This window comes from Mucilaginibacter sp., from assembly GCF_028288185.1.
Classification (GTDB): domain Bacteria; phylum Bacteroidota; class Bacteroidia; order Sphingobacteriales; family Sphingobacteriaceae; genus Mucilaginibacter.
Genome location: NZ_JAQBOF010000008.1, coordinates 57,672 through 173,014, shown reverse-complemented (window position 1 = coordinate 173,014; position 115,343 = coordinate 57,672). Strand labels below are relative to the sequence as shown.

At 40.0% G+C, this 115,343-nt stretch carries 101 protein-coding genes and 1 pseudogene (1 of these 102 only partly in view); 42 read left to right on the top strand and 60 right to left on the bottom strand.

The window, feature by feature from the left end:
• Positions 1-1,174, bottom strand: partial view of a valine--tRNA ligase gene (locus JWQ34_RS03330; protein ID WP_299353892.1) — the start only. The gene continues 1,502 nt to the left of window position 1, outside the view; only the first 1,174 of its 2,676 coding nucleotides appear in the window; the start codon lies at positions 1,172-1,174; its stop codon lies off the left edge, out of view.
• Positions 1,175-1,724: 550 nt separating this feature from the next.
• On the opposite strand from JWQ34_RS03330, the gene JWQ34_RS03325 reads away from it, so the two are divergent.
• Complete coding sequence (locus tag JWQ34_RS03325) at positions 1,725-3,770, top strand: M13 family metallopeptidase (RefSeq protein WP_299353889.1); 2,046 nt, start codon at positions 1,725-1,727, stop codon at positions 3,768-3,770.
• A 118-nt stretch (positions 3,771-3,888) separates the two neighbouring features.
• On the opposite strand, the gene JWQ34_RS19115 is transcribed toward JWQ34_RS03325, so the two are convergent.
• Positions 3,889-4,008: a hypothetical protein gene (locus JWQ34_RS19115; protein WP_367278588.1), complete on the bottom strand. Its 120-nt coding sequence runs from the start codon at positions 4,006-4,008 to the stop codon at positions 3,889-3,891.
• Between the two features lie 237 nt (positions 4,009-4,245).
• On the bottom strand, positions 4,246-4,419 hold the full coding sequence (locus JWQ34_RS03320) for a hypothetical protein (protein WP_299353886.1): 174 nt from the start codon (positions 4,417-4,419) through the stop codon (positions 4,246-4,248).
• A gap of 332 nt (positions 4,420-4,751) precedes the next feature.
• Between JWQ34_RS03320 and JWQ34_RS03315 the strand changes: the two genes are divergently transcribed.
• From JWQ34_RS03315 to JWQ34_RS03300, 4 genes are all read left to right on the top strand, one after another.
• Positions 4,752-6,107 (top strand): MBL fold metallo-hydrolase, encoded by a 1,356-nt coding sequence (locus JWQ34_RS03315; protein ID WP_299353883.1) that lies wholly within the window; start codon positions 4,752-4,754, stop codon positions 6,105-6,107.
• A 2-nt stretch (positions 6,108-6,109) separates the two neighbouring features.
• Complete coding sequence (gene mnmD / locus JWQ34_RS03310) at positions 6,110-6,784, top strand: tRNA (5-methylaminomethyl-2-thiouridine)(34)-methyltransferase MnmD (RefSeq protein ID WP_299353878.1); 675 nt, start codon at positions 6,110-6,112, stop codon at positions 6,782-6,784.
• Positions 6,785-6,901: 117 nt separating this feature from the next.
• A complete protein-coding gene (mazG, locus tag JWQ34_RS03305; RefSeq protein WP_299353875.1) occupies positions 6,902-7,705 on the top strand; it encodes a nucleoside triphosphate pyrophosphohydrolase in 804 nt (267 codons plus the stop codon).
• A 44-nt stretch (positions 7,706-7,749) separates the two neighbouring features.
• Positions 7,750-8,199: a hypothetical protein gene (locus JWQ34_RS03300; protein ID WP_299353873.1), complete on the top strand. Its 450-nt coding sequence runs from the start codon at positions 7,750-7,752 to the stop codon at positions 8,197-8,199.
• A gap of 67 nt (positions 8,200-8,266) precedes the next feature.
• Here the strand turns inward: JWQ34_RS03300 and JWQ34_RS03295 are convergent, their stop codons facing one another.
• Entirely contained in the window at positions 8,267-9,487 is a 1,221-nt protein-coding gene (locus JWQ34_RS03295; protein WP_299353870.1) for an FtsX-like permease family protein, read from the bottom strand.
• 85 nt (positions 9,488-9,572) lie between these two features.
• On the opposite strand from JWQ34_RS03295, the gene JWQ34_RS03290 reads away from it, so the two are divergent.
• Together JWQ34_RS03290 and fmt are read left to right on the top strand one after the other, a co-directional pair.
• On the top strand, positions 9,573-10,805 hold the full coding sequence (locus JWQ34_RS03290) for a DUF1343 domain-containing protein (RefSeq protein ID WP_299353867.1): 1,233 nt from the start codon (positions 9,573-9,575) through the stop codon (positions 10,803-10,805).
• A 131-nt stretch (positions 10,806-10,936) separates the two neighbouring features.
• A complete protein-coding gene (fmt, locus tag JWQ34_RS03285; protein ID WP_299353864.1) occupies positions 10,937-11,857 on the top strand; it encodes a methionyl-tRNA formyltransferase in 921 nt (306 codons plus the stop codon).
• Between the two features lie 37 nt (positions 11,858-11,894).
• Here fmt and JWQ34_RS03280 read toward each other — a convergent pair whose 3' ends face one another.
• Complete coding sequence (locus JWQ34_RS03280; RefSeq protein ID WP_299353862.1) at positions 11,895-12,734, bottom strand: aminotransferase class IV; 840 nt, start codon at positions 12,732-12,734, stop codon at positions 11,895-11,897.
• Positions 12,735-12,740: 6 nt separating this feature from the next.
• Positions 12,741-13,796: an RluA family pseudouridine synthase gene (locus tag JWQ34_RS03275; protein WP_299353859.1), complete on the bottom strand. Its 1,056-nt coding sequence runs from the start codon at positions 13,794-13,796 to the stop codon at positions 12,741-12,743.
• A gap of 124 nt (positions 13,797-13,920) precedes the next feature.
• Between JWQ34_RS03275 and JWQ34_RS03270 the strand changes: the two genes are divergently transcribed.
• The 4 genes from JWQ34_RS03270 (at position 13,921) to JWQ34_RS03255 (ending at position 17,992) form a co-directional block, all read left to right on the top strand.
• Positions 13,921-15,000 (top strand): DUF6588 family protein, encoded by a 1,080-nt coding sequence (locus JWQ34_RS03270; protein ID WP_299353856.1) that lies wholly within the window; start codon positions 13,921-13,923, stop codon positions 14,998-15,000.
• Between the two features lie 8 nt (positions 15,001-15,008).
• Positions 15,009-15,896, top strand: coding sequence for a 1-aminocyclopropane-1-carboxylate deaminase/D-cysteine desulfhydrase (locus JWQ34_RS03265; RefSeq protein WP_299353853.1), 888 nt, complete (start codon positions 15,009-15,011; stop codon positions 15,894-15,896).
• Between the two features lie 128 nt (positions 15,897-16,024).
• The gene (gene lat, locus JWQ34_RS03260; protein WP_299353850.1) at positions 16,025-17,356 is read left to right on the top strand and encodes an L-lysine 6-transaminase; all 1,332 of its coding nucleotides are present in this window, start codon (positions 16,025-16,027) and stop codon (positions 17,354-17,356) included.
• 192 nt (positions 17,357-17,548) lie between these two features.
• Positions 17,549-17,992 carry a hypothetical protein gene (locus tag JWQ34_RS03255; protein WP_299353847.1) on the top strand — a complete coding sequence of 148 codons (444 nt, stop codon included), beginning with the start codon at positions 17,549-17,551 and terminating at the stop codon, positions 17,990-17,992.
• Between the two features lie 104 nt (positions 17,993-18,096).
• Here the strand turns inward: JWQ34_RS03255 and bshB1 are convergent, their stop codons facing one another.
• Genes bshB1 through JWQ34_RS03240 form a run of 3 tightly spaced genes read right to left on the bottom strand, consistent with a single transcriptional unit; the run spans position 18,097 to position 19,954 of the window.
• On the bottom strand, positions 18,097-18,819 hold the full coding sequence (gene bshB1, locus JWQ34_RS03250) for a bacillithiol biosynthesis deacetylase BshB1 (RefSeq protein WP_299353845.1): 723 nt from the start codon (positions 18,817-18,819) through the stop codon (positions 18,097-18,099).
• Positions 18,820-18,836: 17 nt separating this feature from the next.
• Positions 18,837-19,337 (bottom strand): glutathione peroxidase, encoded by a 501-nt coding sequence (locus JWQ34_RS03245; RefSeq protein ID WP_299353842.1) that lies wholly within the window; start codon positions 19,335-19,337, stop codon positions 18,837-18,839.
• Positions 19,337-19,954: a DUF4294 domain-containing protein gene (locus JWQ34_RS03240; protein WP_299353839.1), complete on the bottom strand. Its 618-nt coding sequence runs from the start codon at positions 19,952-19,954 to the stop codon at positions 19,337-19,339. The genes JWQ34_RS03245 and JWQ34_RS03240 overlap by 1 nt, the downstream gene beginning before the upstream one ends.
• Positions 19,955-20,060: 106 nt before the next feature.
• On the opposite strand from JWQ34_RS03240, the pseudogene JWQ34_RS03235 reads away from it, so the two are divergent.
• The 4 genes and pseudogenes from JWQ34_RS03235 (at position 20,061) to JWQ34_RS03220 (ending at position 25,540) form a co-directional block, all read left to right on the top strand.
• Positions 20,061-22,280 (top strand): annotated as a pseudogene (locus JWQ34_RS03235) (bifunctional (p)ppGpp synthetase/guanosine-3',5'-bis(diphosphate) 3'-pyrophosphohydrolase).
• A gap of 149 nt (positions 22,281-22,429) precedes the next feature.
• Positions 22,430-22,897 (top strand): transcriptional repressor, encoded by a 468-nt coding sequence (locus JWQ34_RS03230; RefSeq protein WP_299353836.1) that lies wholly within the window; start codon positions 22,430-22,432, stop codon positions 22,895-22,897.
• Between the two features lie 33 nt (positions 22,898-22,930).
• Positions 22,931-24,208 (top strand): adenylosuccinate synthase, encoded by a 1,278-nt coding sequence (locus JWQ34_RS03225; protein WP_299353833.1) that lies wholly within the window; start codon positions 22,931-22,933, stop codon positions 24,206-24,208.
• A gap of 63 nt (positions 24,209-24,271) precedes the next feature.
• Positions 24,272-25,540: an anthranilate synthase component I family protein gene (locus JWQ34_RS03220; protein ID WP_299353830.1), complete on the top strand. Its 1,269-nt coding sequence runs from the start codon at positions 24,272-24,274 to the stop codon at positions 25,538-25,540.
• A 273-nt stretch (positions 25,541-25,813) separates the two neighbouring features.
• Here the strand turns inward: JWQ34_RS03220 and JWQ34_RS03215 are convergent, their stop codons facing one another.
• The 7 genes from JWQ34_RS03215 to JWQ34_RS03185 form a co-directional block, all read right to left on the bottom strand.
• Complete coding sequence (locus tag JWQ34_RS03215; RefSeq protein WP_299353827.1) at positions 25,814-26,617, bottom strand: M48 family metallopeptidase; 804 nt, start codon at positions 26,615-26,617, stop codon at positions 25,814-25,816.
• A 71-nt stretch (positions 26,618-26,688) separates the two neighbouring features.
• Positions 26,689-27,342, bottom strand: a complete 654-nt coding sequence (gene plsY / locus JWQ34_RS03210; protein WP_299353824.1) for a glycerol-3-phosphate 1-O-acyltransferase PlsY — start codon at positions 27,340-27,342, stop codon at positions 26,689-26,691.
• Positions 27,343-27,436: 94 nt separating this feature from the next.
• Positions 27,437-28,282: a carboxylating nicotinate-nucleotide diphosphorylase gene (gene nadC, locus JWQ34_RS03205; protein WP_299353821.1), complete on the bottom strand. Its 846-nt coding sequence runs from the start codon at positions 28,280-28,282 to the stop codon at positions 27,437-27,439.
• Positions 28,283-28,525: 243 nt separating this feature from the next.
• On the bottom strand, positions 28,526-29,800 hold the full coding sequence (locus JWQ34_RS03200) for an outer membrane beta-barrel protein (RefSeq protein ID WP_299353818.1): 1,275 nt from the start codon (positions 29,798-29,800) through the stop codon (positions 28,526-28,528).
• Positions 29,790-30,368, bottom strand: a complete 579-nt coding sequence (locus JWQ34_RS03195) for a sigma-70 family RNA polymerase sigma factor (RefSeq protein ID WP_299353816.1) — start codon at positions 30,366-30,368, stop codon at positions 29,790-29,792. Before JWQ34_RS03195 ends, JWQ34_RS03200 begins: the two co-directional genes overlap by 11 nt.
• A gap of 73 nt (positions 30,369-30,441) precedes the next feature.
• Positions 30,442-31,116, bottom strand: a complete 675-nt coding sequence (locus JWQ34_RS03190; RefSeq protein ID WP_299353813.1) for a DUF4397 domain-containing protein — start codon at positions 31,114-31,116, stop codon at positions 30,442-30,444.
• Positions 31,117-31,291: 175 nt separating this feature from the next.
• Complete coding sequence (locus JWQ34_RS03185) at positions 31,292-32,311, bottom strand: alpha/beta fold hydrolase (protein ID WP_299353810.1); 1,020 nt, start codon at positions 32,309-32,311, stop codon at positions 31,292-31,294.
• A gap of 138 nt (positions 32,312-32,449) precedes the next feature.
• Between JWQ34_RS03185 and gpmI the strand changes: the two genes are divergently transcribed.
• Together gpmI and JWQ34_RS03175 are read left to right on the top strand one after the other, a co-directional pair.
• A complete protein-coding gene (gpmI, locus tag JWQ34_RS03180) occupies positions 32,450-33,973 on the top strand; it encodes a 2,3-bisphosphoglycerate-independent phosphoglycerate mutase (protein WP_299353808.1) in 1,524 nt (507 codons plus the stop codon).
• A gap of 22 nt (positions 33,974-33,995) precedes the next feature.
• Positions 33,996-34,574 (top strand): hypothetical protein, encoded by a 579-nt coding sequence (locus JWQ34_RS03175; protein WP_299353805.1) that lies wholly within the window; start codon positions 33,996-33,998, stop codon positions 34,572-34,574.
• Here the strand turns inward: JWQ34_RS03175 and JWQ34_RS03170 are convergent.
• Positions 34,571-35,200, bottom strand: a complete 630-nt coding sequence (locus JWQ34_RS03170; RefSeq protein WP_299353802.1) for a tetratricopeptide repeat protein — start codon at positions 35,198-35,200, stop codon at positions 34,571-34,573. The genes JWQ34_RS03175 and JWQ34_RS03170 overlap by 4 nt on opposite strands.
• Before the next feature lie 360 nt (positions 35,201-35,560).
• Between JWQ34_RS03170 and lon the strand changes: the two genes are divergently transcribed.
• Both lon and JWQ34_RS03160 read left to right on the top strand, forming a co-directional pair.
• Complete coding sequence (gene lon, locus JWQ34_RS03165) at positions 35,561-38,041, top strand: endopeptidase La (protein ID WP_299353799.1); 2,481 nt, start codon at positions 35,561-35,563, stop codon at positions 38,039-38,041.
• Between the two features lie 68 nt (positions 38,042-38,109).
• Positions 38,110-39,078, top strand: coding sequence for a lipid A deacylase LpxR family protein (locus tag JWQ34_RS03160; protein WP_299353796.1), 969 nt, complete (start codon positions 38,110-38,112; stop codon positions 39,076-39,078).
• Here JWQ34_RS03160 and arfB read toward each other — a convergent pair.
• The gene (gene arfB / locus JWQ34_RS03155) at positions 39,075-39,485 is read right to left on the bottom strand and encodes an alternative ribosome rescue aminoacyl-tRNA hydrolase ArfB (protein WP_299353794.1); all 411 of its coding nucleotides are present in this window, start codon (positions 39,483-39,485) and stop codon (positions 39,075-39,077) included. The two genes, JWQ34_RS03160 and arfB, sit on opposite strands and share 4 nt — an antisense overlap.
• A 117-nt stretch (positions 39,486-39,602) precedes the next feature.
• Between arfB and cmk the strand changes: the two genes are divergently transcribed.
• Positions 39,603-40,277, top strand: coding sequence for a (d)CMP kinase (gene cmk / locus JWQ34_RS03150; protein WP_299353792.1), 675 nt, complete (start codon positions 39,603-39,605; stop codon positions 40,275-40,277).
• A 73-nt stretch (positions 40,278-40,350) separates the two neighbouring features.
• On the opposite strand, the gene JWQ34_RS03145 is transcribed toward cmk, so the two are convergent.
• Together JWQ34_RS03145 and JWQ34_RS03140 are read right to left on the bottom strand one after the other, a co-directional pair.
• On the bottom strand, positions 40,351-40,818 hold the full coding sequence (locus JWQ34_RS03145) for a dCMP deaminase family protein (protein ID WP_299353789.1): 468 nt from the start codon (positions 40,816-40,818) through the stop codon (positions 40,351-40,353).
• Between the two features lie 82 nt (positions 40,819-40,900).
• Positions 40,901-42,550, bottom strand: coding sequence for an MFS transporter (locus tag JWQ34_RS03140; protein ID WP_299353786.1), 1,650 nt, complete (start codon positions 42,548-42,550; stop codon positions 40,901-40,903).
• Positions 42,551-42,711: 161 nt separating this feature from the next.
• On the opposite strand from JWQ34_RS03140, the gene JWQ34_RS03135 reads away from it, so the two are divergent.
• A complete protein-coding gene (locus JWQ34_RS03135; protein ID WP_299353783.1) occupies positions 42,712-43,365 on the top strand; it encodes a LysE family transporter in 654 nt (217 codons plus the stop codon).
• 188 nt (positions 43,366-43,553) lie between these two features.
• Here the strand turns inward: JWQ34_RS03135 and JWQ34_RS03130 are convergent, their stop codons facing one another.
• From JWQ34_RS03130 to JWQ34_RS03010, 25 genes are all read right to left on the bottom strand, one after another.
• Entirely contained in the window at positions 43,554-45,461 is a 1,908-nt protein-coding gene (locus JWQ34_RS03130) for a class II glutamine amidotransferase (protein WP_299353780.1), read from the bottom strand.
• Positions 45,462-45,574: 113 nt separating this feature from the next.
• Positions 45,575-45,814 (bottom strand): hypothetical protein, encoded by a 240-nt coding sequence (locus JWQ34_RS03125; protein ID WP_299353777.1) that lies wholly within the window; start codon positions 45,812-45,814, stop codon positions 45,575-45,577.
• Between the two features lie 122 nt (positions 45,815-45,936).
• Entirely contained in the window at positions 45,937-47,244 is a 1,308-nt protein-coding gene (locus JWQ34_RS03120) for an ammonium transporter (RefSeq protein ID WP_299353774.1), read from the bottom strand.
• A gap of 108 nt (positions 47,245-47,352) precedes the next feature.
• Positions 47,353-48,852 carry an NADH-quinone oxidoreductase subunit N gene (locus JWQ34_RS03115; RefSeq protein ID WP_299353772.1) on the bottom strand — a complete coding sequence of 500 codons (1,500 nt, stop codon included), beginning with the start codon at positions 48,850-48,852 and terminating at the stop codon, positions 47,353-47,355.
• A 1-nt stretch (position 48,853) separates the two neighbouring features.
• A complete protein-coding gene (locus tag JWQ34_RS03110; protein WP_299353769.1) occupies positions 48,854-50,461 on the bottom strand; it encodes an NADH-quinone oxidoreductase subunit M in 1,608 nt (535 codons plus the stop codon).
• Positions 50,462-50,466: 5 nt separating this feature from the next.
• Complete coding sequence (locus JWQ34_RS03105) at positions 50,467-52,527, bottom strand: NADH-quinone oxidoreductase subunit L (RefSeq protein ID WP_299353765.1); 2,061 nt, start codon at positions 52,525-52,527, stop codon at positions 50,467-50,469.
• 3 nt (positions 52,528-52,530) lie between these two features.
• Positions 52,531-52,833 carry an NADH-quinone oxidoreductase subunit NuoK gene (gene nuoK / locus JWQ34_RS03100; protein ID WP_367278591.1) on the bottom strand — a complete coding sequence of 101 codons (303 nt, stop codon included), beginning with the start codon at positions 52,831-52,833 and terminating at the stop codon, positions 52,531-52,533.
• The gene (locus JWQ34_RS03095) at positions 52,833-53,384 is read right to left on the bottom strand and encodes an NADH-quinone oxidoreductase subunit J (RefSeq protein ID WP_299353759.1); all 552 of its coding nucleotides are present in this window, start codon (positions 53,382-53,384) and stop codon (positions 52,833-52,835) included. The genes nuoK and JWQ34_RS03095 overlap by 1 nt, the downstream gene beginning before the upstream one ends.
• A complete protein-coding gene (locus JWQ34_RS03090) occupies positions 53,381-53,935 on the bottom strand; it encodes an NADH-quinone oxidoreductase subunit I (RefSeq protein WP_299353756.1) in 555 nt (184 codons plus the stop codon). Before JWQ34_RS03090 ends, JWQ34_RS03095 begins: the two co-directional genes overlap by 4 nt.
• A gap of 118 nt (positions 53,936-54,053) precedes the next feature.
• Positions 54,054-55,124 carry an NADH-quinone oxidoreductase subunit NuoH gene (gene nuoH / locus JWQ34_RS03085; RefSeq protein ID WP_299353753.1) on the bottom strand — a complete coding sequence of 357 codons (1,071 nt, stop codon included), beginning with the start codon at positions 55,122-55,124 and terminating at the stop codon, positions 54,054-54,056.
• A gap of 100 nt (positions 55,125-55,224) precedes the next feature.
• On the bottom strand, positions 55,225-56,067 hold the full coding sequence (gene murI / locus JWQ34_RS03080) for a glutamate racemase (protein WP_299353750.1): 843 nt from the start codon (positions 56,065-56,067) through the stop codon (positions 55,225-55,227).
• 168 nt (positions 56,068-56,235) lie between these two features.
• A complete protein-coding gene (locus tag JWQ34_RS03075; protein WP_299353745.1) occupies positions 56,236-56,748 on the bottom strand; it encodes an OmpH family outer membrane protein in 513 nt (170 codons plus the stop codon).
• Between the two features lie 54 nt (positions 56,749-56,802).
• Positions 56,803-57,333, bottom strand: a complete 531-nt coding sequence (locus JWQ34_RS03070) for an OmpH family outer membrane protein (RefSeq protein ID WP_299353742.1) — start codon at positions 57,331-57,333, stop codon at positions 56,803-56,805.
• 16 nt (positions 57,334-57,349) lie between these two features.
• The gene (gene bamA, locus JWQ34_RS03065) at positions 57,350-59,899 is read right to left on the bottom strand and encodes an outer membrane protein assembly factor BamA (protein WP_299353739.1); all 2,550 of its coding nucleotides are present in this window, start codon (positions 59,897-59,899) and stop codon (positions 57,350-57,352) included.
• Positions 59,900-59,962: 63 nt separating this feature from the next.
• Entirely contained in the window at positions 59,963-60,721 is a 759-nt protein-coding gene (locus tag JWQ34_RS03060; RefSeq protein ID WP_299354362.1) for an isoprenyl transferase, read from the bottom strand.
• A gap of 243 nt (positions 60,722-60,964) precedes the next feature.
• Entirely contained in the window at positions 60,965-61,729 is a 765-nt protein-coding gene (locus JWQ34_RS03055; protein ID WP_299353736.1) for a DUF6089 family protein, read from the bottom strand.
• 9 nt (positions 61,730-61,738) lie between these two features.
• Positions 61,739-62,620 carry an NAD kinase gene (locus JWQ34_RS03050; RefSeq protein ID WP_299353734.1) on the bottom strand — a complete coding sequence of 294 codons (882 nt, stop codon included), beginning with the start codon at positions 62,618-62,620 and terminating at the stop codon, positions 61,739-61,741.
• 96 nt (positions 62,621-62,716) lie between these two features.
• Positions 62,717-63,379 (bottom strand): CBS domain-containing protein, encoded by a 663-nt coding sequence (locus JWQ34_RS03045; protein ID WP_299353731.1) that lies wholly within the window; start codon positions 63,377-63,379, stop codon positions 62,717-62,719.
• Position 63,380: 1 nt separating this feature from the next.
• Positions 63,381-64,142, bottom strand: coding sequence for an alpha/beta hydrolase (locus JWQ34_RS03040; RefSeq protein ID WP_299353728.1), 762 nt, complete (start codon positions 64,140-64,142; stop codon positions 63,381-63,383).
• Between the two features lie 137 nt (positions 64,143-64,279).
• Entirely contained in the window at positions 64,280-64,729 is a 450-nt protein-coding gene (locus tag JWQ34_RS03035) for a GatB/YqeY domain-containing protein (protein WP_299353725.1), read from the bottom strand.
• Between the two features lie 105 nt (positions 64,730-64,834).
• Positions 64,835-65,593 (bottom strand): SDR family oxidoreductase, encoded by a 759-nt coding sequence (locus JWQ34_RS03030; protein WP_299353722.1) that lies wholly within the window; start codon positions 65,591-65,593, stop codon positions 64,835-64,837.
• Between the two features lie 78 nt (positions 65,594-65,671).
• Positions 65,672-66,406 carry an outer membrane beta-barrel protein gene (locus tag JWQ34_RS03025; RefSeq protein ID WP_299353719.1) on the bottom strand — a complete coding sequence of 245 codons (735 nt, stop codon included), beginning with the start codon at positions 66,404-66,406 and terminating at the stop codon, positions 65,672-65,674.
• Positions 66,403-67,134: a bifunctional demethylmenaquinone methyltransferase/2-methoxy-6-polyprenyl-1,4-benzoquinol methylase UbiE gene (gene ubiE / locus JWQ34_RS03020; RefSeq protein ID WP_299353716.1), complete on the bottom strand. Its 732-nt coding sequence runs from the start codon at positions 67,132-67,134 to the stop codon at positions 66,403-66,405. The genes JWQ34_RS03025 and ubiE overlap by 4 nt, the downstream gene beginning before the upstream one ends.
• A gap of 111 nt (positions 67,135-67,245) precedes the next feature.
• Positions 67,246-67,734, bottom strand: a complete 489-nt coding sequence (locus JWQ34_RS03015; protein ID WP_299353713.1) for a GNAT family N-acetyltransferase — start codon at positions 67,732-67,734, stop codon at positions 67,246-67,248.
• Between the two features lie 14 nt (positions 67,735-67,748).
• Positions 67,749-68,237: a VOC family protein gene (locus JWQ34_RS03010; protein WP_299353710.1), complete on the bottom strand. Its 489-nt coding sequence runs from the start codon at positions 68,235-68,237 to the stop codon at positions 67,749-67,751.
• Between the two features lie 161 nt (positions 68,238-68,398).
• On the opposite strand from JWQ34_RS03010, the gene yihA reads away from it, so the two are divergent.
• The 4 genes from yihA (at position 68,399) to JWQ34_RS02990 (ending at position 72,527) form a co-directional block, all read left to right on the top strand.
• Complete coding sequence (gene yihA, locus JWQ34_RS03005; protein WP_299353707.1) at positions 68,399-69,022, top strand: ribosome biogenesis GTP-binding protein YihA/YsxC; 624 nt, start codon at positions 68,399-68,401, stop codon at positions 69,020-69,022.
• Between the two features lie 3 nt (positions 69,023-69,025).
• Positions 69,026-69,907 carry a UbiA-like polyprenyltransferase gene (locus JWQ34_RS03000; protein ID WP_299353704.1) on the top strand — a complete coding sequence of 294 codons (882 nt, stop codon included), beginning with the start codon at positions 69,026-69,028 and terminating at the stop codon, positions 69,905-69,907.
• A gap of 119 nt (positions 69,908-70,026) precedes the next feature.
• Positions 70,027-71,727, top strand: coding sequence for a M3 family oligoendopeptidase (locus JWQ34_RS02995; protein ID WP_299353702.1), 1,701 nt, complete (start codon positions 70,027-70,029; stop codon positions 71,725-71,727).
• A gap of 143 nt (positions 71,728-71,870) precedes the next feature.
• Positions 71,871-72,527 carry a hypothetical protein gene (locus tag JWQ34_RS02990; RefSeq protein WP_299353700.1) on the top strand — a complete coding sequence of 219 codons (657 nt, stop codon included), beginning with the start codon at positions 71,871-71,873 and terminating at the stop codon, positions 72,525-72,527.
• Between the two features lies 1 nt (position 72,528).
• On the opposite strand, the gene JWQ34_RS02985 is transcribed toward JWQ34_RS02990, so the two are convergent.
• Entirely contained in the window at positions 72,529-73,188 is a 660-nt protein-coding gene (locus tag JWQ34_RS02985) for a phosphatase PAP2 family protein (RefSeq protein ID WP_299353697.1), read from the bottom strand.
• A gap of 74 nt (positions 73,189-73,262) precedes the next feature.
• On the opposite strand from JWQ34_RS02985, the gene JWQ34_RS02980 reads away from it, so the two are divergent.
• The 3 genes from JWQ34_RS02980 to JWQ34_RS02970 all read left to right on the top strand — a co-directional run bounded on the left by JWQ34_RS02980 (position 73,263) and on the right by JWQ34_RS02970 (position 77,085).
• The gene (locus JWQ34_RS02980) at positions 73,263-74,960 is read left to right on the top strand and encodes an amino acid permease (RefSeq protein ID WP_299353694.1); all 1,698 of its coding nucleotides are present in this window, start codon (positions 73,263-73,265) and stop codon (positions 74,958-74,960) included.
• A 154-nt stretch (positions 74,961-75,114) separates the two neighbouring features.
• Complete coding sequence (locus JWQ34_RS02975; RefSeq protein WP_299353691.1) at positions 75,115-75,369, top strand: SemiSWEET transporter; 255 nt, start codon at positions 75,115-75,117, stop codon at positions 75,367-75,369.
• 84 nt (positions 75,370-75,453) lie between these two features.
• Entirely contained in the window at positions 75,454-77,085 is a 1,632-nt protein-coding gene (locus JWQ34_RS02970) for a DUF3943 domain-containing protein (RefSeq protein WP_299353688.1), read from the top strand.
• Positions 77,086-77,166: 81 nt separating this feature from the next.
• Here the strand turns inward: JWQ34_RS02970 and JWQ34_RS02965 are convergent, their stop codons facing one another.
• Positions 77,167-77,961 (bottom strand): phosphatase PAP2 family protein, encoded by a 795-nt coding sequence (locus JWQ34_RS02965; RefSeq protein ID WP_299353685.1) that lies wholly within the window; start codon positions 77,959-77,961, stop codon positions 77,167-77,169.
• 76 nt (positions 77,962-78,037) lie between these two features.
• The gene (locus JWQ34_RS02960) at positions 78,038-79,987 is read right to left on the bottom strand and encodes a KUP/HAK/KT family potassium transporter (protein WP_299353682.1); all 1,950 of its coding nucleotides are present in this window, start codon (positions 79,985-79,987) and stop codon (positions 78,038-78,040) included.
• Positions 79,988-80,185: 198 nt separating this feature from the next.
• On the opposite strand from JWQ34_RS02960, the gene JWQ34_RS02955 reads away from it, so the two are divergent.
• The 10 genes from JWQ34_RS02955 (at position 80,186) to JWQ34_RS02910 (ending at position 90,706) form a co-directional block, all read left to right on the top strand.
• Positions 80,186-80,674 carry a T9SS type A sorting domain-containing protein gene (locus JWQ34_RS02955; protein WP_299353679.1) on the top strand — a complete coding sequence of 163 codons (489 nt, stop codon included), beginning with the start codon at positions 80,186-80,188 and terminating at the stop codon, positions 80,672-80,674.
• Between the two features lie 118 nt (positions 80,675-80,792).
• Complete coding sequence (locus JWQ34_RS02950; protein WP_299353676.1) at positions 80,793-81,404, top strand: fumarylacetoacetate hydrolase family protein; 612 nt, start codon at positions 80,793-80,795, stop codon at positions 81,402-81,404.
• Positions 81,405-81,483: 79 nt separating this feature from the next.
• On the top strand, positions 81,484-83,196 hold the full coding sequence (locus JWQ34_RS02945; RefSeq protein ID WP_299353673.1) for a M23 family metallopeptidase: 1,713 nt from the start codon (positions 81,484-81,486) through the stop codon (positions 83,194-83,196).
• Positions 83,196-83,657, top strand: coding sequence for a thioredoxin-dependent thiol peroxidase (bcp, locus tag JWQ34_RS02940; protein WP_299353670.1), 462 nt, complete (start codon positions 83,196-83,198; stop codon positions 83,655-83,657). The genes JWQ34_RS02945 and bcp overlap by 1 nt, the downstream gene beginning before the upstream one ends.
• A gap of 266 nt (positions 83,658-83,923) precedes the next feature.
• Positions 83,924-84,478: a sigma-70 family RNA polymerase sigma factor gene (locus tag JWQ34_RS02935; RefSeq protein ID WP_299353668.1), complete on the top strand. Its 555-nt coding sequence runs from the start codon at positions 83,924-83,926 to the stop codon at positions 84,476-84,478.
• 50 nt (positions 84,479-84,528) lie between these two features.
• Positions 84,529-85,443, top strand: coding sequence for a hypothetical protein (locus JWQ34_RS02930; RefSeq protein WP_299353665.1), 915 nt, complete (start codon positions 84,529-84,531; stop codon positions 85,441-85,443).
• Between the two features lie 3 nt (positions 85,444-85,446).
• Positions 85,447-85,932 (top strand): hypothetical protein, encoded by a 486-nt coding sequence (locus JWQ34_RS02925; protein WP_299353662.1) that lies wholly within the window; start codon positions 85,447-85,449, stop codon positions 85,930-85,932.
• Between the two features lie 67 nt (positions 85,933-85,999).
• The gene (locus tag JWQ34_RS02920) at positions 86,000-87,187 is read left to right on the top strand and encodes an aspartate aminotransferase family protein (protein ID WP_299353659.1); all 1,188 of its coding nucleotides are present in this window, start codon (positions 86,000-86,002) and stop codon (positions 87,185-87,187) included.
• A 226-nt stretch (positions 87,188-87,413) separates the two neighbouring features.
• Positions 87,414-89,699, top strand: coding sequence for a glycosyltransferase family 4 protein (locus JWQ34_RS02915; protein ID WP_299353656.1), 2,286 nt, complete (start codon positions 87,414-87,416; stop codon positions 89,697-89,699).
• Positions 89,699-90,706, top strand: a complete 1,008-nt coding sequence (locus JWQ34_RS02910) for a glycosyltransferase family 4 protein (protein ID WP_299353654.1) — start codon at positions 89,699-89,701, stop codon at positions 90,704-90,706. Before JWQ34_RS02915 ends, JWQ34_RS02910 begins: the two co-directional genes overlap by 1 nt.
• Positions 90,707-90,747: 41 nt before the next feature.
• Here the strand turns inward: JWQ34_RS02910 and JWQ34_RS02905 are convergent, their stop codons facing one another.
• The 5 genes from JWQ34_RS02905 to dnaE form a co-directional block, all read right to left on the bottom strand.
• Positions 90,748-91,161, bottom strand: a complete 414-nt coding sequence (locus JWQ34_RS02905; RefSeq protein WP_299353651.1) for a hypothetical protein — start codon at positions 91,159-91,161, stop codon at positions 90,748-90,750.
• A 219-nt stretch (positions 91,162-91,380) separates the two neighbouring features.
• Entirely contained in the window at positions 91,381-92,886 is a 1,506-nt protein-coding gene (locus JWQ34_RS02900; RefSeq protein WP_299353648.1) for a glycoside hydrolase family 130 protein, read from the bottom strand.
• Between the two features lie 190 nt (positions 92,887-93,076).
• The gene (locus JWQ34_RS02895; RefSeq protein ID WP_299353645.1) at positions 93,077-93,997 is read right to left on the bottom strand and encodes a DUF58 domain-containing protein; all 921 of its coding nucleotides are present in this window, start codon (positions 93,995-93,997) and stop codon (positions 93,077-93,079) included.
• A gap of 112 nt (positions 93,998-94,109) precedes the next feature.
• Positions 94,110-94,430 carry a thioredoxin gene (trxA, locus tag JWQ34_RS02890; protein WP_214071573.1) on the bottom strand — a complete coding sequence of 107 codons (321 nt, stop codon included), beginning with the start codon at positions 94,428-94,430 and terminating at the stop codon, positions 94,110-94,112.
• 182 nt (positions 94,431-94,612) lie between these two features.
• Positions 94,613-98,197 carry a DNA polymerase III subunit alpha gene (dnaE, locus tag JWQ34_RS02885; RefSeq protein WP_299353638.1) on the bottom strand — a complete coding sequence of 1,195 codons (3,585 nt, stop codon included), beginning with the start codon at positions 98,195-98,197 and terminating at the stop codon, positions 94,613-94,615.
• 143 nt (positions 98,198-98,340) lie between these two features.
• Here dnaE and JWQ34_RS02880 point away from each other — a divergent pair, with 143 nt between their 5' ends.
• Positions 98,341-103,494 carry a translocation/assembly module TamB gene (locus JWQ34_RS02880; RefSeq protein WP_299353635.1) on the top strand — a complete coding sequence of 1,718 codons (5,154 nt, stop codon included), beginning with the start codon at positions 98,341-98,343 and terminating at the stop codon, positions 103,492-103,494.
• Positions 103,495-103,496: 2 nt separating this feature from the next.
• Positions 103,497-105,797 carry a BamA/TamA family outer membrane protein gene (locus tag JWQ34_RS02875; RefSeq protein ID WP_299353633.1) on the top strand — a complete coding sequence of 767 codons (2,301 nt, stop codon included), beginning with the start codon at positions 103,497-103,499 and terminating at the stop codon, positions 105,795-105,797.
• Positions 105,798-105,838: 41 nt separating this feature from the next.
• Here the strand turns inward: JWQ34_RS02875 and JWQ34_RS02870 are convergent, their stop codons facing one another.
• From JWQ34_RS02870 to gyrB, 6 genes are all read right to left on the bottom strand, one after another.
• A complete protein-coding gene (locus tag JWQ34_RS02870) occupies positions 105,839-106,741 on the bottom strand; it encodes a hypothetical protein (protein WP_299353630.1) in 903 nt (300 codons plus the stop codon).
• Positions 106,738-107,409: a hypothetical protein gene (locus JWQ34_RS02865; protein WP_299353627.1), complete on the bottom strand. Its 672-nt coding sequence runs from the start codon at positions 107,407-107,409 to the stop codon at positions 106,738-106,740. Before JWQ34_RS02865 ends, JWQ34_RS02870 begins: the two co-directional genes overlap by 4 nt.
• Positions 107,406-107,744: a PadR family transcriptional regulator gene (locus JWQ34_RS02860; protein ID WP_299353624.1), complete on the bottom strand. Its 339-nt coding sequence runs from the start codon at positions 107,742-107,744 to the stop codon at positions 107,406-107,408. Before JWQ34_RS02860 ends, JWQ34_RS02865 begins: the two co-directional genes overlap by 4 nt.
• 194 nt (positions 107,745-107,938) lie before the next feature.
• A complete protein-coding gene (locus tag JWQ34_RS02855; protein ID WP_299353621.1) occupies positions 107,939-109,741 on the bottom strand; it encodes a M56 family metallopeptidase in 1,803 nt (600 codons plus the stop codon).
• The gene (locus JWQ34_RS02850) at positions 109,738-110,106 is read right to left on the bottom strand and encodes a BlaI/MecI/CopY family transcriptional regulator (protein ID WP_299353618.1); all 369 of its coding nucleotides are present in this window, start codon (positions 110,104-110,106) and stop codon (positions 109,738-109,740) included. Before JWQ34_RS02850 ends, JWQ34_RS02855 begins: the two co-directional genes overlap by 4 nt.
• 797 nt (positions 110,107-110,903) lie before the next feature.
• Entirely contained in the window at positions 110,904-112,862 is a 1,959-nt protein-coding gene (gene gyrB, locus JWQ34_RS02845) for a DNA topoisomerase (ATP-hydrolyzing) subunit B (RefSeq protein ID WP_299353615.1), read from the bottom strand.
• 606 nt (positions 112,863-113,468) lie between these two features.
• On the opposite strand from gyrB, the gene JWQ34_RS02840 reads away from it, so the two are divergent.
• Positions 113,469-114,059 (top strand): OmpH family outer membrane protein, encoded by a 591-nt coding sequence (locus JWQ34_RS02840; RefSeq protein ID WP_299353612.1) that lies wholly within the window; start codon positions 113,469-113,471, stop codon positions 114,057-114,059.
• Positions 114,060-114,201: 142 nt separating this feature from the next.
• Positions 114,202-114,675, top strand: coding sequence for a nucleoside deaminase (locus JWQ34_RS02835; RefSeq protein ID WP_299353609.1), 474 nt, complete (start codon positions 114,202-114,204; stop codon positions 114,673-114,675).
• Positions 114,676-114,746: 71 nt separating this feature from the next.
• Here the strand turns inward: JWQ34_RS02835 and JWQ34_RS02830 are convergent, their stop codons facing one another.
• Positions 114,747-115,160 (bottom strand): RNA-binding S4 domain-containing protein, encoded by a 414-nt coding sequence (locus tag JWQ34_RS02830; protein WP_299353606.1) that lies wholly within the window; start codon positions 115,158-115,160, stop codon positions 114,747-114,749.
• Between the last annotated feature and the right edge of the window lie 183 nt (positions 115,161-115,343).

The following is a 115,343-nucleotide window of genomic DNA, read 5'->3' as shown; positions in this document are numbered from 1 at the left end:
TCAGCACATAATCCAGCGCGGGTTTAGCCATCTCATCCATCTTGCAAAACCATTGCATAGATAGTTTGGGCTCAATAACCGCATTGGTACGTTCAGAAAAACCAACCTGCGATTTATATTCTTCCACTTTATCCAGCGCACCTGCTTCTTCCAGCATTACCGCAATTTTTTTACGTGCTGCAAAGCGGTCCTCGCCTACTAATATTTGCGCTTTTTCATTTAGTGTACCATCATCGTTTAAAATATCAATAACAGGCAGATGATGTTTTTGGCCCAGTTCATAATCATTCAGATCATGCGCCGGCGTAACCTTTAAACAGCCGGTACCAAAATCCATGGTAACATAATCATCCAGTATAACCGGTATTTCGCGGTTTATTAACGGGATGAAAACTTTTTTGCCATGCAAATGCATATACCGCTCATCATTAGGGTTGATACAGATAGCCGCATCTGCCATAATAGTTTCGGGCCGTGTAGTAGCTATAGTTAAATAGCGAGCGGTAAGCGGTGAGTGATGTGTAGCAACACTTTCACTCATCATTGACAACTCATCAACTACTACCTGATACCTTATATAATAAAGTTTTTGATTAACTTCTTTACGTATAACTTCCTCATCACTAACCGCGGTTTTCCCATGCGGATCCCAGTTAACCATGCGGATACCACGGTATATCAGACCTTTTTTATACAGGTGGATAAACGTATCAATTACCGCTTCTGATAAATTATCGTCCATGGTAAACTTGGTACGCTCCCAATCGCATGAAGCGCCTAGTTTTTTAAGCTGATCCAGTATAATGCCGCCGTATTTTTCTTTCCACTCCCAGGCATAGTCTAAAAACTCAGGGCGGGTAAGATCTTTTTTGCTGATGCCACGCTCTTTAAGCATGGCAACTACTTTAGCTTCGGTAGCTATGCTGGCGTGGTCTGTACCGGGTACCCAGCAGGCGTTTTTGCCTTTCATACGGGCACGGCGTATCAGTACATCTTGTATGGTGTTGTTTAACATATGCCCCATGTGCAGCACCCCGGTAACATTTGGGGGTGGTATTACAATGGTATAAGGTTCGCGGTCATCAGGTACTGATCTGAAAAAGTTGTTCTCTAACCAGTAACTGTACCATTTCTCTTCGGCTTCTTTAGGCAAATATGTTTTAGCAATACTCATAAGGGCACAAAAATAGCGTTTTGGATTAAAAGTTTATGGATTGATTGATGTTAATGTAGCCTCACCCTAAACCCTCTATCCAAAAGAGAGGGACTTCTTAATTACACGAATAATTGTGTCACCATCTTTACGCCTTTTTCTTCGTATCTTACATACCCAATTTTAGTTCTTTGTCATATTGATCTTCAATAAAACCTGCAATTACTATTAGCGTAAATATTGCCTTGGTAAAAATTATTTTTACTTAAAATACTGTTATACAAGTATTTAAGTAAAATACTTGCTACCAGTATAACCCTCAATACCTGAAAAACACCATAAATTACTACCGGTAAAAGCAGTGATACCCGAAAAACGATATAATTTACTACCGGTAAAAGCGTGAATACCCAAAAAACTGTAAATTTACTACCGGCTAAAACATTGACATTGGTGTGAAAAAATTTCGCTGTAGGGCAGAATGGTAATCGCCGTTTAATTTATCAGGCTAATTATTTAACATATACTTAAATTTACTATTATTGCATTAATAACTGACTCAATTATTATCATGAAAATAAAACTTAGCCGTTTAATTGTGGGGAGTGCTATATGCATTACCGCCAGTGCTTTTGTTATTGATAACATAAAGCCAAAACCCAAAATGAAATTTATTGACCCGGAAAACATGGACAAGTCCATAAAACCCGGCGATGATTTTTACGAATACGCTAACGGAGCGTGGATTAAAAAACACCCTATCCCTGCAAAAGAAACCCGTTGGGGGGCCTTTAATATTTTGGCTCAGGAAAACACCGATCACCTTGTAGGCTTGCTTAAAGATGCCGGCAAAAAACCGGGATTAAAAGGAAGTGTAACGCAACGTGTCGGCGATATGTATACCGCCGGTATGGACACTTTAACCATTGAAAAACGTGGCTACGAACCTATTAAAGCAGACTTAGAACGCATTGCGCGTATAAAAACTACTGACGATGTAGTAACCGAAGCCACCTACGAACGTACACACGCCATTGCGGGCCCTTTATTTGCCTTTGGTGTAGGCCCTGACTCCAAACATCCAAACGTAAACATTGTAAGCTTTTATCAGGGTGGTACTACATTGCCGGATCGTGATTATTATTTAAAAGATGATGCCCGTACCCTTAAAATACAAAACGCTTATAAACAATACATCGTTAACCTGTTTACGTTTAGCGGAACAGATACCAAACAAGCAGTTAAAAATGCCGATATTATTTTCGGCATTGAAACAAAATTAGCCAAAGCACAACTAAGCCGTACCGAGCTGCGCGACCCTAACAGAAGCTATCATAAATTTTCTGTTATCGATTTTCAAAAAACAACCCCGCACTTTAAATGGGTTAAGCTAATGGTTGATATGAAAGCGCCGGGACAAGACAGCATTATTGTTGGTCAGCCGGACTTTTTTAAGACAACAGATGATTTAGTTGGTTCGACCACCGTTGATGATTTGAAAACCTATTTATCATGGGGAATATTAAAAGGCGCCGCAGGCTCATTAAGCTCGCCATTTGTTAAAGCATCATTTGATTTTACCAGCGTACTAACCGGGCAGAAAGTACAAACACCACGCAAAGAGCGCATGGCATCATTAATTGACGGCAGCATGGGCGAATTATTGGGCCAGCTTTACGTTGAGAAATACTTTAAGCCTGCTGCAAAAACTTATATGATAAACCTGGTAAACAATCTTAAAAGTGTTTTAGGCGACCGTATAAAACGTGTTGAATGGATGAGCGATGAAACTAAAGCAAAAGCCCTTAAAAAACTAGCAGCCTTTAGCGTTAAAATTGGCTACACTGATAAATGGGAAGAATATAAAGGATTAGTTATTGAGCGTGACGATTATTTTGGCAATTTAAAACGTATTGGCCAATGGCGTTATAACTTTAACGTTAGCCAATTAGGCAAACCGGTTGATAAAAAACGTTTTAACATGACACCGCCGACCGTAAATGCTAACTACAGCCCTACTAAAAACGAAATTACGTTCCCGGCAGGTATATTACAGTTCCCGTTCTTTGATTTTGCTGCTGATGATGCCGTAAATTACGGAGCTATAGGCGCGGTTATCGGGCATGAAATGACCCACGGTTTTGATGACCAGGGCAGACAATATGATGCCGATGGCTCATTGCATGACTGGTGGACAAAAGCTGATGCGGATAAATTTAAATCGCGTGCGGACAGAGTTGTTGAGCAATTTAATGGCTATACCGTAAACGATACTATCCACATTAATGGCCGCTTAACCTTAGGCGAGAACCTTGCAGATTTAGGCGGTATAAATGTTGCTTACGAAGCATTTAAGAAAACCAAACAAGGAAAATCAAATGTAAAAATTGATGGATTTACACCTGATCAGCGTTTCTTCCTTTCATTCGCGCAAGTATGGAGAGGATTGGCCCGTCCCGAAACATCCGCACAATTAGTATTGACAGATCCGCACTCACCGGGTCAATACCGTGCTTTTGCAGCCTTAACCAATATTGATGCCTGGTACAAAGCATTTAATGTACAACCCGGCGATAAACTATATAAAAAGCCGGAGGATAGAATAAAGGTTTGGTAAAAGCTTACTAAGATATAAATGGGGCCTGCATATCTAACAGGCCCCTATTTATATCTTAACATAGTTTATGATATAGCGCCGTATAAGTATTGATGAATAAATACGGGCATATATTGCTTTAGAGGGATAAAATAACCGCTTGTAGATCAGTTATCTTTTCAAATCCTTTATCCATGGTAAACAAAGGTAAGTCAAAATATATTGCAGTAGCGGCAATAACAGCATCTGGTAACTTCACCTTAAATTTCGATCTGATGTCTATTGTAATATCTTTTATCGCGGGTTCAATATCCCAACATGACACTTAGATAAAAAAGTTTTGAGCAATGCTTTGTCTGAGGGAGCAATATTGGGAAAGCTTAACACTTCAATTTCAGAAATTATTGACACAAATAAATTACGATTGGTAATCAATTTTTCTACCTCAGTAACCCCATTAAATAAATTAATTATTAAAGAAGTATCAATAACAATATTATCGCCATTCATCCCTCATTTTTAATTGATATTCAAGGCCGTCGATACCAAATTTTATTTTACCGAAAAAGTCATTCAAATTTATTGGGAGCTTTTTTTGAGGGAGCTTTTTTAAAGCTTCATCAAGTTGAGTACGACTGGTTGTTTTATTAACTTCAATTACCTTTGCCATATACAAATATACTTATTGATATTGAAAAAACTAAAACGTTTTTTAGATCAAACAATTTACAAATTATAGTTCATTATATAATAGTTCATTATATAAATATGTAATTATATTGCTTGCGATTATGATAGTACTACCACCTCGGCCGTTTATCCTCGTCAGCCGATATGATACCGATACAGTTTTCAACCATTGCCATATAGTCCAGAAGGACGGCTTCGCCACCATTTTTTCCTTTCAATTTATATACTTTTAAAGTGAAACACCCTTAAACACGCAAAGTCTTAAACAGCATAGCAGGCAGATCTGACGCGAGTTTTATATCTTTACATCCAATGATCATTCATCAATTTTATGATAGGGGTTTGGCCCATGCGTCCTATGCCATCATACGGGATGGAAAAATGGTAGTGATCGATCCATCGCGCGACCCGCAGCCTTATTATGATTTTGCCAAATTGCATGAAGCCGATATTAAGGGTGTAATTGAAACGCACCCTCATGCTGATTTTGTGAGTTCGCATTTAGAGATACACCAAACAACCGGCGCTATAATTTATAACAGCAAATTAGTGGGTGCCACCTATCCGCACGAAGGTTTTGATGATGGCGATATACTCCATTTAGCTGATATCAAATTAAAAGCTATCAATACACCTGGCCATTCGCCCGATTCTATTTGCATTTTATTGCAGGATGAAGAAGGGATTGATAAAGCCATATTTACAGGCGATACAATGTTTGTTGGCGATGTTGGCCGTCCCGATTTAAGAGAACATGCGGGCAACATCACCGCAAAAAAAGAAGAGCTTGCCAAACAACTATACCATTCGCTGCGCGAAAAAATAATGGTATTGCCGCATCCTATTACGGTTTATCCTGCACATGGGCCGGGATCGCTTTGCGGCAAAACAACCAGCCCTGATCTGTATACTACCATTGGTCGCGAGGTAAAAGAGAACTACGCGCTGCAACCAATGACCGAACAGGCTTTTGTTCAGCTAATCACAAACGACCAACCCTTTGTACCGCACTATTTTGGTTTTGATGTCGATCTGAATAAAAAAGGTGCACCAGGGTTTAAGAAAAGCATTGATGCTATTGTAAGAACCAATGTTGTTATTGAACAAAATGCTATAGTAATTGATATCCGCCTTAAAGATGAATTTAGAAAAGGCCATTTAAAAGGCGCTATTAACTTGCAGGATGACGAGAAATTTGAAACCTGGCTGGGCTCCATATTACAACCCGAAGAGCAATTTTATTTAATTGCCGATACCAATGAAGCACTTGATATTGTCATACAAAAAGCCGCCAAAATAGGTTACGAACAAAATATCAAGGCGGCAATAGCAATGCCGCATAACGCTGCACTACAATCGACAAATATTGACCGGGATGATTTTAAATCCTCACCAGAACGATATACGATAGTTGATGTGCGCAATTGGAGTGAAATTAACGGAGGAAAAATATTCAATAATGCCTTACCTATTCCACTTCCTGAATTACGTGACCGCATCGCCGAAATACCTGCCGATAAACCAATTGTAGTACATTGCGCGGCGGGTTATCGCTCGGCAGCGGCTACCAGTATTATTGCCGGTAAAATAACATCCGTACCGGTTTATGATTTAAGCGAGGCGATAGTTGAGATCATGGCTAATGGTTCAAACGCTATGAACTCTTAACCATGAACAATGAACTAACAATAGTACAAACCGCCGATGGCTCGAACACCATTTACAATCCGCAGGTTGGTGAAACCTACCATTCACGTCACGGGGCTTTGCAGGAAAGTCAGCATGTGTTTTTACAATCGGGCTTACAATATTTTTTAGAAACAACCTCTACCCAACAAATATCCATACTAGAAGTTGGTTTTGGAACCGGTCTCAACTTTTTGCTAACCGCGGATTTTTGCATGGGCCAAAAAATAAATCTAGAATATACAGGTATTGAAGCCTATCCGCTAAACCATGAAATGATAAGCGATACGGGATATGAGCAATACACATCGCCAGAAATATGGAGGGAGTTTATTACTAATTATCCCTCTGCCCTACACTCATCAACAAAATTAAACCCGTACTGCCAACTGCAAATTGCCAACTGCCAACTGCTAAACTTTCAATCAGACACACAATTTGACGTAATTTACTTTGACGCCTTTGCCGCCATACATCAACCCGAAATGTGGAACGAGGAAGCAATTGGCCATACCGTTAAATTTTTAAAACCAGGCGGCGTTTTTGTAACCTATGCTATTACCGGCAATCTTAAACGCATGTTAAAGGGCCTGGGCCTGCAAATACAAAAAATACCCGGCGCGGCAGGTAAACGCGAAATGCTTAGAGCAGTTAAGTAGATGTGCAAATATGCAGATGCGTGGATGTGCAGATGCTTGTCAAATCTATAAATTGCCTATCCTCTCATTAAAAAAATCTGCACATTTGCATATCAGCACATTTGCACATCTAAAAACATGGCATTAACTCCACCTATATCTGCATCAAATCCCGCAACCGCTTTTGAACGTTTATTGACTATTATGGACGATCTGCGCTTAAATTGCCCATGGGATAAAAAGCAAACACTTGAAAGCCTTAGGCACTTAACTATTGAGGAAGTTTATGAACTGTCAGATGCTATTTTGAGTGCCGATATGCCCGAATTAAAAAAGGAATTAGGTGACGTTATGCTGCATTTAGTTTTTTACGCGCGAATAGCATCCGAAGGCAACCATTTTAATATTACGGACGTACTTAACAGTATATGCGATAAGCTAATAAACCGCCACCCGCACATTTATAGCAATGTTGAAGTTAATAACGAGGATGATGTTAAACGCAACTGGGAGCAGATAAAGCTAAAAGAAGGCAACAAATCTGTTTTAGGTGGTGTACCATCATCATTACCTGCATTGGTAAAAGCATCGCGTATTCAGGAAAAAGCCCGGGGTGTTGGGTTTGACTGGGAAGAAAAAAGCCAGGTATGGGCAAAGGTTGAAGAAGAACTGCAAGAGTTTAAAAATGAATTTAATGTCGAGGATGGAAACGCGATAGACCATGAAAAAGCAGAAAGCGAATTTGGCGATCTGTTATTCTCATTGATCAATTACGCGCGTTTTATAAACATTAACCCGGAGGATGCATTAGAAAAAACAAATCGCAAGTTTATTAAGCGATTTCAATATCTGGAGAATAAGGCAGCCGAAAACGGCAAACAATTGCATAATATGAGCCTTGCCGAAATGGATATATTTTGGGAGGAGGCCAAAAAAATATAAACGTTAAAATGATAAACTGGAGTTGGGTATCCCCCAAATAGATCATGAAAGGTAAATTTATTTATTTATTACCCTTGCTATTACTATTGGCAGTTGCCTGCTCCAAGAATTATTATAATCCGGATACCGACCCCAATAAGAAAGGTTATCCGTTGGGTAATTTTACCGGTAATTTTGTAAGCATACACAAAAAATACAAGCCAACAAGATATGATACCACTACTGCAGCTTTAAAACTTACATTATCAACAAATACCGGTTTTAATGTTGCCGGTGATACGGCAACTATACATGCAGGCAGCTATGGCAGCTTTAGCGAAGATTTTGTTAATATGGCGTTTTATGATATTACTTACCCCATAATTTACAAAGCGAAGAAAACTCATTTATCGGGTTTTTATACCTACACATATGATGGGGTTAATTTAAAAATAGCAAGCGGTATGCAATCCGATACGTTAACCAACTTTTATTATTTCACAAAAACGAATTAAGATCCCCAATTATATACCCCTGATTAGTAAGGCCTGAACTTAACATTAAGTTCAGGCTTTTTAGTGATCATTTAAACTGTATAGCCTTAACCGGCGAGATTTTAGATACCAGCATAGACGGGATGATTAATACTACCAAACAGATCACCATAGTGCCGATGTTTAATAAAACAACATCCATCCAGTTTGTTTGTATAGGTACAAACGTCATGTAATAGGATGTGGCATCAAGTTTAAAAACGTGTGTTTTAAACTGGATCCAGCTTAAGCCCAAACCAAATAGGTTGCCAAATATTAATCCAAGGCCAATAAGGTAAGAGGCGTTATATAAAAACACTTTTTGTATATTCCAGTTGCTGGCACCCATTGCTTTTAATATCCCTATCATCGCGGTACGCTCCAATATCATTATTAATAATGCCGATATCATATTAATTACTGCTACTATCAGCATTAAAACAAGCATTACACGGGCATTAACATCCAGCAATGGCAGCCATTCAAATATCAACGGGAAGTTTTCAAAAACGGTAGTATATTTAAGTCGGGGGGGCAAACTGTTATCAACAACTTTAGCTGCCTGCTCTAATTGATCAAAATCGGCTACCCTGAGTTCGTAACCGCCAATTTCATCCGTGCTCCAATTATTTAGCCTTTTTATTAATGAAATATCGCCTATAACATAGGTCTTATCAATTTCTTCAACGCTGGTATCAAATATCCCAACCACTTTAAATGGCCGTCTCCTTAAAGGCTGCTGCACAAAATACATCATCAAGGCATCGCCTAGTTTAAGTTTTAACCTATTGGCGGTAGTTTGCGATATCATGATCTGCCTTTTTGATTCGGCAGTATCCGTAAAGTTAATTACCGTACCCGCAACCAGGTTGGCCCTTAAAAAATCCCATCTATAGGAGTTATCAACCCCTTTAAGCACAACGCCCTCAATTTCATTATGTGCTTTAATAATGCCCGGTTTAGTTGCAAAAGGCATTATATGTGTAATTGCTTTACTGCGTTTAACCTGTTTTACAAAAGTATCGGCTTTTATAAATGGCGTGTTTTCGTACGATCCATTAAGGTCATATTTTATAACTTTAATATCACCATCAAACCCGCGCACTTTTTCACGTATCTCGCTTTTAAATCCACGTATAATGGCTAATGAAAGTATCATTACGCCAAGGCCCAGCGTAATGCCCGCAATAGCTATGCGCACAATCAGTTTTGAAAATGTGCGTTTTGATTTAAATGAAATGCGGCCGGCTATAAATGATGCAAAATTCAATGCAGTATGTTTTTTTGTAACTTAGCAAATATGCGGTTTTACCGCTTAAAATGATATTTTTAAATTGAAAGGGGTATCGCTATTTATGATAAGGTTAAAATATTTTTTTCTGTTAATGCTGATAGCGCCACTAATACCGTGTATTACAGTTGCCTACAGCAAACCAAGTGTCCCGTTAAGGTATTCTCACCACAAAATCGAAAAGAAAATCATCCCCGGTGCCGATCAAACTAAACTATATGTAAACTATCTGAAAGGGAAAAATATTGCGATGGTGGTTAACCAAACCTCAATTATTGGTGATCACAAAGTTGCAAGTGTCGATAGTCTTCTAAAATTAGGGATAACAATTAAAAAAATCTTCGGCCCCGAGCATGGGTTTAGAGGTAATGCCAGCAACGGTGCCCATATAGATGATGCTGTAGATGCCCATACCGGCCTACCTGTTATATCATTATATGGCAAACACTATAAACCCACTCCTGACGACCTTAATGGCATCAACCTGGTTATATTTGACATACAGGATGTAGGCGCGCGCTTTTATACTTATATATCAACCCTGCATTATATAATGGAAGCCTGCGCCGAAAATAATATTGAATTGATGATATTAGACAGGCCAAACCCTAACGGAGCAATTGTAGACGGACCAATATTAGACACCGCCAAGTATCGCTCATTTGTAGGTATGCATCCTATACCCATATCTCACGGAATGACCATTGCCGAATATGCTCAAATGATAAACGGCGAAGGCTGGTTAAAAAATCATGTACAATGCAAGTTAAAAATTATTAAAGTTGCTAATTATACCCATGGGGCTACTTACGTTTTGCCTATAAACCCATCTCCTAATTTAAATACCAATCAATCTATTTTGCTGTACCCAAGTGTATGTTTATTTGAGGGGACAACCTTGAGTTTAGGCAGAGGCACAATGGTGCCGTTTTTGGTGGTTGGGAGTCCATTATTAAAAGGTAAATACAACTATTCATTTACCCCGGTAAGCATCGCCGGAATGAGTGAGGCCCCACCACAAAAAAACCAGGTTTGCTATGGTATTGATCTGAGTAATTACAATACAGATAATATTAAAAAAAGCGGCCACATTAACTTGTCGTGGTTAATTGAATTGTATAAGATTTTCCCGGATAAGGCGCACTTTTTTAATGCTTATTTTACCAAATTAGCTGGGACAGAAGAGCTAAGAAAACAGATCGAATCGGGCCGGTCCGAAACCGAAATACGTCGAAGTTGGGAGCCCGCTTTGAACCAATTTAAGATTACCCGAAGCAAATATTTATTATATCCATAAAACGGCTTAGGTACGCATTGTCATTTAAACAATTTTTGGCGTTTTTACTTATTATAAGTATAAACTATCAGATAAAGTTGTTATATTATCACCATGAAACCATTATGAGTTTCTGCTAAAAATCATATCCGATGAAAATTGTATTTATGGGCACGCCCCAGTTTGCTGTGGCATCATTAGACGAATTGATTAAAGCTGGTTCTGAAATTGCCGGAGTAATAACCGCGCCTGACAAACCAGCGGGCCGTGGGCAAAAGGTAACCGAGTCGGCAGTAAAGCAGTATGCTGTTGCTAACGGCTTGCGTATTTTACAACCTACCAACCTAAAGGACCCTGAATTTTTAGCAGAACTAAGATCACTAGATGCCGACTTGCAAGTGGTGGTAGCTTTCCGTATGCTGCCCGAAGAGGTTTGGAACATGCCGGATAAAGGCACCATAAATTTACATGCTTCATTGCTGCCCCAATACCGCGGCGCGGCCCCGCTTAACTGGGTATTGATAAATGGCGAAAAAGAAAGCGGTGTTACCACGTTTTTCCTGAAACATGATATTGATACCGGCAATGTTTTATTTACAGAGAAAGTAACCTTAACCGGCCATGAAACCGCCGGCGAATTGCATGACCGCCTGATGAACAAAGGCGCAGGCCTGTTGGTAAAAACTGTAAAGGCTGTTGAGAGCGGCAGGTATAATGAACACCCGCAATTTACCCTGCTAACTGAGAATATCGAACTAAAAACAGCACCCAAAATCTACAAAAACGATTGCAAGATCAACTGGAACCTGCCGGTAACATGGGTTTATAACTTTATCCGTGGCCTAAGCCCTACTCCTGCAGCTTTTACCGAGTTAAACAGTAAAACGTTTAAAATATACAGGTGTGAGTTCCAGGAAACAGAGCCGGGCATACAACCGGGCGCTTTTTTAACAGATAACAAGACTTATTTAAAATTTGCCGCGCAGGATGGTTTTATCAGTGTAACTGATATACAGTTGGAAGGTAAAAAACGGATGGAAATTGGGGAGTTTTTAAGAGGGGTGAAATTGTAGGTTAACATTGCATCGCTTCTCCGCGCGTCATTGCTGTTTAGAGTTTATTCAACTCGTCCATCAACCCTTTGCTCATCTTATTAAAGTAGCGCCTTATACCATAGCCCATAACACATTGTATGCCGCGGCTGGCGTTAGTTAAAAAAACTTCGTCAGCTTCATATAAAATCTCGGGGTTGATCTGGGCCTCGGTAACGGGTATATTATTTTTTTTGGCGATGTTGATGATGACTTGGCGCATTACACCTTCAACACAACCCTCACTCAGCGCAGGCGTATATAAATGGTTTTGGTACCATACAAAAACGTTGGCGCTGCTGGCCTCACATAAAAATCCGTTTTGGTTTAGTAAAAAAACTTCGTCCAGGTTGTTTTGTGCTTTATACAAGCCAGCCATAACATAAGTAAGCGAGTTGCAGGTTTTTATGTTTGACAGATAATTTGATGGCTTGGGCAGATCAGTAAAAATATCAACTATTAAACCTTTCTCGTTTAAAAAGTATCGTGGCTCATCAGCAGGTGTAAATTCTAAACAGTAGCCCGATTTATTTTGTGTTGGCGCATAAAATCCTTCCGAATCCCGGTAAACAGTTAATCTTAATCTGCCATGTTTTGATTTATTGCGGATGGATAATTGCTCGGCTTTCTCCTTTAAAAAGTAAGCATCCATTTGCGAGTAGCCATCTATTTTAAGAGCTTTCATACCGCGAGCTAATCGCTCGGCATGCATATCGGCAAATTTAAGCTGGCCCTTTAGCATACGCATGCTCTCAAACAAACCATCACCATATTTAAATGACCGGTTTGCTACCGAAAGCAGTTTGCTATCCGCAGGTAGTATTTCTCCGTTAAAATTAATGTAAAGAGGTGCTGCCATGGTCTATTAATCGCTAATTTCACCATTTTGTGTGGCATTAGCACTAATATATTTACGCCATTTTTGCAATACCAATTCAAAATCCTCTGGCATAGGCGCTTCAAAATGAATATTTTTTTTTGTTGAAGGGTGCACAAAACCCAGTGTTTGCGCATGCAGCGCCTGCCTCGGCATAAGTTCAAAACAATTCTCGACAAACTGTTTGTATTTACTAAACACGGTTCCTTTTAAAATCTTATCACCGCCATAAGCGGCATCACTAAATAAGGGGTGACCAATATGTTTCATGTGGGCGCGTATCTGGTGCGTACGGCCTGTTTCTAACTGGCACTCAATAAGTGTAACATAGTTCATTCGCTCCAATACCTTATAATGGGTTACAGACCATTTTCCCTTTTCCTCGTCATCATAGATCGACATTACCCGCCTGTCGTTTACACTACGGCCTATGTAGCCTGTAACGGTTCCATCTTGTTCCAGGTCGCCCCAAACCAGGGCTATATATTTTCGGGTTATAGAGTGATCAAAAAACTGGCGCGCCAGGTAGGTCATTGATCGCTCGTTTTTGCTTATTAATAATAAGCCCGAAGTATCCTTATCAATCCGATGTACCAAACCGGGCCTGCCATCATTACCGGGCAAAGTAGGTAATTGCTGAAAATGGTACACTAATGCGTTAACCAGCGTACCTGTATAATTATTATATCCTGGATGCACCACCATGCCGGCTTCTTTATTTACTACCAGTACATCGTCATCCTCGTAAACAATATTTATGGGCAGGTTTTCCGGATAAACTTCTGTATCGCGCGGCGGGTGTGGTAGTACAACCGATATTACATCCAACGGTTTAACCCGGTAGCTGGCTTTTATAACCTTATCATTAACCAATACGTTGCCGGCATCAATAGCGTTTTGTATACGGTTGCGCGATGCATTCTCAACGCGATACATTAAAAACTTATCAATACGTAAAAGAGATTGCCCTTTATCAACAACTACGCGCAGATGCTCATACAGGTCCTGCTCATCTTGTTCAAGCACATCGGATTCTTTTATCATTGAGGCAAAAATAGCCGTTTTTCTAATTCAATTAGCTATTAATAAATAATAGCTAAATACTTATATTATTGATTATTACTAAATATATAGTACTTTTATGTTCTAAAACACACCTTAAAACAATATGAAAAAACTTTACCCCCTAATTACTTTGGTAATTTTAACAGCTGCTGCATTCAAGGCAAATGCACAGACGAGCGACGACGGCTTCAGCCAGTTGATTAAATCGAGTCCCGCCGATGTGACTAAATTATTTACAGCCTACGGAACACCTTTATTTAAAGGCTTTGGCGTTGGCCTAAACAGCGGATGGAACAACACTGCTAAAACCAAGAAATTTTTACATTTTGATATTCGTGTTTCCGCTGCGGTAGCTCAAGCTCCTACTGCTGATAAAACCTTTGATGTAACAAAAATTGGCTTGTCAAGCCATTTAACACCCGATGCTTCATCAACAACAAACATTGCACCAAGTTTTGCCGGTGATAAAAATGCCGTAACACCGATAATGCGTATTAATGACGATAATGGTAACAAACTAAGCTCATTCTCATTACCTAAAGGTGTTATACAATACATACCTGCGCCTAACATACAGGTTACTGTAGGTTTAGTTAAAAATACCGATGTTACTATACGTAGCACACCGACTTTCAAAATCAGTGATGATGCAGGTTCTGTTGGTGTATTTGGTTTTGGCGTTAAACACAACATCATCCAGGATTTTGCTAAAAAAGGTAAAGAAAAACCTTTTGACCTGGCACTTGCTGTAAACTACAATCGCATAAAATACACTAAAACACTTAGCGTTAAACCTGATGCAGGTGCTTTACCTGCTCCAGGACAAAGTGCTGCAGACTTTAGCACACAACATATTGATGCCAGCTTTAGCGGATTAAATTTCCAGGCTATCATCTCAAAAAAGTTGTTGTTCTTCACTCCTTTTGCATCTGTAGGATACCAAACGGCTAAAACAAACTTAAATGTTTTAGGTAACTACCCTATTCAATCAACAGCTACCGGACAAGGCTCGTTTTATAAAGTTGTAAGTGATCCGGTTAATATCAGCGAAACCAGCATTAGTGGTATACGCGGTGATTTTGGTTTCCAAATGAACTTGTTGATCCTACGTATCTACGCTTCGTATAGTGTAAGCACTGGTGGCTATAACTCTGCTAACGCGGGTATTGGTCTAGGCTTCTAATAGGGTTAATGGTTATTGATCTCGAGATATTTAGTCCCGTTCAGCAAATTAACGATCAGTTATTTGCCGAATGGGACTTATTAGTTTATATAAAACGCGATGACTTGATACATTCCATTATATCAGGCAATAAATGGCGTAAATTAAAGTACTTGCTTAAAAAGGCGCAAAGCCAGAACAAAACCCACCTGGTGACTTTTGGTGGTGCCTATTCTAATCATTTATTAGCAACCGCGGCAGCAGCAGCCCAATTTGGTTTTAAAGCTACTGGCATTGTGCGTGGTGAACAAGTGGATAATGACACCCTGTTTATGTGCCGCTTACATGGTATGCATTTAATGTTTACTGACAGAGAAAGCTATCGCGATAAACCGGCGTTATTTGATAAATATTTTGCCGATGATAACCAAGCCTTTTTTATTGATGAAGGCGGAGCATCGCCAGAGGCCGCACTGGGTTGCAGCGAATTAGTTAATGAGCTAACAGAAACCTACGACCATATATTTTGTGCCTGCGGCACCGGCACCATGGCCGCAGGGATAATTAATGGTATTACTCAACATCAATTACCGACCCAATTGCATGCAATACCTGTATTTAAAAACGGTGATTTTATAGCTAACGAAATTGATAAGCTATTAACTGTACCTGCAAATTACCAACTCCATACTGACTACCATTTTGGTGGATATGGCAAGGTAAATAACGAGTTGATTAGATTTATTAAAAAGTTTGTTGCCGATACCGGGGTTTTGATCGACCCTATCTATACCGGTAAAATGCTTTATGCCATTTATGACCTGGCTGCAAAAAACTATTTTAAACGCGGCAGTAAAATATTAGCTATACACAGCGGCGGTATTTGGGGATTGCTGGGGATGAAGGACAGGTTTTGATAGTAGATATGCAAATGCCTTAACCGCTTAATATCATCAGATAAATAATTTTAATATTTGCATATCTGCACATTTGCACATCTACTTATCTGCACATCATTTAGTAGCTTTGTATAAAGCATATTCCTATGTACAAGCTATCTGTAAATCCCGAAAACGTTATCGATTCATTAAAAAAGCATGTGCTTGCAGATGGGTTCGACCTTACTTTTGATCTGGAGAAAAGCAGCGGCGTACATATCTACGATTCAAAAAACAAACGTACCCTGCTTGATTTTTTTACTTGTTTTGCATCAGTACCATTAGGGTACAATCACCCTAAAATGCTTAATGACGAGGCCTTTAAAAAAAACCTGATGCTGGCCGCGTTAACCAACCCATCAAACTCTGATATCTATACCACACAATACGCCCAGTTTGTTGAGACTTTTGAAAAAGTGGGCATTCCGGACTACCTGCCCCATGCCTTCTTTATAGCAGGGGGCACATTAGCCATAGAGAATGCACTTAAAACTGCGATGGATTGGAAAGTTCAGAAAAATTTTGCTAAAGGTTACACTACCGAGAAGGGCCAAAAAGTATTACATTTTGAAAATGCTTTTCATGGCCGGTCTGGTTATACAATGAGTTTAACAAACACATTACCTGTTAAAACTAAATGGTATGCTAAGTTCGACTGGCCTCGGGTTTCATTCCCGGCTATACGATTCCCTCAAACTGAAAGCAACTATATTGATCTTTTGAAACGAGAAGAATTATCCATCAGCCAAATAAAACAAGCGTTCATAGATCACAGGGATGATATATGCGCCATTATAGTAGAGCCGGTACAGGCCGAAGGGGGCGACAACCACGCACGCAAAGAGTTTATGGCACAGCTACGCATACTGGCTGACGAAAACGAGGCGCTTTTAATTTATGACGAAGTACAAACCGGCGTAGGTTTAAGCGGTAAGTTTTGGTGCCATGAGCATTTTGGCGATAAAGCCCGTCCCGATATTATTGCTTTCGGTAAAAAAATGCAGGTATGTGGTATACTGGCCAGCAAACGAATAGATGAGGTGGAGCATAATGTATTTAATGTTTCATCGCGCATTAACTCTACATGGGGCGGCAGTTTGGTTGATATGGTGCGCGCAACAAAAATACTGGAGATCATTCAGGAAGATAATTTATGTGCAAAAGCAGTAGAGAATGGTGAATATTTACAAGAAGAATTAGCCAAAATTGCGCAAAACACACCCGTAATAAGCAATGTACGTGGCAAGGGATTGCTTACCGCTTTTGATTTCCAGGATAAAGCCACGCGCGATAAGTTTATACAACTGGGTATTAAAAACAATGTTATGTTTTTAGGTTGCGGTAATAGTACCATAAGGTTTAGGCCCGCGCTTATTATTGAAAAAAATAATATTGATGAAGGGCTGCATATACTTCAAAAAATAGCTAATAAGCTATAATATGTAATAATTTTGCTACAAGACTCTATTTTTAATAATATCATACCACTTTTCGATAGTTGAAATATACTATAATCGTATGTTTGCGTTATCATCTATTATAAGTTATTTCTTTTAACAGGCCATACCCCTTATTAATTGCCTTGCTAATTTTTACTGAAATAATATTTACCATAGCCTATTTGTTATATCATGAGTAAACCCATCGAAAAACTAAAAAAGCAATTGATAGAGATATCAGAAGTTGTTAATGCATTCCAGTCAGAAGCCGTACAGGTAAAAATTATTGATAAGTTACTTGATGCAATGATTGAGTTTGAAAAAGGCGATGCTGATGGATATGAGTTTTTAAGTAAAAAATCAACCAAACAAAAACCATTAGCCAATGGGACTTACAGCGCTATATCGGACCGTAAAAAACCTGGAGCCACTAAAATATTAAACCAACTTTTATCAACCGATTTTTTTAAGTCATCGCATTCTATTTCGGCTATTGCTGATTATTGTAAAGAGCAATATAACTCGGATTTTAAAACTTCCGAACTATCAGGTATATTATTAAAGTTGGCTAAAGAGAACAAACTTAAGCGTCAAAAAAACGATGAGAACAATCGTTTTGAATACGTGGGGGTTTAACATAGTCCATTGTCAATAGACCATGGTAAGATCAAGCCAGACCAAGATCTATAGACAATAGTAAAATCAAACTATCGACTACGGTCTATCATCCATCAACTGCCTTATCTCAGATTAAACAAATTATCTACACCCAGAATTTTTTTCGAGGTAAAGCCCTCGGCAAATTTTACGTGGATAGCTTTGCCAAACTCGCGGGCACGGGCCTCAACAACAGCAATAAACTCCGGCGATGAAATATAGGTTTGTGGTTCACCTTCCCAGTTAGGGTTATAAAATTGTGAGCCATAAGCAAAAATGCTTTCAATCTTTTTATCCCAATACGCTGTAACATCAATTACTATATCAGGTTTAACATATACGTCCTGTATAAAGTGCAGCAAAATTTCGGCACGCCATGGTTCTTGTAATTTACCATCCTTATAAGTTTCTATTTTTCGCAAACCCCCTAAAAAGGCCGAATCAGTAACCAACTGGCAAGCACGGCCATGATCAGGATGACGGTCATAGTAAGCATTAGTTATTATTATTTCAGGCTGATATTTACGTATAGCTGCAATAACCTTTAATTGATATTCTTTAGTGTTTTCAAAAAAGCCATCCGGTATAGCCAGGTTTTCTCTGGCAGCCAAGCCTAATATTTTACCGGCTTCGGTAGCTTCTTTATCACGGATCTCGGCAGAACCGCGCGTGCCTAACTCGCCGCGGGTAAGGTCAACAATACCTACCTTTTTGCCCAACGCAATATGTTTTAATATGGTACCGGCGCAACCTAGTTCGGCATCATCGGGGTGTACAGATAAAACTAATATATCTAGTTTAAGCATGTTTGTTTTTATTGTGATTAGTGAGCGGCAGCTAATAACTTATTGATCTTCTTTTTAATTTTTGATGATGTAGGGTTGGTAAAAGGATAGTAAAAATCAGTAACCTCGCCCTCACGGTTGATCAGAAATTTATGAAAATTCCATCTGGGTACAGAACTTAACTTTCCATTCTGTTTTTTATCAGCAAAGAATTTATAAAGCGGATTGGCATATGGGCCTCTTACTATTATCTTATCAAATATGGGGAAATTAACACCATAGTTTTCGCAAAAAGCAGTTATAGCATCACCTTCTAACGGTTCCTGCCCGCCAAAATCATTTGATGGAAAGCTTAGTATCTCAAAATCTTGCCCGCTAAACTCATTCTTTAGAGCAACCAGATCTTTCAGCTGGGGGGTAAAGCTACATTCGGACGCGGTGTTTACAATTAAAAGCACTTTGTTTTTATAATCTGCTAAATTAATGTCCTGTCCTGATATTTTTTGAACATTGAACTGGTAGATGCTGTTAGTACTCATTACTGGCTTTTGTATGAGTCGTAACCATATTCTTGTAATATTGTTTCAATATCGCGTTGTTCATTCCTATCATAAGTTTCTTTTAAGTTATGTCCAACCACCCTTGCTATTGTTTGAAATAACAGGGCACTGCCCCAACCTTTTAACTCTTTAACCATATTATAAGTGGTCATATCCGTTTCGCGATTAACCAATTTGATGAGTATATCCCCCTGCGAAATTGTCAGATCTTCGATCTTGGTTTTAAACATTGTTTTTATTTCATCATTACAAGCTTGAATCAGAGCTTTTTGCTTGTCTATATCGCCTGTTAAAGCCAGGTCGCGTTGTAGCTTTCTGTACCGGTCTCCGGCAAAATGAGCATAAGGTATAACCTTGCTTACATTGTATCTTAATAAATTAAAGGCCCTTCTATCCGCTTCGGTTTTAAATATGCGGCTTGCACGTATCGTCACGTCAGGGACAACTACCCAGGGCACCATTACGCCATCTAAAAGCGTTACATAGGTTTTAATGGTATCATTTTTGCCTGTTATTGGTAATGCAGGGCGTTGCTCCTGGGCCTTAACTGTACCCACTAAGCAGCAAAACACTATCAAAAGCCCAAATAATTTCATAAATTTACCTAATGCAAAATTAATGCAATTTTTTTTGGTATTTTATAATAACCTGCAATTTTAATGTTTATTGCGTGTTAATGATAAATACTGATAGTGCCTTATTATGAAAGAATTAGTGATCGATCTGGAAGTTGAGAAGACGGAGATATTAAAAAGGTATCGGGCTTTGTTGCGTGCAAGTAAATCTACACTGCAAAAGGGCGACAAGCGCATGATCCGTAAGGCATTTGATATGGCTTTAGAGAGTCATAAAGATATGCGCCGCAAATCCGGCGAGCCCTATATATATCACCCCATAGCCGTTGCACAAATAGCCGCAGAAGAAATTGGGTTGGGCACTACTTCTATAGTATGCGCATTATTGCATGATGTTGTTGAAGATACCGATGTTACGCTTGATGATATTGAACAGGAGTTTGGCAAAAAAGTGGCCAAGATCATAGACGGGTTGACCAAAATATCGGGGGTATTTGATACTAACAGCTCATTACAAGCCGAGAATTTCAGGAAAATGCTGCTTACCCTGGCTGATGATGTTAGGGTGATTTTAATAAAACTGGCCGACCGCCTGCACAACATGCGGACCATGGAGTTTATGCCGCGCGATAAGCAGCTTAAACTATCATCAGAAACGGTTTACTTATATGCCCCCCTTGCGCATCGTTTGGGTTTATATGCCATAAAGTCAGAGCTGGAAGATCTTTCTATGAAATACATGGAGAGAGAAACTTACCAGTTCATTAAAAATAAACTTAACGAGAAAAAGGCGGAACGCGAGAAATTTATTCGTGATTTTATTGAACCTGTAAAAAAAGTATTAAACGGACAGGGTCTGGATGCTGATCTGTTTGGCAGGCCAAAATCTATCCACTCTATCTGGAACAAGATGAAGAAAAAGTCTATCCCATTTGAGGAGGTGTACGACCTTTTTGCCATACGGGTTATACTGGATAGCACGCCCGAAAATGAAAAAGCTGATTGCTGGAAAGCATACTCCATAGTAACTGATCTTTATCGCCCCAATCCGGATAGGCTGCGCGACTGGATATCATCACCCAAAGCAAATGGGTACGAATCATTACATACAACCGTGATGGGCCCGCGCGGGCAATGGGTTGAGGTACAGATACGCACCAAACGGATGAATGAAATTGCCGAGAAGGGTTTCGCAGCGCATTGGAAATACAAAGAATCATCAACAGATAGCGGATTGGACCAATGGGTGCAAAAAGTACGGGATATGTTAAAGAATCCCGATTCGAACGCGCTCGAGTTCCTGGATGATTTTAAGATGAATTTATTCTCTGACGAGATATTCATATTCACACCGAAAGGCGCGCTGATACAGTTGCCGTTAAATGCCACCGCGCTTGATTTTGCATTTGAGATTCATACCGATGTTGGTGCAAGTTGTATCGGCGCTAAGGTTAACCACAAATTGGTACCGCTAAGCTACAAACTACAAAATGGCGATCAGGTAGAAATTATCACTTCAAGCAAACAGGCTCCTAAAGAAGATTGGCTGAATTTTGTGGTAACTGCGAAAGCCAAGGCCAAAATAAAATCAGCATTAAAAGAAGAAAAGCGTAGGGTTGCCGAGGATGGCAAAGAGATACTGGAACGTAAGCTAAAATCTTTAAAGATCACTTATAACTCGGAGAATATACATAAGCTTAGCTACTATTTTAAACTGGCATCAACTCAGGATCTCTTCTTCAACATAGCCAAAGGGCTTATTGATATGAAGGACCTAAAGGATTACCAGCAATCTGAAAAAGTTGTTGAAAATAAACCGCAGGATAGAATAGAGAACGAGCAGCTACAAGGCCTGTTACGCAACATTAAAGCCAAAGACAGCGACATGCTGATGATTGGCGAGGATATGAAAAAAATTGACTAAAAACTTGCCAATTGCTCTAACCCTATCCCCGGCGATGATGTATTTGGTTTTGTTACCGTTAGTGATGGTATAAAAATACACCGCACCAATTGCCCTAACGCGGCCAAGTTAATGGCCAACTATGGCTATCGTATTGTTAAAGCCCGTTGGACCAATCAACAAGAACTTGCATTTTTAACAGGTTTACGTATTACCGGTATAGATGATGTAGGTTTAATTAATAAGTTAACCACTGTAATATCAAACGATTTTAAAGTAAATATGCGCTCCATTACGGTTGATAGCGATAACGGTATTTTTGAAGGATCAATAATGGTATACGTAAACGATACCCAACATTTAGACAACCTGATAAAAAGACTAAAAACGGTTAATGGCGTTACTGCTGTAACCAGGTTTGACGCGGTTGAAAAAGCATCGTAATAGATAGAATTAAGAAGTAAGAGTCAAGAATCAAGAGCAATTTTTATAACGTACAAGTATAGTATTAGATATTTGAAGAAGCATTGTCTTATTTCCTGACTCTTGATTCTTGCCGCTAATATGCTACCTTTGAACATTAATAAACAACTATGCCGCAACAGGAAACTATAGTAATGGTTAAAAAGATTTTTGAGGCTTACCTTGAAAATAAAAGCCTGCGTAAAACCCCCGAACGCTTTGCCATACTAGAAGAGATCTATTCGCGCAGCGACCATTTTGATGTGGAATCATTATATATCCACATGAAAAACAAGAAATACAGGGTTAGCCGTGCTACGGTTTATAACACGCTGGAGTTACTGGTATCATGCGATCTGGTTACTAAGCACCAGTTTGGTAAAAACATGGCCCAGTTTGAAAAATCATATGGCTACAAGCAGCACGACCATATTATTTGCCTGGATTGTGGCAAGGTAGTTGAGTTTTGCGACCCGCGCATACAACAAATACAAAGCATGATGGGCGGCCTGCTAAAATTCGAGATAAAGCACCACTCTTTAAATCTTTATGGTAATTGTGAAAAACTTAAAGCAGGCTTTTGCGATAGAAAAGTATAACTTTACCCCCTTGTTAAATATTCTAATTTCATAATGGCTGTTGACGTATTATTAGGCCTCCAGTGGGGCGATGAAGGTAAAGGAAAAATTGTTGATGTATTAAGCGCAGGTTATGACCTGATCGCCCGTTTCCAGGGAGGCCCGAATGCAGGCCATACTTTGGAGTTCGACGGTAAAAAATTTGTATTGAACACCATCCCTTCCGGTATATTTTTTGATAACACACTTAATCTTATAGGTAATGGTGTTGTTATTGACCCTATCACCCTAAAAAGAGAAATTGATAAATTAAAGGATGCCGGGCATGATCTTTTAGCTAAAAAGAATTTATTAATAGCTAAAAAGGCACACCTGATATTACCTACCCACCAACTACTAGACGCCGCTTCTGAAAAGAAAATGGGCGAAGGCAAAATTGGATCTACGTTAAAAGGTATCGGCCCAACTTATATGGATAAAACCGGGCGTAACGGTTTACGTATTGGTGATATTACCCTGCCCGATTTTAAAGAGCGCTATAAAAAACTGGTTGATAAGCATACTTCTATGCTGCAAGCATTATATGGCGAAGTTGCTGATTTTAGCGAACGTGAAGTAGCTTTCTTTGAAGCTATTGAGTTGATCAAAAAATTCCAGTTAGTTGACTCTGAACATTTTGTAAACGACTATCTTAATAAAGGTAAAAAAATATTAGCCGAGGGCGCACAAGGTACTATGCTGGATATTGACTTTGGTTCATATCCTTTTGTAACTTCATCAAACACTACAAGTGCAGGTGCCTGTACTGGTTTGGGTATAGCCCCAAACACCATTGGCGATGTTATTGGTATTTTTAAAGCTTATTGCACCCGTGTTGGCGGTGGCCCCTTCCCTACCGAATTAGATAACGAGGTTGGCGAAGAACTACGTAAAGTGGGTCATGAGTTTGGCGCCACAACTGGTAGGCCACGCCGTACCGGCTGGATTGATCTACCGGCTTTAAAATATGCTATTATGTTGAATGGTGTTACCCAAATGGTAATGACCAAGGCTGATGTGTTAAGTGGCTTTGATAAAATTTATGCCTGTACCCATTATAATTACTTAGGCGAAAAGATAGACTACATGCCGTATGATATTTGCTCGGTAGATGCTGTGCCTGTTTTAAAGGAGATTGATGGTTGGAAGGAAGATTTGACGGGCATAACAGAATTATCAGAAATACCTGCCAAACTACAAGCCTATATTGATTACCTGGAGAAAGAACTGGGTGTACCTATCAAATGGTTATCAGTAGGCCCTGACAGAAAACAAACTTTAGTATTACACTAAACCTACTAAAACAAATATTAAAAAGGCTCCGTTATGCGGGGCCTTTTGTTTTAACTTTGCAGGGTGATTAAGCAGGTAACCGATCTCCATTTATTTAAGCAAAAAGCGCTGCAATGGGCAGCAACATTTGATTCGGCATGTTACCTTGACTCCAATAATTTTAACGACCCTTACTCTAAATTTGATACCTTAATTGCAGCAGGTGTTAAGTGTAGCGTAACCGCAAATACAGGATCGGCTTTTGATGAACTGGCCAGGTTTCGCGAAGAAAATCCAGGCTGGCTAACAGGTTTCTTTAGCTATGACCTGAAGAATGAAATAGAGCGTTTATCATCTGCAAATCCAGACTATCTTAACTTTCCAGACCTTTATTTCTTTGCCCCGAAGCATTTAATATTAATTAATGGCAATAAGGTTGAGGTTATCTCTGATGATGCTGATGGCATTTTTAAAACGATTGAACAGCAGTCGCCATCCGCCTATCAGGATAATAACATCAACCTGCAATCACGGTTCAGCAAAGAAGATTATATAGCTACTGTTAATAAAATAAAGAACCATATAACTCGTGGTGATATCTATGTAACCAACTTTTGCCAGGAGTTTTTTGCAGATAACTCTCAAATTGACCCTGTGGCTACATTTTTACAACTTAACCAGGTATCGCCTACACCGTTTGGCACATTTTATAAATGGAAAGATAACTATATCCTATGCGCATCGCCCGAACGTTTTTTGGCTAAACGCGATAATAAACTCATATCGCAACCCATAAAAGGCACCGCCAAGCGTGGTAATACCGAGCAGGAAGATGAGGCCATTAAACAACAACTACGCAACCATACAAAAGAGTTACAGGAAAACGTAATGATCGTGGACCTGGTGCGTAACGATCTTACCCACTCTGCCAAACAGGGCACGGTTAAAACCGAAGAGCTATTCGGTATTTATACCTTTAACCAGGTACATCAAATGATATCGACTGTAGTGTGCGAGTTACAAGGCGGTATTTCGCCCGTTGAAGCCATACGCAATACTTTCCCTATGGGCAGCATGACCGGCGCACCTAAAATAAGCGCGATGCGCCTGATGGAGCAATACGAGCGCAGCAAGCGTGGCATATACTCGGGCGCTATAGGTTACTTTAGCCCCGATAATGATTTTGATTTTAATGTGGTGATAAGGACCTTGCTGTATAACTCGGTTGAAAGGTATTTATCATTCCACGTAGGCAGCGCCATAACCTATTATGCCGATGCCGAACAGGAATATGATGAGTGCTTACTCAAAGCCAAAGCGATATTAGAAGTCTTAGGGCAATCGCTGATATAGCTTGTTTCACGAAAAGGTGAAACACTTGAAACACTATTTTTTGTTAAAAACTTGATTTATAATTATTTAACAAAATTTGATGAAACAGAATGAAACAACTTTTACGTCAGTATTTTTACGAATAAATTTATGATTTCACACTGATAATCAAATAAATACAATTAACCCATTTTGGCAGAGTGAAACAAACCTATTTTAGAAGTCACCGACATCCCAATAGCGGCGCCATTATTTCTAAATCTTGAAGTTCCATAAATAGACGTAAATAATATTTTATTTATTATAATACTTCATGGCCTCGGGTACCTCCTTTTGTATGGCTGCTATACGGGTAGCATCAGTAGGGTGTGTACTCAAAAACTCCGGTTGCGCGCCATTTTTGTTTTGCGCGGCCATACGTTGCCAAAATAAAACAGCCTCGTTAGGGTCATAACCGGCCATCGCCATAAAAGTTAAACCTAATCTGTCAGCCTCTGACTCCTGATCGCGCGAATATTTTAACAGCGCTAATTGCCCCCCAACTCCATATAACTGGCCAATAAGCGATTGCGTAGTTGAGGATTGCCCATTGGCAGCAACACCAACTAAACCGCCGCCGGTTTGTACAGCCAATTGTTGCGACATCCGCTCGGCCGAGTGGCGGGCAATGGCATGGCCTATTTCGTGGCCCATAACGGTAGCCAGGCCGGCATCAGTTTTGGTAACAGGCAGTATGCCACTATATACAGCCACTTTTCCACCGGGCATACACCAGGCATTTATTTCATTGCTTTGTATCAGGTTAAATTCCCAATTAAACTTATATTGATCAGCATAACCGCTCTGCTGTAAATAACGCTCTATCGCAACTGATAGCTGTGCGCCAATACGCTTAACCCGCTGTGCATCAGCACCAGCGGCTACCACTTTAGTTTTAGGATCAGACAGTAACTGCGAATAGCTGGCGGCGGCAGATTGATTGATCTCTGCATCGCCTACAAGGCTTAGTTGCTTTCGCCCTGTTAATGGTACTGTAGCGCACGAATATATTATTGTGGCAACTATTAACAGTGCAAAAAATGGTTTTACTAATTTCATAGTATCGGGGTATTTTTGGAATAAATAATTAATAACGATACTTAAATAACACTTTAAAGGCAGGGAATGTTTTAGCTATTGAACTGCTGTTTCTTTTTAAAGAGATTTACTTTAGACTCGGTGCCTTTTAATAAACGTTCAATATTTTTTTGGTGGGTAACCAATATTAGCAGGCACATACACATACCATAAATTACAACCGAGCGATTGCTGGGAAAAATAAACGTAACCCCTAAAAGGTAGGTAAATCCGGCCAGTATAGAACCTAGCGATACGTATCTAAACACTAATAAAACTATAATAAATACTATAACACAAAGCAATGCCGCATGAAAGTGGATAGCCAGTATCATCCCGAATAAGGTGGCTATACCCTTACCGCCCCTAAACCCCGCAAATACCGGGAACAGGTGGCCCATTACCGCAGCAATTCCGAGCGCCAGTTCGTAATTAGTATAAGGGATAGAGTTTACCCCACCGGTTGTAGTAACACCAATAAAAAAAGCAAGATTAGTGGCTGTAAATCCTTTTAAAATATCAAGCAGCATTACGGGTATACCGGCTTTTTTGCCCAGTACCCTAAATGTATTGGTTGCACCTGCATTACCGCTGCCATACTCTCTTACATCTACCCCGTAAAACGCCATTCCTATCCAAACCGCAGTAGGGATAGAACCACACAAATAAGCAAGTATAAGCGCTGAAATTGAATAAGGGGTGATCATATCAACGCAATATTATAAATTGAAAAATGTACTAACAAGTTTAATCATATTTAAACGCAATTGGCAATTTCCTATAAAATTAATACAATGTAAATTATTTAACCGCTTTAAGGCTCAGATCCAGGCAGGTAACCGAATGCGTTAACGCACCTATAGAAACATAATCAACCCCACAATTAGCATACTCGCGCACATTGTCTACAGTTATACCGCCTGAAGCTTCTGTAATGTAACGGCCTTCAATAATATTAACCGCTTGTTTCAGGTCGGCGAAATTAAAGTTATCCAGCAATATGCGGTCTACTCCCCCGGTTCGTATTACTTCATCCAGTTCGTCTTGGTTACGTACTTCAATTTCGATAGCCAGCTTTTTATTATTAGCGGCTATATATTGATGCGCGTTCTCTATAGCTTGCCGGATGCCGCCCGAATAATCAACATGATTATCTTTGATCAATATCATATCATACAAACCAAAACGATGGTTAACACCGCCGCCTATACGTACGGCCCATTTCTCCAGGTAACGCATACCGGGTGTGGTTTTACGGGTATCTAATACCTGGGTGTTAGTACCTTTTAGTAAGTCGACAATATGATCTGTATTAGTAGCAATGCCTGACATGCGCTGCATACAGTTCAGCACTAAACGCTCGGCAGTTAGTATACTGATGGCGCTGCCTTCAACCTCAAACACAATGTCTTTGGGTCTTACTTCGGTGCCATCATTGATGAATACGTTTAGCTTAAGGCCCTTATCAACCCGGTGGAAGATATATTCGGCCAGCTCAACACCAGCTATGATGCCGGTATCTTTAACTAACAGTTTTGCTTTGCCTGTAGTACCTGCGGGTATGGTGGCTAATGATGTATGGTCGCCATCACCAACATCTTCTTTAAGGGCATTATCTATAAAATGGCGTACAAGTTCTTTATCCAAATCAGTTACTTTTTAGAAGTTCCAAAAGTAATAACATTTTTTGGATGTGATGGTTTGAGGATGTGCAAATGTGCGGATATGGGGATGTGCAGACTCACATTTTCTAAAAATAATTGTCATTTCGAACCGAGGTACGAGTGAGAAATCTTATACACCTTGCAAATCGACATTACGTGGCGTATAAGATTTCTCGCTATCGCTCGAAATGACATGTTTTTTTTAACATGTCATTAATCGCCAATCTTAAAACTCAAAACCTAAATGTATTCCCCCCTGCATCAAATTTATTTTCTCTGACGATACCGCGCCAAAAGGTACTCTTAAAAACGGACCAAAGTTGATCTGGTTGCGGCCAACGGCCTTCTTTTTACCTATTGATAATATATAAAAGCCCATATAATTATTGATCTTTTCTTTGCTTTCCTCTGTTTTTTGTTGTGTTACAACCGACAGGTACTGCAGCGAAGGGCCGGTGCCGGAGGCGTTTGTTGACGCGGCGGCGGTAATTGTACTTTCTGTTAAATAATTATAGCTAAGATGATTGTTTAAAACCGACATACCTACTACCCCGGCAGATACATAGAAGCCATTATTGGTTTTATATTGCAATCCTATAGGCACTTCAAAACCCGATAACGCCAAATCAACTTGCTGTACCTTTTTATGCGGATCGGTACCAGGGTTACCGGCTGACGTGGCATTTAGTGATGAATAGGCTAACCCGCTGCTAATAGACAAATTATTGTTAAAGTGATAAGACACCTGCACACCTGTACCAAAATTAACTTTTTGATTACCCAACGCGGGCGAGACAATTACCGCATAGGTCACGCTCTTAGTTTTTGTTTTTACCGGAGATAGTTGTTGGTTTGTTTTACTTTTTACCAACAAGTCATACACCGGCTTGTTATCTGCTTTATGCTTTTCTGTTTCGTTATTAGCAAATACGCTGCCCGGCACTACCCCTGCGGCAGTTTTAACCGGGCGGGCGGTATCAATGGCAACAGCCAACTTTTCACCCACTTTAAAAGCATTATTGGGTTTAACAGCTTTATTATTGACAATGAGTGTTGTACTATCCTTGTAAGTAGCAGGTTGGTTGGCAGGGGCATATCTTGCCAGGTTTTGAATTGATTTTGCGGTATTATGCTTTGTCCATGTTTGCATGGGCCTTATTGTATCGCGATAGTTATGCATAACACCCTTATCAATCCCAATTGTATTACCGGCAGTAATATTTTCATCGCCCGATTTTAAAGGCTTAACAAATGGTTGATGTATTTTATTTTTTGTTTGCATAAGCTGCATTGACGCATCCTGTTTTGCAAAAAGCTGCATTGCTCCATAGCCTACCAATAATAAAACAGCCGCAGCCGCACCTACTCTAAAAAACAGCATAGCCATGCGTCTTCGTTTGCGTTTTTGCTGAAACACCTCCCACGCACCGGGCACGTATGCATCTTCGTAAGCATGCAGCGTATCCTCTATCTCATTAAGAAAATTACTTTCATTTTTCATAATACGTCATCATACTTTTTTGATAGAGATCTGCAAGCTTTATCCTTGCTCTTGTTAAATACACCCTGCTGGTACTCGGCGGAATTTGAAATTGCTTTCCTATTTCTTCGTGGCTAAAGCCTTCGATCTGGTGCATATTAAATATCAGTTGCTGTATTGGGGGCAACTCATCAATAAGCGCCACAATAGCTTGAAATGATAAATTATCGGGAGCTTCAACAGCTATTTTCATTGTTTTATCATCAGCAATATCATCTACATATAACAATACCTTTTTTGAGCGGATACTATCAATAGCTACGTTAGCGGCTATACGGCCTATCCAACCTTTAAATGCTTTAGGTAACTCATCAGGCGGGCCGTTAAATACAAAATCGCCTATTTTTTTAAAAATCTTCAAAAAAGCATCGTTTACCAGTTCGGTTTGGCTGCTTCTTTGTTTCACATATCTAAAAACTACGCCCGACAAGTAACCATAAAAGGTTTTATATAAAAGCTCCTCGCATTTATAATCCTTTTTTACACACCCTTCAATAAGATCTTTTAAAGCCGGCTCTTTTTTTAGCACCTGTAATAAAAATTATAAACCATTGCCCAACAGGAGCAATGGTTTTAGCATTATTAGTTATATAGTATGTTGGTTAGTAATTTCTTACAATATCTGCCCCAAGGGCCGCGCCATCTGTGGCTGTGTATATACCCCGCGCCCAAATGGTATAGCTATGTCCTGCTATTATGTTTACCGATGGTATAGTAACTTTGTTAACAGTAGTGCCATGTTCCCTTACTACAAAAGTATATTGTTTATCACCATCAATTGCAGTAAAAGCGCTATTTGCTTTATAAACCCTGCCTGCAATAAGCGTGGTCCCGGTGTTTAGGCCTAAATCAAGGGTCGGTGAGCCTATGCTCATATTTACAAATCTTATATTGGCTTTACCCACTGCCGGGCGTGTCAGGCTGTCGTCCAGTGATACAAACTCGGCAGTACTCCAGTTACCCGTTAAAAAAACCGAATAGAATTTACCTTCGGCAAAGTTTATAGATTTAAAAATCTTTTTCTCGTTATTTCTATAGGCACTTACTTCCCGGGTTCCAGAATAAGCGTTTACATAATCAATATTACCCTTATACAATAATGAATCGTATTGTATTTTATTGGTGTTTAAATAAATGCTTACCGGCGGTGCATCAGGCGAAACGTTGTAAAATGATACCGCCGATATAACCGGCGGCGGATCATAAGTTGTTTTTTTACACCCTGCGGCGGTTAAAATGATCAAACCTGCAGCGGCAAATAGTTTTAGATGTTTCATAGTGATAATTGATAAAAGTATTTTAATCTCTTATCTGATGAAACGAGGGGTATGAATGTTTCGCTACAGTTGGGTTTAATTTTTTTTTGAGGCGATTACTCACCCCGACATCGCTTCGCCTGTCGACCCTCCCTTCGCAAGCGGAAAAGAGGGTTCTTTAAAATAAAGAGTAATGCTATTGCAATATCTCAATCATCGCTTTCCTCGCATCACCATTACCAAAATTGCCTGCAAGGTGCCCGGCATCACTGTCGATCATTACCAGTTTCGCATTTACCAGTTTCGCAAAATCAATAGCCGGTTTGGGGTTAACAATATGATCTTGTAAGGATGTTATGATAAGCATTTTTGCCTTGACATGCGTAGCAGCTTCTTTTAGTGAACTGTTATAATCTTTAGCAATATCAAATTGCTCTAAGGCGGCTGATTGGTAAAAGGTATCGTTCCAGTCGCTATGTTGCTGGGCCTCAACATCGGCCAGCCATTTATTAAAGGTATCATGCGGGTGTGCCCGTACTTTTTCGGTCGGGGTGGTTAACAGCATTTCCCAAAACATATTTATAACGGTAATCTTTGGATTAGTCTTATAATTGCCGTGATTATATTCCGGATCACTGTCAAGCAGGCGGCGATAGATCTCGCCACGCATCATATCATAACTGGTAAACTGCGGTGTGCCAACTATGGGGATCAATATATCGGCAAAGTCCGGATAGGTTATCGCCCATTGAAAGGTTTGTATACCGCCCATTGATATCCCGGTTATAGCATGAACATGCGTAATACCAAATTTTTGAACGAGCAGGCGGTGCTGGCTCTCTATCATATCAACAGTTGTAAAAGCCGGAAACTTCATGCCATGCTGCTTAACACTGTTTGATGGTGATGACGAAATACCATCGCCCAGCGCGTCAATAATCATTACAAAATATCGGGCAGTATCAATGGCTCGCCAGGTATCGGGGCCTTCCAGGTTTTTTGACACCCCGCCAAACCAGGTAAGCATTAGCACGCCGTTAGATTTTTCGGCATTTAGTTTGCCATAGGTGCGATAGCCAATCTTGCAATCAGCAATAATACCGCCTGCTACTTTAAGATCGCCTATGGTGGCTACTTGTTGTCTGTCGGTTTTCTTTTGAGCCTGGGATAAGGTAGCAGCTAAGGATAATAATAGTATAGGAATAAGTTTTTTCATATAGATGAGGAATAATTGGTGGGATAAAGCTATTGAAAAGAATGTGGTAATGCAATTTAAAGACCTTCGCTTTAGAGAGGGGTTTGCGTGAGGCTAAATAAATTATAATCTATCCCCTCTCCCCTTTATATTTGCACCGTGGAAAACAAAAAGAAACTCGCATTAATAATTTTAGATGGCTGGGGTTACGGTCGTAATGATCAATCGAATGCTATATTGGCAGCGAAAACTCCGTTTTTTGATTCGTTGATTGCTCAATATCCAAACTCAAAACTGGAAGCATCAGGCTTGGCCGTTGGTTTACCTGATGGGCAGATGGGCAATTCGGAAGTGGGGCACATGAATTTAGGTGCCGGCCGCACCGTTTACCAGGAACTTGGCCGCATAAACAAAGCGGTTGACGATAATGAGCTGGTGAGTAACCCGGTTTTAAAAAGCGCTTTTGATTATGCTAAACAAGATAACAAGGATGTACACTTCATTGGTTTAGTGTCTGATGGTGGTGTGCACTCGCATATAAAACATTTAAAAGGATTGTGCGATGCAGCAGTAACATCTGGCCTGAGCAATGTTTTTGTTCACGCTTTTTTAGATGGACGTGATACCGACCCAAAATCGGGCCTGGGCTTTATTGCTGATCTGGAGAATCACATTACCAACACGCCGGTTAAACTGGCGTCAGCAATTGGCCGTTATTATGCTATGGACCGCGATAACCGCTGGGAGCGCGTTAAACAGGCCTATGATGTAATGGTACACGGCATTGGCGAACCAACAGACAATATACAACAGTCTATAAAAGAAGCTTACTTAAAAGATCTTACTGATGAGTTTATGCCACCTTTGGTTAAAACCAGTGGTGAGGGCAAACCCCTGGCTATAATAAAAGAAGGCGATGTAGTGATATGCTTTAATTTCCGTACCGATAGAGGGCGCGAAATTACGGTAGCACTTACGCAAAAGGCTTTCCCAGAGTATAATCTACATCCGTTAAGCTTGTACTATGTCACTATGACCACTTATGACGAAACATTTAAGAATGTTAAAGTGGTATTTACCAAAGAGGACCTAACCAAAACATTAGGTGAAATTTTGCAGGATGCCGGTAAGAACCAGATCCGCATAGCGGAGACGGAGAAATACCCGCACGTAACGTTCTTCTTTTCGGGCGGGCGTGAAAAAGAATTCGCCAACGAAAAACGCCTGATGGTGCCATCACCAAAAGTTGCTACTTATGATCTGCAACCCGAAATGAGCGCCGAGGGTATACGCGATGCGATCATCCCCGAACTTAAAAGCGGATGGCCCGATTTTATAGTACTAAATTTTGCCAATACCGATATGGTTGGCCATACCGGTGTTTTCAGCGCTGTTGTAAAAGCGGCAGAAACTGCAGACAGGTGCTGCCGGGATGTGGTAGAAGCAGGCATTGCTAACGGCTACTCTTTCATCATCCTTGCCGACCATGGCAATGCCGATTACATGATAAACGATGACGGCACGCCAAACACCGCGCATACAACTAATCTTGTGCCTTGCATTGTAATTGATAAGGATGTTACCCAGGTAAAAGATGGCAAGCTGGGCGACGTTGCTCCAACCGTATTGCATATTTTAGGTGTAACTATCCCTGAAGAAATGAGCGGGAATGTATTGGTGTAACTATAATTTAAAAATAACAGGCATGCAGCCTTCCCCCAGGAAGGCTGTTGCTGTTTATTTAATTATTTCTTTCATCGCCTTCCTCACCTCCTGCAAACCAGACAACATACAAACTGCACCAAAATACTTTGATATAAAAGGTTATTTTCATGCTGATAGCTTGCGCCTAACCAAGTTAAACCACCTTACCCTAAAAACTGTAAGGCACAACGGTGTTAGCGAAACTAAGAAAGTACATATTAACAATTGGGGGTCGGAATTAAGTTTGTTTATCAACTCGGATATTAATAAACCAGCGTGGCGCGATAGCTATAATATTCAAGACAGTGGAGATGCTTTGATTTACCGTGCAAAAACCTTCGATTTAAAGACGCAGCTTATCATTATTACTAAAAATGGCGATAAAATTAAGTGGATATTGATATATAATAGCACTAAAAACACACTGTATCATACCACAGAGACATTGAGCTATTACCCCGATTCTTTATATATTATACAAAAATTTCAACAAATAAGTTTATTTGGCGATAACCGGTATACGCGTAAAATAGGCTTGTTGGCACCCAACAACTATACTATAAAAGGAAGCTTAAATTAGTGATGGCCCACAGCCGAGGCTAGTTTTTCTTTAGATAGATCAATCAATGACGATATATCATCCCGTGACCTATCAGCTTCTAAAACCTTTTGCAGATCGTTTATTGATGCCTTTAAAGCGTTTTGGCCCCTGGCTCTATCAAAAAACTTAGAGGTGGGCTGTAGCCTGAATAAACCGTACTCCCTATAAGCAATACCTCGATTTTGATAAAAAACAGTTAGTTTAGTATCAGCAGGATTTATAGAAATGGCTTTAGTAAAATCAATAATAGCACCCAGTAAATATTTTTCTTTATCAGCAGGAATCTTGCTATCGGCACCCAAACGGGCCTGGGCCCTTGCCCGGTAATAGTACGCGTGAGCTTCGGCAGGCTCCAATGCTATTTCTTTGGTAAAGGCAGTGATTGATTTTACGTAATTATCGCTATGGTAATAAGAGTAACCCAGCATGTATAAAGCATTGGCATTGGTTGAATCTATTAAGCGGCCTTTTTCAAGTTGTGTTATAGCTGCCTTAAAATTCCCCTCAATGTAAGCCTGTTGCCCTAATCTAATATAGGCATTTTGTGATGCCGCATGTTCAACAGAAGATATGACCAGGAAAGATACTAGGATCGGTAACCTCATTAAGCTTATATGTTAAACAGATAGTATATAGTTAACTCCTGCAACTATAAATTATTATGTATTGCAATTAATTTATTGAAAAAACATTGCTGCACCTAAAATGTGCGGCGCAAGAGTATGACTTTTTTTCATCTTTACCAATATATTTAATCACATTTAACAAAAAGGGTTTAAATTTGTAAAACACAAATAATCAAACTGATACCTAATCAAAGCAATTGTTGTAAGCATATTGTCTTAACTTGGCATAAGTCTTGAAATATAGCATTAGTTATGTAGTAGCCGTTAATTTTAGCTATGTTAAAGCCTGTATTATATTGGAAGCTGACAACATGACGTTTATTTTTATAAAAAAAGGTATTGATGAGTTTTGACCCGTTTGATTTTAAAAATGTTTTACCAGTGATAAATGAAGATTCGGAATTTTTCCCTCTGATGTCAACAGAAGACGAAGAGGAGATGAATAATGAGCAGGTGCCTGAGTTTTTACCTATTCTGCCTTTACGCAATACTGTCTTATTTCCCGGTGTGGTTATACCAATTACGGTTGGCCGCGATAAATCCATCAAATTAATACGCGATGCCAATAAAGGCAGCCGCATGATAGGTGTGGTATCACAAAAAGATGTTGCTATTGAGGACCCTACCTTTAACCAGTTAAATAAAATTGGTACCGTAGCCCTGATTATAAAAATGCTGCAGATGCCCGATGGTAACACAACCGTTATTCTGCAAGGCAAAAAACGTTTTTACTTGAAAGAAGAGGTACAATCAGAGCCATACATTAAAGCTACTATTGAGCCTTTTAAAGAGGTAAAAAAATCAAAAGAAGATAAAGAGTTTAAAGCCATGATATCCTCAATAAAGGATATGGCGATGAATATCATACAGCTTTCGCCAAACATCCCAAGCGAGGCAGGTATAGCTATCCGTAATATTGAAAGCACTTCATTCCTGATGAATTTTATATCGTCAAACATGAATGCTGATATGACAGCCAAGCAAAAATTGCTGGAAGTAACTAACCGCCGTGATATGGCTAACCTGGTTTTAGAGCATTTAACCATGGAGCTGCAATTGCTGGAATTAAAGAACCAGATACAAACCCGTGTACGTGTAGACCTGGATAAACAACAGCGCGATTACTTTTTAAATCAGCAGATAAAAACTATACAGGAAGAATTGGGCGGCAACACCCCCGACCTGGAAATTGACAGCCTACGCCAGCGCTCTGCAAAAAAGAAATGGAGCGTTGAGGTTAAAACCCACTTTGATAAAGAGGTTGAAAAACTAACACGCACTAACCCTGCAGCTGCCGATTACTCGGTACAGATAAATTATTTGGAGCTATTGCTTGATCTGCCATGGAATGAATTTACCAAAGACAACTTCGATCTTAAACGTGCCCAAAAGGTATTAGATAAAGACCATTTTGGTTTAGATAAAGTTAAACACCGTATTATTGAATATCTGGCGGTATTGAAGCTAAAACATAATATGAAAGCGCCTATACTTTGTTTGGTTGGCCCTCCGGGGGTTGGTAAAACATCGTTGGGTAAATCAATAGCCAAAGCATTGGGCCGTAAATATGTGCGTATGGCTTTGGGCGGCATACGTGATGAGGCCGAGATACGCGGTCATCGTAAAACCTATATCGGCGCTATGCCGGGCAGGATCATCCAATCGGTTAAAAAAGCCGGTGCCGCTAACCCGGTATTTATTTTGGACGAGATAGATAAAGTAGGGAACGATTTTAGGGGGGACCCATCATCAGCTTTGCTGGAAGTGTTAGATCCTGAACAAAACAGCTCATTCTATGATCATTATGTAGAGATAGATTTCGACCTGTCAAACGTAATGTTTATCGCGACAGCAAATTCATTAAGCAGCATACAGCCGGCATTGCTTGACAGGATGGAGATCATAGAGGTGAACGGTTATACTATTGAAGAAAAAATAGAAATAGCTAAACAACACCTGGTACCTAAACAACGCGAAGCACATGGTTTAAAGCTGAAAGATATTACACTTAAAGCTGATGTGCTGGAAAAACTGATAGAGGATTATACCCGCGAATCGGGCGTGCGTGGCCTGGAGAAAAAGATAGGCTCGGTAGTACGTGGCACTGCTAAAAACATTGCTATGGAAGAGCCTTATAATACCGTTGTAAGCAAACAGGATGTTGAAACTATTCTTGGTGCACCAATATTTGATAAGGATCTGTACGAAGGTAATGATGTTGCCGGTGTGGTAACGGGCCTGGCCTGGACATCAGTAGGTGGCGATATATTATTTATAGAGGCCAGCTTAAGCCCCGGTAAAGGCCGCTTAACGCTTACGGGTAGTTTAGGCGATGTAATGAAAGAATCGGCAACCATAGCGCTTGCTTATTTGCGCGCGCATGCTAATTACTTCAATATCGATCAGAAATTATTTGAGCAATGGGATATACATGTACACGTTCCGGCAGGTGCTACACCTAAGGATGGCCCATCGGCAGGTGTGACTATGTTAACAGCTTTAACATCGGCATTTACGCAACGTAAAATAAAACCTCATTTGGCTATGACCGGCGAGATCACTTTACGCGGCCGTGTATTACCTGTTGGCGGTATCAAAGAAAAAATACTGGCCGCTAAACGTGCCAATATTAAAGAGATCATTCTTTGCAAATCAAACCAAAAAGATATTTTGGATATAAAAGAGGGCTATATTAAGGATCTTAAATTTCATTACGTAACAGAAATGCGTGAGGTAATTAACCTGGCCCTGCTGGATGAAAAGGTTAGCGATGCCATTGATTTGACAATTAAAGAAGAAATTAAACCAATACTTAACTAAATTATAACTTGTTATTTTTTGACGATGCGCGAGGAGATCGTTTATAATAACAATTACACTAACACTTAATGAAGAAATTAATTTTACCCCTGCTATTAATTTTCACAGCCTTAGGCGCTTTGGCGCAAAATCATCGCAGCGAGTTTGGCTTGCAATCTGATAACGACTCTTACCTCGCTCAGGGTGCTGACAGGTATTATACCGATGGCCTATTTTTTTTCTATCGCCATGCGTTGGATATTAAAAACAACAGCACTTTACAAAACAAAGTATTAGGATTTGAGCTGGGACAAAAAATATTTAACCCGCGTGGTGGTAACATACCAAATGCGTATTATGTTGACAGACCTTTTGCTGGTTATTTATTCGCTGGCTCAACACTTAATTTCTTATACAAAAACGAAAGCAACCTTAAATTTGGCGCTCAATTAGGTTTAGTGGGCCCGGCATCAGGTGCAGAGAACGCGCAGACTTGGGTACATAAGACTTTTGGTTTTTACACGCCTACCGGCTGGGAATTCCAAATACAAAATGATGTTGAGCTTAACTTATCGGCAGAGTATAACAAATTATTAGGCAGATTTAATAAAGTTAAAGGCATTACTAATGTTGATATATCATTAGCATCCTACGCTAATTTGGGTAACGGTTTTACAGGTGCCGGCGTTGGGTCGTTATTGCGGATAGGTAATTTTAACCAGTTATTTAATTCGGCCAGTACAGAGAGTACGGTTATAGCCGGCAATGTTACTCCGTTACACAAGCACGAGTTCTTTTTGTATTACAAGCCAATGGTTAATTATATAGGTTATGATGCTACAGTACAAGGTAGTTTGTTTAAAAGCCATAATGATCCGTCAAGTATGGAAGTTACTGGTCATCCGGAACCCATAATGATGAGTAATGAGGTGGGTGTTACTTATACCACTAATCGTTGGGTTTTTGATGCGGAAGCCACGTTCCATACTAAAGATACCAAAGAAATGGTTTGGACTCACGGATGGGGATCGATAACCGCTTTATACCGATTTAACTAAATATCAAAATTACGTTTCCGGCCTTCTTTTTTTACCGACTGTATTTTTTTATTGTCTAAGCGTTCGGCTTTTGCTTTTTTGCTGGGCTTGGTTGCTTTGCGTGGTTTTTGTATTTGTAATGATCGGGCTAGTAATATAATCAATCGCTCTAAAGCTTTTTCACGGTTTAAATATTGGCTGCGTTCTTCATCGCAAATTACCTGTACATAGCCATCTTTGTTTAAACGATTTTGCAGTTTTTCATTAAGCAATAGCTTTTCGTCATCGGTAAACAAAGCCGAATCATTTACAGAAAACAATAACTCTACCTTGCTTGATACTTTGTTTACGTTTTGCCCGCCTTTGCCCCCGCTGCGCGATGCCTTATAAAAAGTTTCCTTCTGCAAGAAGGGTTTAGAGATATTCATAAACAAATGTAAAGAAAGTTGGCAATTTTTAGTTTGCAGTTGGCTTTGATTTGGAATTTAAAGTCCGCAAACTGCCAACCGTAAACTGCCAACTTTTTTCTACCTTCGTAAATAGATATGAGCAGCAATATTGTAGTAGCTATAGATGGCTATTCTTCGTGCGGAAAAAGCACATTAGCAAAAGCCCTGGCTAAAAAACTTCATTTTATTTATGCTGACAGTGGCGCAATGTACCGCGCTGTAGCTTTATATTTTATCCGCAATAATGTTGATCTGCAAAACCACAAACAAGTGGTAGAAGCTTTGGATAAGATCCACCTCAATTTTCACTCGCGCGACTACCAGACACATATCACCTTAAATGATGAGGATGTATCTGACGAAATACGCCAGATGCATGTAGCTGATAAGGTTAGTGCAGTGGCTGCCATACATGAGGTTCGTGTAGAAATGGTGCGCCAGCAGCAACGCATGGGCAAATCAAAAGACATAGTGATGGATGGCCGTGATATTGGTACGGTAGTATTCCCGCACGCCCAGGTAAAGTTATTCATGACTGCTGACCCCAAAATACGTGCAGAGCGCCGCTATAAAGAGCTATTGCCTACCAACCCTGCCATGACTTTGGAGGAGGTGTTTGAGAACCTTGCACACCGCGATTATGCGGATACCACCCGAAAAGAAAGCCCGCTAACCCGCGCGGACGATGCTATTATATTAGATAACACAGACCTTACTCCTGATGAACAATTGGAGTTTGCACTGGACCTGGTAAAGCCGTTAATACACTAAGATTTTAGGATTTAAAGATTTTAGGATGCCTGTGGTCAAGAATATAACTTCTAGTCCTCTGATCTTGTAAATCTTAGTTAAGGTTATCATCCACCAACTGCACCGTCGGCACACCAAACTTATTTAAAAAATCAACCCCTTCATCGTTGGCTATGCCTTTGTATTTGGCGTATGATTTATCAAAATAAACATGTTTAATTCCTGCCGAAAAGATCAACCGGGCACAAGCTATGCATGGCGATAGTGTGGTGTAAAGCGTAGCCCCTTCCAACTTGGCGCCGCTTTTTACGGCATATAGTATGGCATTTTCCTCGGCATGTAAGGCTAATGAGCAGCTACCTTTCGAATCGCGCGGGCAACCGGCTTCGGGCCATTCTTCGTCGCAGTTATGTGTGCCCGCAGGCGGGCCGTTATAGCCAATAGAAATAATACGCGTATCGCGTACTAAAACCGCCCCAACATGAGCCTTAACGCAATGTGAGCGCAAGGCCAGGTCGGTAGCCAGTTTCATGAATATGGTATCGAAACTTGGTTTGTTCATTAGTAGTTTTGAGTTATAAGTGGTGAGTTATGAGTAAAATAAAAACAAACTCATAACTCACCACTCAATACTGATCACTCAATTAGTGTCCCCCGCTTTTTTCAACAGAAACATGGTCAATGTTGATGCCTTGTTTGATCAACTCCTGGCGTACTTTCCAGGCGAAGAATACGATGTAGGCAAAACCTATAACCGGAACAATGTATGATTGATGGATCCCCATGGTATCAGCCATTAAGCCTTGTACCGGTGGAATAATAGCACCACCCAATATCATCATAATTAAAAATGCAGAGCCTTGGCCGGTATATTTACCTAAGCCGGTGATAGCTAACGAGAAGATTGACGGCCACATAATTGAACAGCATAAGCCACCACTAATAAACGCGAATACCGCGATCATACCTGTCGACAATAAACCTATTAGCATAAATATCATACCCAATACACCTAACGAAACTAAGGTACGTACCGGTTTTTGCTGGCCTATATAAAACGCGCCTATCATTACGGTAATACTAATAGCATAGATATATAAATTACTTACATCAACCCCAGTTGACCGGTTAACTAACAATACAATACCAAAAGCAAGAAATGGCACTACCAAAGTCAATATGTTTTTAGTTGATTTTGATAGGTTAAATGCTCCAATGGCGCCCGTCCAGCGGCCTATCATTAAACTACCCCAGTAAAGCGAGATAAATGGCGACATTTGCGACTCGGTAAAGCCGCCAAATTTAGGTAGTTTAAGCAACGCGCCCATATTACTTTGTATAGTAACCTCTGTGCCTACGTATGTAAATATGGCTATCATACCTAAAATTAATTGAGGGTATTGCATAGCGCCCCAACCTTCTTTGTTTTTCTGAGCCGATAATAACGAGCTTACTAAAGTTAGTATTATGATAGCCAGCGATATGTAAATAATAACAGCCTTGGTCCCTTCAGGTGTACGGATATTGAAAAAACCATGCCCGCTAATAAATAAAGCTAATTGGTCGGCAACCATAATTAAACAAAACGCCAGGAACATAATTATTAATGGTAATGTTGGCTTTTTGCTGGCTTCGACCTTTTCATCTGTAGTAACAACCGGCAACTTAGATAGATAGAAAAATACAGCTACTGCTAAAAATAAGCCAGCCAATATATAATATAAGTTATCAATAGTTGATAGCTGGACACTGCTTGCTGCTGCTGCACCTTTTGCCTTTCCAAACAATATCACACTAACTACAATTGGGCCGGTTATACCGCCGATATTGTTAATAGCGCCTGCAAAATTCAAACGATTTGAACCTGTCTCCGGCGGGCCTAAAGCTATAACGAAAGGATTTGCCGCTGTTTGTTGTAACGAGAAACCTAAAGCGATTATAAAAAACGAACCTAATATAAATATAAATGAACCTGTAGCTACAGCAGGTATCATTACTAATGCGCCTGCGGCTGATAAAACCAAACCCAGCACAATACCGTTTTTATAGCCCAGTTTGTTTAATATATCAACCCGGGTTATTTGCGAAGCAAAATATAGTATCAATGACCCTATAAAATATCCTCCGTAAAAAGTAAAGTCAATTAACTGCGATTCGAATTGAGTTAAGTGAAAATGTGCTTTACAAAAGGGTATAAATATACCGTTTGAGGCTGCTAAAAAGCCCCAGAAGAAAAATACAGTAACCAGCGTGTACAATGCCGAACCATAACTTTTGGTGTTGTTTTGTTCCATTTTATATAAGGTTGTATTAAAATTGGTTTTAAACCACTAACATAAGTATTTTTTATAATTCTACTAGCTTAAAGTAATAAACACTCTGCATTAAATTTCTTTATTTAAGAGATAAAAGTTGCATCTTCGCATACTTCAAACAGATCAAAGGTTACAGATTAATGATAGAAGCTGTTATTTCGGGGATTGGTATTGGTATAGTGTTAACCTTTTTAACCGGGCCCGTATTTTTTGCTTTAATTAAAACAAGTATTGAGCGGGGCTTCCATGCAGGTATTTTTTTAGCGCTTGGTGTAGTGTGCAGCGATGTTGTGTTTGTGGGTGGCATATTATTTGGCTCACAATTGTTTGAGGTATCTGCCCAAACCAAAACCATTGCAGGTGTTGTTGGCAGCATTATATTGTTTGTAGTAGGTATTCGCTACATTTTCAAAAAGGCAAAGGTAAACTACGACAATGCAACCCCTACCGGCCTTAAACGTACAGGCTATTTTCTGAAAGGGTTTTTAATGTGTATTTTTAATCCTGCTATTTTATTTCACTGGATAACAGTTATTGGTACAGCCAGTACCATTTATCATAATGGTGTACATCACCGGGCATTTAAAATTGCTATTATGTTTATAACCATATTGGTTGTACAGTTTGGTTTAGATACTACCAAAGCCTTTTACGCCAACAAGCTGCGCGATAAAATATCCGAAAAATTTGTACACCGCCTGAATGAAGTTGCCGGTATAGCCTTAATTATTGCCTCGGTAATTTTATTGGATAAGCTGGTTACACATTATGTATTCGCCGCCCCTTCAGCATAGCTAAAATTTTGTTTTTATATTGGGGCTACCATCAATTTTTTAATGGAAAGTATAGGGAGTAACTCCAAGCCCTAAAGAGGGAGTTTTTGAACGCTAACTAAAAGAGGCTCTTATCTAGTAAATAAGGGCCTCTTAATTTATATTATATATCAATTGCTTTAATTCCTCCCCCTTCAGGGGGCCGGGGGTTACATATACGCCCGCTGATTCTTCCCTTCCATCCAGTTAACAAAGGCACGGTTAACTACCTTGTTGCCGCCTGGGGTTGGATAATCGCCAGAGAAATACCAGTCGCCGGTATGATCCGGGCAAGCTTTGTGTAAGTTATCCAGCGTTTGATAGATCACCTGTACTTCGCATTTAATTTCAGTTGGTGTGATGATCTTGGCTATACGGTCTGATACCTCCTGATCTGTAAAAGGCTCATAAATAGCTTTTACATAGTTCACCACATCCTCTTTAGGTAATGACGCACTATCTACACATTTTTTATAAACATCGGCTATAATGCTTTCTTTACCTTGTTCTTTCAGCAAGCTAATGGCGGCTTCAAAAGCAACAAACTCGCCCATGCGCGACATATCAATACCATAACAATCCGGGTATCTAATTTGAGGGGCAGACGATACAACAACAATTTTTTTAGGGCCTAAACGATCCAGTATCTTCAGAATACTTTGTTTAAGCGTAGTACCACGAACGATGGAGTCATCTAGTACAACTAACGTATCCGTTCCGTTTTTAATTAACCCGTAGGTAGTATCATAAACGTGCGCCACCATTTCGCTACGGTCAGCATCCTGTGTTATAAAGGTGCGTAACTTAACGTCTTTAATAGCAATCTTTTCAACACGTGGTGCCATACATAACACTTCGGTTAACTCTTCTTCACTTATCTTATCCTCGCGGTTAAGTAGTCTGTCACGCTGGTATTTTTTTATGTATTTATGTATACCTTCTACCATGCCATAAAAGGCAACTTCCGCAGTGTTTGGTATATAAGAGAATACGGTATTTTTTACATCATTATTAACCGCATCCAATATTTGCGGGCAAAGCAGCCTGCCTAATTGTTTACGTTCGCGATAGATAGACGCGTCACTTCCTCTCGAAAAATAGATCCGCTCGAAAGAGCAGGCTTTCTTTTCTTGTGGCTCGCTAAACATATCCTCGGTTATCTTGCCATTCTTTTTTATGATCAGGGCATGGCCGGGTTTTATTTCTCTTATCTCGTCTATAGGGATATTAAAGGCAGTTTGTATAGCGGGGCGTTCTGATGCCGCAACAACTATCTCATCATTATAATAATAATAAGCCGGGCGGATGCCAACCGGGTCGCGCATAATAAATGCATCACCATGGCCCAGCATACCGGCAATGGTATAACCACCATCCCAGTTACGTGCAGATTTATGAAGGATCTTAGCCACATCCATATCATTGGCTATTAGCTTGCTGATCTCGCCATTGTCATCCAGGCCTTCGCGTTTATATTGGTCAAACAAGCCTTGCACTTCAGTATCAATAAAGTGGCCCATTTTCTCTAATACGGTAACGGTATCTGCTTTTTCTTTTGGATGCTGGCCCAGGTCATACAGTTGTTGCAGCAATTCATCAACATTCGTCATGTTAAAGTTACCGGCAATAACCAGGTTACGTGTCATCCAGTTGTTTTGGCGCAGAAAAGGGTGGCAACTTTCAATACTGTTTTTGCCATGTGTACCATAACGCAAATGGCCCAATAACACTTCGCCGGTAAAGCTTACGTGCTCTTTGAGCCATTCGGTATCAGCCATTTTTTCTGGCGATTCCTTTTGTATATCTGCGAATTTCTTCTGGATATATTCAAATATATCAGCAACAGCGTTTGATGCCATCGATCGATGCCTGCTGATGTACCGCTTGCCCGGAGCTACATCCAATTTAATAGTGGCAACGCCTGCGCCATCCTGGCCCCGGTTATGTTGTTTTTCCATTAAAAGATAGAGCTTGTTTAAGCCATACAGCGCAGTGCCGTATTTTTTCTGATAAAAAGACAGTGGCTTTAAAAGACGGATAAATGCCACACCGCATTCATGTTTAATCTGATCGCTCATGATTGATGATGAGCCGCAAAGTTATAACTTTCTACTAAAGTCTTGTTAAATTGATTGTCATTAATTCGTATTAAAATAATATAAATTTAACAATCAGCTATGCTGCATTTACGCTAATACGTTTCTTCGCTATTTGATCTGGAGTGTTCATCTATAGCCTCACCAATTTCTTGTAACGGCATGTGCTGTACAGATGCGGGGGTGTCAACATACACCCATAAGCCTGCGTCAGTTTTACCAATTTTGTGATAAGCTGCTCCACAAAAAACATCATAAAGCTGTGGCATAACAGAACCCAACTTAACTTTATAATCAGTATTATTAACAGTAACAATGAAAGAGTTATTTTTCATAATATGATATTTTAAATAACGCGAAAAGGAAGGTACTAACTATTATCAAAACTACAAAAAAAAGCCCCGATCTCTCGGGGCCTCCAACTATGGTTTATAGATTGTTTAGTGGTGTATTAAATTTAAAGTCTTTCGCCGTGTTGGCTAATATCTAAGCCTATCACTTCCTCTTCCGCCGAAACACGTAATGGCGATATCATATCAGTGATCTTTAGTAACAGCAATGAGCCAAAAAAGGCATATATAGAAACAATAATTAAGGCAAAAAGCTGTATTAAAAACAAGTGCGATTCGCCAAAGAACAGGCCATTACCGGTTACGTTGGCTGGGTTAACATTTTTGTGTGCAAACACACCGGTAAGCAACATACCTACCATACCACCAACGCCATGGCAAGGGAAAACATCCAATGTATCGTCTATTGAAGTACCTGTGCGCCACTCAACTACCAGGTTACTTATTACTGATGATATAATACCTATAGCCAACGAATGCGGAATGGAAACAAAACCCGCTGCCGGCGTAATAGCAACCAAACCTACAACCGCACCGATACAGGTACCCATTGCAGATGGTTTACGTCCGCGTAGCATATCAAAAAATATCCAGGTTAAACCTGCAGCTGCCGATGCGGTTGTGCTTGTTGCTAAAGCGGTAACCGCCAAATGATTTGCCCCAAATGCCGACCCCGCGTTAAAACCAAACCAACCGAACCATAATAAACCGGTACCTATTAATACATAAGTAATGCGGGCCGGCGAATGGCTCGCCTCGTTTCTTTTCTTTAAATATAAGGCTGATGCTAAGGCCGCCCATCCGGCAGACATGTGTACAACAGTACCACCGGCAAAGTCAAGTACACCTAATTTGTTTAATAAACCATCGGGATGCCAGGTTGCATGCGCCAGGGGTGTAAATATAAATATGCTGAACAGCACCAGGAAAATGATATACGAATTAAAGCGGATACGCTCTGCAAACGCCCCGGTTATTAACGCCGGAGTTATAATGGCAAACTTTAACTGGTACATAGCAAATAGCAATAACGGAATAGTAGGAGCTGATTTCCAGGTGGAATCGCCTAGCATACCCTTCATCATAAAGTAAGTAGCCGGATTACCAATTATACCATGGAAGCTATCACCAAAAGCCAGGCTGAAACCAAAGATGCCCCACATTACGGTAATTATAACCATACAAATAACACTTTGCAGCATGGTTGATATTACATTCTTTTTATTAACCATACCGCCGTAAAAAAACGCCAGACCGGGTGTCATAATTAAAACCAACGCGGTCGACATGAGCATCCAGGCGATATCGCCGGTATTAAAATGCGATGCGCCGGTGTTTTTAAATTCGACCGATGGAAAAATAAAGGTTAATGCTAAAATACAAAGGATAACAAAAAACGGAAAGTAACGCTTCATAGAAATACTAAAGGATAATTTTAAAAAACGGCTGAATTTATGATTAATATCATAAATAAATGAAATAAATGTTAAATTATTATTAAAAAAGATACGAATTAATCTTTTTTACAGAAATCGGGTAAGCCAGTCGGGGAAAATTCCAAGCAATACTAATATCAGCGATATTATTATTGCAACTGCTAATATATAATTTGGTTGGGTTACGGTTTCAGAGATAGTATCTGTCCGTTTCAAAAATAAATTAAGCGGTATTTTGATGTAATAAAACAAAGATACTACCGTAGTTAATGCACCGGTTATGGTTAACAGCAACAACCATACATTATGATTTACCTGGTAAACGCCATAAACTGCCGAAAACACAAACAGTTTACCTGTAAAACCGGCAGTTACCGGCAAACCCGTTAATGAAATCATTATAATTACAAAGCATACTGAGGCCGCGGGATATTTAAGTCCTAAACCTTTATAAGTATTTACATCTTCAGAACCTGTTATCTTTGTGAAATAGCTTACCAGCATTAGCGCACCTACGTTGGCTAAAGCATATACCGCTAAATAATACTCCAGCGCTTTAATGCCCTGCATATTAAAAGTAACCACAGCCATTAAAGCAAAACCTGTATGCCCAATGCTTGAATAGGCAAGCATGCGTTTAACATTATTTTGCATAACCGCGGCAAAATTGCCAGCTATCATGGTAATAATGCCTATTACAGAAAGATACAATCCAAAATCAAAAGCTTTCCATTCGGGAGACATAAGAAATGGCGTCAAAAAATTGATCAGCAATGCAAACGCCGCAATTTTAGGTACAGTTGATAAGAATGCAGTAACAGGTGTTGGTGCACCTTCATAAACATCGGGCACCCAAAAGTGTATGGGGACAAATGATAGCTTAAAACCAATACCTACCAAGACTAAGGTTATAGCAAAAGCTGCCCCAACAGCATGAACCTTTATCAGTCCCGAAGTAAAATTATAGTCAAACAGATCTAACGTGCCTGTAAAGCCATAAAGCAGCGATATGCCATAAAGCATTATGGCCGATGATGCCGCGCCAAACAATACATATTTTAAACCCGCCTCTGTACTAAAAGCGTTTTCTGACCGATAGGCAACCAACAGGTATGACGCGATAGAAACCATCTCGATAGCAAGATAAATGGATAACAGGTTAACCGCCATGGTCATTAAATGCAGACCCAATACAGCGGCAATGGTTATAGAATATAGATCAGATAGTTTTTTTGTATGCGACTTTAACTGTTCATCCCAGGCAAAATATAGCAGCAATAAAAACGCGGCGCCATCAATAATCAACCTGAATACAATCGAAGCATGCGACTGTAGCAGCATCCCCTCAAACAACAACTTAGTTTGTTCGCCTTTAAGGGCCAGTGCTTGGGTATCTCTAAATATCACCAATAAAATACCGGCACAGGCCACAATTCGGCATAGTTTCTCGGAGTTTCGGCCATATATCAGGTCGGTAATTAATACCAGGATAAATAACACAGATAAAGTTATCTCGGGCTTGAAAAAATTCAAGTCACCCAAAATATGGGTTAGCTGGTCGTGTATAAAAGGTATTAACTCGTGCATTTTATTTGGTTACGTGTAAAAACTGTACTAACGCTAATACCGAATCATTGATCTTGCTAAACACCAACGAAGGCATAACACCTAAAACCAATACCATTATTGCCAGTGGCAATAAGCTGATTATTTCGCGGAAGTTCAGATCGGTTAAAGCTACTTTCCAAACTTCCCCCCCTTTTAAAGATACCGAACCGAAGAACATGCGTTGCAATGTCCATAAAAAATAACAGGCACTTAATAGTATACCAACCGCGCCACATACAGCCATCCAATAAGGCAACAACCCATTTACCGATGGCGATTTAAACGCGCCTGCTAATGAGAATGCCTCGGCTATAAAGGCAGAGAATCCCGGCAAACCTAATGATGCAAAGAAGGCGATCATCACAAATATCGTGTACTTAGGCATTAAAGTACCTAATCCGCGGAAATTGTAAATATCCCTATCGTGAACCCGATTATAAACCACGCCTGCCAAAAAGAACAGCATAGTTGATAAGAACCCGTGGCTCACCATTTGTATTACCGCTCCGCTTAAACCCTCGGCAGTTTGCGAGGCTATCCCCAGCAATACAAACCCCATTTGCGATACAGATGAGTAAGCTATAACCCGTTTAAGGTCGCGCTGAGCTAACGCGTTTAACGCGCCATATAGAATAGAGATAACACCTAATAAGCCCAACCAAAACGCGCCTGAAGTAGCTACATCTGGGAATATACCTAAACAGATCCGTATAATACCATACCCACCAATTTTTAGCAGGATAGCGGCTAATATAATAGATACCGGGGTTGGAGCCTCAACGTGGGCATCAGGCAGCCAGGTATGTAATGGCACTACCGGTACTTTAATAGCAAAGGCTATGAATAGGATAATAAAGCCAAGCGTTCGCGCTTGTATACCAAATAAAGTATAATGACTTAAAGTTGAAAATATAGAACCTTGACCGTAGTTGGCTGGATTCATCATCTGCACCATGTTAAAGGTGTGATTGCCGGTTGTTGGGTCGGTTACTGATAGGTACAAACCTATCATCACCAGCAACATAAATACCGAACCAAATAAGGTGTACAAGAAGAATTTTATAGCCGCGTACTCGCGCCTTGCACCGCCCCACATCCCTATCAGGAAGTATAATGGCAAGAGCATTAACTCGTAGAAGATATAGAACAGGAAGAAATCCAATGAACAAAATACCCCCATTACCGCCATATCCAGTATCAGGAACAGCACGAAGAACCCTTTCAGGTTACTCTTTATTTCCCATGATGCCAGAGCAGCAATAACCAATACTACCGATGTCATGAGCAATAGCGTAATAGATATACCGTCTATCCCCACAAAATAATCCATTTGCATGCGGCCCAGGCTACCCAGATCGAGGTTTATCCAGGGTAGTTTTTGCACAAACTGAAACTGGCTCTCTGTAGCTATACCACCGAATGCCGCGCCTGTTTTAAAGTTAAAGTATAAACTCACACTCATAAATAACTGTACCAGCGTAGCCAGCAACGTAATGTATTTAAAACTACCGCGCAGGTTGGATGGCATCAAAGCTATGATGAGGCCAAACAGCAGCGGTATAAATATGAGTATGGTTAAGCTATTCATTAGGTTCAGATCAGTATTTTTAAAATAAACATGGCCAGCACTACAGCCAGCATACTAAACAAATAATATTGAATTTTGCCACCCTGAAAACGGCGCACAAAATTACCGGTTATTTGCACGATAAAGGTAAGTAAGCGCGATATTCTATCGATAATATTATAATCAAACCAGGCAGCTATTTTTGATATCGTGATAGTTAGGACTGATAGTCCGTTTATAAAGCCATCAATAACTTTGCGGTCAAACCATGAGAGTGCTTTACTCAAGCCCATTACCGCGCCAACAATTACTTTATTATAAAATTTATCAAAGTACCACTCGCGGTAAGACAGGTGGAACAAAAAGCCCGTTTGCGGGAACACCAATATTTTGCGCCCGGTATAAACCGCCCAAGCCCAGTAGATGATGAACAAGCTTAATATATTAACCCCTATTGGTACAATGGTATGGTAAATGTTTACCCGCGCTAAATGGATAGAATCAAACCCAGCTAATACCCAGGCACGCTCGTATAAAACCGGGTTCCATGAAAATAGCGGGAACAAACAAGCCACCGCCAATAATAGTAACGGCACACGGTATTGCCAGCCACCATCGCTGATATGGTATTTTATATGCGGATGAAATTGCGCTAATCTAAAATCGCCAAAAAATACTTTTACTATTAGTCGGGTTACATAAAAAGCTGTCAGCCATGTTGTAATGATGGCGCCTATCGGCACTAATCTAAATAATATGCTTTTATTATCCGACCAATCAACCGCCTGTACCAATATGCCATCTTTTGATAGATAGCCTGATGTAAAAGGCAAACCGATCAATGCCAGGCCGGCCACAACCGCCACCAAAAATGTAAACGGCAGTTTTTTACGTAGGCCGCCCATGTATAAAATACTTTGTGGGTCTATGTCCAGGTCGTTATCCTCTTTAATATGCTGCATTTGGTGAATAACAATACCTGCCACCAAAAACAAGGCACATTTAAAAAACGCGTGCGTTATCAAATGGAACAATGATGACGCATAAGCCCCCACCCCCATTGCCATCACCATAAAACCAAGTTGCGATATGGTAGAATACGCCAGGATACGTTTCAGATCGTTTTGTGTTAGCGCAATAGTAGCCGCCATAAACGCGGTAAAGCATCCAATGATGGCTAGTATATCTAACTCGCCGGTAGTGAATATTGGGTAAACCCTGCCCAGTAAAAACACGCCTGCTGCAACCATTGTTGCCGCGTGGATCAATGCCGATACCGATGTTGGCCCCTCCATCGCATCGGGTAGCCAGGTATGTAAGGGGAACTGTGCCGATTTTGCAGCAACCCCTAAAAATATCCCGCCAAAAGCTACGTATTGCCAAACAGCAGGTAAACTACCTATAGGTGATACCCATAAACCATTAGTAATGGTCGATTGACTAATTAACCCGCCACTGCCAAAAATCTGTACAATATCAAAAGTATGGTACTGCGCAAACAGTATCATAATGGCGGTTAGCAAACCAACATCGCCAATACGGTTCATTAAAAATGCTTTTTTATTGGCCTGCACCGCTTTGTCGCGGGTGAACCAAAAACCTATCAGCAGGTATGACGAGAAGCCTACCAACTCCCAGAAAGTATACAGCAATATCATATTATCAGCCACCACCAGCGCGAGCATGCTAAAACAAAACAGGCTGAGGTAAATGAAGTAACGATCATAATTATCGTCATGCTTCATGTAAGCGGTAGAGTAGATATGAACCGGCAATGCAATTACCGACACCAGCAATAATAATATGGACGATAGGTTATTCAATAAAATACCTGCATACAATTGCGTACCGCCAATAGTAAACCAAAGCTGCTGTACATGTATTTGCTGGCTGTTCCAAGTTTTCGAGAATATGATTATTGATAATATCGCACTGGCTAATATAGCCCCAGTAGCTATCCACCCCGATATTTGATTACGCCTACCCGACAAACAGCAATTTACTATACAAGCAAACAGGGGCAACAATACCGTTGCTATTGCAAAGTATATGATTGACAGATCCTGGTATGGTATAGTTGTTTTCAAATATTAATCCTTCAAATTATTGATCTTGCGTGGATCAATAGTTTTATATTTTTTGTAAACGTTTAGTATAATCGCCAAGGCTACCGCGGTAGTGGCTGCTGCCAATACTATGGCAAACAGCGCGAATACCTGCCCGCTGTTAGCTATTTTATCAAATTTGCCAAAGGCTACCAGGTTTAAAATGGCGGCATTTAGCATTAGTTCTATCCCTATTAAAATTTGTATGGCGTTGTGTTTTGATATGATCATGTATAAACCAATGCAAAACAGTGCGGCACTTACTATTAAAAAATCGGTTAAGGTTATCATACTGTACCCCGCTCCTTCCTTGCCAAATGCGCGGCACCTACCAGGGCCATCATTAATAAAATAGATATAGCCTCGAATGGTAATAAATAGCGCGTCATTAAATTTATGCCTATGTTATCGGTCATTATATCGTTCGGCTTTATCTGCCTATTCGCACCCGTAACCATCTTTACCCAATACACATTATCCGCATCGGTTTTTAATATCACATTTACCATTACCACAAAAAACAGTGCGGCCAATAATATAGCGGGCAATTTACTAAGACTAATGAACTTACTTTTTTGTTGTTGTAACACATTCAAAGTTTCTTTGCCCGATAACATAAAAGCAAATAATATCAGTACCAGCACGCCGCCTACATAGATCACTATTTGGGTTACCGCCACAAAATCGGCCAAAGCCAAAACGTATAAACCTGCCAGGCCAAACAGCGTTATAAAGAACATAAATATAGAGCGTACCAAGTTCTTGCTGCTCGCCACAAATAGGGCCGATGCTACCACAATAAACGCCATTATATAAAAAAGCAGTTGGGTTAAACTCATGCGTCGCCCTCCTTTTTATTCATGGCCGCCAATTTTGCCGCTTGTCTTTCGGCTAATTGATTCTCTAATAATTGCCTTTTTTCAGCCGCAACCTCAGGTGCCATATCGGCAAACTCGTAGTTTAAGTTCTTTAACTCAAAAACACTTTTATCGTATTGGTTGGTCATTACAATACATTCGGTAGGGCAAACTATGGTGCATAAACCGCAGTACATGCACTTGGCCATGTCTATGTCAAACTTAGGGGCATAAAGCAGTTTCTTTGACCCGTCAGATGTTTCACCGATAGAGCCTGTTGTCGATTTTATCGACTCTATAGTAATACAATCAACCGGGCAAATTTTAGCACAAAGATCACATACAATGCAATCGTCTATCTCCACATCCAGCTGGTAGCGTCCAACTTCGGGCACAGGTAGTTTTTGATGCGGATACTGGATAGTATTGGTGCCCTCTAACTGCTTAAAGTAATTATCATCGCTCACAGATATTACCTTCCTCTTGGCATTTGATGCAAAAAGATGCCTGAACGTAAGGGACAGCCCTTTCATTGCAGTTGTAAATCCGTTTATTGCTTTATTATACACTGATTATTCTGATTTTTATTTTTTTATTTCACTGATTATTTTTGGTTTGATTCACCGATTTACAATTCCCTAATCTTAAACACTACATCAACCATAACCGCCATACACCCGATATCAGCATACATAAAAATGCCAGGGGGGTTAAAACCTTCCAGCATAAATTCATTAGCTGGTCAACGCGTAATCTCGGCAGCGTCCATCGTATCCACATCTGTACGGCAATAAGGGCCAACGTTTTTGTTGCTATCCAAAATATCCCCCAGGCTATGCCTGTTGTCCAACTGGCCAAATGTACGGCACCAATATTTGGTAATGGTGTGTTCCATGCACCTAAAAATAATATTACTCCTACCATTGATACCAGGTACATCATGGCATACTCGGCCAAAAACACCAATGCAAATTGCAGCCCGGTAAACTCGGTATGGAAACCGGCAACCAATTCTGACTCTGCTTCGGGGATATCAAATGGCGCACGGTTACTTTCGGCCAATGAAGCTATAAAGTAAATTACGAACGCTATTATCAAATGCGGCGCTCTAAAAATGTTCCAGGCCAGTATGCCGCCGTTGACAGATACATCCCAAAGGCCTAAAAATTTTATTTTTTCTGGAGATAGAATACCTTGCTGCATCGATATATCCTGTAGATTTAAAGTTTGAGCTATCATTACTACTGATATTAAAGCAAAGCCTGCAGGTATCTCATAAGATATGATCTGCGCTGCCGAACGCATGGCACCCAGTATAGAATATTTATTGTTTGATCCCCAGCCGGCCATTAGTATGCCAAGGGTTTCGATAGATATGATGGCTAAAATGTAATACAGGCCGATGTTGACGTTAGCCGGTACTAAACCAGGTGCCCATGGCAAAGCCGCAAAACCCAGGTAAACAGCAACAAATATAATGACCGGTGCCATCAGGAAAAGTACCTTATCTGCAGCGGCGGGTATTATGAGTTCTTTTTGGATCAGCTTCATTATATCTGCCAGCGTTTGCAGCATACCGAACTTACCTACCTCGGTTGGGCCAAGTCTGTCTTGTATAAAGGCAGAAAGTTTACGTTCAGCATATACGCCAAACAAAGTAAACAGGGCTACAAAAGCAAATAAGCCTATCGCAATTAAGAAATATGTAGTGTAAAAGTTCAACCGGTTTGCTTTAGGTGCAAACTTAATAAATTTTGAATTGATTGAGTTGGATTGACTCTATAAAGTTGACTAAACTGGTAGGATTTAATAAAAAAACTCCCTATTTACAACTAAACTCGGTAACCGACACAAACGATGAAGTTACCGGTGCCGAAAAAAACCGTGATGCATGATGATCAAATTCGGCGGTATCATCGGTGGTTGTATAGAATTTACGTGTACCTTCTTTGCTTAATTTTTGCTCCAGTTCCGGGTGGCGTTGCAAATAATCAACTAAGCTTTTGGCAACAATGTCGCCTTGTGCAATTACATTTACATTGGCCGGTAGGTGTGCTTTTATTTTATCCAGCAATAACGGGTAATGTGTACAGGCCAGCAGCAAAGTATCTATATTGGCAGATTGCGCCATGATCTGGTCAAGGTATTCTTTTATAAAATAGTCTGATCCGGGCTTTTCATATTCGCCGCTCTCAACCAATGGCACCCATAACGGACAGGCTTGCTGATAAATCTTCAGATCAGGAAAAAACTTCTGTATCTCAATCGGGTATGATTCAGATTGTACGGTACCCGTAGTACCTAATACGCCAATTTCTTTGGTGGTTGAATAATTGCCGATAACCTCGGCAGTGGGCCTTATCACCCCTAGCACACGTTTGGAGGGATCTAAGCCCTGCATATCCTTTTGCTGGATAGTACGCAGCGCTTTTGCCGATGCTGTATTACAAGCCAGTATAATCAGCGGACAGTCTTGTTTAAATAGCCATTGCACACACTCCCAGGTATATTGATGGATGGTGTTAAATGATCTGTTACCATAAGGCGCGCGGCTATTATCGCCCAGATAAATATAATCATACCCCGGCAACTGCTCTGCAATTGAACGAAAGACGGTTAGGCCGCCTATCCCCGAATCAAAAATACCTATTGGCGTGTTTGGCATGGTGTGATGTTGAAGATTAGTTATTGAAGATTAAAGATTGGTGAATTGCAAATCAGCGAAATCTTCGAACAATAATCAGCGAAATCCATCAATCAAAAAAATCTATGATTCAAAAATAAAAAAAGCGCCCCGTAAACAGGGCGCTTTTGTAAATCATTTATAATTAAATTATTTTACTGCTAATTTAAGCTTTACAGCAGCCATCAAGTCATCAGACGGTGGCGATACTAATAATGCAGTTTGTGATGTATCAAATACATAAGTATAAGCTTTTTCTTTAGCAACTGCGTTTATTGCATTGTGGATCTTATCAATCAACGGTTTCATTAACTCATTACCTTTTTGTTCAACTTGTTGTTGAGCGTTGGTTTGATAATCCTGAGCACGTTTTTGCAAGTCAGCCAATTCACTTTGTTTCATTGTACGAACTGCATCAGTCATGGTAGCTTGTTTTGCCTGATAATCAGCGCTACCTTTTTGTAGTTCATTACTCAAGTTTTGTAACTGATCAATAAATGTCTTTTTAAAAGCGTCTATTTGTGTATTTATAGTCTTAAGTTCGGGCATTGCCTGTATTAAGTCGCTTGTATTAACGTATCCGATTTTAGTTTGTGCTTTGGCAAAGTTGCCCATAAATAACATGCATACTGCAACTAAAGCAACTTTAAATAGTTTTTTCATTGTTTTTTTTTGTTCTGATTAATTTAATAATGTGCGATTATATGTATAAAAATTTTATTTAGCAAATACTCCCGGTTTTAATCCCAGGCGTGTTATAACGTCAGCGCTTTTATCATAACGCGGATTAGCATACAGCATTATTACTTCGCTGTTTTTGTCAAATATCATATCCAGGTTTTCGGCTTCGGCAACGGTTTGCACTGCTTTAGCTACCCTGTCTTGTATAGGTTTCATTATCGAGCTGCTTTTTTGTTCCAATTCACCATTCGGACCAAATTTTTGGCGTTGAAAATCTTTTGCGGCTTTTTCTTTTACTACAACTTCATCCTCACGGCGCTTCTTCATATCAGCCGACATTAAAACCTGGTCTGCCTGGTATGCTTTATACATTCTGTCAATTTCCTGGAAACGTCCATCCACCTCTTTTTGCCATTGATCTGATAAAGCACCTAATTGCTTTTGAGCCGATACATAATCAGGCATGTGCTTTAAAATGTATTCAGAATCAACATAAGCAAATCTTTGCGCAAATGCTGCTGTGAATGTTATGAACGTAAAAGCTAGTACTAAAATTACCTTTTTCATCAACTTTTTTTTCTAGTTAGTTAAATCCACCGCTTAGGCTTTGTGATATAGAGAAGCTAAACTGCCCCTTATTAGCCGACGGTATTCCGGGGATCGGATCATAGCCATAGCCATAATCCAAACCAAGTAAACCAAAAATAGGTAAAAATATCCGTGCTCCAATACCTGTAGATCTTCTGACATTATATGGGTTAAATTGCGAGAACTTGTCCCAAACATTACCACCTTCGGCAAATGCCAGTAAAAATATAGTAGCCGATTGGCTTGTAATAACAGGGTGGCGTACCTCTATAGTATATTTATCATATATGGTACTGCCGGGGTTATTGCTGGCAGTAAAGCGTGCCCCTACCGGTACTATCGAGAAGTTTTCATATCCGCGTAAACCAATTATATCGCTACCTTGTAAGAACTGGTAGCTTTGCATACCATCACCACCCAGTTTAAAGCGTTCGAACGGTGAACCCGGAACAACCGAATTATATTCTCCAAGGAAACCAAACCTGGCTTGCGTCATCAACACAAACTTAGCCGGAAGCGGTATAAACCACTGCGCGTCAAATTTAACTTTGTAATACTCCACAAAATGATAAAGCTGTTCTTGTGGCGGCGGCAGTTTGTAGTTAATATTATTAAATAACGAATATGGCGGCGTACCCTGTACTGTAAACTTAATGTTTGAACCACCGGTAGGGAATATCGGTGAACCATCAAGCGCGTTGCGCGAAAGTTCTTGCGTTAATTTAATATTATACGATGTCCCGTTTGAGAACAGATAACCCGGATAATTATCTAAATTATAGTGGTCAACATTTAACGAATAATTTAACTGGAAATGGTTATCAGGCCATTTTAAACGTTTTCCTAAAGTAACACCAACACCGTTTATGCGTAGGTTATTATAGTTAGGGTCGGTTTTGGCATAATACTGGCCTGTTGAGCTTAATTGTGTATAAGCAGATACCGAGAAGAATATCGGCCTTTTACCACCCAGCCATGGCTCAGAGAAAGTAAACGAGTAATTTTGATATGATCTACCGCTTGATTGACCCCTTAAGCTTAATTTTTCGCCATCGCCTTTTGGTAATGGTTTATAGTCTTTAAGGTGGAAGAGATTTTTAATAGCGAAGTTATTAAAGGTAAGCCCCAACGTACCTACAAACTGGCCGCCACCAAAACCGCCCGAAAGCTCTACCTGATCTGATGGTTTTTCAACAACGTTGTAAATTAAATCAACTGTACCATCCTGCGGGTTAATGTTAACCGGTCTTGGATCGGTTTTCTGGTCGTCAAAGTTGCCTAACTGTCCAATTACACGGGTACTCTCAACCAATAACGCTTTATTGAATTTTTGGCCCGGCAAAGTTTGCAGCTCGCGTATAACTACTTTATCATTAGTTACATCATTACCTTTAACGGTTACGCGGTTTATAGTATACTGAGGGCCTTCAAATATTCTTATATCCAGGTCAACAGTATCATTATGTAATCTTGTTTGTACAGGGTCGGCATTATAAGTTAAATAGCCATCATTTAAATAAAGAGATGAAACATCATCGCCACCGGGGCCACCACCACTTAATCTTTTGCTTAACATTTCTTCACTAAATACATCACCTTTTTTAATACGCAGTACGCGGTCTAACAGATCATTATTGTATTTAGCATTACCAGACCATTTAATATCACCAAAGTAATATTTATGGCCCTCAAGTATTTTTATTTTTACATCAACGGTTTGGTAATCATGCTTGGTAACGGTATCACTTATTAAAGCTGCATCTCTGTAACCTTTTTCCTGCATTTTTTCAATAAGGGTTTGTTTGTCTTCAAGGTATTTATCTTCCTTGAATTTTTTCGACCCAAATAGGTTATAAAACTTGCGGGTGCGGGTTTTTGATAAATAGCCTCTAAGTGCCCCTTGCGAAAAATCTTTGTTACCTTCAAACGTAACTGAGTTTATCATTACCTTTCTGCCCTTGTTTATAACAACATCCAATATCAAGCTATTAGCATCTCCCGGATCGGGTCTTTGTTTTATAGTTACCGTAGCATTATAAAAACCTTTCTCGTTAAAATATCTCTTTATTGTAGCTGTAGTTCGGCTTAATAAGTTGGTATTTACAATTTTGCCCTTATCATCTAATTTTTTATTCAGGTCCTCTATCTCGCTTTTGCGTATACCCGTTAAACGCAGGTTTGATAATCGTGGAAGTTCTTTTATCGCTATTTCAAGATATACCGTATCCAGGTTAATTTTGGTAACATATAACTGTACATCATCAAATAAATTCTCTTTATACAAGTTCTTTACAATGGTCGAGCTGGCTTCGCCGGGTAAAAGCAACTTATCACCTTTGGTTACTTTTGATATTTGAAGCAACACTTCCTTATCCAGGTGTACAGTCCCTGTAACAGTAATCCCACCAACGATATATTCTTTTGGGTTTAAGTAGCTCAAAGTATCAGATGATGACGACCTGAAAATTTGTTTATTTGGCCTAACCTGAGCCAGGGCAGCAGTACTTATTACGGAGAAAAGAATAGCAAACAGAAATTTATTCATTCGGATATTTTAGTGGGCTAAAAATAATTTATACAGTTGTTAAAATTTGTTAAAAGGAAAAATTTAGTTGACTTGCTCACTTGTCATACCAAAACGGCGCTCGCGTTTTTGGTAATCAAGTATGGCTTCATACAGATCTTCTTTCCTGAAATCGGGCCATAATTTTTTTGTAAAATACAATTCGGCATAGGCAATTTGCCACAATAAATAATTACTTATCCTGAATTCGCCGCTTGTTCTTATCAACAACTCGGGGTCGGGCATATCGCTGGTGTACAGGTTGTTTTCAAAAAGCGTTTCGTCAATATCATCGATATTTATTTCGCCGCTTTTTACTTTAATGGCTATGTTTTTTGCGGCCTGAACAATTTCGCGGCGCGAACTATAGCTCAATGCCAATGTTAATACCAGCCCCGTATTTTTTGAGGTTGTTTTGATAGCGTTATTTAACTCCTCATAGCATTTTTTTGGCAGCATATTTAGATCGCCTATAGCATTTAGGCGAACGTTTTTGTCCATGAAATTTTTTATTTCTTTATTAATTGTGCTAACCATTAATTCCATAATAGCCATAACCTCCAGCTTGGGGCGGTTCCAATTTTCAGACGAAAAAGTGTAAAGAGTTAAATATTTAACACCCAGATTAACACCGCCCTCTACTACATCCCTAACAGAAAGCACGCCATTATGATGACCGAATATTCTTAATTTGCCTTTGTCTTTTGCCCACCTGCCATTGCCGTCCATAATAATGGCTATATGCTGGGGTAACTTTAACAAATCAATCTGATCCTTATAACTCATTTTCCTTTGCCGATCAATAAAAGCCGATGCAGGCTTACAATACGTGTTTTCGATAAAAAATTACTCCCTAATAACACGCCTGATAATTACGCTTTTATTAAATAATGCCCAATTTTTCAGGTGACAAAGGTAAAACTTACTTTGTACTTTTTTAGTATGCTGATGAAAAGAAAGTTTAGACTACGATTTATAAGATTTTTGGATTGCCAGGATAACTATTTAACTATTAATCCTATAATCTTTAATCCCGGAAATCTTAGTTTAATAATAACACTTTTGCGTTATGAAAGTATATGATATAGTAAAGCCTAAAAACATATAAGTATCGTGTGGCCGCAGATCGCCGCGCTGTATACCTGCAGGGATATTTTGTCCAGACCTGTCAGACAAAGCAATTGATATTGCGCTCCCTAATTTGCTTTTATCGGCATAAACACCACTTACATCATCCAAATAATCGGTATATGCTGTTCTGTACCCCAACTCGGCCCCTAAACTTAGACGGCCCGCAATATTGTATTTAATACCGGCACCAAAAGGCACCGCAATTGTTGATTTTGGATAAGATTTACCTTCGGTTTCTAATGTACGCAGTTCATAAGTATACCCTTGGTAGGTGGCTCGTGGGTTATAACCGGTATAAGCAATACCGGCAAAAATATAAGGCGTATATATATTTTTACTTACAGATGGTACATATTCCATAAAGTTAAACTCGCCGGTTAAGCTTACTTCATTTAGCCGGGTGTTAAAACTCAAATTACGGTTACGATCCTGCTGATTATTTGATAAGCTGTCTGCACCTTTTATTTGGCCATAGGTGTAACTTAATTTTAATGCCAGGTAACCATCAAAATTGCGTTTAACAAAAGCGCCACCCGCCAAGCCCGAAATTTTTAAGGGATTGTTTTGGTTCAGATCGCCCATGTAGCCTGCACCACCGCCAAAAACGCCTAACTCCCAGGTTTGTGCCTGTAAATTAAACGAGATGAACAGTAAAATTATAACAGCTAACGTTTTAGACATCCGCCAAATTTAGTAATTGCGCGCGTCAAGGCCCCACAATAGTTTGTTTCTTAACGTTGATAAATAACTTTCATTACTTAAACGGATAAGATTTAACTCAAATTTTGCTTTCTGTACCTTAAACCGCATGGGCTTATCTATTATTTCAGTTTTCGAATCGCACGATAAAATATAGTTAGAGCTACGCGATTCAACCTCGAAGGATAGCACGCTGCTATCCGGCAGTACAATTGGCCTCACGTTTAAATTATGCGGCGCAACAGGTGTCACAACAATGCTGTTCGACTCAGGAAATATTATAGGCCCGCCGCAACTTAATGAATATGCGGTTGAGCCGGTTGCTGTAGCTATTATAATGCCATCGCCCCAGTAAGAGTTTAAAAACTCGCCATCCAAAAACATGTTAGTAGTGATCATGGCCGAGTCATCGCGCTTGTGGATAGTAATATCATTAAGCGCGAAGTTATCCAGACCTAATATGTTCAGTTCAGATTCGACAGTTAATAAGCCACGGCCATCCAGGGTATATTGGTTATTAACCACCGCGTGTATGGCCGATGCTATGTCGCTTTTATTTACACTGGCTAAAAAACCTAACCTGCCAAAGTTTAGGCCTATTACCGGCACGCCCGAATCGCGGATAACGCTCACCATATCAAGCAAAGTACCATCACCACCAAGCGTAATAAATACATCAATAAGGCCTTTTATCTTGTCGCCTTCATTTAATACATTATAAATTACGGTATCAATTTTTCCGGCTAAATAGTTATTGAGCTGATGATGAACATAGACCTCGACCGAATGCAACGATAAGCTGTCAAACACCTGCTGTATGTACGGCAATACTGCCTGGTCATTAAACTGTCTGCCGTATACTGCTATTTTCATGGTTGTTTTGTAGTCCATGGACCATAGTCGATGGTCGATAGTTTATGTTTAGATATAATACTATGGTCTATCGTCCATCGACTATGGACCAATTTATTATAAATTAAGGTAATTCATCAATGAGGCATACCTATCCATTGCTCCATCATCATGTTCGCTATGATTAAAGGTGGCTTTTACATCATATTCGTAACGTAAAAAGGTAGCAATTATATTAGAGATATCCTGTTTGTTTACTTTTAGTGTGACCTCCAGCCGTGTTGAATCAGGAAAAGCACGCACGTACGAGCTTAAGATCTGTGCATTGTCCGACTCTACGATCTGCGCCATATGCGCCAGCGAATTGTTTTTATTATTAATATCCAGTATAATGATACCACCCGGCTGTGATACCGAAGTAATAGTGGCAAAATACTGGTTCATGGCATTAATTGGTATAATGCCTAAATAGTTCTTTTTAATATCCAGTACCGGCACAACGCTTAACTGTTGCTCATAAAACAGGCGTATAACATCATAAACGTGCTGATCCTCACGCACGTATGGATTAACCAGCGATAGCGCCAGCGATCCAATAGGCGTTTGCGTATCTATCTCGGGCTGTATGTCGCTTTCGGCAATCAGGCCCAGAAACTGGTCTTCGTTTACAATTGGCAGGTGGCGCACCCTAAACTCAACCATACGATCAAGCACCTTCTGTATCGTATCAGAGGTGTGAACCGGTGGTATCGCGTCAGCTATCAATTCAACTGCAAACATATTACGCTCCTATTTTTTCTAAAAATCCCTTTAATAAGCGGTTAAACTCCTGCGGATGCTCCATCATGGCGGCATGCCCGCATTTATCTATCCAGTGCAATTCAGAATCCGGCAATAGCTGGTTAAATTCTTCAGCAACTTCCGGCGGTGTTATTTTATCGTTTCTACCCCAAATTAATGAAACCGGTATGCGTATTTTATGCAGGTCCTTTTTCATGTTATGGCGTATGGCCGATTTTGCCATAGCTAATAACCTTATAACACTATGACGGTCATTAACTAGTTTATAAACTTCGTCAATTAATTCGGGCGTAGCAATTTTAGGGTCGTAAAATGTGTATTCAACCTTTTCTTTTACAAAATCCATACTTTCCCTTCGCGGGAAAGACCCTCCAAAAGCATTTTCGTATAAACCCGAGCTCCCGCTTAAAACTAAAGCCTTTAATCTTTCAGGATGGGCTAACGAATATATTAAACCCACATGCCCACCTAACGAGTTACCTAAAAGTATAACGTTCTGCAACTTTTTATACTTTACAAACTTGTGTACGTATTTTGATAACGTTTTAACCCCTGTAGTTATTACTGGCAAGTCATACACCGGCAGCATAGGTAAAATTACCCGGTACCGGCCTCTAAACTCCTCAATAACTTCTTCCCAATTACTAAGACCCCCCATTAAGCCGTGCAACAATAATAGCACTTCGCCTTCGCCCTCATCGATGTAACTAAAACCACGTTCCTCTTTAAGCACGAAACTCATATATTATATTCTTTGTAAATGTTAATTCTGTGTGTCAGACTTACGAAGTTTCTAAAACTTCGTAAGTCTTATCAATGTTAATCCTCGCCATAAAAATAGCTTATTGCAGTTTATCTGCAACAATTATAACAAATAAATTAGCCTAGCAATTGTTTCACAACCTCTGATATGGTTTTGCCGTCAGCCTGGCCCGCCAGTTCTTTATTAGCCATACCCATTACACGCCCCATATCCTGTATGGAGGTAGCGCCAATACGTTCAATCAGCTCTTGTATAAAACCTTCAATTTCAAAACGTGTCATTTGTTGTGGCAGATAAGGTTCAATAACCTGCATTTCGGCTATTTCTATCTGATACAGGTCATCGCGATTTTGGGTCTTATAAATATCAGCCGATTCCTTGCGCTGTTTTACCAGCTTTTGCAATACTTTAATTTCGGCTTCGGGTGTTAGTTCTTCAGCAGCGCCTTTTTCGGTTTTTGCCAGTAATAAGGCCGATTTTACAGCGCGTAAAGCTTGTAGACGGTCTGCCTGTTTAGCCAGCATAGCAAGTTTAATATCCTGATCTATTTGTTGTATTAATGACATATCTTAATTGAGTGAATTATTGAATGAGTGAATTTCGGATGTTCGATATCGGATTTGTTTTTTATTTATTCATTTGCATATCTGTACACTTGCACATCTGCACATTTATTTCCGAACTATCGTTGTTGCGTTAGCTTGCGCGGTTGGCATTATTAACAGCTCATTTATATTAACATTCTTAGGGCGCGATATTACGAACATTATCGTCTCGGCAATATCTTCGGCTACTAACGGATCAAATCCATCGTATACCTTTTTGGCCCGTTCCTTGTCGCCATGAAAACGCACTTCAGAAAATTCTGTTTCTACGGCGCCTGGGTGTATAGCCGTAACTTTTATGCCATGCTGTACCAAATCAATACGCATACCTTTATTTAAGGCATCTACCGCATGTTTGGTGGCACAATACACATTACCATTAGCGTAAACTTCTTTGCCGGCTATTGAACCTATATTTACAATATGCCCCTTGCCATTAGCTATCATCCAGTTTGATACAACCTTGCTAACATATAACAAACCTTTAATATTGGTATCGATCATGGTATCCCAATCATCCAGGTTACCATTTTGAATGGGATCTAATCCCTGGCTTAAACCGGCATTGTTTATTAATACATCAACTTTTTTCCATTTAGCAGGCAGGCTTTCAAAATTACTGGTAACCTGCTCGCGGTCGCGTACATCAAAGGCGCAAATGGCTACTTCGGTATTGTATTTTTTATTAAGGCTTGCCGCTAGTTTCTCTAACCTGTCAAGCCTGCGGCCGGTAAGTATCAGGTTATAATTTTCGCTGGCAAATAGTTTCGCACAAGCTTCGCCTATTCCTGCTGTGGCCCCGGTAATTAATGCAATTTTAGCCATAGATGTGGTATTAAATCCGCTGCGAAATTAGGCTTTTTAGTCGGGAATTAAACGATTTATATAGAATAAAGCAACCAGTTACTCAAAGTAAAGGCTAAACATTAAAGTATGCAACCCCAATCTGTTTAAAGGTGTGGAGTAAGGATGATTTTCGGGAAGTAATACATTGCCAAACGAGTTGGACAGTTTGATCTCTGGCGATAATTTAAAAAACTCAAAATATATATCGCAGCCCAAACCAGCTTCGTACGAGGCAAAGCCGCTAACGTTTTTCACGTGTTTATCAATCAGCCCTAAACCTGCATCAGAGTTTACATGGCTGCCTATAGCTTGCGAATATTTTATACCACCCAATACATAAGCCCTAAAATCGCCTATACGGTCAGATTTTAGTTTAATAGATATAGGCAAATCAACCTGTGTGGCTTGTACTGATTTGCTTATATTTTGCGATGGTGTATTGTAGGTATAATCCAAGCTGCGATCAGCAAAAATTAATGAGGGGGTTATACGGGCCTCCAGATGTTCAGTAATACGGAAACGGGTTAAAAAGCCAACCGCAAATCCCTGCGAACTGGGTGAGCCTATACTTTTTAGCGAATCGGTAATTTTGTTGCCGTCATTATCGATGTATGGTTTACGCCAGTCGGCCTTTTTATCAATTTTAAAATAACTGCTAACGTAACTAAAGCTAAAACCAAAGCTTATATCTTTTTGGTCAGCACCTCCACCCCACGAAGGGGCTGATTGCGCAAACAGGCAATTGCTGCAAAAAATAAGGCTTATAATTAGCAGGTACCGGGTTTTAATCATTTAACGCCTGTATAAATAGAACAAATACCAAACGCTAATGGCCTGCATTTGGTATGTTTAAAGCCAACCTTATCCATAACTGCTATAAAAGCCGGCCCATCCGGAAAAGCGGCAACCGACTCTGGCAGATATGAATAGGCCCTTGAATCTTTAGAGAAAAGTTTACCGATGCCCGGCGTTATGTAGTTAAAATAGAACTTATACAATTGCTTTACCGGGAACACTTTAGGTTTTGAAAACTCCAATACCACGGCTTTACCACCGGTTTTTAAAACACGGTTAATATCGGCCAGGCCCATCTCCAGGTTTTCAAAATTACGTACACCGTAGGCAACTGTTACCGCATCGAACTCGCCTGCTTCGAAAGGTAATTTTTCCGAGTCGCCTAGTTTAACTTCAAACTTGTGGCCCAAATTACGCTTAGCTATTTTTTGTTTGGCGATGTCCAGCATCCCCTGCGAAATATCAACGCCAATAATTTTTTCTGGGTTTAGGATAGATAGTGCTTCGAAGGCAAAATCGCCGGTACCGGTAGCTACATCTAAGATCAGTTTGGGCTGATCTTTCTTTAACTCATTAATAGCTTTTTTGCGCCAGATGATATCAATACCCAACGACATAAAATGATTCAAAAAGTCATAGGTTTTGGATATATTGTTAAACATATCGGCCACCTGCTCCTTCTTGGTGCCCTGCTCTGCGTTGTATGGGATTACGGTTTTGCTCATATTATGGGGCAAAGATAGGATTTAGAGATTAGAGGTTAGTTTTTTGATGGTTGAAGATATGAACATTATGTAACACTAATCTCTAATTAACCAATCCTAATCACTTCGCCGTCAGGCAAGCTCCTTCGTCATCCAAATATTACAGGCAAAATGCCCCGAGTTACCTAAAGCATGATCCAATGGTTTAAAGCCTGCCTTTCCATAAATACTTACAGCCTTGGCCAATTGCGGAAAAGATTCCAGATACAGATGAGTATATCCTAATTCTACAGCAGCCTCAAAACATTTTTCCATCAGCATTTTGCCAATGCCGCGACCGCGTGTGGCTGCTGTTAAATATAATTTCACTAACTCGGCGTAGCCGGATGGTAATCCGTTTGTTGGGTAAACGCCGCATCCCCCTAGTAAAACACCGTTGTCTTCGGCTACAAAATAGCAACTGTTTGGTGCGTCCTGGAACAATTCAAACAAGCGGTCAGTATCCAGGTCCGAGTAAACAGTACCCACTTTAGGCACATCAAACTCTACCAGCGATTCGCGAATAATGCGTGCCAGTTCAACATTATCATTGGGTTTGATAGGTCTTAAAGTTATAGTCATGGTGGCAAAGGTAATTATTTGGCCAATGCCAATAACCCCTCTATATCTAATCTTCGTGTAAACATTTCTATTTCGCCGTTGTCGTCTTTAGGCCATTCTTCCTCCGGTCTGTCCCAGTATAGCTCAACGCCATTTCCATCAGGGTCGTCCAGATAAATAGCTTCTGATACGCCATGATCTGATGCCCCGGTGATTGGATATTTTTCATCAATTAATCGCTGCAAAATTATAGCCAGATCCTTACGCTCCGGATATAATATAGCGGTGTGGAATAGCCCCGGTGCATATTCGGGCCCGCGCGGTGCGCCCTTGCTTTGCCAGGTATTTAAGCCGATATGATGATGGTAACCACCTGCCGAAATAAACGCGGCTTGGTCGCCATATAGTTGCATTTTTTCGAAACCCAGCAATCCGCTGTAAAAATCTAATGATTGTTGCAGGTTGCTCACCTTTAAGTGTACGTGCCCTATCCGGGTTTGTGCGGGTATTTTATAATCATTCATGTTGATATATGTTTAAACATACAAATTTAAGTATTAAAGATCTCTTAATCTCAGATCGGTAGAAGACTTACACTAAGATGATAGTAAATTTAAAACTTTAAAAGCCTAATCTCTAATCTTTAACCGCCAATCTCTAATCTCTAATTACTACCTTTGCCCCCATGATCATAAAATCTGCCGACTTTATTTGCAGCAACACCCAGATTTCAAAACTGCCCCCACCAGTTAAGCCGGAGTACGCTTTTATTGGCCGCTCGAACGTGGGTAAATCTTCGTTGATCAATATGCTAGTCGCTAAAAAGGGTTTAGCCAAAACATCGCAAACACCGGGTAAAACCCAGCTTATTAACCATTTTTTGGTGAATGATAACTGGTATATTGTCGATTTGCCGGGCTATGGTTATGCACGGGCATCAAAAACAAAAAAAGCCGACTGGAACAAGTTTATCCAACAATACCTGGACAAACGCGAAAGCCTGCAATGCGTAATGGTGCTGATAGATAGTCGCCTTGATCCGCAAAAAATCGACATCGAATTTTGTAACTGGCTTGGCGAAAAAGGGTTATCCTTTGTATTGGTTTTTACCAAAGCCGACAAACAATCAACTCTAAAAACCGATCAAAGCGTAGCTAAGTTTAAAAAATCGCTATTGGAAACATTTGATGAAGTGCCGCAGATTTTTGTTACCTCGGCCGAGTTACATGCAGGTAGGGATGAGATACTAGGATTTATTGGGGGAATAAATCAGTCGTTTGAAATACCGGATTATAAGACGTTTGAATAACACATGAAAAAATATCTATCGCTAGTAACCTTCTCGCACACCATATTTGCTATGCCATTTGCCTTTATCGGCTTTTTTTTGGCAGTGACTACCACGCAGCACACGTTTGAGTGGCAAAAACTATTGATGATGGTTTTATGTATGGTATTTTCTCGTAACTCGGCAATGGCGTTTAACCGTTATCTGGATAGAAATATTGATGCCAAAAACCCACGCACCAAAGTGCGCGACATACCTGCCGGGCGCATCAGCGCGGCATCGGCATTGACGTTTACAGTAGTTAACTGCTCTTTATTTATTGCAACTACCTGGTTTATTAATCCGCTTTGCTTTTACTTATCGCCTGTGGCGCTATTAGTGGTTTTGGGTTATAGTGCGACTAAAAGATTTACGGCGCTTTGCCATTTGGTTTTGGGGTTGGGTCTATCGCTTGCCCCTATTGGTGCCTATTTAGTGGTTACAGGCACGTTTGCTTTGTTACCGATATTTTTCTCGCTGGCCGTTTTATGCTGGGTTAGCGGTTTTGATATTATCTATGCTTTACAGGATGAGGATTTTGACCGTGCCGAAAACCTGCATTCTATCCCCGCATATTTGGGTAAGGTTAATGCTTTAAGGTTATCTACCTTTTTGCATATACTATCGGCTATATTTATTGTGCTGCCCGTGTTTTACACTACGGTGGGTTTACTGTATTATGTAGGGATAGTATTTTTCTGCATCATGCTAACTTATCAGCATAGATTAGTAAAGCCGAATGACCTGAGCCGGGTAAACTTCGCGTTTATGACTACCAATGGATTAGCTAGTGTAGTGTTCGCTGTTTTGTTTTTGCTGGACAGGACGTTGCTGCTGCATGGTTTGATATTTGGCATAAGGTTATAAGTAAACTGTAGCGGGGGTTTCGAAACACAACACTCCATTAATTTTACATTTTCCCGTTTCCTCACTTCCCAACTAATTCGCACATTTGCATATCTGCACATCCGCACATCCACAACATCATGATCCACAAAAAAACACGCACCTATATACCTGTCGACCTTGAAATTAAATGGGAAACACTTGAACCACTTTATAAAGATTTGGTTAATCGCCAAATAAATTCGGTTGAAGAACTGGAACATTGGCTGCATGACCGCAGTGAACTGGAAGCCGCCCTGGAAGAAGATTTTGCCTGGCGCTATATCCGCATGACCTGCGATACCAATAATGAAGAACTACTGGCTGCTTTTCAATACTTCGCTACCGAAATTGAACCTAAAACAGCACCTTACAGCAACGAGTTGAACGTAAAGCTTGTTAACAGCCAATACTTTGACCAACTGGATAAGGATAAATATTTTGTTTACCTGCGCGGCGTAAAAAAAGCGCTGGAATTATTCAGGGAAGAAAACATCCCAATCCAAACCGAGATACAGGTTGAACAACAAAAGTACCAGTCTATCAGCGGCTCTCTATCTGTCCACATAGGCGATAAAGAATATACCTTAGAGCAAGCCGCGGTATTTTTAAAAGATACCGATCGCGCCAAACGCCAGGAAGTTTGGGAAAAGATCAGCCTCCGCCGCCTACAGGAAAAAGAAAAACTGGATGACTTGTTCGATCACCTGCGCGTATTAAGACATAAAGTAGCGCTAAACGCCGGTTTCGAAAACTATCGCGATTATATGTTCCAGGCCCTGGGCCGTTTTGATTATACGCCGCAGGATTGCTACGCTTTTCATGAAGCTATTGAGTTGGAGATAGTCCCTATTCTGCACGAACACGCCGAACAACGCAAAGAAGCCTTAAAACTGGATACTTTGCGCCCATGGGATATGGACGTTAATACATCAGGCAAACCGGCTTTAAAACCGTTTAACAATGGCGAGGAATTGATTGAGAAATCTATACAATGTTTCCGCAACATTAATAGTTATTTAGGCGAGCGCTTAGAGATAATGAAAGACAATAACCTGTTTGATGTGGAGAGCCGCAAAGGCAAGGCACCGGGCGGTTATAACTACCCGCTATCAGAAACAGGCGCGCCGTTTATTTTCATGAACTCAGCCAATACCTTCCGTGATTTGACCACCATGGTACACGAGGGCGGCCACGCGGTACATACCTTTTTAACTGCCGATTTGGAACTGAATGACTTTAAACATTGCCCGTCGGAAGTTGCAGAGTTGGCTTCTATGTCGATGGAGTTAATATCCATGGATAACTGGAATGTGTTTTTTGACAACGAAGAGGATTTGAAACGTGCGAAGCGGGATCAATTGGTTGATGTGCTTAAAACATTGCCGTGGGTAGCCGTGGTAGACCAGTTTCAGCACTGGATCTACACCAACCCTGACCATTTGGCATCAGAGCGTGCCGAAGCATGGTTAAAAATATACGAGCCATTTGGCGCAGGCTTTGCCGACTGGAGCGGCTTAGAAGCAGCCGAAGCAAATCTCTGGCAAAAACAACTGCATATATTCGAGATACCGTTTTACTACATCGAATACGGCTTTGCCCAATTAGGTGCTATAGCAGTTTACAAAAACTATAAAGAAAACCCGGAGAAAGCCCTGCAACAATATCTGGATGCCTTAAAATTAGGTTACACCAAAACTATTAAAGAGATCTACGAAACAGCCGGTATACAGTTTAATTTCAGCGCTGCCTACGTTAAAGAATTAGCCGATTTTATTAAGGCTGAAATAGCTAAATTATAAGGGCTAACTTTCTGTACCTAAGGTAATACTCTTCATATTTTTAAGACAAGCCAAGTTTTGTAAACTTCGCTTGTCTTGTCTATACCAATGTCATAAAGCGCCAAAAATTAAGGTTTTGGTACGGTTTTGGGGCTTGTACGGGTATGAAAAAGATATTTTTAATTTCCGTGACACTTATATTAGCTGCCATTACAGGCTTTAGCCAGGAGCTAAAACCTGTAAAAATAGATAGCTTAGTTACTGTATCATTACCCCCTGCATATCAAAAAACTGATACTTTGGGTCAGCAGGTATTTTCGTCAAATTCATCATTGGGTTATGTGGTGGTATTACGTACGCCTAATGCCAAAAATACAGCTCCTTTACAAAAGGAACGTGACCTTGATAACGTATTAAAAGAAAACGTTCAGAACATACAAAGCGAATCAAGCAATGCCAGCGCGCAATACGTGCGCGATACAACTATCGGCAAGTTAAAGGCCAAAACATTTACGCTGCAAACCGATAACGGCCAGGGCGATATTCAATTTAGAAACATTGTGTTGCTGTACACAAATGCAACAAGTTATGTATTTGAATATGTTTATACAAATGCCCGGAAAGAGATGGTTGCAAAAGAGTATAAAAGCTTTGTAAACTCTATAAAGCTATCGCCCGAGTTGCAGCGAAATGATCAATATTTATTCAATGCCAAGGGTATGTCGGTTTTACAAATGGGCTTGATTGGCGCCGGTGGAATATTCGTTATAATTGCCGTGGGAATGTATATCCAAAGGAGAAAAAGATTGGAATACGAATAAGCTATTTTTTAAACAGTCCCCTATTCCATTTAGGGGACTTTAAAAACTCTCTGTTCTCTGCCCAGTAGATCCACATCACCGTAACTACTACACCTATTACAGAACCGGCGGTTACATCCTCAAAAAAATGCTGGCTTAAATACATGCGCGAATAACCCACCAATGCGGCTAAAAGCAAAAGCGGCAATCCCCAAAACTTATCTTTGCTCCAATAAGCGATCAGTATTGCTGTCGAAAATGCCGTGACAGTATGCCCGGATGGGAAACTATGTAAACTCAGTTGATCAGTACCCACAACAAAGTGTATGCGGCCCAATTGGGCTTGAAAGTATAATTTGGGGCGTGGTGCGGCAAAAGCAAACTTTAAGGCCTGTGCCACTATGGTCGAACTCAGCAAATAGCTGCCTGCCAAAATAAACGCTTTACGATAGCTGAATAATAACAGCGTGATGGCTAATAGGATGGTTGTCCAGCCATTGCCAATATCGGTAATATAGGGGGCAATAATATCTGCCCAGGGCCAGTTACGTGCGTTTATGGCGAAGTAGATCTCTTCGCGGCTATAATTCAATTTTATGATCAAACACGCGGCTATAACGATAAGATAAGGTATAAAAAAAAACCTCACCTTGTATAACACTGCCTTTATTCCGATATTCATGGTGCAAAGTAAGCATATACTTATATCCCAACAAAAAAATGGTTATGTTTGGTTTCAGGACAGCAAATTAAAATATGTCGAAGAGTATATTTCGTAAAAAATCAATCAGTAAAATATTAGCAGATGTTGCCACTGGCTTCAGCGATGCCGAACATTCGGGCGGTTCTCATCTAAAAAAAGAATTAAACGTTAAGGACCTTACCTTAATGGGCATTGCCGCAGTAGTTGGCGCGGGTATATTCTCTACCATTGGCGAAGCCTCATTTCATGGGGGACCCGCTGTTAGCTTTTTATTTATTATTACCGCTATTACCTGCGGATTTTCGGCACTATGTTATGCCGAGTTTGCATCGCGCATACCGGTAGCAGGCAGCGCTTATACTTATGCCTATGCTTCATTTGGCGAATTGATTGCCTGGATCATCGGCTGGGATCTTTTAATGGAATATGCCATTGGCAACATAGCTGTTGCCATATCATGGAGCGGGTATTTTTTAAACCTGTTAGAAGGATTTGGACTACACATGCCAGCCTATTTAACGATGGATTATTATTCGGCGTTTAAAGCACATGAGCAGGTACAACAACTAACCGCAAGCGGCCATATAGCGCAAATAACAGATAGCCTAAAACAATCGGCATCAGCCTGGGCTACAGCGCCGGGTTTTGGCGATTTTAAATTTATAGCCAATATACCCGCTTTAGCCATTGTAATTGTTATTACCTATTTGGTTTACATAGGCATACGCGAAACTAAAAGAGCTACCAATGCTATGGTATATTTAAAGATCGCCATCATTATTGCGGTTATTGTTATTGGCTTTTTTTATATAACACCCGCCAACTGGCATCCATTTATGCCTAACGGATTTAGCGGCGTAATGAAAGGTGTATCCGGAGTTTTCTTCGCCTACATAGGTTTTGATGCCATATCAACCACCGCCGAGGAGTGCGAGAACCCGCAGCGTGATCTGCCGCGAGGCATGATCTATTCGCTTATTATTTGTACCGTATTATACATATTGGTAGCACTAGTGCTTACCGGCATGGTAAACTATAAAGACCTACAGGTTGCCGACCCATTGGCATTTGTATTTGGTAAAGTTGGCTTGAACAAAATAAGTTATGTAATATCCATAAGTGCTGTAATTGCTACCGCGAGTGTGCTATTGATATTCCAACTGGGCCAGCCACGGATCTGGATGAGCATGAGCCGTGATGGTTTATTGCCTAAAGCGTTTTCGCGCATCCACCCTAAATATCATACACCATCATTTGCAACCATAGTTACCGGTTTTGTGGTTGCTATCCCCGCCCTGTTTATGAATTTAACAGAGGTTACCGATCTAACCAGCATAGGTACCTTATTTGCCTTCGTACTGGTTTGCGGCGGCGTATTGTTGTTGCCAAGAGAGGCGGCGCATAAAGGTCGTTTCCATCTGCCTTACATCAACTCCAAATTTATTGCGCCGGTATTATTTATAGTGGGCATGGTACTGTTTTGGAAACCGATATTTGGTTTGTTTTCGGGCGAGAATGCCCACGAAAATTTCCCCATGTTTTTATTCATTATCCTGGCTGCTGTATTAACCGTGCTGGCTTTTATAAAAAACTTGTCCTTAATCCCGGTATTAGGCTTAATGAGTTGTTTTTACCTGATGACACAATTGGGTTATACCAACTGGCTGCGTTTTTTAATATGGCTGGTGATAGGTTTGGTGATCTATTTCACCTATAGCTTTAAACACAGCAAACTGGGTAAAGCTAATTGATGTGCAGATATGCAGATGTGCAAATAAGTGATTGATAGATAGCCAACTGTAAATAATCAAACCTTCAAACCGATTAGTGTTATTTTTACACTAAGATAGCTGCTAATTCTAAATTAATTTGCACATTTACACATCCGCATACTTGCATATTAATATGAATTACATTGAAATTATAGGCTTTATGGCCGCTTTTAGCACCACGATATCTTTTTTACCGCAGGCGGTAAAAACTATCCGAACAAAAGATACATCAGGCATATCATTATCCATGTACGTGGTATTTACCGTAGGTACTTTTTTGTGGCTGATGTATGGCATTATGTATCCAAGCCTGCCGGTCGCGGTAGCTAACGCCATAACATTTATATTTGCCGGTATAATCTTGGTCTACAAAATCAAGTATAAATAGCTAAATAATTTATATATAATTATTTAGTGAAACACTTAGGGGGTATTATTAGTTGTACTTTATAACTAACACTACCCTTATACTATGGCAAGTCTATACTCTATTTCCCTGAAAGCATGTATCGTGCTGATTTCATCCCTCAACATACAAAAGAAAATCAGATCATTAATTGGTTTATTACTGATACTTATTTCATCAACATCCTTATTTGCACAAACCGTTACCCCGGTAGATACAATAAAACCCGGTAAGGGCCCCGTAAAAGAGCAATTGAAGCAAATAAAAGAGGCTAAGGTAAAAACGCTGTCCGACTCGACGGGAAATCAACCAAAAAAAAGCCCCCTTATTGATACCACTATCCAAAACAAGTATGGCGATCTTTTAAATGATGATACAGCATTTAACAAAAAATACCCGATATGGAAACCCGCATTAGAGGTGTTAGGCGTTAATGTGTTCACTTGGTCATTAGATAGGTTTGTGCTAAATCAGGATTTCGCACATATAGGCCCGTCAACCTGGAAATATAACATACAACAGGGTTGGGAATGGGACTCTGACCGTTTTGGTATAAATTTTATAGGGCACCCATATACAGGTTCCATGTATTTTAACGCCGCCCGGTCGCAAGGATATACTTATGCGCAATCAATTCCGTTTGCAGTTGCGGGTAGTTTAATGTGGGAGTATTTTGGCGAAAATACACGTCCGTCCTACAACGATATAATAAACACTCCGATAAACGGCGCGTTTCTTGGTGAAATATTTTACCGTTTAAGTTCAAACATTTTAGACGACAGAACCACCGGCGGAGACAGGGTATTTCGCGAAATAGCTGCCGGGCTAGTAGATCCGGTTCGTGGACTTAACAGGTTACTACAGGGTAAATCTTTTAGAAAAACAACAAAAGAAGTTTACCAAAAAGAACCACTTAACATTACCATATTTACTGGTCTGCATAAAATAAACCAGGATAAGGCAACTTTTTTTGGCAAGGGCCCTACTGAAGCTTTAATAAATATGCAGTTTGATTATGGTAACCCGTTTGAAGAGCGCTATCGTAAGCCTTTTGATTTTTTCAGACTGCGTACTGAATTTAGCTTTGGCTCCGGCAGAAAACTTTTAGATAATCTTACGGGTTATGGCATTCTATTAGGCAATAATACCGGCTATAAAACCCATTACGGTAAATTCTCTGTACTGTATGGCCTTTTCCAATATGATGATTATTGGGATAATAAAACTTTTGAGTTAGGAGCGATTGGTGTGGGCGGAGGTGTATTTACTAAATACCCCATTAATAAAACTACAAACCTTTATACCAATTTGCATTTAGCTTTAGTACCATTAGCCGGTAACAGCACCCGTTTCGGGCCTGACACATCACAAGTTAGAGATTATACCTATAACAATGGTATAGAGGCCAAATTTGAAACTACGTTAAATGTAGATAAAGCTTTAAGTCTATCTTTTGTATATTATTATTTCTTTCTGCATACCTACGTAGGTACTCCGGGTAATAATAATGTCAGTATTTTAAAACCAAGAGTTACGTTTCAAGTTGCAAAAAACATAAGCTTGGGGTTTGAACACTTTATATATTATGATGACCGGTACCTGAAAAATCTACCTGGTATTTATTCTGTAAGAACAGAACAAAAAATATTTGTATCCTGGTTCTTAGAAGACCAGCAGCGCAAAGGGCGCTATAACTAAACATATATAAGATATAATAAAAAAGTCCCCACTTTTCAGTGGGGACTTTTTTATTATATTGAATCTGAAAGGGTATTTTCTTTATAAATCCATAGCGATATAAAAACCGGGAACACCCTCCTGGTAAGTAGGCATTATCATAGTAGTTTTACCCGACTTGTTTTTATGTGTTATCCAATCGCGTATATAAGGATAAACTAAATAGGATACTTTGGTTGATAATATGCCATAACCAGCACCTGCAACAACATCGCTAAACCAATGATCGCGATTATATAGCCTAAAAACCCCGGTAGTAGTTGCGAAGCTATAACCGATAATAGTGTAAACAGGCGATCTTTTAGAAAACTCTTGCGCCAAAAACTCAGCGCCCATAAATGCTGTAGCTGTATGGCCTGATGGGAAAGATAAATAATCATCGTTATTAGGGCGCAGTCTATGTGTTAAATGCTTGGTAGCATAGCCAGTAGCTCCTAATATCCCTGCAGACAAAGCCAATAAAGCTGTACGGTCAATAAATGTATTCTTGCCGGTAACACCTACTAAATTTAAGCCATAAACCATTACTATAGGGGCAAATTGAAAGTAACTCTCTGATGTAGTATGAAAGTTAGCGCCGGTTTTCTCGGTTTCACTATGCATGAAATAATCTACTCGCCGCAGGGGATGAACGGTAAATGTTAATGCCCCATAGGTTACGGCTACAAACCCGGGTACAAGCGCCCAGGGTTTACTATGTAGGCGTTTAACTGTATCAGGCGCGGTTAGCAAATCTTTTTTAATTGTGTCTACTAGTTTTTTCTTTGTTGTATCAACAGTTTGAGCATTAACCTGAAGTGAGAAAAGCAAAAGCAGTGCAAAAAATATATTCTTCATAAGTATAGTAATAGTAGGTTGTAAAACTATTTTCACAATCTGTACTAATATTGAAGTAATATTAGCTTAAAATGTTTTAACAAATTACACGAGTTATCTCTACTGTTTCCGGAGCGGCCAGCATTAGCGGTACTTTTTCAATGGTAACAAAGCTCAAATCAAGCCCGAAGCCGCGCTCTTCTGATAAGCTGATCTTTTTAAGATACGCATAAAAGGCCATAATACATTTCTCGTAAAACGACAGGTTATGTGAGCGTGAAAGCACCTTCTCAATTACCACGAACCTAAAATCACCAACAATTTTATGTTTGTTTAATGATTTGTAACGGCTGGTAATATCAACCTCTCCATTTTTAACCAGGTCCTCAACAACTCTTCTAAACAATAAGTTTATTTGCTGCTCAATACGGAAACCTAATTTAAAGTCGATCCTTATCAGTTTGTTCGGCACTAATATGTCAACTTCATATTCTTTTTTATAAGGTTCATCTACAACATCAACGTGTACCAACCAGTATACGTCGGCACGTTTTGGCTGCTTTTGCAGGATAGAATAAATAATCTTCGATTCAACTTCCGAATTAAAGTTGGCACTGGTTAAATAAACCAGTTGCGATGCGTATTTAGGTACGGTTTCGTCATCACTTAATTCTTTTATAATATTGTAGTAATCGTCAATCTCAACAAACTTAACGTAACGATTCCTGATCTTACGGGCTGTATGCCATGTCCACATGATAGAGAACAATACGGCACCAATTGACAAGGTGAACCAGCCACCGTCTACAAACTTATTTAAGTTACCGTATAAGAAAGTCCCCTCGATCAATAAATACATCACCAGGAAGGTATTCACTATATAGGTTGGCACTTTTTTACGCCGTAAAAATCTCGACACCAATATGGTTGTCATTAACATGGCTATAGTAATACTTAAGCCATAGGCCGCTTCCATCCTGTCTGAGTGTTTAAATAACATAACCACACCAATACAACCGGCACACAATAACCAGTTAACACTAGGAACATATAACTGGCCCTTTTGCTCGCTTGGGTAATTGATTTTTACCTTAGGCCATAAGTTTAACCTAACAGCCTCTGCAATGAGGGTAAATGAGCCAGATATTAACGCCTGGCTGGCAATAATTGCCGCAACTGTGGCTATGCCTATGCCATAGTTTAAAAACCACTCTGGCATTATTTTGTAGAAAGGATTTAGTAGATTAAGATTTAATGCCTGGCCATTATGCTGCAAAAGCCATACTGCCTGGCCCAGGTAGTTCAATATTAAACAGATTTTAACATATACCCAGCTTATTTGTATGTTTTTACGCCCGCAATGGCCAAGGTCTGAGTATAAAGCCTCTGCACCTGTGGTACATAAAAACACAGCGCCTAGTATAATAAACGCGTGGTAATTACTGCTTGTTAATAGTTTATAAGCATAATAAGGATTTAAAGCCTTTATTACTGTAGGGTCTTGTATAATAAATGCTATGCCTAAAACCCCCATCATAGTAAACCAGATAAACATTATAGGGCCAAAGGCTTTACCCACCATTGATGAGCCAAATTGTTGTATGATAAATAAGCCTGCTATTATAGCAACAACTACGGGCACCGTGTGCAAATGAGGGAACGATGGTACTAAACCTTCAATAGCGGCAGATATGGTAATCGGCGGCGTAATAATACCATCGGCAAGTAAGGCACAACCACCAACTACTGCGGGTACTATTAGCCATTTTGCCTTACGCCGAACTAACGAGAAAAGGGAAAAAATGCCACCCTCGCCTTTGTTATCGGCACGCAGAGTTATTACCACATATTTCAAGGTAGTTTGTAGCGTAAGCGTCCAAAAAATGCAGGAAACACCTCCTAAAACTAATACCTCAGAAATGTGTTGAGTACCAACGATTGCCTTGAAAACGTATAACGGAGAGGTACCAATATCCCCGTATATAATTCCTAAACTGATGAGCAGCCCGGCGGCTGTCAGTTTTTGTAGATCTTTATGTTGCGACACTATATTGATTTAAACGCACAAAAGTATTAAAATATTTGAGTTCCAACTTAAAAAAAGATGCAAACGTATAAGTAAATTAATTGTTAGCCTAATAATAGGCTTTGTTAAATTTTGTTAAATAGTGTAATAAAAGTATGGATATTGAAATTGATGAAATGTTTATTTATACTTTTGTAAAATGAAACCAAGTTGTAAGGTATGAAGCGAAATTTTACTTTCACTTATTCATGGATATTAATAATTGCGATGGCAATATCCATAAACTGTGCCTTTGCCTCAACAATTAAACCACCACAGCACGATACGCTTAACTATTCGTACCTGAAGAAAAAAGTAAAAAAGAGTCCGTTAAACTTCACTTTGCCTCCTATAAAGCCGGGGGTAATATCCAGCACCAAACTAGTAATACCACACGCTGATGATAAATTATTAAGTAATGTGGAGATATTTCCAAACCCGATAACCGATCAGATTAATTTAAAATATTTACTGTCGCGCAACTCAAACGTTACAATAAAAATGGTTGATGTATTGGGTAATGATGTAATGACTCTGTTTTCGCAAAGGGTTGAGCCTGGTGAGCAGGTTCTTAACCGTGCATTAAGCAATAAATTAAACCGGGGGTTTTATTTTATCCGTGTTGTTGCCGGCACAGAATCTGTAATTAAACGAATTTCTCTTTTATAATTTATTGAATTATTGACTGAATGAATTATTGAATAATTAGATTTATTAATATAATTTGTTAATATCGCAGTACAAACAATTACTCAATATATAATTCAGTCATTCAATAATTGTATTCATGAAAATCATCGCCATTGGCCGTAACTATGCAGAACATGCCAAAGAATTAAATAACCCTGTACCTACCGTCCCGGTAATATTTTTAAAGCCTGATACGGCGTTGTTAAAAGACAACAAGCCTTTTTATCATCCCGATTTTTCTGAAGATGTACATCATGAGCTTGAAGTGGTATTAAAGATCAGCAAGGAAGGCAAGCATATCAGCGAAAAATTTGCAGCGAGTTATTATGATGAGATTGCATTAGGAGTTGATTTTACGGCACGCGATATCCAATCGCGCCATAAAGAAAAGGGGTTACCGTGGGAGTTAGCCAAAGCTTTTGACAACTCGGCCCCAATAAGCAACTTTGTACCTAAAACACAATTCGCCGATATTTATAATTTGAATTTTCATTTGGATGTTAACGGCCAAAGCAGGCAAGTTGGCAATACCAGTAATTTGTTGTTCTCGTTCGAGTACATCATCGCCTTTGTATCTAAATATTTCACCCTGAAAAAAGGCGACATGATATTTACCGGCACCCCGGCAGGCGTAGCCAAAGTAAATGTTGGCGATAGGTTGGAGGGCTATTTAGAAGAGCAAAAGCTGATTGATTTTTATGTAAAGTAATCTCCCCTTTTAGTTCTTCCTGAAACAACTTTGACATACTGGCGTTAGTTCAATACGTTCTATGTATTAATTTATCTTAATGAAAAAAACACTTTTCATCCTTCTACTAACTATAAGTTATCAACTCATACAAGCACAAAACATTATACAAAGCAGGGAATATCCTAAAGGTTTTTTTCGTTATCCGCTTGATCTGCCTCCATCAATTGCCGGTGGTTTTGGCGAATTAAGACCAAATCATTTCCATGCAGGTTTAGATTTCAAGACCAACCAGCAAAGCGGCTACCCCGTACACGCTGCTGCAGATGGTTATGTATCGCGCATACGGGTTCAGTTTGGCGGTGGTGGCAATATTGTTTACATCAATCACCCCAACGGCTATACTACAGTATATATGCATAATTCGCGCTTTAGCCCGCAGATAGAAAAGGTGTTGCGCAATTATCAGTATCAACATCAATTATATGAAGTTGATTTTAACCCGTTACCAGACCAGATTACAGTTTGCAAGAATGATGTTATTGCCATATCAGGCCAATCAGGCGCTGTAGCAGGGCCGCACGTGCATTTTGAGATCAGAGATACAAAAACCGAACACACCATAAATCCGCAACTTTTTGGTGTGACCATTCCAGACAGGACACCACCTGCAATCAGCGCCATTGGTATTTATTATTTAGATGGTAAACCTTTCAGCGAAAATACCCCGCACGAATTTTTATCAGTAGCCGGCGTGGCAGGCAATTATCATTTAGTAAAACCTAAAGTAATAGAGTTAAGCGGCAATATTGGTTTTGGCATAACTACTAGTGACATGAACAGCGCGTCAGCCAATCACAACGGTGTTTATTCTATTCAGTTAAAGTTGGATGGGAAAGACGTATATACATTTGTTATGGAGCATTTTGCTTTTGATCAAACCCACGCTATAAACGGTTACATTGATTATCCAACTTTTCTAACCTCACACCGTTTTATACAAAAATGCTTTGTTCCCCCAGGCAGTAACATCACGCTTTATCCGCAATCAATAAATCGTGGTATTATAAATTTTGATGATGACGAATTGCATGAGGTTGAATATGTGGTTAAGGATGTGGCCGGTAATACATCAACACTTACGCTAAAAGTAAAGTCGAAACGTTTGCTGCAATCTACAGTTATTGTAAAACCGGCTGGCACTTTATTTCATTACGACCAGGTAAACGTGCTTAATACGGATAAAGTTAAAGTAACTATTAACCCCGGCAATTTATATGACGATATAGACTTTACATATGCAGAGCTACCCAAAAAACCGGGAGCTTATTCGGCCACCTATCGCATACATAATAAGTTTACACCGATACATGATCGTTATGATATTTGGATAAAACCCGATGTTGACCTGGGCGCGCTTGGCGATAAAGCCGTTATTGACGGCACCGGCGGTTTATGCGATAGCAGTAAATATGAAAACGGTTATGTAAAAGCCCGTGCTAGGGCCTTTGGCGATTATTACATTAAGCTGGATACTACGGCACCTTATATTATGCCGTTAAATATCCATAAGGGCAGCATCCTTGCTAAATCTAAAGGCATATTTCTTAAAATAGGCGATAATCTATCCGGCGTAAAAACCTATAATGGCAAAATAGATGGCAAATGGGTTTTGATGGAATGGGATTTTAAAACTAAAATACTAAGTTATACCTTTGATGGCAGCATTACTTCGGGCAAACATACATTTGAATTAACCGTGGGTGATGCTAAAAATAATTTCTCACAATTCACAGCAGATTTTAACAGATAATGGCAACACTTACAGCAGGCGATAAGGCCCCGGATTTTACCGCGAAAGATCAGAATGGCAAAACCGTTTCGTTAACCGACTTTAAAGGCAAAACAGTGATCCTTTATTTTTACCCGAAAGACGATACCCCCGGCTGCACTGCCGAGGCTTGCGATTTCAGAGATAATTATCAATCGTTAGTTGGTAAAGGGTTTGAGGTAATTGGCGTTAGTACAGATGATGAAAAATCGCATAAAAAATTCGAGAGCAAGTATAACCTGCCTTTCCCCCTGATAGCGGATACCGACCACAACATAGTTGAAGCATACGGAGTATGGGGCGAAAAAAATAATTATGGCAAAAAATATATGGGCACTATACGCACTACTTTTATTATTGATGCTAAAGGAAATATCCAACAAGTGATTGACAAGGTTGATACCAAAGCGGCATCGCAACAGGTATTGGATCTCTTAACATAGTTTTACTACCTGACGCGCCAACTCACCCGGTCTACGCTTCGCTCGACCAGCCTTTCTTTCGCAAGCGATAAGAGGGTTAAGACCAGGTTTAAGAGTTTGCTAGTTACCCTCTTTCCTGCTTGCGAAAGAGAGGGTCGCGCTCGAAGAGCCACGGGGTGAGTAATCACCGCGATCCATCGTTATCAAAAAAATAATAATTACTTTAGTGCCGATAGTTGTTAAAACAAAAAGCCTAAATAACTATTATACTGAAAAAAAATATTAACATGCCCACACAGGTTGAAGATGCAGAGATATTAAGCAAGTTCCAGGACGAAAAGACCAGGAACCTAGCATTTAACCTGCTCCTTAATAAATATCAGCAAAAAATTTACTGGCACATACGCCGCATGGTTATTGACCATGATGATGCCGATGATCTGGTTCAGGATGTATTTATAAAGGTTTGGAAAAATCTGGCCGGTTTCCGTAGCGACTCGCAGTTGTATACCTGGATGTACAGGATTGCCAGTAACGAATGCATTACTTTTCTGAACAAGAAGAAGCTACGGAACAATGTTTCCATTGAAGACGAAGCTTATAATTTGGCTGATACCCTAGCCGATTCGTCTTATTTTAATGGGGATGCAGCGCAGAAAAAATTACAGAATGCTATAATCACCCTACCCGAAAAACAACGCCTGGTATTTAATATGAAATATTATGACGACATGAAATACGAAGAAATGTCGCAGGTATTGGGTACAAGTGTAGGGGCTTTAAAAGCATCCTTCCATTTGGCAGTAAAAAAAATAGAGGCTATTTTATTGACAGAAGATTAAATTTAAAATGTTATTAAACCTTTTCATCTAAATTTCATCTATAAGTAATCATGGCAAGCGAGATAGAAAATAAAGAATGGCTGAATGATTATGAAGCGCTTAAACAAGTTAGTACAAAAAACCCGTTTACAGTGCCTAACGGCTATTTTGATGAGTTGGATGAACGTATAACATCAGCAATAAAACTGGATGAATTGAAAAATTCGATCTCTTCGGATTGCTTTACCGTACCCGAAAATTATTTTGATGAATTAAGCAGCAACATACAAAGCCGTATAGCTGTTGATGATTTAATAAATATTGAAGCTACCGGTTTAACCGTCCCGGAAAATTATTTTGACCAATTAAGCAGCAACATACAAAGCCGCATAACGGTTGAAGAAATATTAAATACAGAACATATCAGTCTAACCGTACCGGCAAATTATTTTGACGAGCTAAGCGGCAACATACAAAGCAGTATAGCGGTTAATGAGTTAATTAATGCAGAAAATACGGGCTTAACTATTCCGGCAAATTATTTTGAGGAGTTAAGCAGCAACATACAAAGCCGTTTATTGGTTGAAGACGTTTTGGCAAATACCGAAAATGCATTTACTGTGCCCGAAGATTACTTTACCCGTTTAAACAAAAACATTTTAAACAAAACGGTTAACCAGGATATAGTAAAACGCAAAGGCGCGGTTATTAGGATGATCTCATCAACCGCATTTAAATATGCAACTGCCGCTTGTGTTGTTTTAATGTTGGGTACCGGTGTATTTTTAAGACTGGAATCGCCTACTGCAATACACAACCGTTCTTTCCTACATAACGAGTTGTCGGCTATACCAGTAAGCGATATTCAAGATTATTTGGAACAAAACCTGGACGGTGGTGACACACAACATACCGTTACATCAGAAAACCTGCCGGTTAGTGCCGATGAGTTAAAAACCGCTTTACAAGATTATACCGACCAATAAGATATGAATAAATTGTGCAAGCATGTTTTTGTTATCTTATTGATCGTATGTATTAGCTATTCGGCTTATTCGCAAAACGTGCGCATGCAATTGCGGCAGCAAAGTAAGGCTACGGTAGTTCGTCCACAAAATCCTGGCATGCGCCGTATACAAGTTGTTAAAGAATCTTTTTTGTCCAAGCAACTTGCACTTACCCACGACCAAGGCGAAAAATTCTGGCCCATATATCGTCAATATCAAAACGAACTTTTTGAGGTTAGGCGATTAAAGCGCCTCAATAATTCGGACGCGCAGGCTAACGGATCTGAACAGGTTAAAAAAGATCTGGACTACGATGCACAACTGGTAGACATACGCAAGCATTATAATGATGAATTTATGAAAGTATTGCCTCCCGAAAAAGTAAGCCAGCTCATTAAAAGTGAGCGCGAGTTTAATGATGAACTGGTGAGGAAACTGCATGAACAAAAACCGGGTTCGCCCATGTAAAATATTTTAGTGAACAATAAAAGGGCTTATCGCACAAAGTGATAAGCCTTTTGTATTTTTGGGCATTATGCTAACGCTTCGCCAACTATTTTTAGCCAATAACGCGCAAACCACCAACTTCCCTCTGTTGCTGGAGTTTGAACGTGCCGAAGGGGTAAATCTGTATGATATAAATGGCAAAGCTTATATAGACCTGATCTCGGGCATAGGCGTAAGTAACTTAGGGCATAGCAACCCCCATGTAATTAACGCCATAAAACAGCAGGTTGATAAATATATGCACCTGATGGTATATGGTGAATATGTGCAAACGCCACAGGTTAAATTTGCCGAGAAGCTGATATCGCTCTTACCCGATAACTTACAATCGGTATACTTTGTAAACTCGGGCGCAGAGGCAGTGGAGGGTGCCTTAAAATTAGCTAAGCGATATACCGGGAGACAGCAAATTGTTTCCTGCCACAACTCCTATCACGGCAGTAGCCATGGCGCGTTAAGCGTTATGGGTAGTGAGGTTTTTAAACAAGCTTATCGCCCGTTATTGCCGGGTGTTAATTTTATCCGCTTTAATAATATTGATGATCTTGATCTGATCACTACCGAGACAGCTTGCGTTATTATTGAAACCATACAAGGCGAAGCAGGCATACGTGTGCCGGATGCCACCTATATGCAGGCTCTGCGCAAACGTTGTAATGAAACCGGAACACTTTTAATTTTAGACGAGATACAGGCCGCCTTTGGCCGCACCGGCAAACTATTTGCCTTTGAGCATTTTGGTATAGTGCCCGATATATTGCTACTGGCTAAAGCTTTAGGCGGCGGTATGCCAATAGGAGCCTTCATCGCCTCAAATGAAATAATGGGTTCGTTAAAAGAAAACCCTATCTTAGGACACATCACCACATTTGGCGGTCATCCCGTTTGCTGTGCCGCAGGGTTAGCAGCGTTAGAGGTACTGATAAATGAGGACCTGGTAAATACCGTTGCAGAAAAAGAGATACTACTGCGAAGTTTATTGATTCACCCTGCTATAAAAGAAGTACGCGGAAAAGGATTAATGCTGGCCATAGCGTTGCAAAACTTTGATATTAATAAAAAAATAATTGACCGCTGCATAGCTCATGGTGTAATTGCCGATTGGTTTTTACATTGTGATAATGCCATGCGTATTGCACCCCCGCTCATCATTACCACCGATGAGATAGAAAAAGCCTGTAAGGTAATAATGGAAGCCATAGATCATTATTGCTAACTGCCTGTCCCGCATATTAAATTATTGCAATAAACACGTTAACAAATTTAGCGAGCCTAATCTTGGTATGGTTTATGCAAAACATAAGGCATACTGCTAAAAAATGCATTTAGAGAGCAGGAACAATGTTCTCCCTTGGTCAAACTGCACGTTTTTCAAGTCAGTATACTATACACTAACGACATCAACTATAAACATGGCTCGGACTATCATACCACCAAAAAACATGAAAATAGCTTATATCTCAACCTATCCGCCGCGCGAATGCGGAATTGCAACCTTTAATCAAAATTTAATGTCTGCCATTGGCTCTAATTTCCCCGAACGTGCGAATGTATTGAAAGGCGATTTTGTAGTAGCGTTAACCGACTCTGAAAACATACATGAATATGAATACCCGGAAGAGGTAAAGTATGTTGTCCGCCAGAACCATCAAAAAGATTATATACGGGCGGCAAACTATATCAATACCAGTAATGCTGATGCTTGTATATTAGAACATGAGTTTGGTATTTTTGGTGGTGAGAGTGGTATTTACATATTACCATTACTTAATCGTTTAGAGAAGCCATTAATATCTATTTTACATACTATACTAAAAGATCCCAGCTATGTGCAAAGGATTATTATCAGAGAGATTGCTGAGCAATCTGCAAAGATCATTGTAATGAGCCAAAGGGCGTTGGAGTTTTTAACTACCATTTACGATATCCCTGCCGAAAAAATACAAATAATAGAACATGGGGTGCCTGACCTGGAAGCACCTGAAGATAACCCGATAAATAATTTAACACCATTTAAAAATCGCCGGGTATTATTAACTTTTGGTTTGATAAGCCGCAACAAAGGTTTAGAAACAGTTGTACGCGCATTGCCGCGTATTGTTAAGGATCATCCGGATGTTATGTATGTGGTATTAGGTAATACGCATCCGGGTGTAATAAAAAACTCGGGCGAGGAATACAGGGATCATTTAAAGACTTTGGCTAACCAGCTGGGCGTATCGCAAAACCTGGCCTTTGTAAACAAGTTTGTTGCAGAGGAAGAATTGATACAATACTTATCTGCAGCCGAAATTTATGTTACTCCGTATCTAAATGAAGCACAAATTACCAGCGGAACATTATCATATGCCGTTGGTGCAGGCGCTGCCGTAGTTTCAACTCCTTACTGGCATGCCACCGAATTACTGGATCATAACCGTGGCCGCCTGTTCGACTTTAAAAACTCTGACGCGTTGGCTGACATTATTATTGAGTTATTGGACCAGGAGCGTGTATTAAACGAAATGAAACAAAATGCCTACGAATACGGCCTGCATTTACGCTGGCCTGTTATAGGTGCCGAATTTATTAAAGTGGCCCAGGAAGCATGCTATGAACATGATTTTAGGGACAAGATATTAAAGAATAGCATTGTTGACCCTGAGATAATGCCTAAGTTCAGCCTTATTCACGTATTGCGTTTAACTGATGATACCGGTATTGTGCAGCATGCTAAATACGGCATACCAAACTTAAAAGAGGGTTATTGTTTGGATGATAACGCACGCGCATTGATCATGGCTATTATGGCCCATAAGCGCAGTAATAGTAAAGAAGCATTTGAACTATTGCCTATTTACCTAAGCTACATCCACTATATGCAAACGGATGATGGTAACTTCCGTAATTTTTTGAGCTTTAACAGGCAATATCTGGATGAGGTGGGTTCTGAAGATTCTTTCGGACGTACTATCTGGAGTTTGGGTTATTTGATAGGCAATGGGTCAAGCAATTCGTACCGCGAATTTGCTACCGAGATATTCCAGCGTTCGTTCCCTCACTTCAAAAATCTAAAATATTTAAGAGGGATGGGCAATACCATTATAGGTATAAGCATGTACCTACAGCTTCATCCTACGGACGAGGGCATGGTAAATGAGTTAATAAGATTAACACAGCCTTTAGTTGCCGCTTACGACCAAACCCAATCTGACGATTGGCAATGGTTCGAGGAAAGCATGACCTATGATAACGCCATTCTTCCGTTAGCGTTATTACATTCATGCCAGGTTACCGGTAATGAGCGGGTTAAAGAGATCGCTTTAAAAACAATGGCTTTTTTGGATAATTTAACCTTATCAAATGGTTATTTAAGCCCGGTTGGTAATGATGGCTGGTATTATCGTGGTGGTAAGTTTCCAACGTTCGATCAGCAGGCTATAGAGACTATGGCTATGGTGTTGATGCATTTTCAGGCTTACCAATTGTTCCGCAAGCCGGAGCATATCGAGAAAATGTTTTTATGCTATAAGTGGTTCCTGGGCGAAAACACGTTGCGTGCCCCGTTATATGATCACGAAACCAAGGGCTGCTGCGATGGTTTATTGCCAACAGGTATAAACCGTAACCAGGGTGCCGAAAGCACCTTAGCTTACTTAATATCGCACTTAACAGTACTGCAAGCGTTTGAGTTGGAATACGAGTATAACCGCTTTTCGCAAAAAAAAGTAGCTGTTAACGTTAAGTAATGAAAGCCGCAATACTAGCTCCCGTTGCCTGGCGCACACCGCCCAGGCATTATGGGCCATGGGAACAGGTAACATCAAACATAGCCGAGGGGTTAATAAAACTGGGCGTTGAGGTAACGCTCTTCGCCACCGGCGATTCTATAACCGCCGGCAAGCTTGAGGCTATTTGCGAGCAAGGTTATGAAGAAGACCGCACGCAGAATGCCAAAGTTTTAGAGTGTCTGCATATTAGCAACCTGATGGAAAAGGCGAATAAGTTTGATATCATCCACAACAACTTTGATTTTTTGCCGCTCACCTATTCGGGCTTAATTAAAACACCCATTATTACTACTATTCATGGTTTTTCATCGCAACGGATTATCCCGGTTTATAAAAAATATAATTCGATAGGCAACTATGTATCTATCAGTAATTCGGACAGAAGCCCGGAATTGAATTACCTGGCTACGGTTTATAATGGTTTAGATACTAAAGATTTTGAATATAATGCATACCCCGATGCTTACTTACTCTACTTTGGGCGCATCCATCCTGACAAAGGAACAGCCGAAGCTATAGACATCGCCAAAAAAAGCAAACGTAAATTATTAATAGCCGGCATTGTACAGGACGAAGGTTATTTTAAAGAGAAAATTGAACCACAACTAAATGACCAGATAGAATACATTGGCAGCGCCGGACCTGAAAAACGAAATCTTTTATTAGGAAATGCGCTGGCCCTATTGCATCCCATAAATTTTAACGAACCGTTTGGCTTGAGCGTAGCCGAAACCATGCTTTGTGGTACCCCTGTTATTGCTTTTAACAGAGGCTCAATGCCTGAGCTAATTAAGCATGAAGAAACAGGCTTTTTGGTAAATACGGTTGACGAAGCAGTTGAAGTTGTAGAATGCATTAAAAATATTAAGCGGCAAGACTGTTATAATTGGGCCACTGCTCAATTTTCGTGCGATAAAATGGTGGCCGATTATTTGACGTTATATCATCAAATTCTGGGGTATTGAGTAGTCTCAGATTTACGAAGTTGAGAAACTTCGTAAATCTCCTATGCTGTTAATTCTATATTATGCTGGGTATGATCGTTATCTAAACCCTCTGCTTTAATCTCTTCTTCCGGCTGATGATCGTAATTGATCAATGGCCTTAATTTAGGTTCGTCAGATGGATAAATATCCTCTACATCTCCCTGGTAACGTTGTGCCACCTCAATGTTCTGCGCGTATTTATAACCCAGGCGTTTGTTTTCCTCATCGATAAAATTAAACAGATCGCCCAGACATGAATATATTGCCTGTAGATATTTATAGTTGGTAGATGTCAGACATTTACCAGTATCATGCGGGCCTTTTCCGGGTTCGCAAAAATTTAGTTTAGTTATAACCCCATTAATTAATTCAACCTCAAATTTGCCTTCGTTATGCCAAGCAAGGTTGTTCTTTATTTCTCTGAAATGATCCATTGGTTTAATAAATTTATTTCCATATAAAATTCTTGTAACAGTCACATTATTAATTAAATACTGTTACTGTTTACTTAACAATGGATATGCCAAAATTGGATATGTTGATAAATGATTAAACGGCGGATATAAATGAACTTTTTAAGGGTTAATAAGGTATGAAGTGCCTGTTTGTTAACCTATTTGCGTCCACTATTTAATACAATAGTATACTAAGACTTACGAAAGTTTAACAACTTCGTGGTCATTAAACTTTGCCCCCTTAGCATCTTCTTTAAATTTAGCCATTAATTCGTCCAGGTCAATCTCGGCAAATGAGGTGGAGTAGTCAGACAACCCATAAGGGATGATCAGTTTATTATTATTTATTATCGATCCGCAGGAATAAATTACATTAGGCACATAACCTTCGCGCTCATCGCTATTAGGGATCAATATAGGCTCTTTAAGGCGCCCAATCTCAACTTCGGGGTTGTCCAGCTTTAAAAGGCTTGCGCCAAGCACATAGCGGCGCATTGGGCCAACGCCGTGGGTTATGACAATCCACCCATGTTTAGTTTCAATAGGTGATCCGCAGTTACCAATCTGTACAAACTCCCAGCTAAATTTTGGCTTTTGCAATAAAATAGGTTTCTCCCAGATATTTATTTTGTCAGAGTACATGATATAGTTGTTGCACCCGTCAATGCGTGATATCATGGCATACTTGCCATTTATTTTACGTGGGAACAATGCCAGATTTTTGTTCTGTGCGCCGGCACCGTATAATGGCATTATTTTAAAATTATAAAAATCAGTGGTCTGTAGTAACTTAGGCATTATCAACGCGCCATCATAGGCAGTATACGTAGCATAATAAACGCAGCTGCCATCTTCATTTGTAAACTCCACAAAGCGGGCATCTTCAATACCCTTGCGCTCATACTCAGATATAGGGAAAATAACACGGTCTGATATATCAGTATCTAAAGAGAAAACTATTTCGTAGTATGAATCGGCCAGCCAAAGTACTTTATCATACTCTAGTTTTTTCATATCGCTTTCCTGCAGTTTTTGCGAATCAATGATGATACGGCGCAGGTTCGAGTATTCAAAGTGATGATCAAGCTTAGTTTCTAATTCGTGCAACACATCAATATTGATCTGGGTAACAGCGGCCTTATCAAAAAACAGTTTTTTGTTGTAAACCGCGTTTCTTACAATCTCGGCTTCGTCAATATAATTACCAGCCGGTAATACCGTAATGTTATTGTTTTTATCAATCAAAGCCCTTCGAAAAGTGATTGACGAGATATGCCCCTCGCCTACTGCCCTAAAGCTCATTATTACCCGCCGCTCGCCTTCTGATAACTCGGTTTGATCGGGATCTTGTACTATAGATGGGTTAAAAAACGCCGCCGATTCAATAGAATATTCATGCGTAAAATACGAGCCAATTAACAGCTTACGGTATACCGTAAGGGTGTCATAATCAATATTCAATTCAGCGAAAAGTGGTTTTAGTTTGCTGCAATGGCGGTTTAAAACACGTGTAATATTACGGTGGCGTTTAGAGTACTCCTGCAATAATGGCGAAATTATACTAAAGGCTTCTTCTTCGCTTATGTTGATAACACGTTCCAGCACTTCTTTAGCGCGATCATTTCCATTAAAAAAGAATCTTGCAATAACACGTTTAGGATCTGGATTAACTCTTACTGGCTTACGTTCAACAGCTAACTTCATATATATAAAATGCGTTTTATAGTAAACACAAACTTGTAGAAATTGATTTGGATAATTTGCTTTTGTTGAGAATTCAATGAGTGAATTAGTGAATGAGCCATTGAGTGAATGATTTAATCAATATTTATATAAGCTGGATAGCACGGTTCCTATATTCACTCATTCAAAAATCACTATTCGCTAATTATAGCTACACCATACTGTTGCGTTTGATAAGGTATGATTTTAAAATATTGTAATAACCGTCCTGAATAGCTGCATCCACTATATCAATATGGTATTGGGCGCATTTTAGTTCCAACTCGTGTTTATAGTGTTGCAGCGAGGTTTGGTAAGCCTGTCGTATTTTGCCGGGATGTACCTTTACTTCATCACCGCTTTCAATATCAATAAAATGGTGCGGGCGGTTATCAAAGTTAAAGTCCTGTTCTTTTTGCTTGTCGGTAACATTAAATATTACCACCTCGTGCTTATTATATTTTAAATGCTGTATAGCTGCAAACAGTGCCTGCATTTTTTCGGAGTCGAGGTTATTCTCCAGCATATCGCTAAAAATAATAACTAACGATCGTTGGTGCACCTCTTCGGCTACATGGTGCAGCACATTGGTAATGTTGGTTTGCGTATTAACTTTTGGATTATTGTACAGTTTTTCCAACTCGGCATACAAATAAAACAAATGTGTTGAAGCCGATTTTACCGGGCTCAGCCAATCTACCTTGTCCGAAAACAAACACAATCCAAAAGCATCGCGCTGTTTTTTAAACAGATACATTAATGAAGCAATAGCATAGATAGAGAATTGCAGCTTATCTATCCCCTTCTCGGGGAAATTCATGGATGACGAGGTGTCCAGTAATAAATAGCAGCGCAGGTTAGTTTCTTCTTCAAATTGTTTTACAAACAACTTTTCGGTACGGGCCATTAACTTCCAATCGATGTTTTTTACCGACTCGCCATTGTTATACAAACGATGCTGGGCAAACTCTACAGAAAACCCGTGGAACGGGCTCTGGTGTAAGCCGGTTATAAAACCCTCTACCACCTGGCGGGCTAAAAGTTCCAGGTTGGCTAGCTGTCTTACCTGTTGATCATCGTTAAGCTGCGACATAATTAAACTAATGTAGTTAAAGATTTGACAACTTTTAAAAAGTTGTCAAATCCCCATAAAAAAAAGCGTTACAAAATTGTAACGCTTTTTTAATACTAAATTATATAATTGGTTAAGCCAGTTGCTTATCTAATTTGCCGGCCAAAACAGATTTTGGAACGGCACCAATTTGTTTATCTACAATTTCGCCATTTTTAAAGTACAATAAAGCAGGGATATTGCGGATACCATATTTTACAGATATACCAGGATTGTTATCAACGTTTACTTTGCCTACAACTGCTGTGTCTGCATATTCTTTTGATATTTCTTCCACAACCGGGCCAACCATTCTACAAGGGCCACACCATTCTGCCCAAAAGTCTACCAATACCGGTTTATCTGATTTAAGCACAAGCTCTTCAAAGTTTGCGTCTGTTATTTCTAAAGCCATGATTTTTTTATTTATTGTTATACAAATATATACTATTCAAATTGCTTGCCACAAGTGATGACCTGACAATCTGACAAAGAAATTACTAACACTACCGCTATTTATGCACTTTGATTTTGGGGTGACAAAAAATTGCTGATGTTATATTAAGTCTTCCCTACCAAGGGAGATTTAGAGTGTGTCTAATTCAGCACTGCTACCGTATTAGTTACACTCAATATATCAGCCATTAAATCATCACTTGGGTTTACTTTATAGGTTTTTGATGGCATTTCTACCAGCATAGCCTCATCACGTATTTTGAAACGCAGGGTACAGTTTTTCATGGGATACTTTTGATTGTTGGTTTCAATCACATCCTGAATATTGGCCAATAACTGATCGCTCAGCGCATTTAGCTCTAAAAACACGGTTAATGATTTGGTCAACTTATCGCGCATTTCTGATAGCAGGCTCATGGTTGTTATACGCAAGTCCCAATTATCTTTCTGGCGGAATTTTTCTTCGATATTACCTTTAATATGCAGGAAATAACCATCAACCATCAGGTTTCTGAATTTTACATAATCCTCGCCAAACATCGCAAACTCGTACGATTCATTATAATCCTCCAATACAAACGTACCAAATGGTTTACCTGTCTTGGTCATTTTATGCTGAACATTCCCTACCAGGCCACCAACACAAACCTCACCCCGTTTACGCAATTGCGCAAAGGCAGCCATAACTTCCTCGCCGCCCTCGCCCGAGCGGGCTTTCTGCATATTTTTTAATTCGCTGATGGATGTATTGCAATACTTTTCCATCTCCAGCTTATAGTTATCCAATGGATGGCCGGTTAAATATATACCGATAACTTCTTTCTCGTATTTAAGCTTTTCTATCAACGGCCACTCTTCAGCATCAGGCATTGCAGGCTCGGGGATATAAGATGCTACCGAACCGCCAAATAACGATGATTGCGTAGTGCTTTGCGTGTTCTGATAATCGTTAGCATATTTTATTAAGCGCTCCACACCTGTTAAAATGCCATTCTCTGTTTTGGCGAAAAACTGCGCGCGGTTCAACCCAAACTCATCAAAGGCGCCGCCATATACCAGGTTTTCGTACGACTTGCGGTTAACACTGCGTGTATTCGACCGTTGTGCAAAATCATAAACAGATTTATAAGGGCCGCGTTCTATACGTTCTTCAATTATACTTTCAACCGCTTTATCGCCTACACCTTTAACCCCGGTTAAACCAAAACGAATTACACCTTTTTTATTAGCAGTAAATGCCATATCGCTTTCATTGATATCAGGCCCTAAAACCTCTACACCCATGCGACGGCACTCTTCCATAAAGAAGGTGATCTTCTCCATGTTATTCTGGTTATTTAATACCGCCGCCATATACTCTGCCGGATAATGCGCTTTTAAATAGGCGGTTTGGTATGCCACAAAGGCATAACACGTAGAGTGCGATTTATTGAACGCGTACTGGGCAAATGCTTTCCAGTCGTTCCAAACTTTAGTTAGTTTATCTTTGGGGTGGCCCTTGGCGATGGCCCCATCCATAAACTGCGACTCCATTTTGTTTAGTACCTCAATCTGCTTTTTACCCATTGCCTTACGCAATACATCGGCATCGCCTTTACTAAAGCCGGCCAGTTTTTGCGATAAAAGCATCACCTGTTCCTGGTAAACAGTAATACCGTAGGTTTCGCCCAGGTATTCTTCCATATCCGGTAAATCAAACGCTACCGGTTCATAACCATGTTTACGTTTAATAAATGATGGGATATACTCTATCGGCCCGGGGCGGTACAGTGCGTTCATGGCGATTAGGTCCTCGAACTTATCGGGTTTCAGGTCGCGCAGGTACATTTGCATACCGTCACTTTCAAACTGGAATGTACCGTTAGTATCGCCACGTTGATAAAGCTCAAAAGTTTTGGCATCATCCAGCGGTATATAATCTATCTCAATAGTTACATCATGATTTTGTTTAATGAGTCTTAAAGCATCTTTTAGGATGGTTAAGGTTTTCAAACCTAAAAAATCCATCTTAATTACGCCGGCGTCTTCAATCACACGGCCATCATATTGGGTAACCAACAGGTCAGAATCTTTTGCGGTAGCAACCGGGACAATATCCGTCAAATCATAAGGCGCGATGATAATACCGGCAGCATGCACACCTGTGTTACGTACAGAGCCTTCCAGCTTTTCCGCTTCGCGGAGTACAATACCTTTCAGATCAGGTGATTTATAAATAGCTGCCAGTTCCGGCACTTGCTCAATAGCTTGTTTTAGGTTGATACCCAAAGTATCGGGCACTAATTTCTTTAACGCGGTAACGTCAGATAGCGGCATATCCAATACCCGGCCCACATCCTGTATACTGGTACGCGCGGCCATGGAGCCATAGGTTATGATTTGTGCTACCTGGTTCTTGCCGTATTTTTCAACTACGTAGTCAATAACTTTTTGGCGACCTGCATCGTCAAAATCCGTATCAATATCGGGCATCGACTTACGATCTGGATTAAGGAATCTCTCGAAAAGGAGATTATACTTCAGCGGGTCGATATTGGTGATACCCGTACAATATGCCACCACCGATCCCGCCGCCGAACCACGGCCCGGACCAATAAATACACCGATATCCCGGCCATGCCTGATAAAATCGGCCACTATTAAAAAGTAACCGGCAAAACCCATGGTGCGGATAGTAAATAACTCGAAATTGATACGTTCTTCAACTTCGGGCGTAATATCAATATAACGTTCTTTAGCGCCGGTAAAAGTTAAATGCTTTAAGTACTCCCATTGGTTAAGGGTATCGGCATCCGGCGTGCTATCGCTATGTATCTTGAACTCTTGTGGGATAACGAAATTGGGCAGTAATATATCGCGCTTTAGCTTCAATACCTCCACCTTGTCAACTATTTCGTTGGTATTATCTAATGATTCAGGCAGGTCATGGAACAGCTTGCCCATTTCTTCCTGCGTTTTAAAATAGAACTGATCATTAGGGAAACCGAAACGATAGCCTTTACCGCCTTCTTCATCGGTGGCAATCGGCGTGCTTTGCATATCGCCAGTGTTAACGCATAGCAAAATGTCATGCGCGTTCGAGTCCTGCTGATCCACATAATGCGAATCATTAGAGCAAATAACTTTTACATTATATTTTTTAGCGTATTTAAGCAGTACATTATTAACGATCTCTTGCTCCGGTATAGCATGGCGTTGCAGCTCTATATAATAATCCTCACCAAAAAGATCCAGCCACCATTTAAACTCGGCTTCGGCTTCATCTTCGGTTTGTCTCAATATTGCTTGCGGGACAGATGCACCAATGCAGCAGGTGGTTGCAATTAAGCCTTCATGGTATTTTTCAATAAGCTCCTTATCAACACGCGGCCATTTACTGTAAAGGCCCTCCATGTAACCTAAAGAACAGATCTTTACCAGGTTTTTGTAACCCTGTGGATTTTTCGCCAATAATAACTGGTGGCGGCGTACATCCTTTTTTTCTTTGGTAAATTGTTTTTTATGTCTGTCTTCTACCACATAAAACTCGCAGCCAACTATGGGCTTAACATTATGTTTACCCGCTTCGGCCACAAACTTAAACGCGCCAAACATATTACCGTGGTCGGTAATAGCCAGTGCCTTCATTCCATCGCCTGCCGCTTTCTTAAATAATTTAGATATATCAGCGGCGCCGTCAAGTAACGAAAACTGGGTATGTACGTGTAAGTGCGAAAAATCGGGCATGTTAAATCCTAGATTTGGATGAATACAAATCTACCAAAAAAACAACTTTGGATGTGGTTTGTTGAAAAATTAGCGCATCAGCCGGGCATATTATTTGTTAACATTATACAGAACACAACTTAACCTTTGAAATTAATATAAAATTGGAACGATTTGGACGTATAGCTTTAAAAACCATTCTCTGGATAATTGCAAGTGTCATCTTTCTGGTGTTGCTTGTAGCTATTTTAATACAGGTACCCGCCGTGCAAAACTTTGCAAAAGACAAAGTGGTAACTTTTTTGCAGAATAAAATTCATACTAAAGTACAGATAGGCCATATAAGCTTAGGGCTGCCTAAGCTGTTGGTTTTAGAGCATGTTTACTGTGAGGATCAGAAAAAAGACACCCTTATAGCCGGCGATAAATTAAAGGTCGATATCAGCATGTTGCAATTATTGCACCATAAGGTGGAGATCAATGAGATTAATTTGCAAGGCATCACCGCCAAAATTAACCGTGGTAAAGACAGTGTTTTTAATTTCGACTATATCCTGAAGGCTTTTGCCGGCGAACAAAAGAAAGTGGTTAAGCCTGCTGATACTACATCGACCATGAAATTCTCCATGGATAAGATCATCCTTGACCGTATCAATATATCTTATCAGGATTTAACTACCGGCAATGATGTGAAATTTATACTGGGACATTTTGATACCCGGATCAAGGATTTTGATTTGGATAAGATGAAATTCACTATCCCCAAGATCAATCTGTCGGGTGTAAACGCGCGAATTATACAAACACCAATGGGGTCTTCTATAGCCCAGGCCGCTAAAATTGACACCGCGGTTAAGCCATTAAATATGGAGCTTAACCTGGGGACGATTGATGTATCAAAAATATATATAGTATACCGAAGCAGTGAGATGGCAGCTAATATTGATCTTAACAAATTTTTGTTAGAGATGGATAAGATCGATCTTAAAAACCAAAAGGTTGATATCAAAAGCATCGCCTTAAACGATACCAAAGCCGCTTTGACATTTGCCAAACCGCAAACAGTTAAAAAAGCTGTAGTTAAGACTATAAAGAAATTAGATACTATCGCGTCTAATCCAAATAAAAAAGGGTGGATAGCAACGCTCGGCAAAATTACCCTGATTAACGATGATATAAAGTTTGACAATGAAATACAAGCGCCAATAGCGCGTGGGTTGGATTTTGCGCACATGCATATTCGCAATTTAAATGCTGATGCAGAAAATATAGCTTATCGCCCCAATACCCTTTCGGGTAAGATCAACTCATTTACTTTCCAGGAAAAAAGCGGCTTAACTATTAATAAGTTTCACACTAAATTCTTTTACGGGCCAACCAACGCTTATTTAAATGATCTGCTGGTTGAAACACCGCAGACCGTTATACAAAAACAAGTACAGGTTAGCTATCCATCTATCGCGGCTATCACTAAAAATATTGGTTTGCTGCATATTAACGCAAATGTTGATGGTACCAAGATCAGCTTAAAAGATGTGTTACTGTTAATGCCGACAATGGCTAGTATGGAGCCGTTTAAACATTCATCAAACTCTGTATTTACTATTAATGGTAAAATTGCCGGGGCGGTTAATGACTTGAACATCCCCGAGTTGGAGATACGCGGGTTAAGTAACACCCACATTAAAGCATCCGCCAGGTTAAAAGGCTTGCCGGATATGAAGAAAGCTTATTTTGATGTAAACATAGCCGACTTTAACACCAGCGCTACCGATATAGCCAAACTTGTCCCCGCGGGTGCTATCCCTGCTTCGGTTAGTGTCCCCGCCAGTATAAATTTAAAGGGAAATTTTAAAGGCAGTACAAATAATTTTAATACTAAATTAAACTTACGCTCAACATACGGGGCTGCTGATCTGACGGCATCCATGAAAAACGGTAACAGCAAAACCGGGGCTACTTATGCGGCCAATATAAAAGCCAATAACTTAAATGTAGGCGCGCTTACCAAACAGCCCCAGATGGTGGGCATGGTTACGTTATCAGCTAATGTAAAAGGCCGTGGGCTTGATCCTAAAAAAGCCAGTTTACAGTTTGACGGTACTGTAGTAAAGGCTTATGTTAAAGGCTACAATTATCAAAACCTACAACTTAAAGGAACTGCGACTAATGGGAACTACACCGTAGTTTCACGCATGAAGGATCCTAACATCAATTTCACGCTTGACGCGAAGGCTAATCTGAATAAGAAATATCCATCGGTAAAAGCTAATTTAATATTGGATAGTATTAACCTGAAAGCCCTGCATTTTAGCAGTTCTACCCTGCGCTTGCACGGTAAAGTTGTAGCTGATATGCCAACTGCCGACCCCGATTATTTAAACGCTACTATTAAAGTAACTGATTTATTGGTGGTTGATAGCGCCCAACGTGTTCGCATAGATAGCATTAGTTTAGTATCAACTGCTAATGCAGATAGCAGCTCATTGCGTTTAAAAACACCGTTCCTGAACGCGCGAATGAGTGGTAAATACAAACTAACCCAGGTAGGCTATGCTATGAAGGATCTGATAGATAAATATTTTGATACCAGCCTGGGCAAAGCCACGCCTAAAACCAAACCTACCTATAGCCCGCAGCAATTTACTTTTGCTTTACGGATAGTAAAAACACCATTATTAACCCAGTTTGTACCGACATTAAAGCAATTGGACCCTGTTAATATAACCGGGCGTTTTAACAGTGCCAGCGGCGAGTTTGTAGTTAACGGCACCATACCAAAAGTAGTTTATGGTACAGAAGTAATAAACAATGGCAAGTTGGCCATCAATACCAATAATAACGCCCTTAATTACGCTTTAACAGTTGATGAAGTAAAAGTATCATCATCGTTAGACTTGTTGTTCCCGAGCATTACCGGTAGCGCGCAGAATAACAAACTAAACATCAGCCTACAGGTGCGAGATGCAGCACGGAAAGAACGTTACCGCATAGCCGGTGTATTCAGCGTGTTGCCAAACGAGTATCAGTTCAGCTTCCTGCAAAATGGGGTGATGTTTAATTATATCCCGTGGGCGGTTAATGCTGATAATGCTTTGCAATTTGGCAGCAAGGGGATTTTAGCGCATAATTTCACCATCACCAATAGTAACCAGGTGCTGAGTGTTAACAGCAGCTCGAACGAGTTTAATTCGCCTATAAAAGTTAGCTTCGGCGATTTCCATATTGAGACCTTAACCCGTATGGCGCAACAGGATTCATTGCAAGTTGGCGGTGTTATTAATGGTGAGGCTAATATCAGCGACTTCCAAAAATCGATGAAGTTCACTACCGCGTTAAACATTAACGATTTTAGTTTTAAAGGTGATACTGTTGGTAATGTCGCTTTAAAGGTAGACAACCAAACCGAAAACGCCTACGCTGCTAACATGAGCATAACCGGCAAGGGCAACCAGGTTGATATGAAAGGGCTATACTATACCAGCCCCCAAAGCAAGTTCGACCTTGACCTGACCATTGTTAAGCTGAATATGAAAAGTATAGAGGGTTTTAGCTTTGGCAGTATCCGCAATGCAAAGGGTGACATAACAGGCCAGCTTAAAATAACCGGGACAACAGCCGCGCCGGTAGTGCGGGGCGATGTCAACTTTAACCAGGTTGGCTTTAATGTCAGTATGTTAAATTCTTACTTCACCATGCCTAAAGAGACCATTACTTTTAATGAGGATGGTATTCTGTTCAGAGATTTTACATTGGTTGATTCAACCGGTAATAAAGCAATTGTAACCGGCACGTTATACACTAAAACCTTTACCGATTTTAAATTCGGTATTGATATTAACGCTACCAACTTTAGGGCGGTTAACTCTACCCAGGCAGATAATAAACTGTTTTATGGCAAACTTTATATAGATACCAAAATACAAATACGCGGCAACCAAAATTCGCCCAGAGTTGACGCGCAATTAACAGTTAATGATAAAACCGACATGACCTTTGTTTTGCCACAAACCGACCCCGGCATTGAGGACCGGAAAGGCGTAGTAGAGGTTATTAATGAAAACGCACCTAAGCTTGATTCCATTTTACTGGCTAAACGACTGGACTCATTAAAGCAAACCAGTTTAAGTGGTTTAGATGTTAACGCAACTATCATTATCAACAAAGCCGCTAAATTCACTATAGTAATAGATGAACGTAATGGTGATGTGGTACAGCTACACGGCAGTGCCCGGTTAAATGGTGGTATTGACCCAAGTGGCAAAATAAATCTTACCGGTACTTATATAGTCGAAGATGGGTCTTACAACCTGTCTTATGCTACTGTGACACGCAAATTCAATTTCAAAAAAGGAAGTTCGATCACCTGGACGGGCGACCCGACCTCTGCCAACGTAAATCTAACGGCTACTTATATTGCAAACGTTCCTCCAATTGACCTGGTTAACCAACAAAACGACGGCAGCGCTAGTTCAGTTATGCTGAAACAAAAGCTACCGTTTAATGTCAACCTTATGTTAAAAAATGAATTGTTGAAGCCGGATATTAGTTTTGATATTGTATTACCGGATAGCAATTATACGGTATCGCCGGACGTAATTAGTACGGTTAATACACGGTTGTCGCAAATACGCCAGGATCCTAATGAAATGAATAAACAAGTACTGGGTGTGTTGGTACTGGGTCATTTCATTGGTGACAACCCATTACAAAGCCTGGGCGGCGGTGCCGGTATAAATGGTGCCATACGTAATAGCGTAAGCAGCTTGTTGTCTGATCAATTGAATAAACTGGCGGGTAATCTTATAGCAGGAGTACAACTGAGCTTTGATCTTAACTCGGGGGCCGATTATTCAACGGGAGTACAACAGAATCGGACGGATCTTAATGTCGGATTGTCTAAGCAGTTTTTAAATGACAGGTTGACTGTTACCATAGGTAACAACTTTAATTTGGAAGGACAAAATCAACCGGGGCAAAAAACCACAGATATTGCCGGTAATCTTTCTGTAAATTATAAACTTACACCAGACGGTCGTTACATGATACGCGCCTATCGCCGCGATCAATTTATTGTGGTTGAAGGTCAGGTAATAGAAACCGGGGTGGGTTTCTCTTTAACTTACGAATATAATCGGTTTAAAGACCTGTTTAAAAAGAAATCAAAAGAGGACAAAGCTATGCTAAAGGAGTATAGCGACAAACAAAAAGAGCAAAGGAAAGAACAAAAAGCAGCCGACAAGGAACATGATGCAACCGTTCCGCCAGTTGCGCAGCCCGCTAATAAACCTGCCGAACAAAAACAAACATCAAATTAAATATGGCTAAGCTTAGATATATACTTATTGTTTTACTTGCTGTTTTTGCCAGCGCCTGTAGTACTACAAAGTATTTAGGGCCGGGGCAAAAACTATATACCGGCGGCGAGATAAAAATCACAGATAAGCAAAACACAAAAAGCAGAGATGCGAAAGCCATGACTGCCGACCTTAAATCATTACTACGCCCGGCGCCAAACTCGACTATATTAGGCTTACGTTTTAAGTTGTGGGTATACAATAAAACCAGAACCAATAAAGTACGCGGCCTTAGGCATTATTTAAACACCCATTTCGGCGAGCCGCCTGTATTAGTCAGTACTGTCGATCTGGTTAAAAATAGCAACATATTACAAAACAGGCTGCAAAATAAAGGTTACTTTTTGGCGCAGGTTAGCGGCGATACCGTCAGCAAAAAAAATTCAAAACTGGCAAAAGCCGTATATACTGTGCAAACCGGACCGGTATATCATTATCGCCAAATATCTTTCCCAACTGATAAGGATGACCTGGATACCGCGATTGCCGGCACAGCCAAAGAAAGTTTGCTAAAAGTTGGCGATAGATTTGACCTGGATGTTATTAAAAACGAGCGGATCCGCATAGATGCCAAATTAAAAGAAAGAGGTTTCTTCTATTTTTCGCCTGATAATTTAATAATGCGTTACGATAGTACCAAAGCCAACCACACGGTTGATATGTTTGTGAAGGTTAAAGAAACCACGCCCGACCAAGCCCGCTGGATCTATTCGATCAGGAATATTTATGTATATGCAAAATATTCGTTGCGTGATACTTCGCTTAAATTGGATTCGGCCGAGCATTATGCCTGGTACAATGTTATCGACCCTAAAAAAACAGTAAGGCCTTTTATATTTAAAAACACGGTATTACTGCATCCTAACGATACCTATAACCGTACCGCTCATAATAACAGCTTAAACCGTTTTATTGAGCTGGGGCCATTTAGTTATGTTAAGAATCGTTTTGAAGATGTTACGCCTGATTCGCCAAAGCTGGATATATATTATTTTTTGACCCAGGCCAAGCGTAAATCGCTTACTGCCGAGATTGTAGCGCGCCAAACATCGGCCAATTATGACGGTACGCAGTTTAACCTTACGTTTCGCAATAAAAACACCTTTAAGGGCGGCGAGTTATTTACGCTGAACTTTTTTACCAGTACTGATAAACAATTTGGCAGCTACCATAACGGCTTCAATGTTTTCCAGTTTGGTGTAAAGCCATCCATTTCGTGGCCGCGGATTGTAGGGCCTGTTGATATAAAAACAAACAATGCCTTTATCCCCAGGACAATTTTAACCACGGGCTATACACTTATTGATCGGTCGCAACTGTATAAGTTAAACTCGTTTGATGCCTCGTTTGGTTATCAATGGAAACCTAACTTGTACAAACAACATACCTTAAACCTGTTAGAATTAACTTATGTTGATGCTGCAAATGTTAGCCAGCTTTACAAGGATAGTATCAAAAACACACGTAACCCTACCCTAACTCACGTTATTAATAACCAGCTTACGTTTGGGCCAAGCTATGCGTATACCTATGACAACTCTACCGAAGTGTTTAGAACTAACTCCATTTATTATATGGGCAAAGTTAGTTTATCAGCCAACCTTTACGGCATCATAACCGGGGCAGATACTTTAAAAGGAAAAGTGAGCAAAGTTTTCGGCACACCATTTAACCAGTACATTAAGGTAGAGAATGATTTGCGGTACTACCATAAATTAGGCCCCGGCAGTAAGTTTGCTACCCGCTTTTTGGTTGATGTTGGTTTGCCTTATGGTAACTCTACCATTTTGCCTTACACCCAGCAATTCTTTATCGGCGGGCCCAATAGCTTGCGGGGGTTCCAGGCACGCTCAATTGGCCCGGGGTCTTACTATCCACCGGGATCAGTAACCGGTGGCAGCCAGTTTTTGCCTGATGAGTCGGGCGATATTAAGTTAGAAGCTAATATCGAGTATCGCCAACATTTATTCAGTATTGTTGAAGGGGCATTATTTACAGATGCAGGTAATATCTGGTTGATGAAAAGTCATTATGGTTTGCCGGGTGCCGCGTTCGGCAAAAGCTTCCTGAGCCAGATAGCCGCCGATGCCGGGTTTGGATTACGCTTTAACCTATCGGTATTAATATTACGTACTGACTTTGGTTTCCCATTGATCAAACCAAAATCAAGCAATACAGGCATTGTTGATGGTGTAAACTATACCGGTTCAGGCTGGCACGGATCAAACATGGTGTTTAACCTGGCTATTGGGTACCCATTTTAATTTAATGAGTGAATTATGGAATGAGTGATTGAGTGAATGTTTTAGTTAACCAGCATATTGGTTTTAAACTCGCTGCGATACAGTTTAATAACAACAAAAACATTAATGATCATTAATACCATAACGCCTGTTACTATGCCGTAAATTACATTAATTGATATTAATTTTTCTATGGCCCAGTGTTCTGTTTTAAATCCGTATTTCGCGATCATATCACTGGCTAGCATCACTATAAATAACCGCCCGGAAATAAGACTCTGCCTAAAAGGTACTACCTTAAAATCATTTCCATATTCATGTTTTAGCCTAAATCGTCTGATAGCAGGCCAAACAAATAAGAAAATTAAAAGTACGCCTATAATCATCCCAACAGTATCATTGAGCATAAACAAATATTTTGTGGTCAATTGAACAGCTATCGATGTAAGAAGCACTTTCGAAAGCATACGATCTGAAGTAAAAGCCAGTCTTCTAAAGACTTCATCCTTAATAGATGTTTTCCTTTCGCTATATTTATAGCCTAATCTAAATCCCCTTATAGCCGAAAGTATAACAGGTAAAACAAGCAAGAATAAAAAAAAGAAGAAAAGCGCGCCATCGGTTTTAACATTAGGCAACTGTAGATAAAACAAACCCATAAACAGAGCAGCGGTAACAACAACCAGCGGAGAGGCAAACCAACGTTTAAAATTATCACGAAATTGGACTTGTGCGGTTGCTTCTACCGCTTGCCGGCAGTTTTCTTCAAGAGCTAATAACCCGTTGCTACCGCCAAAGTCATTATCCAGTATATCCAAAACAGTAGTAGCAAAATATTGCTGTTCGGGGTGATTTTCTATCGCCATCAGCATGTGGTCATAAACCTCTTCATAAGTTTCGCGGTACTGCATTACCTTGCGCAGGTAATCTTTTAACCATTGCTTTTGTTGGGTGGTTGGCTTCATTGGTTTAGGCTTAGTTCAATATCACCTTTATATAACTTAGATAAAGTTTCAGCACGTATAATAAAAAGTACAGTGTAGGTTGTTATAATAAGCTGCTCTACATAGCGACCCTGCTGTTTTGATATTGAAAATATAAGGATTATTGACTGCGATAAAATCGCCAGCCATACATAAATAAACACCGATCCATAAGTCATTTTTTTTAGGATGGCATCTCTTAACGAGGCCTTTGTGTCTCCAAATAAATAACCCGTTTTTATTCGCTTTGCTATAAATATTATTTCGGGTATTAGAATTATCAGACCAAAAAATACCTCCATGACTAAAAGAGATTGCAGAGCTATATAGTTTAACAGTAAGAACGTTGCTGCCACGCTAACCAATAACGGCACGGATTTAAACCAACGCATAAAGCTTTGCCGGTATTGTTTTTTTACTTTTTTTATAGCAGCAACCCTGCATTTATCTTCCATCTGTCGCAGTTTAAAATCACCACCAAAATCCTGTTCAATAATATTATTTACAAGGGTTTCAAAGTCTTGATAATCCGCCTGTTGCGCTAACGCCAGCAAGATATGATCGTAAACCTCCGCATAGGTTTCGCGATATCTTAAAATGCCATTTAGTTTGGCTTTTATAAATTCCTGCTGCTCCCGGTTTGGTTTCATTTCACAGCAGGTTTAAGGTTTAGCAATAATTGCAACTGGTCTATAAAAGCCTGCACCTCTGTTAACTTACTGGTTACTTCTTTGCCGCCTTGCTCTGTTAAGCGGTAATATTTGCGCACCCGGTTATCAACTATCTGGGTAAAAGTTTCTAAAAGTCCGTCAGCCTCCAGTTTATGCAGGGCCGGGTATAAAGCGCCTTCGGTAAGCAGCACATCGCCGGCCGAGATCTCTTTTACCTTTTGAGTAATTTCATAGCCATACATTTCTGTATGATCTTCCAACAACTTTAAAATAACGGTTTGCAGAGTGCCTTTTAATAACAGATTTGTGCTCATATAAAACAAATATATAATAATTTATATACATAACAAACTTATGTATATAAATTTAAAAGTTATTTTACAACACGTTATTGCTGTAAGGAATCAACAGACAATTCCTCACTTGCTTCGCCCCCACCAAGCCTGCGAATTATAGCTTTATCATAATATCCACCATTTTCATTTTTTAAGCGAAGCCTTGTGTAAAACTAATTTTTAGGTATAGATGCCTTTTTCACCAAGTTTTCCCTTTCAATGGCCGACATGTAAACGATTTTACCATTTTTGGTAGTTATTTTGGCATAACCATCCTGCGCTTTTGAACCATATTTTTTTATTCCTATATCCCCGGGGAAAACTATTTCGTTTTTTACACATGATCTGCTAATTTTATAAAGCAGATCTGCCGGATATTCTTTACCGTCAATAATAACTAGTGGATTTTTTCCTAATAGTTCTACACCAGTAATTTCACTATACCTTTTACCTGTTGTAGCTTTTAACTGTTGTCCGCCATTGTTCCCACCACCATTATCAATCGTAGCATTTTGCGAATGTTCAATTTTTGTTGAAAATGTAAATACCGCAGTATATTCTTTTAATCTGGGCCAGTAAGCCCTGTTCCCTTCTACACTGTACTCTCCCGTAATTGCAGCAACGGTTGTTGGCGACAACTTTTGAATGCTATCCTCGTCATATAATTTACCGTCAAATAAGTAGGCCGCTTTATCGCTCAGCCCGATTTTAGTGGAAAGTGTACCTCCCCCCGGCGGGTGCATAATTATTTTTGAATACTCTTCACCATTATACTTTTTAAGTATCAGCCGGTTATAAAAACGCGTTATCGGAACGGCATCTTCTTTATCAGTGTTTTCTATTAGTATCTGTTTTTCGGCCGGAGTCATGAGGGCAATTTTGCCGTTTTTGGTGCGAATATTCACCAGTCCATCTTTTGCCGTTGTTCCACGATATTTTATAGCTTCAGCAGGGGTCATTATACTGCTCCCGCCAACGCAACTTTCACTTATTTTGTACAGAATTGTTGATGGGTATGGCTTATCATCAATCAGAACCAATGGATCTTTGCCTAATTCGTTTATTCCTTCAACAACACTATACTGTTTTTTAATTTTTTCATCATTTTTTAGCCGGGCAAAAGCCGCGCAGCTTAGTACAATTAGGGGTATTATACCCAAATAAATTATCCTTTTCATATTTGCAGAAGGTTTATTGAATAACATGGTAATTCGTTTTTTTAGTGGCACTTTACTAAAGCTATGGTATAGCATTCCTTGCTTTGCGATAGATAAATGGAGCAGTAATTCGGCATAATTATTTTTATCTGTTGATAGGGTTATCTTACGGTCGACCTCAAACTCATGATTTTCTTCAATTGACCGCAAATACAAATACACAAACGGATTGAACCATAAAATGATCTGGATTATTTTGGCAACTATCCGGTCGGCAGAATGCAGCAGTTTAACATGCAGCATTTCATGAGCAATGATCTGCTGCATCTCATCCGCACTTAACTCATCATCATTCAAAAAAATATAGTTCAAAAATGATCCGTTAGAAAGCTGTTTATTGCCATGCATAACATTAACACGGCCAATGCGGTCAACTTTTTTATTCCGCAGCTTAGTGAAAAAATTAAGGAGGGTAATTACTAAATGGATAAAGAGCGCAGCCGCCACCAAACAATAAATTAGCTTTAATACTTGTATCCAATCAATGCTTTTTTCCACCACGGCTTGTTGTATCTGGCCAGATAAATTGCCCGGTGCCTTTATTTCATAAATAGTACGGGCTTGTTGTATTACCGGGACGTATTGTGAATCCTGCACATGGATGGTAAGTACCGGAATAACAAAGCTTAAAATTATGGTAGCTAATAAGTACCACCTGTTGATAGTAAAAAAAGTAAGCCGGCTAAGCCTGAAATAATAAAACAGATAGAATAATCCCATGCATGCACTTACTTGCAGCAGATAAATCATAGCGCTCATAACTGTTTGTTTTTATTAATAATGTCTTTAATTTTTTCAATATCTTCTTTGCTTAGCTGATTCTCTTTCAGCATAAAAGAAAAGAGGCTTTCGGCCGAGTTATCAAAATACCCCGACAACATTTTTTTTAATGATGCCTTGCGATATTCTGATTTGGTAATGAGTGGAAAATATTCGTGCGTTTTTCCATAAGCCTTATAGCCTATATAACCTTTTTTTTCTAACAGGCGCACTATTGATGAAATGGTATTATAAGGCGGCTTGGGGTCATCAGGCATGGCGTCAATAACATCATTCACAAAGCCTTTTTTTAACTTCCATAAAATTTGCATTACGCGCTCTTCGGTTTTTGTTAACTCTTCCATAAATCAAACCTATAACTAATTTTTCAGTTATGCAACTTATTTTACAGTTATATAACTTAAAAATACGGTTGATATGCATAAAAACCTGTATATCAAGCGATTAATTATGTAAAACAAAACCGCTTAATAAACGGCTTTTTTGAAGTAAGTTTATTTTTTTCTTAGGGATTTTCAAGTTCGCATCACCCGCATTCACACACCGGAACTATAGTCTTGCAAACTTAGAGCATCCGCTCGCTCTTGGCCGCGGAGGCCCATTACTTTTTCCTTAGATGAAAAAGTAACAAAAAATCAAGTCAGACGATATGCTTCTTTGCACGCAAGGCCTTTGCCCTGCAATCAGGCAGAATCACGGGCTGCAATATTTTTGCCCTGCTTCGCGTGCACTATGCCTTCGCTTCAACAAAAAGTTGCTATGCCCTCTCCACCTCTTATGGCCAACTTATTCTGCCTGCTTTCATCCGAAGCTTTTCGTCTGACGCTTGGAGATAAAACCAAGATCTCTGTATTTGTGAGCAATCCAAAAAAGCGGTGGCCTGTCAGCACGCGCGGCCGGGAGTCTGGCCTGTGAAGTGGCAGCGATCGGGCTGACTTGGATCTTTTGGTTACTTTTGTATCAAGACAAAAGTAACAGCCTTAGCGGCAATTGAGCGCTACCAAGCGATGAGTTACATAACGATTAGCTAACCGTTATGCCGCGCAAATGACTTGAGGGTTATAGAATAAAAAAGCCGCTCGTTGAGCGGCTTTTAAATATTCAAATAATCCGACATCGAAAATCCGATATCCGATATCTACTACGTATCTATTCTTGCATACTTCGCATTCTTCTCAATAAATGCACGGCGCGGGGCAACCTCATCGCCCATTAACATGGAGAAGGTGTGGTCACACTCGGCAGCATTTTCAATAGTGGCTTTTTTAAGTGTACGACGGGCAGGGTCCATTGTGGTTTCCCATAATTGCTCGGCGTTCATCTCGCCCAAACCTTTGTAACGTTGTACGTGTACGCTATCTTCTTTACCGGCACCTTTTAGTTTTTGTATAGCCGCCAGGCGTTGGTCTTCTGTCCAGCAGTATTCAAACTCCTTACCTTTTTTAACCTGGTAAAGTGGTGGCGATGCGATGTAAACATAACCCGCTTCGATCAGCTCTTTCATATAACGGAAGAAGAAAGTAAGGATCAATGTTGTAATATGCGATCCATCCACATCAGCATCCGTCATGATCACAATTTTGTGGTAACGCAGTTTAGCTATGTTTAACGCTTTATCATCCTCGGGCGTGCCGCGGCTTACGCCCAGGCCGGTAAACATGTTTTTTATCTCTTCGTTCTCGTAAATTTTATGCTCCATGGCTTTCTCCACGTTAAGTATTTTACCCCTTAACGGTAATATAGCCTGGTATTCGCGGTCGCGGCCCTGCTTGGCAGTACCACCCGCCGAGTCACCTTCGACAAGATATAACTCGCATAAAGCCGGGTCGCTGTTAGCACAATCAGATAGTTTACCCGGCAAGCCCGAGCCACCCATTACACTCTTGCGCTGCACCATTTCGCGCGCCTTACGGGCAGCGGCACGGGCAGTAGCGGCCAGTATAACCTTGTTAACTATCATACGGGCCTCTTTAGGATGCTCTTCCAGGTAGTTACCTAAAATTTCGCCTACGGCCATATCAACCGCGCCCATTACCTCGTTGTTACCCAACTTGCCTTTGGTTTGTCCTTCAAACTGCGGCTCCTGCACTTTTACAGAAATTACAGCAGTTAACCCCTCGCGGAAGTCATCACCGGTAATTTCTATCTTCATGTTTTTCAGCAAGCCTTCCTTATCAGCATAGCTTTTTAAGGTACGGGTTAATCCCCTGCGGAACCCTGCAACGTGGGTACCACCTTCAATGGTATTAATATTGTTAACGTACGAGTGTACGTTTTCTGAATACGTATCATTGTACTGTAGCGCCAGCTCAACCGGGATACCTTGTTTTATCCCATCCAAATAAATAGGCTCTGGTATTATCGCGGTACGGGTGCCATCTAAAAATTTAACAAACTCGCTCAATCCACCGGTCGAGTAAAACTCTTCCATCGGAAAGCTTCCATCCTCTTCGGGCTCACGCTCGTCAGTCAATGTTAAGCGGATGCCTTTATTTAAGTAAGCCAGCTCGCGTAAGCGGGCAGCCAGTGTGTCAAATTTATATTCGGTAGTTAAAGTAAATATCGTAGGATCGGGCTGGAAAGTTTGAGTAGTACCGGTGCGGTCTGACTTGCCAATTTCTTTTACTTCGAACAAAGGCTTACCTTCAGAATATTCCTGGGTAAACATTTTCCCATCGCGCTCAACAACAGTTTTCATGTGGATAGATAGCGCGTTAACGCAACTTACACCCACACCATGCAAACCACCTGATACTTTGTAAGTGTCTTTATCAAACTTACCACCGGCGTGCAAAACGGTCATTACAATTTGTAGTGCCGATACTTGTTCTTTAGTAGTGATACCGGTTGGGATACCACGGCCATTATCAACAACGGTAATTGAGTTGCTTTTGTGTATGGTAACGTTTATAGTATCGCAATAGCCGGCCAGCGCCTCATCTATCGAGTTATCTACAACCTCATACACTAAATGGTGCAAGCCTTTTACGCCTGTATCGCCAATGTACATGGACGGGCGCTTACGCACTGCTTCTAAACCCTCTAAAACCTGTATATTATCTGCTGAGTAATTCGATTTGTCTATATTTTCTTCGCTCATATTTTGGTTAAAACAATAACTCACAAAAGTACTCATTTTAAAGCATTTTTTCACTACTGTTGATAAAATGAATGCTTGTTAATATACTTATGCGTGGCGTAAAAACAACTTCGAATTTATGCGGGAATATAACAAGTTAACGAACAGCTTTTTATGGCTACATTATTTTTTACGGACTGATTTTCGTATTTTTGTAGATACCTGACATCGCTATTTCCGGCGCTGTTTACCATTGTTTTTTTTGCATCGCGATAGATAAAAAATCAGCAAAAAAACCTGCGTAAAAATCATAAATAGCTGATATGCTGTATATTAATTAAAAAAAACTATTACCGGCATAAGCGTCAATGCCCGGAAAACACCAAAAATTACTACCGGCATAATCCTTAATGCCCGAAAAACAGCTAAAATTAATACCGGTTAAACCACCAATACCCGGCAAACAGCCAAAATTACTACCGCCTAAACCCTTAATACCAGTGTGAATACAAGCGGGTTAATTGATTAGGATAGTTAGTACGAAAGTTTATCTTTGTGAAAAAAATTATTAAAAATAACGATGTGCTTAACGCCGTCAACCATCATCAAAAAAACAAATCAATTTAAATGAAAACTACGGGTTCTATTTTAACCATTACTTTAGGCTTATTAACGGTAGCAAGCATGGTTGCCTGCAATAATAAACCGGCAGCAACAACGGCTGCAACTACCACCACAGCAACATCTGATAAAGGAACAACAGTATATATAAACTCTGATTCCTTATTGGCTAAATATGAATATGCTAAAGACATGCAGGCTCGTCTTACCGAAAAAGGCAAAGCTGCTCAGGCCGAAGTTAATTCTAAACGCCAGGCGTTAGCCCGCGAAATTGCCGATTATCAAAAAGACGCGGCTACTTTACCTGCAGATAAACGCCAGGCTATTGAGCAACGTTTATCACGCGAACAACAATCGCAACAACAGTTTGAGCAAAGCGAAGGTGCAGACTACCAAACCGAGCAAGGGAAAGAAACTAACAAGCTTTATGAAAAGCTGACCGATTTTTCTAAAACTTACGCTAAAGAAAAAGGTTATAAATTGGTATTGACTTACTCAAAAGCAGCTCCGGGTGTATTATATGTTGACCCAAGCCTTGACATAACTGCCGATGCGGTTAAAATATTAAATGACGCTTACGCAAAGGATAAAAAATAAGCGGATGTGCAGATTGCAGATGTACTAATGTGCAGATGCCTGATATTTAATTTCGATATTGAAAACCTCAGCTAAAAGTTGAGGTTTTTCTTTTAATGGCAGGAGATATTTTGCCTCTTGATTCTTAAATCTTGATTCTATTATGAGCAATCACGAAAAATTTATGCGGATGGCGATTGACCTATCCGAGTATAATGTAACAGAAGGACAAGGCGGCCCGTTTGGTGCCGTTATTGTAAAAGACGGAATGGTAGTAGCCCGCAGTGCAAATAGAGTTGTACCCACTAATGACCCCACAGCACATGCCGAGGTATCGGCCATACGCCTGGCTTGCCAGGAACTGGGCACTTTTAGCTTAGCAGGCTGCGAAATTTACACCAGCTGCGAACCCTGCCCTATGTGCCTGGGTGCTATTTATTGGGCCCGGATAGATAAGATTTACTACGCCAATACCAAAGTTGATGCAGCCGCGATAGGCTTTGATGACCACTTTATTTACGAAGAGCTTGACTTGCCCATGGACAAACGCAAACTACCTGTTGTACAATTAATGCGCGATGAAGCGCTAAGCGCGTTTAAGTTGTGGAGTGAATCAGAGAGTAAGACAGATTACTAAGCCCCACCCAAACCCTCCCGGGTAGGGAGGGCTTAAATAAAAATTAAAAAGTCTCCCCTACCGGGGGAGATTTAGAGGGGGCTATCTTCTTCCTTTTTAAAAAAATCGTCCTGCAAACCATCAATCTCTCGTCTATCCCGTTTAGTAGGCCTACCCGTACCCCTATCGCGTTTAAGTACCGGGGCCTGAAACATTGATTTAAATGCAGGCGTTTGCTCAACAGGCGTAATATCTTCATAATAACCAACAGCGGTTTTGGCATCGGTACGGCTTTCAAGCAACCCGGTTACCCTTATTATTTTACGATCAGGGCCTTTTGATACCTGGTAGGTTTCGCCCAGTTTAACCTCGTGCGATGGTTTAATGTTATTACCGTCCAATTTTACACGCCCCGCCTTGCAAGCATCAGATGCCAGCGTGCGTGTTTTAAACAGGCGGATGGACCAAAGGTATTTATCTATTCTAAGTTTTTCTTTTTCGGGCATGGTATTAAAACGCAAATTTAGCAAATATTAGATTTGTCATCGAACAACCCTCTTTCTCACTTGCGAAAGAGAGGGTCGACGAGCGAAGCGATGTCGGGGTGAGTATTCGCCGCCGTATAGCAATCAACAATTATCAAACAAATCTCCCTAAAATTCCTTTAATTTGTCGAAAGTTTAAATTTA

Bases quoted from the DNA above. Each gene is read 5' to 3' on its own strand.
- JWQ34_RS03325 (WP_299353889.1), top strand. From the start codon at position 1,725: ATGAAAATAAAACTTAGCCGTTTAATTGTGGGGAGTGCTATATGCATT.
- JWQ34_RS03320 (WP_299353886.1), bottom strand. From the start codon at position 4,419: ATGGCAAAGGTAATTGAAGTTAATAAAACAACCAGTCGTACTCAACTT.
- JWQ34_RS03315 (WP_299353883.1), top strand. From the start codon at position 4,752: ATGATCATTCATCAATTTTATGATAGGGGTTTGGCCCATGCGTCCTAT.
- mnmD (WP_299353878.1), top strand. From the start codon at position 6,110: ATGAACAATGAACTAACAATAGTACAAACCGCCGATGGCTCGAACACC.
- mazG (WP_299353875.1), top strand. From the start codon at position 6,902: ATGGCATTAACTCCACCTATATCTGCATCAAATCCCGCAACCGCTTTT.
- JWQ34_RS03300 (WP_299353873.1), top strand. From the start codon at position 7,750: ATGAAAGGTAAATTTATTTATTTATTACCCTTGCTATTACTATTGGCA.
- JWQ34_RS03290 (WP_299353867.1), top strand. From the start codon at position 9,573: ATGATAAGGTTAAAATATTTTTTTCTGTTAATGCTGATAGCGCCACTA.
- fmt (WP_299353864.1), top strand. From the start codon at position 10,937: ATGAAAATTGTATTTATGGGCACGCCCCAGTTTGCTGTGGCATCATTA.
- JWQ34_RS03280 (WP_299353862.1), bottom strand. From the start codon at position 12,734: ATGGCAGCACCTCTTTACATTAATTTTAACGGAGAAATACTACCTGCG.
- JWQ34_RS03275 (WP_299353859.1), bottom strand. From the start codon at position 13,796: ATGATAAAAGAATCCGATGTGCTTGAACAAGATGAGCAGGACCTGTAT.
- JWQ34_RS03270 (WP_299353856.1), top strand. From the start codon at position 13,921: ATGAAAAAACTTTACCCCCTAATTACTTTGGTAATTTTAACAGCTGCT.
- JWQ34_RS03265 (WP_299353853.1), top strand. From the start codon at position 15,009: ATGGTTATTGATCTCGAGATATTTAGTCCCGTTCAGCAAATTAACGAT.
- lat (WP_299353850.1), top strand. From the start codon at position 16,025: ATGTACAAGCTATCTGTAAATCCCGAAAACGTTATCGATTCATTAAAA.
- JWQ34_RS03255 (WP_299353847.1), top strand. From the start codon at position 17,549: ATGAGTAAACCCATCGAAAAACTAAAAAAGCAATTGATAGAGATATCA.
- bshB1 (WP_299353845.1), bottom strand. From the start codon at position 18,819: ATGCTTAAACTAGATATATTAGTTTTATCTGTACACCCCGATGATGCC.
- JWQ34_RS03245 (WP_299353842.1), bottom strand. From the start codon at position 19,337: ATGAGTACTAACAGCATCTACCAGTTCAATGTTCAAAAAATATCAGGA.
- JWQ34_RS03240 (WP_299353839.1), bottom strand. From the start codon at position 19,954: ATGAAATTATTTGGGCTTTTGATAGTGTTTTGCTGCTTAGTGGGTACA.
- JWQ34_RS03230 (WP_299353836.1), top strand. From the start codon at position 22,430: ATGCCGCAACAGGAAACTATAGTAATGGTTAAAAAGATTTTTGAGGCT.
- JWQ34_RS03225 (WP_299353833.1), top strand. From the start codon at position 22,931: ATGGCTGTTGACGTATTATTAGGCCTCCAGTGGGGCGATGAAGGTAAA.
- JWQ34_RS03215 (WP_299353827.1), bottom strand. From the start codon at position 26,617: ATGAAATTAGTAAAACCATTTTTTGCACTGTTAATAGTTGCCACAATA.
- plsY (WP_299353824.1), bottom strand. From the start codon at position 27,342: ATGATCACCCCTTATTCAATTTCAGCGCTTATACTTGCTTATTTGTGT.
- JWQ34_RS03200 (WP_299353818.1), bottom strand. From the start codon at position 29,800: ATGAAAAATGAAAGTAATTTTCTTAATGAGATAGAGGATACGCTGCAT.
- JWQ34_RS03190 (WP_299353813.1), bottom strand. From the start codon at position 31,116: ATGAAACATCTAAAACTATTTGCCGCTGCAGGTTTGATCATTTTAACC.
- JWQ34_RS03185 (WP_299353810.1), bottom strand. From the start codon at position 32,311: ATGAAAAAACTTATTCCTATACTATTATTATCCTTAGCTGCTACCTTA.
- JWQ34_RS03175 (WP_299353805.1), top strand. From the start codon at position 33,996: ATGCAGCCTTCCCCCAGGAAGGCTGTTGCTGTTTATTTAATTATTTCT.
- JWQ34_RS03170 (WP_299353802.1), bottom strand. From the start codon at position 35,200: ATGAGGTTACCGATCCTAGTATCTTTCCTGGTCATATCTTCTGTTGAA.
- JWQ34_RS03160 (WP_299353796.1), top strand. From the start codon at position 38,110: ATGAAGAAATTAATTTTACCCCTGCTATTAATTTTCACAGCCTTAGGC.
- arfB (WP_299353794.1), bottom strand. From the start codon at position 39,485: ATGAATATCTCTAAACCCTTCTTGCAGAAGGAAACTTTTTATAAGGCA.
- cmk (WP_299353792.1), top strand. From the start codon at position 39,603: ATGAGCAGCAATATTGTAGTAGCTATAGATGGCTATTCTTCGTGCGGA.
- JWQ34_RS03145 (WP_299353789.1), bottom strand. From the start codon at position 40,818: ATGAACAAACCAAGTTTCGATACCATATTCATGAAACTGGCTACCGAC.
- JWQ34_RS03140 (WP_299353786.1), bottom strand. From the start codon at position 42,550: ATGGAACAAAACAACACCAAAAGTTATGGTTCGGCATTGTACACGCTG.
- JWQ34_RS03135 (WP_299353783.1), top strand. From the start codon at position 42,712: ATGATAGAAGCTGTTATTTCGGGGATTGGTATTGGTATAGTGTTAACC.
- JWQ34_RS03130 (WP_299353780.1), bottom strand. From the start codon at position 45,461: ATGAGCGATCAGATTAAACATGAATGCGGTGTGGCATTTATCCGTCTT.
- JWQ34_RS03125 (WP_299353777.1), bottom strand. From the start codon at position 45,814: ATGAAAAATAACTCTTTCATTGTTACTGTTAATAATACTGATTATAAA.
- JWQ34_RS03120 (WP_299353774.1), bottom strand. From the start codon at position 47,244: ATGAAGCGTTACTTTCCGTTTTTTGTTATCCTTTGTATTTTAGCATTA.
- JWQ34_RS03115 (WP_299353772.1), bottom strand. From the start codon at position 48,852: ATGCACGAGTTAATACCTTTTATACACGACCAGCTAACCCATATTTTG.
- JWQ34_RS03110 (WP_299353769.1), bottom strand. From the start codon at position 50,461: ATGAATAGCTTAACCATACTCATATTTATACCGCTGCTGTTTGGCCTC.
- JWQ34_RS03095 (WP_299353759.1), bottom strand. From the start codon at position 53,384: ATGAGTTTAACCCAACTGCTTTTTTATATAATGGCGTTTATTGTGGTA.
- JWQ34_RS03090 (WP_299353756.1), bottom strand. From the start codon at position 53,935: ATGAAAGGGCTGTCCCTTACGTTCAGGCATCTTTTTGCATCAAATGCC.
- murI (WP_299353750.1), bottom strand. From the start codon at position 56,067: ATGCCAAACACGCCAATAGGTATTTTTGATTCGGGGATAGGCGGCCTA.
- JWQ34_RS03075 (WP_299353745.1), bottom strand. From the start codon at position 56,748: ATGAAAAAACTATTTAAAGTTGCTTTAGTTGCAGTATGCATGTTATTT.
- JWQ34_RS03070 (WP_299353742.1), bottom strand. From the start codon at position 57,333: ATGAAAAAGGTAATTTTAGTACTAGCTTTTACGTTCATAACATTCACA.
- bamA (WP_299353739.1), bottom strand. From the start codon at position 59,899: ATGAATAAATTTCTGTTTGCTATTCTTTTCTCCGTAATAAGTACTGCT.
- JWQ34_RS03055 (WP_299353736.1), bottom strand. From the start codon at position 61,729: ATGTCTAAAACGTTAGCTGTTATAATTTTACTGTTCATCTCGTTTAAT.
- JWQ34_RS03050 (WP_299353734.1), bottom strand. From the start codon at position 62,620: ATGAAAATAGCAGTATACGGCAGACAGTTTAATGACCAGGCAGTATTG.
- JWQ34_RS03045 (WP_299353731.1), bottom strand. From the start codon at position 63,379: ATGTTTGCAGTTGAATTGATAGCTGACGCGATACCACCGGTTCACACC.
- JWQ34_RS03040 (WP_299353728.1), bottom strand. From the start codon at position 64,142: ATGAGTTTCGTGCTTAAAGAGGAACGTGGTTTTAGTTACATCGATGAG.
- JWQ34_RS03035 (WP_299353725.1), bottom strand. From the start codon at position 64,729: ATGTCATTAATACAACAAATAGATCAGGATATTAAACTTGCTATGCTG.
- JWQ34_RS03030 (WP_299353722.1), bottom strand. From the start codon at position 65,593: ATGGCTAAAATTGCATTAATTACCGGGGCCACAGCAGGAATAGGCGAA.
- JWQ34_RS03025 (WP_299353719.1), bottom strand. From the start codon at position 66,406: ATGATTAAAACCCGGTACCTGCTAATTATAAGCCTTATTTTTTGCAGC.
- ubiE (WP_299353716.1), bottom strand. From the start codon at position 67,134: ATGAGCAAAACCGTAATCCCATACAACGCAGAGCAGGGCACCAAGAAG.
- JWQ34_RS03015 (WP_299353713.1), bottom strand. From the start codon at position 67,734: ATGACTATAACTTTAAGACCTATCAAACCCAATGATAATGTTGAACTG.
- JWQ34_RS03010 (WP_299353710.1), bottom strand. From the start codon at position 68,237: ATGAATGATTATAAAATACCCGCACAAACCCGGATAGGGCACGTACAC.
- yihA (WP_299353707.1), top strand. From the start codon at position 68,399: ATGATCATAAAATCTGCCGACTTTATTTGCAGCAACACCCAGATTTCA.
- JWQ34_RS03000 (WP_299353704.1), top strand. From the start codon at position 69,026: ATGAAAAAATATCTATCGCTAGTAACCTTCTCGCACACCATATTTGCT.
- JWQ34_RS02995 (WP_299353702.1), top strand. From the start codon at position 70,027: ATGATCCACAAAAAAACACGCACCTATATACCTGTCGACCTTGAAATT.
- JWQ34_RS02990 (WP_299353700.1), top strand. From the start codon at position 71,871: ATGAAAAAGATATTTTTAATTTCCGTGACACTTATATTAGCTGCCATT.
- JWQ34_RS02985 (WP_299353697.1), bottom strand. From the start codon at position 73,188: ATGAATATCGGAATAAAGGCAGTGTTATACAAGGTGAGGTTTTTTTTT.
- JWQ34_RS02980 (WP_299353694.1), top strand. From the start codon at position 73,263: ATGTCGAAGAGTATATTTCGTAAAAAATCAATCAGTAAAATATTAGCA.
- JWQ34_RS02975 (WP_299353691.1), top strand. From the start codon at position 75,115: ATGAATTACATTGAAATTATAGGCTTTATGGCCGCTTTTAGCACCACG.
- JWQ34_RS02970 (WP_299353688.1), top strand. From the start codon at position 75,454: ATGGCAAGTCTATACTCTATTTCCCTGAAAGCATGTATCGTGCTGATT.
- JWQ34_RS02965 (WP_299353685.1), bottom strand. From the start codon at position 77,961: ATGAAGAATATATTTTTTGCACTGCTTTTGCTTTTCTCACTTCAGGTT.
- JWQ34_RS02955 (WP_299353679.1), top strand. From the start codon at position 80,186: ATGAAGCGAAATTTTACTTTCACTTATTCATGGATATTAATAATTGCG.
- JWQ34_RS02950 (WP_299353676.1), top strand. From the start codon at position 80,793: ATGAAAATCATCGCCATTGGCCGTAACTATGCAGAACATGCCAAAGAA.
- JWQ34_RS02945 (WP_299353673.1), top strand. From the start codon at position 81,484: ATGAAAAAAACACTTTTCATCCTTCTACTAACTATAAGTTATCAACTC.
- bcp (WP_299353670.1), top strand. From the start codon at position 83,196: ATGGCAACACTTACAGCAGGCGATAAGGCCCCGGATTTTACCGCGAAA.
- JWQ34_RS02935 (WP_299353668.1), top strand. From the start codon at position 83,924: ATGCCCACACAGGTTGAAGATGCAGAGATATTAAGCAAGTTCCAGGAC.
- JWQ34_RS02930 (WP_299353665.1), top strand. From the start codon at position 84,529: ATGGCAAGCGAGATAGAAAATAAAGAATGGCTGAATGATTATGAAGCG.
- JWQ34_RS02925 (WP_299353662.1), top strand. From the start codon at position 85,447: ATGAATAAATTGTGCAAGCATGTTTTTGTTATCTTATTGATCGTATGT.
- JWQ34_RS02920 (WP_299353659.1), top strand. From the start codon at position 86,000: ATGCTAACGCTTCGCCAACTATTTTTAGCCAATAACGCGCAAACCACC.
- JWQ34_RS02915 (WP_299353656.1), top strand. From the start codon at position 87,414: ATGAAAATAGCTTATATCTCAACCTATCCGCCGCGCGAATGCGGAATT.
- JWQ34_RS02910 (WP_299353654.1), top strand. From the start codon at position 89,699: ATGAAAGCCGCAATACTAGCTCCCGTTGCCTGGCGCACACCGCCCAGG.
- JWQ34_RS02905 (WP_299353651.1), bottom strand. From the start codon at position 91,161: ATGGATCATTTCAGAGAAATAAAGAACAACCTTGCTTGGCATAACGAA.
- JWQ34_RS02900 (WP_299353648.1), bottom strand. From the start codon at position 92,886: ATGAAGTTAGCTGTTGAACGTAAGCCAGTAAGAGTTAATCCAGATCCT.
- JWQ34_RS02895 (WP_299353645.1), bottom strand. From the start codon at position 93,997: ATGTCGCAGCTTAACGATGATCAACAGGTAAGACAGCTAGCCAACCTG.
- trxA (WP_214071573.1), bottom strand. From the start codon at position 94,430: ATGGCTTTAGAAATAACAGACGCAAACTTTGAAGAGCTTGTGCTTAAA.
- dnaE (WP_299353638.1), bottom strand. From the start codon at position 98,197: ATGCCCGATTTTTCGCACTTACACGTACATACCCAGTTTTCGTTACTT.
- JWQ34_RS02875 (WP_299353633.1), top strand. From the start codon at position 103,497: ATGGCTAAGCTTAGATATATACTTATTGTTTTACTTGCTGTTTTTGCC.
- JWQ34_RS02870 (WP_299353630.1), bottom strand. From the start codon at position 106,741: ATGAAGCCAACCACCCAACAAAAGCAATGGTTAAAAGATTACCTGCGC.
- JWQ34_RS02865 (WP_299353627.1), bottom strand. From the start codon at position 107,409: ATGAAACCAAACCGGGAGCAGCAGGAATTTATAAAAGCCAAACTAAAT.
- JWQ34_RS02860 (WP_299353624.1), bottom strand. From the start codon at position 107,744: ATGAGCACAAATCTGTTATTAAAAGGCACTCTGCAAACCGTTATTTTA.
- JWQ34_RS02855 (WP_299353621.1), bottom strand. From the start codon at position 109,741: ATGAGCGCTATGATTTATCTGCTGCAAGTAAGTGCATGCATGGGATTA.
- JWQ34_RS02850 (WP_299353618.1), bottom strand. From the start codon at position 110,106: ATGGAAGAGTTAACAAAAACCGAAGAGCGCGTAATGCAAATTTTATGG.
- gyrB (WP_299353615.1), bottom strand. From the start codon at position 112,862: ATGAGCGAAGAAAATATAGACAAATCGAATTACTCAGCAGATAATATA.
- JWQ34_RS02840 (WP_299353612.1), top strand. From the start codon at position 113,469: ATGAAAACTACGGGTTCTATTTTAACCATTACTTTAGGCTTATTAACG.
- JWQ34_RS02835 (WP_299353609.1), top strand. From the start codon at position 114,202: ATGAGCAATCACGAAAAATTTATGCGGATGGCGATTGACCTATCCGAG.
- JWQ34_RS02830 (WP_299353606.1), bottom strand. From the start codon at position 115,160: ATGCCCGAAAAAGAAAAACTTAGAATAGATAAATACCTTTGGTCCATC.